The 111,860-nt window shown below is 60.4% G+C and carries 105 protein-coding genes and 6 pseudogenes (1 of these 111 only partly in view); 55 read left to right on the top strand and 56 right to left on the bottom strand.

The window, feature by feature from the left end; all coding sequences use genetic code 11:
• The 3 genes and pseudogenes from SA496_RS06435 to SA496_RS06425 all read left to right on the top strand — a co-directional run.
• Positions 1 to 1,247, top strand: partial view of an aldehyde dehydrogenase family protein gene (locus SA496_RS06435; RefSeq protein WP_073664753.1) — the 3' portion only. It extends 133 nt beyond the left edge of the window; only the last 1,247 of its 1,380 coding nucleotides appear in the window; the start codon falls outside the window, past its left edge; the stop codon is at positions 1,245 to 1,247.
• An 11-nt stretch (positions 1,248 to 1,258) separates the two neighbouring features.
• The gene (locus SA496_RS06430) at positions 1,259 to 2,023 is read left to right on the top strand and encodes an N-formylglutamate amidohydrolase (RefSeq protein ID WP_073664752.1); all 765 of its coding nucleotides are present in this window, start codon (positions 1,259 to 1,261) and stop codon (positions 2,021 to 2,023) included.
• 357 nt (positions 2,024 to 2,380) lie between these two features.
• Positions 2,381 to 2,560, top strand: a pseudogene (locus SA496_RS06425) (transposase); the annotation flags it as partial.
• Here the strand turns inward: SA496_RS06425 and SA496_RS06420 are convergent.
• Positions 2,559 to 2,789 (bottom strand): annotated as a pseudogene (locus SA496_RS06420) (transposase domain-containing protein); the annotation flags it as partial. The pseudogenes SA496_RS06425 and SA496_RS06420 overlap by 2 nt on opposite strands.
• A gap of 152 nt (positions 2,790 to 2,941) precedes the next feature.
• Here SA496_RS06420 and SA496_RS06415 point away from each other — a divergent pair.
• Positions 2,942 to 3,928: an IS5 family transposase gene (locus tag SA496_RS06415; protein ID WP_003449698.1), complete on the top strand. Its 987-nt coding sequence runs from the start codon at positions 2,942 to 2,944 to the stop codon at positions 3,926 to 3,928.
• A 15-nt stretch (positions 3,929 to 3,943) separates the two neighbouring features.
• Here the strand turns inward: SA496_RS06415 and SA496_RS06410 are convergent, their stop codons facing one another.
• From SA496_RS06410 to SA496_RS06390, 5 genes are all read right to left on the bottom strand, one after another.
• The gene (locus SA496_RS06410; RefSeq protein WP_330115184.1) at positions 3,944 to 4,519 is read right to left on the bottom strand and encodes a Mov34/MPN/PAD-1 family protein; all 576 of its coding nucleotides are present in this window, start codon (positions 4,517 to 4,519) and stop codon (positions 3,944 to 3,946) included.
• The gene (locus SA496_RS06405) at positions 4,507 to 6,150 is read right to left on the bottom strand and encodes a ThiF family adenylyltransferase (protein ID WP_073664765.1); all 1,644 of its coding nucleotides are present in this window, start codon (positions 6,148 to 6,150) and stop codon (positions 4,507 to 4,509) included. Before SA496_RS06405 ends, SA496_RS06410 begins: the two co-directional genes overlap by 13 nt.
• Positions 6,151 to 6,156: 6 nt before the next feature.
• Positions 6,157 to 7,305: a CBASS cGAMP synthase gene (locus tag SA496_RS06400; RefSeq protein ID WP_073664766.1), complete on the bottom strand. Its 1,149-nt coding sequence runs from the start codon at positions 7,303 to 7,305 to the stop codon at positions 6,157 to 6,159.
• Positions 7,306 to 7,626: 321 nt separating this feature from the next.
• Positions 7,627 to 8,277 carry a hypothetical protein gene (locus SA496_RS06395; protein ID WP_073664767.1) on the bottom strand — a complete coding sequence of 217 codons (651 nt, stop codon included), beginning with the start codon at positions 8,275 to 8,277 and terminating at the stop codon, positions 7,627 to 7,629.
• Between the two features lie 527 nt (positions 8,278 to 8,804).
• Entirely contained in the window at positions 8,805 to 9,632 is an 828-nt protein-coding gene (locus tag SA496_RS06390; protein WP_124128148.1) for a hypothetical protein, read from the bottom strand.
• Positions 9,633 to 9,847: 215 nt separating this feature from the next.
• Here SA496_RS06390 and SA496_RS06385 point away from each other — a divergent pair, with 215 nt between their 5' ends.
• From SA496_RS06385 to SA496_RS06350, 8 genes and pseudogenes are all read left to right on the top strand, one after another.
• Positions 9,848 to 10,150 carry a hypothetical protein gene (locus SA496_RS06385; protein ID WP_073664769.1) on the top strand — a complete coding sequence of 101 codons (303 nt, stop codon included), beginning with the start codon at positions 9,848 to 9,850 and terminating at the stop codon, positions 10,148 to 10,150.
• A gap of 267 nt (positions 10,151 to 10,417) precedes the next feature.
• A complete protein-coding gene (gene istA / locus SA496_RS06380; RefSeq protein WP_073664770.1) occupies positions 10,418 to 11,962 on the top strand; it encodes an IS21 family transposase in 1,545 nt (514 codons plus the stop codon).
• Positions 11,955 to 12,704, top strand: coding sequence for an IS21-like element helper ATPase IstB (gene istB, locus SA496_RS06375; protein ID WP_073664771.1), 750 nt, complete (start codon positions 11,955 to 11,957; stop codon positions 12,702 to 12,704). Before istA ends, istB begins: the two co-directional genes overlap by 8 nt.
• Positions 12,705 to 12,706: 2 nt before the next feature.
• On the top strand, positions 12,707 to 13,561 hold the full coding sequence (locus SA496_RS06370; protein ID WP_073664772.1) for a hypothetical protein: 855 nt from the start codon (positions 12,707 to 12,709) through the stop codon (positions 13,559 to 13,561).
• Positions 13,551 to 14,504: a tyrosine-type recombinase/integrase gene (locus SA496_RS06365; protein ID WP_073664773.1), complete on the top strand. Its 954-nt coding sequence runs from the start codon at positions 13,551 to 13,553 to the stop codon at positions 14,502 to 14,504. Before SA496_RS06370 ends, SA496_RS06365 begins: the two co-directional genes overlap by 11 nt.
• A 305-nt stretch (positions 14,505 to 14,809) precedes the next feature.
• Positions 14,810 to 16,327, top strand: coding sequence for a Fic family protein (locus SA496_RS06360; RefSeq protein ID WP_073664774.1), 1,518 nt, complete (start codon positions 14,810 to 14,812; stop codon positions 16,325 to 16,327).
• A gap of 71 nt (positions 16,328 to 16,398) precedes the next feature.
• Positions 16,399 to 16,983, top strand: a pseudogene (locus SA496_RS06355) (RHS repeat-associated core domain-containing protein); the annotation flags it as partial.
• On the top strand, positions 16,973 to 17,374 hold the full coding sequence (locus tag SA496_RS06350) for a hypothetical protein (RefSeq protein ID WP_124128149.1): 402 nt from the start codon (positions 16,973 to 16,975) through the stop codon (positions 17,372 to 17,374). The pseudogene SA496_RS06355 and the gene SA496_RS06350, both read left to right, overlap by 11 nt.
• Before the next feature lie 175 nt (positions 17,375 to 17,549).
• On the opposite strand, the gene SA496_RS06345 is transcribed toward SA496_RS06350, so the two are convergent.
• From SA496_RS06345 to SA496_RS06325, 5 genes and pseudogenes are all read right to left on the bottom strand, one after another.
• On the bottom strand, positions 17,550 to 17,954 hold the full coding sequence (locus SA496_RS06345; RefSeq protein ID WP_124128150.1) for a hypothetical protein: 405 nt from the start codon (positions 17,952 to 17,954) through the stop codon (positions 17,550 to 17,552).
• Position 17,955: 1 nt separating this feature from the next.
• Positions 17,956 to 20,283 carry a hypothetical protein gene (locus tag SA496_RS06340; RefSeq protein ID WP_073664775.1) on the bottom strand — a complete coding sequence of 776 codons (2,328 nt, stop codon included), beginning with the start codon at positions 20,281 to 20,283 and terminating at the stop codon, positions 17,956 to 17,958.
• On the bottom strand, positions 20,246 to 21,898 hold the full coding sequence (locus SA496_RS06335) for a hypothetical protein (RefSeq protein WP_073664776.1): 1,653 nt from the start codon (positions 21,896 to 21,898) through the stop codon (positions 20,246 to 20,248). Before SA496_RS06335 ends, SA496_RS06340 begins: the two co-directional genes overlap by 38 nt.
• Complete coding sequence (locus SA496_RS06330; protein ID WP_236081781.1) at positions 21,895 to 22,983, bottom strand: site-specific integrase; 1,089 nt, start codon at positions 22,981 to 22,983, stop codon at positions 21,895 to 21,897. The genes SA496_RS06335 and SA496_RS06330 overlap by 4 nt, the downstream gene beginning before the upstream one ends.
• A gap of 314 nt (positions 22,984 to 23,297) precedes the next feature.
• Positions 23,298 to 23,426 (bottom strand): annotated as a pseudogene (locus SA496_RS06325) (tRNA 2-thiocytidine(32) synthetase TtcA); the annotation flags it as partial.
• Positions 23,427 to 23,526: 100 nt separating this feature from the next.
• On the opposite strand from SA496_RS06325, the gene SA496_RS06320 reads away from it, so the two are divergent.
• The 3 genes from SA496_RS06320 to SA496_RS06310 all read left to right on the top strand — a co-directional run bounded on the left by SA496_RS06320 (position 23,527) and on the right by SA496_RS06310 (position 25,499).
• Positions 23,527 to 24,126, top strand: a complete 600-nt coding sequence (locus SA496_RS06320) for a DNA-J related domain-containing protein (protein ID WP_153917882.1) — start codon at positions 23,527 to 23,529, stop codon at positions 24,124 to 24,126.
• Between the two features lie 155 nt (positions 24,127 to 24,281).
• Positions 24,282 to 24,881 (top strand): Yip1 family protein, encoded by a 600-nt coding sequence (locus SA496_RS06315; protein WP_028628964.1) that lies wholly within the window; start codon positions 24,282 to 24,284, stop codon positions 24,879 to 24,881.
• Positions 24,882 to 25,007: 126 nt separating this feature from the next.
• The gene (locus SA496_RS06310) at positions 25,008 to 25,499 is read left to right on the top strand and encodes a SprT family zinc-dependent metalloprotease (protein ID WP_120652021.1); all 492 of its coding nucleotides are present in this window, start codon (positions 25,008 to 25,010) and stop codon (positions 25,497 to 25,499) included.
• A 131-nt stretch (positions 25,500 to 25,630) separates the two neighbouring features.
• On the opposite strand, the gene SA496_RS06305 is transcribed toward SA496_RS06310, so the two are convergent.
• From SA496_RS06305 to SA496_RS06280, 6 genes are all read right to left on the bottom strand, one after another.
• Entirely contained in the window at positions 25,631 to 26,812 is a 1,182-nt protein-coding gene (locus SA496_RS06305) for a CaiB/BaiF CoA transferase family protein (RefSeq protein ID WP_153917880.1), read from the bottom strand.
• A 29-nt stretch (positions 26,813 to 26,841) separates the two neighbouring features.
• The gene (locus tag SA496_RS06300; RefSeq protein ID WP_330115183.1) at positions 26,842 to 28,479 is read right to left on the bottom strand and encodes an AMP-binding protein; all 1,638 of its coding nucleotides are present in this window, start codon (positions 28,477 to 28,479) and stop codon (positions 26,842 to 26,844) included.
• A 52-nt stretch (positions 28,480 to 28,531) separates the two neighbouring features.
• Positions 28,532 to 29,362, bottom strand: coding sequence for an amidohydrolase family protein (locus SA496_RS06295; RefSeq protein WP_120652025.1), 831 nt, complete (start codon positions 29,360 to 29,362; stop codon positions 28,532 to 28,534).
• A 92-nt stretch (positions 29,363 to 29,454) separates the two neighbouring features.
• Positions 29,455 to 30,594, bottom strand: coding sequence for an acyl-CoA dehydrogenase family protein (locus SA496_RS06290; RefSeq protein ID WP_120652027.1), 1,140 nt, complete (start codon positions 30,592 to 30,594; stop codon positions 29,455 to 29,457).
• 109 nt (positions 30,595 to 30,703) lie between these two features.
• Positions 30,704 to 31,156: a bacteriohemerythrin gene (locus SA496_RS06285; protein WP_330115182.1), complete on the bottom strand. Its 453-nt coding sequence runs from the start codon at positions 31,154 to 31,156 to the stop codon at positions 30,704 to 30,706.
• A 215-nt stretch (positions 31,157 to 31,371) separates the two neighbouring features.
• Complete coding sequence (locus SA496_RS06280; RefSeq protein ID WP_120652031.1) at positions 31,372 to 32,667, bottom strand: dicarboxylate/amino acid:cation symporter; 1,296 nt, start codon at positions 32,665 to 32,667, stop codon at positions 31,372 to 31,374.
• A 323-nt stretch (positions 32,668 to 32,990) separates the two neighbouring features.
• Here SA496_RS06280 and SA496_RS06275 point away from each other — a divergent pair, with 323 nt between their 5' ends.
• Complete coding sequence (locus tag SA496_RS06275; RefSeq protein ID WP_120652032.1) at positions 32,991 to 33,989, top strand: AraC family transcriptional regulator; 999 nt, start codon at positions 32,991 to 32,993, stop codon at positions 33,987 to 33,989.
• Between the two features lie 87 nt (positions 33,990 to 34,076).
• Here the strand turns inward: SA496_RS06275 and SA496_RS06270 are convergent, their stop codons facing one another.
• From SA496_RS06270 to SA496_RS06260, 3 genes are all read right to left on the bottom strand, one after another.
• The gene (locus tag SA496_RS06270) at positions 34,077 to 35,456 is read right to left on the bottom strand and encodes an ATP-binding protein (RefSeq protein ID WP_377673690.1); all 1,380 of its coding nucleotides are present in this window, start codon (positions 35,454 to 35,456) and stop codon (positions 34,077 to 34,079) included.
• A complete protein-coding gene (locus tag SA496_RS06265; protein WP_077525528.1) occupies positions 35,453 to 36,130 on the bottom strand; it encodes a response regulator in 678 nt (225 codons plus the stop codon). Before SA496_RS06265 ends, SA496_RS06270 begins: the two co-directional genes overlap by 4 nt.
• A 61-nt stretch (positions 36,131 to 36,191) precedes the next feature.
• Entirely contained in the window at positions 36,192 to 36,797 is a 606-nt protein-coding gene (locus tag SA496_RS06260; protein WP_153917876.1) for an outer membrane beta-barrel protein, read from the bottom strand.
• A 412-nt stretch (positions 36,798 to 37,209) separates the two neighbouring features.
• Between SA496_RS06260 and SA496_RS06255 the strand changes: the two genes are divergently transcribed.
• Entirely contained in the window at positions 37,210 to 37,926 is a 717-nt protein-coding gene (locus tag SA496_RS06255; protein WP_330115181.1) for a 4'-phosphopantetheinyl transferase family protein, read from the top strand.
• A 72-nt stretch (positions 37,927 to 37,998) separates the two neighbouring features.
• Here the strand turns inward: SA496_RS06255 and SA496_RS06250 are convergent, their stop codons facing one another.
• Positions 37,999 to 39,615 carry an ATP-binding protein gene (locus SA496_RS06250; protein ID WP_120652038.1) on the bottom strand — a complete coding sequence of 539 codons (1,617 nt, stop codon included), beginning with the start codon at positions 39,613 to 39,615 and terminating at the stop codon, positions 37,999 to 38,001.
• 39 nt (positions 39,616 to 39,654) lie between these two features.
• The gene (locus tag SA496_RS06245) at positions 39,655 to 40,377 is read right to left on the bottom strand and encodes a response regulator (protein WP_120652040.1); all 723 of its coding nucleotides are present in this window, start codon (positions 40,375 to 40,377) and stop codon (positions 39,655 to 39,657) included.
• Between the two features lie 711 nt (positions 40,378 to 41,088).
• On the opposite strand from SA496_RS06245, the gene SA496_RS06240 reads away from it, so the two are divergent.
• Complete coding sequence (locus SA496_RS06240) at positions 41,089 to 43,980, top strand: ribonucleoside-diphosphate reductase subunit alpha (protein ID WP_120652041.1); 2,892 nt, start codon at positions 41,089 to 41,091, stop codon at positions 43,978 to 43,980.
• A 346-nt stretch (positions 43,981 to 44,326) separates the two neighbouring features.
• Positions 44,327 to 45,574, top strand: coding sequence for a ribonucleotide-diphosphate reductase subunit beta (locus SA496_RS06235; RefSeq protein ID WP_028628950.1), 1,248 nt, complete (start codon positions 44,327 to 44,329; stop codon positions 45,572 to 45,574).
• A gap of 463 nt (positions 45,575 to 46,037) precedes the next feature.
• Here the strand turns inward: SA496_RS06235 and SA496_RS06230 are convergent, their stop codons facing one another.
• Positions 46,038 to 47,408: an IS1182 family transposase gene (locus tag SA496_RS06230; protein WP_330114362.1), complete on the bottom strand. Its 1,371-nt coding sequence runs from the start codon at positions 47,406 to 47,408 to the stop codon at positions 46,038 to 46,040.
• A gap of 161 nt (positions 47,409 to 47,569) precedes the next feature.
• Between SA496_RS06230 and SA496_RS06225 the strand changes: the two genes are divergently transcribed.
• Positions 47,570 to 48,202 carry a helix-turn-helix domain-containing protein gene (locus SA496_RS06225; RefSeq protein WP_330114363.1) on the top strand — a complete coding sequence of 211 codons (633 nt, stop codon included), beginning with the start codon at positions 47,570 to 47,572 and terminating at the stop codon, positions 48,200 to 48,202.
• 480 nt (positions 48,203 to 48,682) lie between these two features.
• Here the strand turns inward: SA496_RS06225 and SA496_RS06220 are convergent, their stop codons facing one another.
• Positions 48,683 to 49,456 (bottom strand): SDR family oxidoreductase, encoded by a 774-nt coding sequence (locus SA496_RS06220; RefSeq protein WP_120652043.1) that lies wholly within the window; start codon positions 49,454 to 49,456, stop codon positions 48,683 to 48,685.
• Between the two features lie 118 nt (positions 49,457 to 49,574).
• Between SA496_RS06220 and SA496_RS06215 the strand changes: the two genes are divergently transcribed.
• Positions 49,575 to 50,471, top strand: a complete 897-nt coding sequence (locus tag SA496_RS06215; protein WP_120652045.1) for a LysR family transcriptional regulator — start codon at positions 49,575 to 49,577, stop codon at positions 50,469 to 50,471.
• 13 nt (positions 50,472 to 50,484) lie between these two features.
• Here the strand turns inward: SA496_RS06215 and SA496_RS06210 are convergent, their stop codons facing one another.
• The gene (locus SA496_RS06210) at positions 50,485 to 51,924 is read right to left on the bottom strand and encodes an HD domain-containing phosphohydrolase (RefSeq protein ID WP_330115180.1); all 1,440 of its coding nucleotides are present in this window, start codon (positions 51,922 to 51,924) and stop codon (positions 50,485 to 50,487) included.
• A gap of 86 nt (positions 51,925 to 52,010) precedes the next feature.
• Between SA496_RS06210 and SA496_RS06205 the strand changes: the two genes are divergently transcribed.
• From SA496_RS06205 to SA496_RS06190, 4 genes and pseudogenes are all read left to right on the top strand, one after another.
• Positions 52,011 to 52,784, top strand: coding sequence for an alpha/beta hydrolase (locus tag SA496_RS06205; protein ID WP_120652049.1), 774 nt, complete (start codon positions 52,011 to 52,013; stop codon positions 52,782 to 52,784).
• Positions 52,785 to 52,962: 178 nt separating this feature from the next.
• Positions 52,963 to 54,322, top strand: a pseudogene (locus SA496_RS06200) (transposase).
• 441 nt (positions 54,323 to 54,763) lie between these two features.
• Positions 54,764 to 55,642, top strand: coding sequence for a glyoxalase III HchA (gene hchA / locus SA496_RS06195; protein ID WP_120652051.1), 879 nt, complete (start codon positions 54,764 to 54,766; stop codon positions 55,640 to 55,642).
• Positions 55,639 to 56,358 (top strand): PA1136 family autoinducer-binding transcriptional regulator, encoded by a 720-nt coding sequence (locus SA496_RS06190; RefSeq protein WP_330115179.1) that lies wholly within the window; start codon positions 55,639 to 55,641, stop codon positions 56,356 to 56,358. Before hchA ends, SA496_RS06190 begins: the two co-directional genes overlap by 4 nt.
• Positions 56,359 to 56,850: 492 nt before the next feature.
• Here the strand turns inward: SA496_RS06190 and SA496_RS06185 are convergent.
• Positions 56,851 to 57,186 (bottom strand): annotated as a pseudogene (locus SA496_RS06185) (efflux RND transporter permease subunit); the annotation flags it as partial.
• Between SA496_RS06185 and SA496_RS29105 the strand changes: the two are divergent.
• Positions 57,094 to 57,537 (top strand): REP-associated tyrosine transposase, encoded by a 444-nt coding sequence (locus SA496_RS29105; protein WP_442965090.1) that lies wholly within the window; start codon positions 57,094 to 57,096, stop codon positions 57,535 to 57,537. The pseudogene SA496_RS06185 and the gene SA496_RS29105 sit on opposite strands and share 93 nt — an antisense overlap.
• Before the next feature lie 364 nt (positions 57,538 to 57,901).
• Positions 57,902 to 58,471 (top strand): hypothetical protein, encoded by a 570-nt coding sequence (locus tag SA496_RS06175; protein WP_330115178.1) that lies wholly within the window; start codon positions 57,902 to 57,904, stop codon positions 58,469 to 58,471.
• A gap of 18 nt (positions 58,472 to 58,489) precedes the next feature.
• On the opposite strand, the gene arsJ is transcribed toward SA496_RS06175, so the two are convergent.
• Genes arsJ through SA496_RS06155 form a run of 4 tightly spaced genes read right to left on the bottom strand, consistent with a single transcriptional unit; the run spans position 58,490 to position 61,857 of the window.
• Positions 58,490 to 59,722, bottom strand: coding sequence for an organoarsenical effux MFS transporter ArsJ (gene arsJ / locus SA496_RS06170; RefSeq protein WP_120652054.1), 1,233 nt, complete (start codon positions 59,720 to 59,722; stop codon positions 58,490 to 58,492).
• 19 nt (positions 59,723 to 59,741) lie between these two features.
• Positions 59,742 to 60,746, bottom strand: coding sequence for an ArsJ-associated glyceraldehyde-3-phosphate dehydrogenase (locus tag SA496_RS06165; RefSeq protein ID WP_330115177.1), 1,005 nt, complete (start codon positions 60,744 to 60,746; stop codon positions 59,742 to 59,744).
• Positions 60,747 to 60,772: 26 nt separating this feature from the next.
• Entirely contained in the window at positions 60,773 to 61,489 is a 717-nt protein-coding gene (arsH, locus tag SA496_RS06160; protein WP_153917852.1) for an arsenical resistance protein ArsH, read from the bottom strand.
• An 11-nt stretch (positions 61,490 to 61,500) separates the two neighbouring features.
• On the bottom strand, positions 61,501 to 61,857 hold the full coding sequence (locus tag SA496_RS06155) for a metalloregulator ArsR/SmtB family transcription factor (RefSeq protein ID WP_120652060.1): 357 nt from the start codon (positions 61,855 to 61,857) through the stop codon (positions 61,501 to 61,503).
• Between the two features lie 260 nt (positions 61,858 to 62,117).
• Here SA496_RS06155 and SA496_RS06150 point away from each other — a divergent pair, with 260 nt between their 5' ends.
• Both SA496_RS06150 and SA496_RS06145 read left to right on the top strand, forming a co-directional pair.
• On the top strand, positions 62,118 to 62,465 hold the full coding sequence (locus SA496_RS06150; protein WP_153917850.1) for an ArsR/SmtB family transcription factor: 348 nt from the start codon (positions 62,118 to 62,120) through the stop codon (positions 62,463 to 62,465).
• A gap of 40 nt (positions 62,466 to 62,505) precedes the next feature.
• Positions 62,506 to 63,591: a flavin-containing monooxygenase gene (locus SA496_RS06145; protein WP_120652064.1), complete on the top strand. Its 1,086-nt coding sequence runs from the start codon at positions 62,506 to 62,508 to the stop codon at positions 63,589 to 63,591.
• A gap of 132 nt (positions 63,592 to 63,723) precedes the next feature.
• Here SA496_RS06145 and SA496_RS06140 read toward each other — a convergent pair whose 3' ends face one another.
• Positions 63,724 to 64,383: an SCO family protein gene (locus SA496_RS06140; protein WP_120652066.1), complete on the bottom strand. Its 660-nt coding sequence runs from the start codon at positions 64,381 to 64,383 to the stop codon at positions 63,724 to 63,726.
• A gap of 12 nt (positions 64,384 to 64,395) precedes the next feature.
• Positions 64,396 to 66,255, bottom strand: coding sequence for a multicopper oxidase family protein (locus SA496_RS06135; RefSeq protein ID WP_330115176.1), 1,860 nt, complete (start codon positions 66,253 to 66,255; stop codon positions 64,396 to 64,398).
• 291 nt (positions 66,256 to 66,546) lie between these two features.
• Between SA496_RS06135 and SA496_RS06130 the strand changes: the two genes are divergently transcribed.
• Complete coding sequence (locus SA496_RS06130) at positions 66,547 to 66,990, top strand: BRO-N domain-containing protein (RefSeq protein ID WP_153917846.1); 444 nt, start codon at positions 66,547 to 66,549, stop codon at positions 66,988 to 66,990.
• Positions 66,991 to 67,057: 67 nt separating this feature from the next.
• Here the strand turns inward: SA496_RS06130 and tenA are convergent, their stop codons facing one another.
• Positions 67,058 to 67,723, bottom strand: a complete 666-nt coding sequence (tenA, locus tag SA496_RS06125) for a thiaminase II (protein ID WP_120652069.1) — start codon at positions 67,721 to 67,723, stop codon at positions 67,058 to 67,060.
• 296 nt (positions 67,724 to 68,019) lie between these two features.
• Here tenA and SA496_RS06120 point away from each other — a divergent pair, with 296 nt between their 5' ends.
• Positions 68,020 to 68,979, top strand: a complete 960-nt coding sequence (locus SA496_RS06120; RefSeq protein ID WP_120652071.1) for a hypothetical protein — start codon at positions 68,020 to 68,022, stop codon at positions 68,977 to 68,979.
• 31 nt (positions 68,980 to 69,010) lie between these two features.
• Here the strand turns inward: SA496_RS06120 and SA496_RS06115 are convergent, their stop codons facing one another.
• Positions 69,011 to 69,670, bottom strand: coding sequence for a dioxygenase family protein (locus tag SA496_RS06115; RefSeq protein WP_330115175.1), 660 nt, complete (start codon positions 69,668 to 69,670; stop codon positions 69,011 to 69,013).
• Positions 69,671 to 69,883: 213 nt separating this feature from the next.
• Between SA496_RS06115 and SA496_RS06110 the strand changes: the two genes are divergently transcribed.
• Complete coding sequence (locus SA496_RS06110) at positions 69,884 to 70,930, top strand: GGDEF domain-containing protein (RefSeq protein ID WP_153917844.1); 1,047 nt, start codon at positions 69,884 to 69,886, stop codon at positions 70,928 to 70,930.
• A gap of 116 nt (positions 70,931 to 71,046) precedes the next feature.
• A complete protein-coding gene (locus tag SA496_RS06105; RefSeq protein ID WP_153917842.1) occupies positions 71,047 to 71,283 on the top strand; it encodes a hypothetical protein in 237 nt (78 codons plus the stop codon).
• On the opposite strand, the gene SA496_RS06100 is transcribed toward SA496_RS06105, so the two are convergent.
• Positions 71,278 to 72,009 (bottom strand): hypothetical protein, encoded by a 732-nt coding sequence (locus tag SA496_RS06100; RefSeq protein ID WP_153917840.1) that lies wholly within the window; start codon positions 72,007 to 72,009, stop codon positions 71,278 to 71,280. The genes SA496_RS06105 and SA496_RS06100 overlap by 6 nt on opposite strands.
• A 408-nt stretch (positions 72,010 to 72,417) precedes the next feature.
• Between SA496_RS06100 and SA496_RS06095 the strand changes: the two genes are divergently transcribed.
• The 3 genes from SA496_RS06095 (at position 72,418) to SA496_RS06085 (ending at position 75,004) form a co-directional block, all read left to right on the top strand.
• A complete protein-coding gene (locus SA496_RS06095; protein WP_330115174.1) occupies positions 72,418 to 72,927 on the top strand; it encodes a YkgB family protein in 510 nt (169 codons plus the stop codon).
• Between the two features lie 166 nt (positions 72,928 to 73,093).
• A complete protein-coding gene (locus SA496_RS06090; RefSeq protein WP_120652081.1) occupies positions 73,094 to 73,978 on the top strand; it encodes a LysR family transcriptional regulator in 885 nt (294 codons plus the stop codon).
• 189 nt (positions 73,979 to 74,167) lie between these two features.
• Positions 74,168 to 75,004 carry a bifunctional allantoicase/(S)-ureidoglycine aminohydrolase gene (locus SA496_RS06085; RefSeq protein ID WP_120652085.1) on the top strand — a complete coding sequence of 279 codons (837 nt, stop codon included), beginning with the start codon at positions 74,168 to 74,170 and terminating at the stop codon, positions 75,002 to 75,004.
• A 142-nt stretch (positions 75,005 to 75,146) separates the two neighbouring features.
• On the opposite strand, the gene SA496_RS06080 is transcribed toward SA496_RS06085, so the two are convergent.
• Positions 75,147 to 76,040, bottom strand: a complete 894-nt coding sequence (locus tag SA496_RS06080) for a LysR family transcriptional regulator (RefSeq protein WP_330115173.1) — start codon at positions 76,038 to 76,040, stop codon at positions 75,147 to 75,149.
• An 86-nt stretch (positions 76,041 to 76,126) separates the two neighbouring features.
• Between SA496_RS06080 and SA496_RS06075 the strand changes: the two genes are divergently transcribed.
• Together SA496_RS06075 and SA496_RS06070 are read left to right on the top strand one after the other, a co-directional pair.
• The gene (locus SA496_RS06075) at positions 76,127 to 76,909 is read left to right on the top strand and encodes an NAD(P)H-dependent oxidoreductase (RefSeq protein ID WP_153917838.1); all 783 of its coding nucleotides are present in this window, start codon (positions 76,127 to 76,129) and stop codon (positions 76,907 to 76,909) included.
• A gap of 107 nt (positions 76,910 to 77,016) precedes the next feature.
• The gene (locus SA496_RS06070) at positions 77,017 to 78,399 is read left to right on the top strand and encodes a hypothetical protein (protein ID WP_330115172.1); all 1,383 of its coding nucleotides are present in this window, start codon (positions 77,017 to 77,019) and stop codon (positions 78,397 to 78,399) included.
• Positions 78,400 to 78,414: 15 nt separating this feature from the next.
• On the opposite strand, the gene SA496_RS06065 is transcribed toward SA496_RS06070, so the two are convergent.
• Positions 78,415 to 79,266 (bottom strand): CAP domain-containing protein, encoded by an 852-nt coding sequence (locus SA496_RS06065; protein ID WP_120652092.1) that lies wholly within the window; start codon positions 79,264 to 79,266, stop codon positions 78,415 to 78,417.
• Positions 79,267 to 79,606: 340 nt separating this feature from the next.
• Entirely contained in the window at positions 79,607 to 81,367 is a 1,761-nt protein-coding gene (locus SA496_RS06060; RefSeq protein ID WP_330115171.1) for a sensor domain-containing diguanylate cyclase, read from the bottom strand.
• Between the two features lie 195 nt (positions 81,368 to 81,562).
• On the opposite strand from SA496_RS06060, the gene SA496_RS06055 reads away from it, so the two are divergent.
• Positions 81,563 to 82,267 carry a YebC/PmpR family DNA-binding transcriptional regulator gene (locus tag SA496_RS06055; protein ID WP_120652095.1) on the top strand — a complete coding sequence of 235 codons (705 nt, stop codon included), beginning with the start codon at positions 81,563 to 81,565 and terminating at the stop codon, positions 82,265 to 82,267.
• Positions 82,245 to 82,496: a hypothetical protein gene (locus tag SA496_RS06050; RefSeq protein WP_120652097.1), complete on the top strand. Its 252-nt coding sequence runs from the start codon at positions 82,245 to 82,247 to the stop codon at positions 82,494 to 82,496. Before SA496_RS06055 ends, SA496_RS06050 begins: the two co-directional genes overlap by 23 nt.
• Before the next feature lie 54 nt (positions 82,497 to 82,550).
• On the opposite strand, the gene SA496_RS06045 is transcribed toward SA496_RS06050, so the two are convergent.
• The gene (locus SA496_RS06045) at positions 82,551 to 83,450 is read right to left on the bottom strand and encodes a DMT family transporter (RefSeq protein ID WP_330115170.1); all 900 of its coding nucleotides are present in this window, start codon (positions 83,448 to 83,450) and stop codon (positions 82,551 to 82,553) included.
• A 130-nt stretch (positions 83,451 to 83,580) separates the two neighbouring features.
• Between SA496_RS06045 and SA496_RS06040 the strand changes: the two genes are divergently transcribed.
• On the top strand, positions 83,581 to 84,018 hold the full coding sequence (locus tag SA496_RS06040) for an Lrp/AsnC family transcriptional regulator (RefSeq protein ID WP_028630156.1): 438 nt from the start codon (positions 83,581 to 83,583) through the stop codon (positions 84,016 to 84,018).
• A 97-nt stretch (positions 84,019 to 84,115) separates the two neighbouring features.
• Here SA496_RS06040 and SA496_RS06035 read toward each other — a convergent pair whose 3' ends face one another.
• Together SA496_RS06035 and SA496_RS06030 are read right to left on the bottom strand one after the other, a co-directional pair.
• Positions 84,116 to 84,964 carry a type 1 glutamine amidotransferase domain-containing protein gene (locus SA496_RS06035; RefSeq protein ID WP_120652101.1) on the bottom strand — a complete coding sequence of 283 codons (849 nt, stop codon included), beginning with the start codon at positions 84,962 to 84,964 and terminating at the stop codon, positions 84,116 to 84,118.
• 14 nt (positions 84,965 to 84,978) lie between these two features.
• Entirely contained in the window at positions 84,979 to 85,284 is a 306-nt protein-coding gene (locus SA496_RS06030; RefSeq protein ID WP_120652103.1) for a putative quinol monooxygenase, read from the bottom strand.
• Between the two features lie 95 nt (positions 85,285 to 85,379).
• Here SA496_RS06030 and SA496_RS06025 point away from each other — a divergent pair, with 95 nt between their 5' ends.
• Together SA496_RS06025 and SA496_RS06020 are read left to right on the top strand one after the other, a co-directional pair.
• Complete coding sequence (locus SA496_RS06025) at positions 85,380 to 86,297, top strand: LysR substrate-binding domain-containing protein (protein ID WP_120652106.1); 918 nt, start codon at positions 85,380 to 85,382, stop codon at positions 86,295 to 86,297.
• 75 nt (positions 86,298 to 86,372) lie between these two features.
• The gene (locus SA496_RS06020) at positions 86,373 to 88,220 is read left to right on the top strand and encodes an ABCB family ABC transporter ATP-binding protein/permease (protein ID WP_330115169.1); all 1,848 of its coding nucleotides are present in this window, start codon (positions 86,373 to 86,375) and stop codon (positions 88,218 to 88,220) included.
• Positions 88,221 to 88,297: 77 nt separating this feature from the next.
• On the opposite strand, the gene SA496_RS06015 is transcribed toward SA496_RS06020, so the two are convergent.
• Positions 88,298 to 88,621 carry a carboxymuconolactone decarboxylase family protein gene (locus SA496_RS06015; RefSeq protein WP_120652110.1) on the bottom strand — a complete coding sequence of 108 codons (324 nt, stop codon included), beginning with the start codon at positions 88,619 to 88,621 and terminating at the stop codon, positions 88,298 to 88,300.
• A 135-nt stretch (positions 88,622 to 88,756) separates the two neighbouring features.
• Between SA496_RS06015 and SA496_RS06010 the strand changes: the two genes are divergently transcribed.
• A complete protein-coding gene (locus tag SA496_RS06010) occupies positions 88,757 to 89,521 on the top strand; it encodes an alpha/beta hydrolase (RefSeq protein ID WP_330115168.1) in 765 nt (254 codons plus the stop codon).
• Here SA496_RS06010 and SA496_RS06005 read toward each other — a convergent pair.
• Positions 89,518 to 89,832 carry a putative quinol monooxygenase gene (locus SA496_RS06005; protein ID WP_330115167.1) on the bottom strand — a complete coding sequence of 105 codons (315 nt, stop codon included), beginning with the start codon at positions 89,830 to 89,832 and terminating at the stop codon, positions 89,518 to 89,520. The genes SA496_RS06010 and SA496_RS06005 overlap by 4 nt on opposite strands.
• 160 nt (positions 89,833 to 89,992) lie before the next feature.
• Between SA496_RS06005 and SA496_RS06000 the strand changes: the two genes are divergently transcribed.
• On the top strand, positions 89,993 to 90,583 hold the full coding sequence (locus tag SA496_RS06000; RefSeq protein ID WP_330115166.1) for an NAD(P)H-dependent oxidoreductase: 591 nt from the start codon (positions 89,993 to 89,995) through the stop codon (positions 90,581 to 90,583).
• Positions 90,584 to 90,719: 136 nt separating this feature from the next.
• Here SA496_RS06000 and SA496_RS05995 read toward each other — a convergent pair whose 3' ends face one another.
• From SA496_RS05995 to SA496_RS05985, 3 genes are all read right to left on the bottom strand, one after another.
• Positions 90,720 to 91,562 carry an FHA domain-containing protein gene (locus tag SA496_RS05995; protein ID WP_120652116.1) on the bottom strand — a complete coding sequence of 281 codons (843 nt, stop codon included), beginning with the start codon at positions 91,560 to 91,562 and terminating at the stop codon, positions 90,720 to 90,722.
• A 75-nt stretch (positions 91,563 to 91,637) separates the two neighbouring features.
• On the bottom strand, positions 91,638 to 93,167 hold the full coding sequence (locus SA496_RS05990; protein ID WP_330115165.1) for a serine/threonine-protein kinase: 1,530 nt from the start codon (positions 93,165 to 93,167) through the stop codon (positions 91,638 to 91,640).
• Between the two features lie 2 nt (positions 93,168 to 93,169).
• On the bottom strand, positions 93,170 to 93,937 hold the full coding sequence (locus SA496_RS05985; RefSeq protein WP_120652120.1) for a PP2C family protein-serine/threonine phosphatase: 768 nt from the start codon (positions 93,935 to 93,937) through the stop codon (positions 93,170 to 93,172).
• Positions 93,938 to 94,188: 251 nt separating this feature from the next.
• Here SA496_RS05985 and SA496_RS05980 point away from each other — a divergent pair, with 251 nt between their 5' ends.
• Positions 94,189 to 94,320, top strand: coding sequence for a hypothetical protein (locus tag SA496_RS05980; RefSeq protein WP_256660989.1), 132 nt, complete (start codon positions 94,189 to 94,191; stop codon positions 94,318 to 94,320).
• Between the two features lie 57 nt (positions 94,321 to 94,377).
• On the opposite strand, the gene SA496_RS05975 is transcribed toward SA496_RS05980, so the two are convergent.
• The gene (locus SA496_RS05975; RefSeq protein ID WP_120652122.1) at positions 94,378 to 95,247 is read right to left on the bottom strand and encodes a universal stress protein; all 870 of its coding nucleotides are present in this window, start codon (positions 95,245 to 95,247) and stop codon (positions 94,378 to 94,380) included.
• 263 nt (positions 95,248 to 95,510) lie between these two features.
• Positions 95,511 to 96,269, bottom strand: a complete 759-nt coding sequence (locus tag SA496_RS05970; protein ID WP_120652124.1) for an SDR family NAD(P)-dependent oxidoreductase — start codon at positions 96,267 to 96,269, stop codon at positions 95,511 to 95,513.
• Between the two features lie 129 nt (positions 96,270 to 96,398).
• Here SA496_RS05970 and SA496_RS05965 point away from each other — a divergent pair, with 129 nt between their 5' ends.
• Entirely contained in the window at positions 96,399 to 97,307 is a 909-nt protein-coding gene (locus tag SA496_RS05965) for a LysR family transcriptional regulator (RefSeq protein ID WP_330115164.1), read from the top strand.
• Here the strand turns inward: SA496_RS05965 and SA496_RS05960 are convergent.
• Complete coding sequence (locus SA496_RS05960; protein WP_330115163.1) at positions 97,295 to 97,621, bottom strand: diguanylate cyclase domain-containing protein; 327 nt, start codon at positions 97,619 to 97,621, stop codon at positions 97,295 to 97,297. The two genes, SA496_RS05965 and SA496_RS05960, sit on opposite strands and share 13 nt — an antisense overlap.
• A 177-nt stretch (positions 97,622 to 97,798) precedes the next feature.
• On the opposite strand from SA496_RS05960, the gene SA496_RS05955 reads away from it, so the two are divergent.
• The 4 genes from SA496_RS05955 to SA496_RS05940 all read left to right on the top strand — a co-directional run bounded on the left by SA496_RS05955 (position 97,799) and on the right by SA496_RS05940 (position 99,807).
• Positions 97,799 to 98,305 carry a cytochrome C gene (locus SA496_RS05955; protein ID WP_256672686.1) on the top strand — a complete coding sequence of 169 codons (507 nt, stop codon included), beginning with the start codon at positions 97,799 to 97,801 and terminating at the stop codon, positions 98,303 to 98,305.
• A 277-nt stretch (positions 98,306 to 98,582) separates the two neighbouring features.
• Complete coding sequence (locus SA496_RS05950; protein WP_120652128.1) at positions 98,583 to 98,792, top strand: cold-shock protein; 210 nt, start codon at positions 98,583 to 98,585, stop codon at positions 98,790 to 98,792.
• A 94-nt stretch (positions 98,793 to 98,886) separates the two neighbouring features.
• The gene (locus SA496_RS05945; RefSeq protein ID WP_028626729.1) at positions 98,887 to 99,066 is read left to right on the top strand and encodes a hypothetical protein; all 180 of its coding nucleotides are present in this window, start codon (positions 98,887 to 98,889) and stop codon (positions 99,064 to 99,066) included.
• Between the two features lie 186 nt (positions 99,067 to 99,252).
• A complete protein-coding gene (locus SA496_RS05940; protein ID WP_120652130.1) occupies positions 99,253 to 99,807 on the top strand; it encodes a magnesium transporter in 555 nt (184 codons plus the stop codon).
• 61 nt (positions 99,808 to 99,868) lie between these two features.
• Here SA496_RS05940 and SA496_RS05935 read toward each other — a convergent pair whose 3' ends face one another.
• A complete protein-coding gene (locus SA496_RS05935) occupies positions 99,869 to 100,792 on the bottom strand; it encodes a LysR substrate-binding domain-containing protein (protein ID WP_120652132.1) in 924 nt (307 codons plus the stop codon).
• Between the two features lie 127 nt (positions 100,793 to 100,919).
• On the opposite strand from SA496_RS05935, the gene SA496_RS05930 reads away from it, so the two are divergent.
• The gene (locus SA496_RS05930) at positions 100,920 to 101,855 is read left to right on the top strand and encodes a DMT family transporter (protein ID WP_120652134.1); all 936 of its coding nucleotides are present in this window, start codon (positions 100,920 to 100,922) and stop codon (positions 101,853 to 101,855) included.
• A 32-nt stretch (positions 101,856 to 101,887) separates the two neighbouring features.
• On the opposite strand, the gene SA496_RS05925 is transcribed toward SA496_RS05930, so the two are convergent.
• Positions 101,888 to 102,802, bottom strand: a complete 915-nt coding sequence (locus SA496_RS05925; RefSeq protein WP_120652135.1) for a c-type cytochrome domain-containing protein — start codon at positions 102,800 to 102,802, stop codon at positions 101,888 to 101,890.
• Positions 102,803 to 103,086: 284 nt separating this feature from the next.
• Here SA496_RS05925 and SA496_RS05920 point away from each other — a divergent pair, with 284 nt between their 5' ends.
• Positions 103,087 to 103,410, top strand: coding sequence for a hypothetical protein (locus tag SA496_RS05920; RefSeq protein ID WP_120652138.1), 324 nt, complete (start codon positions 103,087 to 103,089; stop codon positions 103,408 to 103,410).
• Between the two features lie 46 nt (positions 103,411 to 103,456).
• Here SA496_RS05920 and SA496_RS05915 read toward each other — a convergent pair whose 3' ends face one another.
• Both SA496_RS05915 and SA496_RS05910 read right to left on the bottom strand, forming a co-directional pair.
• Entirely contained in the window at positions 103,457 to 103,717 is a 261-nt protein-coding gene (locus tag SA496_RS05915; RefSeq protein WP_120652140.1) for a DUF3509 domain-containing protein, read from the bottom strand.
• A 256-nt stretch (positions 103,718 to 103,973) separates the two neighbouring features.
• Positions 103,974 to 104,810 (bottom strand): CvfB family protein, encoded by an 837-nt coding sequence (locus tag SA496_RS05910; protein ID WP_120652142.1) that lies wholly within the window; start codon positions 104,808 to 104,810, stop codon positions 103,974 to 103,976.
• A gap of 268 nt (positions 104,811 to 105,078) precedes the next feature.
• Between SA496_RS05910 and SA496_RS05905 the strand changes: the two genes are divergently transcribed.
• Entirely contained in the window at positions 105,079 to 107,412 is a 2,334-nt protein-coding gene (locus SA496_RS05905; RefSeq protein ID WP_120652144.1) for an LTA synthase family protein, read from the top strand.
• 68 nt (positions 107,413 to 107,480) lie between these two features.
• Here SA496_RS05905 and SA496_RS05900 read toward each other — a convergent pair whose 3' ends face one another.
• Positions 107,481 to 108,149: a TetR/AcrR family transcriptional regulator gene (locus SA496_RS05900; protein ID WP_120652146.1), complete on the bottom strand. Its 669-nt coding sequence runs from the start codon at positions 108,147 to 108,149 to the stop codon at positions 107,481 to 107,483.
• 81 nt (positions 108,150 to 108,230) lie between these two features.
• Here SA496_RS05900 and SA496_RS05895 point away from each other — a divergent pair, with 81 nt between their 5' ends.
• The gene (locus tag SA496_RS05895; RefSeq protein WP_330115162.1) at positions 108,231 to 109,334 is read left to right on the top strand and encodes a DUF2855 family protein; all 1,104 of its coding nucleotides are present in this window, start codon (positions 108,231 to 108,233) and stop codon (positions 109,332 to 109,334) included.
• Positions 109,335 to 109,340: 6 nt separating this feature from the next.
• Here SA496_RS05895 and SA496_RS05890 read toward each other — a convergent pair whose 3' ends face one another.
• On the bottom strand, positions 109,341 to 110,633 hold the full coding sequence (locus tag SA496_RS05890; protein WP_330115161.1) for a phospholipase: 1,293 nt from the start codon (positions 110,631 to 110,633) through the stop codon (positions 109,341 to 109,343).
• A 178-nt stretch (positions 110,634 to 110,811) separates the two neighbouring features.
• The gene (locus SA496_RS05885; protein WP_371924417.1) at positions 110,812 to 111,849 is read right to left on the bottom strand and encodes a haloacid dehalogenase-like hydrolase; all 1,038 of its coding nucleotides are present in this window, start codon (positions 111,847 to 111,849) and stop codon (positions 110,812 to 110,814) included.
• Positions 111,850 to 111,860: the final 11 nt, after the last annotated feature.

The raw sequence follows: 111,860 nt of genomic DNA, 5'->3' as shown, positions 1-111,860 counted from the left end.
AACTAGAGCGCGCCCAGTTGGTCGAAGCCCTTGCGGATGAACTGCTCAAGCGCGCTGATGATCTTTCCAGGGCAGTATCGCTGTCGATTGGACGGCCTGCCGCGCAGGCAAATGAGGCTCAGCGGTTCAAGGCTGTAACCCTGGCGCAGATCGAGGCCCTCGAAGAGCTTGGTGACGAACGATATCCTTCGGATACGCAGGTGACGCGTTTTGTGCGTCGGAGTGGCCAAGGCGTACATCTTTCGATCGCTCCCTGGAACTACCCTGTAGGTCTGCTGCCCTGGCTGATCGTCACTCCAATCCTTGGCGGTAACACAGTCATTTTGAAGCATGCGGCTCAGACGACCCTCATTGGAAGGATTGTCAAAGAGGCGTATGAGGCAATTGGGGGGCCTGCCGGAGTGCTCCAAGTGCTTGAGCTTGGTCATGACCAAGTTACTAGTGCCATTAAATCCGGTTCTGTCAAAGGGGTGAATTTCATCGGATCTGTCGGTGGCGGTCTTGCCGTCCACGCAGCGGCAGCAGGCACTTTGACTCATGTGCATCTGGAGCTTGGGGGCAAGGATCCGGCCTATGTCCGCCCAGATGCGGATATTGCAACGGCAGCAGCCGAGATCGCCGACGGTTGCTTCTCAAACGCCGGTCAGTCCTGCTGTTCGGTAGAGCGTATTTATCTGCACGAAGCAATTCGGGATCCGTTCCTGGAATGCTTCCGCAATGAGATGCTGAAGTACAAGTTGGGGCATCCGATGGACCCAGCAACCACAGTGGGCCCAGTCGTCAAGGCTTCGGCTGCAGAGTTCATCCGCAATCAAATCCGAGGAGCCATTGCCATGGGGGCTCAGGCGTATGTCGAACCCGCGTTGGAGTTCTCGGTGGAGAACGCCTCCTGCTATTTGGCCCCGACTCTATTGACTGGCGTGACTGCTGACATGCACATCATGCAGGAGGAGACTTTTGGTCCGGTCGCCTGTGTTCAAACGGTGCGAGACGATGCAGAAGCCATTCGTTTGATGAACGACAGCAAGTTTGGCCTGACCGCTAGCGTCTGGACGAGCGATCTGGACGCTGGGCTCGGTTTGGTCGATCAGCTCGATGCGGGCACAGTGTTCGTGAATCGTTGTGACCATGCCGACCTTTACCTGCCTTGGGGAGGGCAGAAACTCTCTGGCCTAGGCCGCGGCAACGGTAAAGAGGGTCTTCTGGGGGTTATGGACGTTAAGTCGTTCCACCTGAGAGCTTTGTAATGAGTCCGTCTGTGACGATAGAAGCGGTTGAGATCGCGCGCTACGCAGGTGACGCGGTCTCGGTCACACCGGGCGGCGAGAACGCGGATATCGTTCTGCTGTGCGAGCATGGCGGAGGGCGCATTCCGGCAGCCTGGAACAACCTTGGGCTGCCGGAGGCCTTTCTCGAAACCCATTTTTGTCAGGACCTCGGATCCAGGGAATTGACGTTGGCGGTTGCAAGAAAGCTTGGCGCAACTGCGATAGTCTCTAACTACTCTCGGCTTTTTCTCGACTACAACAGGAAACAGCATGATCCTGGCTGTATTCGGATCGATATGGGTGGTATTCCGATCCCCGGAAATATCAATTTGAGTGAAGCTGAGCGTGACACTCGGGAAAGAATAGCCCGGTATCCGGTGGAAAAGGCCGTCGCTGATTGGGTTGAGGGCGAGCTTTCAAGGGCCAAGGCAATCATCTCCATTCATTCCTTTTCGCCACTCTGGGACAACAAGTTCCGCAGTTGCGAAGTCGGTGTGATGTGGAGGGGGGATGACGGGTTGCCGCTCCGACTCATTAGCGCCATAGGACAGCAAGACGTGTTTCGAGTGGATGATAATGAGCCTTATAGCTTCAAGGAAAATGACTGGTTCACTTTAGATCGTCATGGCATTTCGGTCGGAGTCCCCAACGCCTATATCGAGGTAAGAAATGACCTCATCAAGGGTGAGGCCTTGGTCGACAAAATGTCGGATGTGCTGGCGAAGGCGATAGAGCGGACTTGTCTGGTTTTCTGACCTGGCAGTTATAGGTAGGATCTGTGCGGTGTGGAAATTCGAGCTCGATGGGACGCAATGTAGCTCTATTTCTGCACCCCACAGTCCAATCAATTAATCTCCCAGGATTCCTGATACACACGCTGGAGCGTAACGAAGGAGGCAGTTCGGCTAATAGATTCTTCACCCCATTGGTCTGGCCTCAGCGTTTCTGGCAATCGTTAGCCTGCTACCCGAAGCGATTCTGCATGAGCGCATGGCTTCGCCCGCGATGGGTCTCCTGGTGAACGAGTCCCTTGAAACACAGGACACCGTTTCCCCCTTACCATAAGGGATAGGCAAACGGCTGTGTTTATGACTAACAGCAAAGACAAAACCATCGAAGTGCTTGGCCAGGAGCGGCGTCGCCGCTGGAGCGTCGAGGAGAAACTGGCCATGGTGCGCGAGAGTCTCGAGTCCGGGCAAAGCGTCTTAGTGGTGGCCCGGCGCAACGGCGTCAATCCCAACCAATTGTTTCACTGGCGCAAGCTCTACCAGGACGGTAAGCGAACGGGCATTACACCTTGCCGGCGGATACCCAGTTGTGCGGCAGCAGCTCGGCCAGAGCGCTGGCCTTCTGCGTCGGCAGTCGTGTCAGCACATCCTTGAGATAGGCATACGGATCATGTCCGTTCATGCGGGCCGACTGGATCAGGCTCATGATCGCCGCCGCTCGTTTTCCGCTGCGTAGCGATCCGGCAAACAACCAGTTCGAGCGGCCTAGCGCCCATGGCCGAATCTGGTTGTCGGGTAGTCAGACGCGGTTACCCGCGCCCAACCCCCTAAGAACCGTGCATGCGAGTTTCCCAGCACACGGCTCAAGCCTCTGCTAAGGAAACTCCGGAAAAGTCCCGACCGATCTGCTGAAATGACGCCCCCGCAGAACCTGAGCCCTGCCGCATGACCCAGATGAGCTTTTCCGATGCCGAGTACGCCGGCAAACGCAAACAGACCCGGCGCGAGCGCTTTCTGGCGGAGATGGAGCAAGTGGTGCCCTGGGCCGGGCTGTTGGCGCTGATCGAGCCGTACTACCCCAAGGCGGGCAATGGCCGTCCGCCGTATCCGCTGGAAACCATGCTGCGCATCCACCTGCTGCAGAACTGGTTCGCTCTCAGCGATCCGGCGATGGAGGAAGCGCTGTACGAGATCACCTCGCTGCGTCAGTTCGCCCAGCTGTCGCTGACCCAGGGCAGCATCCCGGAAGACACGACAATCATGAATTTCCGCCACCTGCTGGAGCAGCACGGATTGGCCGCGGGCATCCTGGCGGTGATCAACGACCACCTGGGCGAGCGCGGGTTGTCACTGCGCCAGGGCACCATCGTTGATGCCACGATCATTCATGCGCCGAGTTCGACCAAGAACCGGGAAGGCAAGCGTGATCCGGAGATGCACCAGACGAAGAAGGGCAACCAGTACTTCTTCGGCATGAAGGCACATATCGGCGCCGATGCCGAGTCCGGCCTGGTGCACAGCGTCGTGGGGACGGCGGCCAACGTGGCCGATGTCACCCAGGTCGACAAACTGCTGCACGGCGAGGAGAACGTGGTGTGTGCCGATGCGGGCTACACCGGGGTGGAGAAACGTCCCGAGCATGCCGGGCGTGAGGTCATCTGGCAGATCGCCGCCCGGCGCAGCACCTACAAACAACTGAGCAAACGCAGTGCCCTGTACAAGGCGAGGCGCAAGATCGAGAAGGCAAAAGCGCAGGTGCGGGCCAAGGTCGAGCATCCATTCCGGGTGATCAAACGGCAGTTCGGCTACACCAAAGTGCGCTTCCGGGGCCTGGCCAAGAACACTGCGCAACTGGTCACCTTGTTCGCCCTGTCGAATCTATGGATGGCCCGCCGAGAGTTGCTGGCTGAAACGGGAGAGGTGCGCCTGTAAAACGCAGAAACCCGGTCAAAAGCCGGGTTTCTGGTGAAGTCTGTCGCCGAAGACCGGGCTAAAAATCGATTCGGTCGCCAATCGGCTGCCCGTCGCTGACTTGTTCGGAGTTTCCCTAGACAAATTCTTTAAAAGAGTACGACAGCCATTCGCAAACATAAGCTCAACGTGCAGCCCTTTGCGTCCCACAATCATGGCAAGCACGGGACGCTGATCAATTCTATCCACTGCAAGTTTTCTCCATTCATGAAGATCCGTTCCAGATGGGTTGGGATGATCCTCGGGATGGGTATGCCACTCCCCCAAATATCGAATTTCGCCCTTGCTATGTCGCCAGCGCTGGAATGCTATTCGTCGGTGGCCGTGGGGGGAGCGCTCGAATAGGTAACGGAGCCGTTTATCGAACCGTGAAGGTTTAGTGGCCTCGATGATCTCCAGGTGCGGCCCCCTCACTTTTCCCAAAAGTATCCCTCCAGCTTCTGGGTCTGACTCTCGCGCTTGAATGAACTTGAGGATATCTTCCAAGACGCTGGAGTGTATGTACACCAGATGCTTTCGGTCATCGGTTGCCCAATCGGTTAACTGCAACATGCCGGGCAATTCTCTTTTGTGATTGGTGAGCAGTCATCCGATGCAGGAGAAAATCCAGGAGCTATAACTCGAGTTCTCAGGGAGGGCAGGCTATTGGATCTAACTAAGTCCAAAGCGGCTTCGGCGGCTAAGCAAGCTGCCTGAACAGACACTGTCGCAGGAAACGGCACGTAGAGCCCTTCACAACCATGTCCCGCGAACACTTCTCCCAAATCCTCCTCCACAGAACAGAGCTGGCCATCTTTGCCATAGTCACACAGGCATCTGAAGCAGCCTCCTTGGCCGGGGCGCTTCAACAACGACCTAACCGCGACTCCAGGGCCTTCGATCCAAACACTGAGAATCGGAAGTTTTTTATGGTACTTCTCTGCGATCCAATATCCTAAAGACTCGTCACCAGTTGCATCGATAAGCAGATCAAGCTCTGGCAGGCTCACGTCACGCACATCTCGCGCAATACCCTCAATCTCTGCCGAGGGCATCACCCGCTTTAGCTCACTCTCAAGAGCATATGCCTTGAACTGGTTCAACTGACCAAACCCTAAGCGATGGCGGCCCAAGTTATTTGCACCCAACGCATCGGGATCAATGATAGTTAACTTGCCGCCGGAAACACCGGCACCTGCTTTTACGAGCAACTCTGAAAGATAACCACCAATCGTACCGCATCCAACCATGGCGATCTTCATGCCCGTGAGGTTGCGAACGCCCGGCATGTTGCGCTCCGTAAGATATTTATCGTCAACTCTCTCAATCGAAACTTGAATGAGTTCTAACGGATAGAGATGCTCGTAGCTCGTAGAATGCCTCTTGAGTGATTTGCGCACCTCTATTGGAGGTAGCTCCACCATAAATCCGTATTTGTAGACAGGCGAAGCAATCACTATCAAGCAGCCGAGATAGGCTGATCGGTACGCCGCCTGCACCTGAGACAATATCTTCCGAGGAATATTCTTATCTAAAGCACGCTGCCAGTTGATCAGCTCACCTAGGTTCTTAGGCGGCCAGCTTTCCTGTGAGGGTCGCGGTTTAGCGCTCGTAGAGATCAAAAACACACAAGCATTCACCTGGGAAAATTCGCCACCCAGCACAGATAACTTCTTAGAAGTTCGCTCAAGGTTGTCCGTGAGGAAGTAATCGTTATAATTCCCCGCCCTGTATTTATGCGTATAAACTTGAAGCGTACCGGTCTCGGTGTTCTCCACATCATTGAAGCAGAACCACTCACCCCAGTATGCGAAGAACTCCTCAGTTAGATCATCCTGCATTTCATTTTTCAAAATTGCGTCGAGAACCTGCTCGGCTCGCCTTATCAGCGCAAGAGTCTGCCGAACGGGGTCGTGAATATCGAAGACATATGTTCCTTTCGCGACATAGCACAGTTCACCACTAGCTCCGATATGAGGCGCTACTGGACGAAGCTTTTTGGGAAGGTCTGGTAGAAGAACTCGAGGGGGAGTACGAAACTCTCGGTCAATTCCAAGTATGCAGTTTACGGGACCATCGGTTGTTCTGAGCGCGCCGGTCAATAAAAGTAGCCCCCCGATCTTTTGCTTCGGGGAGCGTTTAAAGCCCAGTGTCTGAAGTTGGAAAAGGAGCTCCGGGATCACCTCGGCGTTATCCCTAACCATGAGGCACTAACCTGCCTTCGTGGTCTTAACCAGCTCATGCGGTCCAGGTTCTGCAGGAGTAGCCTGCACGATCTCAGACACCGAGACGGCAATCACCAAATCCGCCCGATTCGGGAATCGGGTTCCGAGCACATGACGCATCCAATTGCAGGCCGTTTGTTTATCCGAAGCGTTGATTGCCCCGTCAAGATAGTTAAAGAACGCCTCAAATTGCACTGCAGCATCCTCCAGTTCATCAGGAGTAAGGCTATCTGTGAGATAGATCTCGGGGTCAATGGGGCTGCGTACTCCTCCACGAAGCGCTGCTGGAATTTGCCTTACAACATCTCTTAATGCCTGGTCATCACGAGCTCTACGCTGCTCAAAAACCGATACTGCAGCTGCCATCAGCAGGATGGAGCTAGGGCCACCTTTACTCCAGGTCTTGTCGCGGAAAGCCTTCAAGTAGCGCACAACCCTGCGCAACTGAGGCCCATGATCTTCCACAGCCTGGACAAACCACTCTTTCATCGCACGAGGATCAGACTTAATCCAGTCCTCCTCACGGTGTGCTAAGAGCACATGATCAGTCGGGAGCGCCGTCCAACGGTCTTTTGCTGAGTCCATTGCATAGGTCAGCGCGGCATAACCCCTGGCCTCCATACTTTCCTTGAGGAGAACAAAGTCCTCATCAGGAATCGCGTACAGCGGAATATCTATATGAGCGAAATCCGAAATCTCGATGCGAATGCAGGTCGGTTTTGGAGACATCCTCCAGATCTTTTTGTCTTTCACCAGCGGGGCCAGTGCCGCCTCTGTGGCTTCAAAGAACAGAGCACTGGCCACGCTGGGCTTTTGGTGCTCCTTCATGATGCTCATCGGAAGATAGACGCCATCGTCCAAATCGGATTGCTGGGGAGGTGTCGTATGGGGGCGGTTCAGAGTTTTGTAAGCCCAAGAGCCCTGGATGTAGAACTTTGGCTCGATCTTCAAATCGCTCAGACCGTGATCATACAAGACCTTGGAAAGACACTCCTTCAAGCTAGCTCGAAGCGTCGTTCGGATCTCGTTCTTAGCTTGGTTAATGTATTCCTTCTCGTGCGCGAGGAGGTCGAGTTCAGCCAGGAAGCTGGGGTTGTCCAAGGTGGTGTAGAACAGAGCGCTCAGATTCAGCATATAGCCTCCCCCGCATTCGCGCAGGACGAAGTCAGTCAAAGGTTCGACAGCGGATAATGTTACTTTGCCACTGCGGCCAGCATTATGGCGCGACACTGCATGTAGATCAAGCGGGTAGGTGCCGGCACTATATATGGTGTTTTCAGGGTTTTCGAAATGAATTGGAGCGGTAAAGCCCAGAAGGCTGAGCGCGCGGCCAGGGCAGCAAGGCGGAAGGGAAGATTCAATTGAGAGGGAGCTGCAGGCTATCAAACCGACCGGTAGTCCTTGCGGCAAGGGAGAAAAGCTAACGGGAGTGCGAACTGAAAAATGGCTTTCGTTTCAGGCCTTTTTCACTCGGCGATAGGTAATCCGACCTGCGGTATTCATCCCCTCAGTCCACTTACGATCTGTCCAGTATGTGCCGGTCATGGTCAGACCATTCACGTCATCCTCAGAAATAGTCACTCGAGCTGCACCGTTATGAATTGGAGAATCAGTGGCCTCTGGAGTCGGAGTGTGATTTTCGTAGATGTAGTTCAGCTTGATAGTTGAATCATAGGGGTCTCGACTAATCGAAACGCAAACGGTCTTAGAGCCTGAATATCGACTGTTAGCATCGAAGCTAATATGGACGAAAAGAAGTCTCGACTTAATCTTTACCTTCCCCTCAATAGGCAGAGTTACCTTGCCATCCGCAATTCCCTTCATTTCCTTTATCTTGTCCCAATTTGAATCAAGAGTTACCTCCCACTCACCATCAATTGGTGGAAAGTAACCTCGAATAATTGGCAGTTTACAAATATTAGGAAATAGCGGCGACTGGCCAAGCGCCAAAAAAATAAATGCAGCGATAGTAACTGACGAGGAAATCTTCCTAATCATCTCCCCAGCCGAAAGGCCACTATCAATACTTACTAACGCTAAAAGTATTGCCGCAACAAGTGCACCGAAACCCTTTAGTATTCCCACGATACCTACGGACTGATACATGCTCCATCCTCTTGGGTGGTAGAAATAGAATCCACAGTTTTTTAACTTTAGTTGTGTACAGTAGGTCACCACTGGAATGGCTGGTCAAGCCTCACCCAAAGCTACTCAAGTGGCAAGTCTTTGAAAAACAGTGATTAGATTAAGGAACTGAATACGTACCAAAAAGAACTTGTTGGGCTGGCCTAGCTGTCCCAGATTACTTGCAGAAGGCTGGAGGGCCCAACCTACGGCGCCGCTGACTAGGATTCTTGTTGCGCATGGCCTCTCTGAGACGCTCGGCAACTTCAGCCAGGACCGCAGGGTCTGCCGATCGGATAGCATTCATCAGCTCCTCGCGCCGGCGAGCCTTGCCCTCAACGATCTCGTCAAAGCTGCTATCTGACTGGTGAAACCTACTCATCTGGGCAACCTCGTGAACTGGGTCGAAGCTGGAGCGTATCACGCAGAGCGGCTGGGCAAGAACTCTCTCGGATACGCTTAGTTTGTAGCGAGCTCCTCTGGAGCGGTAGCTAGCACTTACAGTAATTTCACCTACCTCCCCGAGAGAGACTTCTGCGTCCCCTGAGAATGTTGCTGTATGCATCGTTCCGACTTGGTTCCCTTGATGATATTCGCTCAATAACGCCGACTGTATAGTCAAGGTCTACTCGGCTATTTTTGAGCATGAATTCGAGCCCCAAATCACTTCTGGAACTTTTGTAATACACGCTAATGAATAGCTGGTAAACCTGACGATATATCTGGGCAGCAACTGCTTGAAACTCTCCTAGATGGCTTATCTCCACAAAAAAGTCAGTGAGCAACTCCCTCAAGCGATAGGCCGTCATGTAACTCCCTTGAATCTCCTGCGCCCTAGTTAATATTAGCAGCGCGGCCAGCTCATCAAGCCCTCGTCTATCTATGGTGCGAAGAAACTTAGAGTCCGACCTCATCCAGCGATTGCCCGTTGAAAAACCTTTCAACCTAATTTCTTGGTCTTGCTCATTATATTCAATGATGTATCCGTGAAGGCCTGGATCAAGCACTTGGGCAAGCCTTACTAAATCATTCTCAGCGAATATCGGTTCTGAAATCAACTTCCACACAGGGTGATTTAAAATTCTGGCCGTTCCGGGTAGTGCGTGATTTATCTCGGACACAAACCTTGGATTTTTTATATTGGCGCCATTCCAATATCTAAACAAATCACTGCGATATCTTAAAAAAGAGTTTACCCCAGAGATTTGCAGCAATCTATCAAGCGCCGCTGGAATTTGAGCCACTCGCTTTATTTCGAGACGCTGAAGAAGTACGCCGACATAGTATTTGCTGCGTATTGATCTTACAGGCTCTGGCAATATCGAAAAATATTCCATAGAAAGCGCCGAGATAAAAATTTCGCACCTCGCGGAGCGAAACACACTTCTATTTAGCGAAGCCCTTTCCCCATGCGGGGTGTTAAGAGAAATGTAGTCTCAGTATTTCCAAATTCTGAGATTTCCTCCGATAAAGCGATGAAATGCAGCCATCTAGGGCGTGGCATAGACTCCACGAGGTAACGCTTTAATACGCACGACGTGGAACCGTCACGATGGACGATGCTGAGAAAGCCCTGCTGATTGATGAGCTCGCAAAAAGCCTTGAGAGCGATTTGCTGGGCCGCTACGGCCCCGTAATGAGCGGAGATGAGCTACTACGTGCTTTGGGCTACACGTCGAAAGAGGCTTTCCGGCAGTCGCGGATGCGAAACACCGTCGCAGTCCCTCTGTTTAACCTGGAGCACCGGCGTGGAAAGCACGCGTTGGTGAAGGACGTTGCACGCTACCTGGCCGAGCAGCGCTTCAGTGCCGCGCTCGGCGTTTCACCCAATCGTGAGCATGGAGGTGATCCCTGATGAGCTAGCCACCAACGCGCGTAACCACGCAGTGAGGCGCGGATAAGAAAAAGCCCCCGGGACGGCTATCCCAGAGGCCTTTTGTGACAGTCGAATACAGACCCGACTGCCTTCAGTCTTATCCCCGAAGCCCAACCTGTCAAGACGAGAGCCAATGCGCAGGCGCTGGCTTCGGGGCCTCTCTGTATCCCTTTTTCGTTTGCGTCTAACGATGCCGGCCCAGCTCGCCCTACAGATGACTGGAGCCGGCTCGCGGAGGGTACAGCCATGCAAGTTCAAACCTACCGTAAGGCGTTACATCTCCACTGCTGCTCGGCAATGAGTCAGCGGCAGATTGCCAGGTTGGCGAGCATTTCCATCAATACCGTCAAAAGGATTGTGTCTGTCGCGCAGGCCAACGAATGGGACTGGTCTGCCGTCCAGGACATGGATGACCGCCAACTGAAAACCTGCCTTCGCGGAGTTCGGCAGCAGGAAAATGGCAAGGTCATGCCGGACTGGGTGGCCATCCATAAGCTGATGCAGGCCAAACACCAGACCTTGATCCAGCTCTGGGATGAATACCGCGATCAACTCAAATCCGCGGCCTATTCCTACTCACAGTTCACCTACTACTACCGCGAGTTCCTGAGCAAGATCGACATCACGATGCGGCAGATCCATTACGCAGGCGACTGCATCTTTGTGGATTTTGCCGGCCAGACCATTCCATGGTTTGACGCCGCACAAGGTAAGCAGCGTGAAGCCCAGGTCTTCGTCGCGGCACAGGGCTGTTCCAATTACCTTTTTGCGTATGCCTGTGCCAGCCAGAAGTCACCGGACTGGATTGAGGCACACAACCGGATGTTCCAGTTCTACGGTGGTGTCCCGAAGACGGTCATTCCGGACAATCTCAAGTCCGCAGTGATCACTCCCGGCAGTGAGCCGGTAATCAACAAGACCTACCAAGAACTGTCAGAACATTACGGTTTCGTGGTGGTGCCAGCTCGGGTACGACGACCACAGGACAAATCCAAAGCAGAGCTCGGAGTAAAACTAGCCACGCAGTGGGTGACCATACCTCTCCGCCGTCGGCAGTTCTTCAGCCTGGAAGAGATCAATGTTGCCTTGGCTGAGCTGCTGGAGAAATTGAATCGGCGCTCCTTCAAACGTCTGCCCGGCAATCGCTTCGAGCGGTTCCAGGAGCTGGATAAACCTGCGCAGAGAGCCCTGCCGCCAACCCCCTACGAATATGGCGAATGGATGGCTGCTCAGAAGGTCGGTCCGGACTACCACGTCTATGTGCGGAACCATGCGTACTCGGTGCCCTGGCGCTTGGTGGGAGAGCGAGTGGAAGCCCGCGTCAGCCCTTCGACTATTTCCCTGTTCCACCTGAGCAAGCGAGTAGCCATTCACCCACGTGATGACACGCCAGGAGAAGCGACAACTAACCCCAATCATCGCCCTGAGGCCCACCAAGCCTATGCCTCACGAAGCGCGCACCACTACCTCGAATGGGCTTATGGTCTTGGTACGGCTACCGCGGAGGTGGTGCAGGCGCAGTTTAACGGTAAGGCTGATTTCTCTATCGCCGGCAGCAAGGCCTGCCAGCAGCTACAGCGCCTGGCCAAGAACTACGGCAATGCCAGGGTCGAGGCGGCTTGCGCGAGGGTCTTGGCCATCCAATCGCCGACGATCAAGAGCTTGCGATCCATCCTGCAACACCGGCTGGATGAGTTGCACAGGCCCGCGCATCCCGCTACCGCTCTGATCCCACCCCACGCCAATGTGCGCGGCTCCGACTACTACGCCGAGGAGAGCCGCCATGAATGAGCAGCAGACCATCGAGCAGCTCCAGGCGTTGAAGTTATTTGGTATGGCCAGCGCCATGACTGCACAGCTGGGAAGTCCCGGCACACAGAGCCTGCCATTCAGCGAGCGCGTTGCTCTGCTGGTCGAGGCCGAATGTCACGACCGTGACAATCGTCGTCAGCGACGCCTGATGGCGCAGGCGAAGTTAAAGATGCGCAACGCCTGCCTGGAGGATATCGACTACAGGCCACGCCGCGGTCTGGATAAGTCACAGCTGCTGTCGCTTGGGCAATGCCAATGGATCGAGCGTCATCAGCACTTGCTTATCACCGGGCCTACCGGCGTCGGTAAAACTTGGTTGGCTTGCGCCTTTGGCATGCAGGCCATTCGGCGCGGCTGCTCCGTCGCCTATCACCGGGTCAGCCGGCTGCTTGAGGAAACCGAAATTGCCCGGGCTGACGGATCTCTGTCTGGCTTTCGCAGCAGGCTCGCGAAATGTCAGCTGCTGATTCTCGACGATTGGGGCATGTCTCCGCTCACCGATATCGGCCGCCAGGATCTGCTGGAGTTTGTCGATGATCGTACCGGGGCAGGTGCCATTCTGATTGCTTCTCAGCTGCCGGTAGCCAAGTGGTACGAGTACATCAACGAGCCCACCTTGGCGGATGCCATTCTGGATCGCATCGTGCACCGGGCACACAAGATCGAGATGCGTGGCGACTCCATGCGCAAGAAGCACGGTCTCGAAGGTGGGGAGGACTAGTCATGTACGAACCCCATCAGATTCAGCACCAGGATGTACTGATCCACCATCCCATCATTCGCTGCGCTTACAACGACGGCGTGGCCGACAACTTGGTGGTCAGCCAGGTGCTCGACTACTACTCGGAGACCCTACGCCATCACTCAAAGGCCCTGGCCTTTTTGCAGCGCAGGGGCATCTATCAACCCGATCTGTTGGCCCACTTTCGTCTGGGATTTGCAGACCGCTCCCTGGGCCTACAGTTGCGCAAACTGGGTCACCTGGAGGAGGAAACCGTCAGAGGTGCATTGCAGCGTGTCGGTCTGCTAAGAGCCTCGGGGCACGAACTGTTCCGTGGAGCAGCGCTGTTCCCGATGCTCGATCAGCGAGGGCAGATCCTTGGTGGCTATGGGCGTCGGATTACACCCAAGCTGACGGCGAACTCGGCCTATCACGTGCACTGGCATCTGGAGCATCGTGGCTTTTTCAACCAGGCGGCGCTGTTCGAGTTTCCTGAGCTGATTCTCTGCAAAAGCCCGATCGAGGCACTGACTTGGTGGTGCCATGGGCATCGCAACGTGGCAGCCATCCTCGGGTTCGCCGGCTTTGATGATGAACATCTGAGCATCCTGCAAAGCAGTTTGGTCAGGCTGGTTTACATCGCTTTTGGCGCTTCACGCTCCGAATTGGATGCGATTCGCCGTATCGCCCAGCTGCTGGCTGATAGCAACTTCGAGGCGCGCTTGGTGTTGTTTCCTCTCGGCCTGGACAGCAACGGTTTTGCTTCGTCGGTGGATGACCCTGCAAAGCAGTTATCGCGCCTGCTAGAGGACGCCTTGGCACTGCCGGAGAGCAAGGGAGGTGACCATGAACGCTGAGACTTACCCGACCGACCTGTCAGGGTGTGTGTCCTTCTACATCGATGACTGCCTGGCGCTCGGACAAAGTGATGCGACGGCCCGCACCAAAACCGCGCTGTTGCAGATGTTCGTTCTCTGGTGCCAGCCGCAGGGTATTTACGAGGTCTCGCAGGTCGATCTGGACGTGTTGGAGCGCTACCGCAAACACTTGTATCGCTACCGCAAGCGCCGCGATCAGAAGCCTTTGGAGCTCTCGACCCAACGCATGCGATTGATGGCGGTCACTGGCCTACTCAAACGCTTGCACGTCTATGGAATTCTGCAGTCGGAACCCTACGCCAAGTTTCCGTTGCCCACGGTGCCACGCCAGATACCCAAACAGATTCCCGACGAAGACGAGATCGAACCCATCCTGCATCAGACGACGATCAACGGCCGGATGGAATTGAGGGACCGAGCCATTGTTGAGGTCTACTATGCGACCGGTATACGCCGGGCCGAACTGGCTGGGTTGGATATCCGGGACGTGGATTTCAAGCAACAGATCGTCACTGTTCGCAAAGGTAAAGGCAGGCAGGATCGGCGGGTTCCCATTGCGCAACGAGCCCTAGATTCGGTTGAACGGTATCTCAGCGAGCTCCGCTGCCGGCTGGCTACAATGGCCAGCGGTGAAGCGCTCTTTCTCGGTGAAACAGGTAAGCGCATCCAGAACAGCAAACTGACTGAGCTTGTTGGCCGATGCATTCGCCGTTCCGGCATCGGTAAGAGTGGCTCCTGTCACGCTCTTCGCCACGCCACCGCCACGCACATGCTGCGCCATGGAGCGGACATTCGTTATGTGCAGGAAATGCTCGGGCACCTATGCATCGAGAGCACCCAGATCTACACCCATGTGACCATCACGGACCTGCAAGGCGTTTACAGCAAAACACACCCTGCAGCTCGGGGCTCAGGCCGCTGATGTCGGTTTGGAAGTACTGATGAATTGCGAGCAGCGCGATCACGGAAATGCGCGCTAGGGGGGGCAGAAAAAACTAACCCCCTGGTGCGCAGTACGGGACGAGTCCCGCCCGAGGCGTGGGGGTTATTCTTGACGCCAAGGCTAATGGCGACGGGGTGTGCAGTCAACCTTGAGGCAGTGCCGGCGATCAGGCTCATCTCCTTCGCCAGCTCTGTCATTCTCATGGCCCGGGCAACTAGCTATAAGTTTTTCCAAGAAGACCGTGTAAATTATAATTTTCTCGCGCTGCCTATAGGAAATTCACCATGCGGCAACCCATTGAGCGAGCCGGATACAGCTGGCTGATCAACGCCCTCGATCTTCGGTGCATGCCGCTTGATCATGAGTGTGTCATAGGCTCGCGCCCAGCGCTCTCTCAGTCCGCTGGTGGCGTCAAAGTAGAGGTCTTCACCAAGGGGTACGCCAGAGAGCACCGCCCCATCGATCAGATGCTATTTGCGCTCTCGTACGAAGGGGTAAATCTGGGTGTCCTAGAGCGCGCCTTTCAAATTACCGCTGTCCGGGACGATCTAGCTGCTGCAATCGCTGAGAAGCCAGCCAGCGGCTATCTGCGCCGGCTCTGGTATATCTGCGAGAACATTGCAGGCCACCAGTTGCATCTGCCCAACGCGGCCCAGAACATTCCGTATGAACACCTGCTCCCACCGGAGAAGTATTTCACCGGCCCAGAGGATATGTCGCGCAGGCATCGCGTGCGGATGAATCTCCTGGGAACGCCTCAGCTTTCAGCCCTGATTTCCCGCCAGGGCTGGGCAGACGACAGTCTTTTGAATGCGCAAATAGTCGAGCGCATGCATGACCAGATGGTTGATTTCTCGGTCACCGAGATTGCTAGAGCGGCGCAATACCTGCTGACGACCGAGACCCGCAGCTCCTACGAGATCGAGCACGAGCGCCCAGCTCCCGATCGAATCTTGCGCTTTGTGCGAGTGCTGGAACAGGCAGGCCAGCGCCCGCTGGATGAGGAGTTTCTGTTCGACATCCACCGGATAGCCCTCGGCACGGGGCGTCCCGATCCGTCCATTGGTGCATACAGGCATCTGCAGAACTGGCTCGGCCGCGGCGATCTGATCCACCTGATCCCGCCGGCGCCGGAAAAAGTGCCGGAGATGATGGAGGAATGGTTCGTCATGCGTGAGCGCGTCATGCGCAGTGAGGCCCCAGCGCTAGTGAAGCTAAACGCGATCGCACACAGCTTCATCTACATCCATCCTTTCATGGACGGCAACGGCCGGTTGTCCCGCTTCATCATGCAGGACATCCTGGCCAATGAAGGTCTCAAGTTGCAGGGCATCATCCTGCCTATCTCTGCCGGCCTTCTGGTCAACCTGGACAGCTACATCGGCACGCTCGACGCGTTGTCACGGCGGCTACTTAGTGCCACGCAGTACCACCGGAGGGACTTGGCCAGCGATCCTGAGCTGGACGAGGCGCATGCCCATCTGTTCGCCCACTTGGATTTCACTGATCTGCAGGGCGAGGTCAATAAAAGCGCTGCGCGAGTTCTTGATGGGCTCATGCGTGATGAGGTCAACCATCTGGTCCGGCGTGATAGGTTCAAAGAGCAGCTGAATCGCGAGCTGGATCTGTCGAACCGGGATCTTGAGCTGCTTATCGCGGTGATCTATGAGAACAGCGGGCGTGTCTCTAAGCGTAAGCGGACGGGCTTGTTCCAGCACCTCACGGATGAGGATATTGCGCTAGCAGAGAGTATCTACGCCGATCTGAATGCGCCGGAAACACCAGAGCCTGAGGTGCTCTGAATCCCCTGCAGCAGGCTTCGTTCAGGACTGAATAGCCGATTGATAGTCCAAGGGTCAGGGGGTCGTACCGAGGATTAGTTTACAACTACTTTCGCGATTACGACCCGCAGACCGGGCGGTACGTGGAAAGCGATCCAATTGGGCTACAAGGTGGCTTGAATAGCTTCGGTTATGTAGTAGCTAACCCTATCTCGTTCGTAGACCAGTATGGATTGATGGTCCAAGATCCACTGTGCCCTGGGCGCCAGATGTCCCCAGCTGAGTTTCATTTTCCTTGCAGTGCTGGTGGCGGTGGGGCAGCGGGAGCCACCAATACCGCAGGAATAACAGCGTGGTGCATTCTCTCCGGAACCTGTGCTGCTAACGAAGTAGATGACTCTTCAGGCACCAAAGATTGCCCAGTACCCGGCGCTGTTCCCGGAGATAGAACCAGAGGGCCAAGCGAAATATGGGTGAAGCCTGACGGGACAATTGATACCGCAAACGATGACTTCGACAATTTAAGCCCTACCGACGTAAAGGATATTCCGGGCGGGCGAGTTGGAAAATTACCCGACGGCAGAAGTGTCGTGGTTAGGCCAGACAGTACCGACGGTAGACCGACCTTAGAAATTCAAGATGGAAGAGAACGAATCAAGGTGAGATATGGCAGATAACAGCGAAGTTTACGTTGAGTGGTTTCCTGGCGGAGACTCTAGTGAAAGGTTTTCCCTAGAGTACATTTCTGACACCCGGAAAGGCTTACAAATTTGTATCCACCCTACATCCGATGCCAGCAAACTATTAACCTTAGATTTCAATATAAATGACATCGTAGGTTACAAGGTAGCAAACGACAGCTACACCTGGCGTTCAGAAAGCAACAGGCTCAGAAACAAAGAGCACTCGCTATTCAAGGTCGAGAACTCCAATTACATTAACTGGTTTAAAGAAGAAACCTATGATTCAGTGGATCTGAGTTCTGCCCTGCACTATTGCCTTTTGCTGGGAGAAGAGTCCATTGATATCGTTGTCCTAAACGCCCCGTCCGTCACAACGCAAACGTAACGTTGCCATACAGCTCGTCGACTATCTGAGCACTGAAGGGGCTGGCTAATTCTGACAGCCCCTATTTTTTTGTGTCACTACCGTGCAGCAGCCCGTTCACACCTTTTCGGTTTCGTGTGTCACGCAGGGCCGGCACAGTGTTCAAGTTGGCGCAGCGCCTGCAACCAGAGGCGATTCATCGTATCTCTTCAGGTCTTTTTTTAACCAAGGCATAGAGGTCCAGATTAGGGATTGCATTCGCATTAGAAAGAATTCTCTCAATCATGCGAAGTTGCTCAGCGTTATTCCTTTTGAGCACCGAAATCTCAGCCTTCAAGTGCTCTATCTGTTCAACCAGCTTCACTTCAGAAGCTGTTATCTTTGTGTAAAGGGAGGGTGTTGCCCCTCGCAGCTGCGCTTTTTTGTTTTTGTACGACGTGTTAATTCCTACATAAGTACATAGAGTCTGCCTAGTCGTTTTTATGCCGAGCTCAAGTTCTACTTTTGTCACTAGGGCCTCCCAAGTTAGCTTACCTATCCACTTGGTTAGCATAATCTCTATCTTGCGTTGCTGCTGAGCGGATATTTTTGGTACTACCACGTCACACCTCCCCTTCAGACAGGCCGAAAGACGATAAAAGAGAGCGTAACTGGGGATTGGTGTCAGACGTTGCACTCGTAGTCTTATCTTCAATGATGCCTTTCAGGCGCGCCTCAAAATCCGGGAGGGCACACGCAACCTTTGCGATGAACATTGCACTCAAATCGGTCAAGCTGAATTCAGCGTTAGTATTCGAGTAACGAATTATCGTTCCAGCAGGGCTGTTTTTCATCAAATCAATAAGTAACGATAGAATGTGGGTATTTCGAGAGTGAATGACATACCACCCTTTCATTGCCTGGGAAGTTGGTAGACGCAGATCGCACGCCACCGACTCTAGCCTCAAGGTTTGAAACGATAAATCTTTCTCGAGAAAATCGATGGCTTTCTCGTCGCCAGCAATGTAACAACTCTCCGGACACATAAAGCACTGCGAGACGAACTCGTTCAAATAATTGCACGGGGTCACATTCAGGTTTTGAGTGCAAAGTCCCGTTGAGGTGAGTATTGCCGGCAGGTTCGTAGCTTTTGCAAGTTGCTCTTGAGAAACGACTCGAATATCCCGCCTGTCGATATCTGGCGGGGTCATTATCGCACTCACTCGACTAGCCTTCTCGTCGTGGCTCGTATGAATGTAAGTATGAGTTTGCTCAGAACTCTTTCTGCCTGACCAAGCAGTAATGATCTCTACTGGGATGCTACTTAAATCAGCAAGGGTGTTAGATAAGTGCCGCAGACTATGAGGTCGCAGAATTAATTCTGACGAAAATCCGTAACCCTGAAAAATTGATGTTGTGTAGCGCCCCTTGCCAACCAAGCGAGTAAGAACCGAGGTGCCTAGCGATGCTAATGGCACCACCGAATAGTTGGTCTTTTGAAATACTTTCCCCCCACTCCCAACACTGGACGCCCCATAAAGCCAACTCCCTAAAAAGCAGAACATCGCGTCCTTTAGCCTAATATTTGACTCTCCAGTTGAAAATGAAAGCGGAAATTCCGGAAGGATAAATTTTCTATAATAGGATATCCACCACTCCTGTACCTCTCCAACTGTGACGATAAGCTTATCGCCAAAAACTTTCGGGATATTGGAGTACCCAAATAAGTAGGGCAACCCTGATAAAGCCGATCTCCCAGTTAGCGATGTGGACAACTGATCTTGAAGCTGCAACGAATAAATTGGTTTGTCCTCAAAGAGCCGGTTTTTTTGACGCCGGCGCATGGGATTAAGAGCAGCACCTTCCTTGAGAACCGGAACGCAATCATCAACTCCATAGAACCCTAACGCATAACCCAGCGTAAAAAGGTTAGGTTGCTGAGCCAAAGACAAATTCCGCTCTAGTTCCGGTGCCATCTCGAACTCCCCGAGCAACGCCTTCAAGCTCTTATTGGGATTTTCGTAGAATCGACATAAAACTCTTGCCGGTTCGCATACCTTGTAAAAGAAGTTCATAGCTTTCGTGATCGGCTCAGCTAGCGCCGCAAGCATGTGATTCTTGTTGGACCCGTATCCTTTACTTCCAGTCCAATCGAGGTAATAAACAGGATCTCCATTACCTTCAGAGAAAGAATGTAGTCGTTGTTTAGGAAGGAGCGGTATTTCCGCAGAGGTCCGATTAGGCGATGCCAGCGACAGCAGCACAAAAGCCACTACCAAGGCATCACGCATATTTATCTCTTCACCAGGACTAAGTACACCATGTATATCCACATATTCAAACACACTTGAAAAGATGGCGCCTAGAGCAACCACAGCATTTATATCTGGAAGTTTCTCCAGATTATTATCAAATGCAGCATGCCCCGACCTGTCTCTTTTATCACGGTCGATTAGGTCTATTTTTTTCATCAACCCCTTGCCAGAGCAGAACGAGAGAAAATGGCGCAAGCGGCAAACTGAACCAGCCTTCCCCAAATTAAGGCTGCGGATTGTTAATTCTGTTTGGGCATAGAGGTCGCCATCCATGAGCGACAACAACTTCCTAGCCATCGATGTTCGAGATTGCTTCTCGCTGGCGGAGAGTGATGTATTTGATATTTCGATAACCCACACTTTTATCAGGTGATTATAGGGGTAAGGAAGGGAGTCTGTGGGCCGGTTGCCGGCGTTACCTTTTCCCCTACGCCCGTGTATTCCGCACAGGTATCTAGTTCGGCGACCAGTATTGGGGTCGACGTGGTACCAAATCAGATCATCAAACTCCGCCTTCTTGCCGCCAGGCCCTTCAAATTGCTCTAGTTCGGCTTCGCGATATTCGTGGGCAAGCCGTTCCAATCGGTCAATGTATTTATTAAGCATCGATTGCGCGCTGCCCAGCGAGATATTCATCGCAAACCGCTATAGTCAGCCTCACCCAAGCGATCTGCCTCTCCAATTTTTCAGTGCTGCGCGAGTAAAGGGGATTTACTAAGGAATTGCGGTTTACCGCAAGCTTGTCCTCCGCGTCTGCCAGTACCGACTGGTGATCGGCTTCGAGTATTGGACGAAAGTTTGGGCATCCATAGCACCCCAAAGGCCGCCCCAATAGTGTTGAACAAGTGCTGCATGAACGCTTGTTGCGTGCCCCACCAACAGGATTGAACTTACTATCGACTATAATTTCGTCATCGCCTTGAACTACAGTTAAGTCAATACTAAAAATTTTCTTCAGAAATTCATTGCCGATAAATTTTGAGTCAATCTCCCGCCTGGAAATGTAATCCAAGTCTATGTAGTGCCTTGCAGCTGGCACGGTAACACCAGTCATTTTGGCCAATTGAACGGCGGGTAGACCATCTTGAGCGCCTCGAGTTAATACGGTATGACGAATCCTGTTAGAAGTAGCCATACAGTCGGAGGTTCGATCAGAGGTGACTTGAACTACTCTCATGGCGTGGGCAACGGCTGTCTCCGATACGTGGTACGCACTAGACCTTGGAGTAAAGAGGCCCTTGAACAAATCTAAAGAGTCAAACCGCAGGTCAAAGAGGCTGACATCTGGAAACATAGGAATATCTTTCATTAGATTCAGCATTTCAGATTGATCCAGTTCGATACCTTCCGATTCCATCAGCAGCGTAAGCCCTTCCAAGACTATCCCTTTATAGTCGGTGAGCGTCTTTGAGAGATATTCAGATAGATGTACTGGATAACGTTCGGGAGATTCCCTTGAATATTGCTTCCCCTTAGACTTAGCGTGAAACACTCTAAGCTGCAATGTTTGCCCACCCACCGTCCCAATTTCGTCCGCAGCGCGAATTCCTTCGTCGTTAAAACTTGCACCAGAGGGAATAAGATCTGCCCATTTCATAATGGCGATTTGAATCGGCCGTCTCACAACGGAAAGCAATAATTTATTAGTGACTAGATTTCTGAGACGACCATAGAGCCCTGGTGACTGAAAATAGGAAAGCACTCGATCGGCGACCCAATCGAACTCCTGTAGATTTTTATTGACCTGCTTGGCTAACGAATCAAACTCAATATCGCTTAATGCCCCACTGGAAGGATCAAGAGCATTACCTTTCTCCTTATCCAAATTCGCGCTTGTATATTTGTGATACTCACTAAATTGTGCATTACCTTGCCTGGACAGAGTTCCAAAGAATTGATTTAGCCCTTTCTTATTGCTTGCATTCAGCCCACTCCATATTGACTTAACTCTGGATAGCGAGGGAATCCCATTAATCAAAAACGGCTTCACTTTGCCAGCGACGCCTGATGCGGTGCTCGCAGCACTGGTACGAATGTAATGCACAAACACGTCCAGAATTAGCTCTCGATCATTATCTGACATATTCGATGAATGGACCCAGTCAACGCACAACAGTCTTCCTTTGCCATTATTCGGGAGTAACACCCATACATCATCCGAGGTATTAACCGTCAAACCAGACTTAACCGTAACCAAAGAAATTTCTTTTTTTTCAGGCTTAAGTGCTTTGCGTTTTTTCTCTCGAATCATTTTTTCTGATCCACTCTATGCTGATGTGCTTTTGATATTTCTCTCGCCTTCAGTGCAATTCGTTTTTCATTATAATTATCACTCTGATCCGAATTGTGCGACCACCCCATCGCATATTTTCTACAATCTTCAAGCAAAGCTGGATTGACCCCGAGCAACTCTCCCTTTTTATCAAATATTTCATTCCATTTGTGACGAAGCAAATGAGGATGCACATGAAAGCCCAGCGCCCTGGAAAGCTTCTGAAAGATTGCATTTATTGCTTTCAACGAAAGGGGCTGGCCTGCAGTACCTTTAGAGTCATTTTCGCTCACAAACACGAAGTCATGAAATTTCGCACGAGGAAAGACAGCACGAATGTTGTCAATATAAAACTCAACCTTCTTCATCAAACTTGGATCAACCGTAGCGAAGTGCGCTTTTGTCTTTTGATCAGGTTTTTCAGCGCGCGGATCTGTAGGGTCGTTTCCAGACCGATAGATAGATATCTGATCGTACCCCCCCCAGAAAAGGAAGTCTGAGACCTTCAGCTTTGCTAGTGCACCCCTTCTGATGCCGCCTTGGACTAGCAAATTGACGATCAGATAATTTCTAACTTTGGATGCTTTAAATGGATTATTAGGAGATGACGGAATCAGCATCTCCAAAAACTTAACGAAAACGTCGTCCGGGATTACCGATTCCTCAGGATCGCCAACTTGTTGAGTCCCGTTCTTACCAAGCGCATCTTCATCTAATTTTATTTTGTGAATTAGCCCATTAAATTTTTTATTTGTTTTTTTGTCAACATCTTGAACTTCGTGAAACTGATCAAACAGCCATAAAAGAAACTTCCTAAGGCGTCTGACACGACCTTGAAGGGTCTCGTTAGATACCTTTGCCATACCTTTCTGATTGGCAACAATGATATTTCTTAGCTGCTTATCATTTATATCCAGAAACTTTATATTTAGGCTTTCATCATTAATTGACTTACTTAAGCAGCACCTGTCATAGAACTGCATGTATTCCCTATGCGAGATAAACTGTCCGGATTCAACCCTTGCGGGCAGATCAATATTTTTCTCCAAAAAATACTGCAGCATGAACAACAGTTCATTCGCGTACCTCAATCTCGTATTGGCCGACTTCGCAGACAACTGGCCATTGAGATAGCAGGAAACATACGGATCAATAGGGCAATCCACATCGTCCACTATCGACACGAAGGGCAACGAATTGAATTGGTATCGTTTTACTTTCATGATTGACAAAATAGCTAGTCCAATAACCAATTTAGTTACAAACTAGCCCCCAAACGAGTTCTGTCAAACGAGAGGGAGGGAAGAGCGACGGACGGCGGGGCTTACAGACAATGCCTACGGCTTTGTAGGCTTTACAAATAATTTGTTGGTTATACCTTGCCTCCGGACAGGCAGACCATGACCTTGTCGCCATCCTCGATCATGTTGAAGTCGGCGATGGCTTCGCCGGCCAGGCGGCGGATGCGTTTCTGCAGTTTGTTCTGGTTGACCGAAAGGGTGCCCATGGTGCTCTGAAATCCGGGGGGAATGCGAAAAGCTGGCTATTTTACGCACAAAGCGAGCGCGACCCCAGTCCCATCATCGCCCTGTGCTAGGCTCCGGCGGATGAACAGTGACCTCGATCCCGCCCTGGACCTCAGCGACCAGCTCCTCGAACTCTTGCGCGGGGCCCCCGAGGGGCTGAGCGAGTACCAGTTGATCCAGGCCCTCAAGGCCCGCCACTCCACCCACATCCCGCACTTGGAACTTACCGACAAGCTGGTGCTGTTCCGTACGCACTTCCTGGTATTCAACGCGCTCTACCGCCTGCGCGACCAGCTGAACGGCACCGGCCTTGCGCAGCTGGCCATCAGTCCGCTGTGCGTGCAACTGCTGCCCTATGAGGCTGGGGCCACCTCGGCCCTCAGCGAGCTGGACCCGCTGCGCGACTATTACCTGGACTTGGGTAACCTGCGGCACACGACCGAGGAAGATGTGGAACGCCTGCTGGCCAGTTTCTGGACCCGCATGCAGGGCAGTGAGGAGAAGCTCGCGGCACTGGAGCTGTTTGGCCTGCACAGCGGCAGCCAGCCTCTCAGCCTCGCGGTGATCAAGCAGCGCTACCGCCAGTTGGTGAGCCAGCACCACCCCGATCGCGGCGGCAGCACCTCGCGCCTGCAATCGATCAACAAGGCCATGGAAATACTCCAACGCTATTACAGCTGACGCTGAATCTTCGATTCGCTCTAAGGCGTCGCCGAATCGCCTGCCTATACTGCGACATAAGGTCGCATAGGTCGGCCGAGCACCGGGTGGCGCTGGCTACGCGCCCCCGGCGCTTCGCTGGGGGGCGACCTCATAATAATGAGGAGGTGTTCAGCATGATCCACCACGTTTGGGGGCTCTTCACCCATCCCGATCAAGAGTGGCAAGAGATCCGTGGCGAAGAGGAAAGCGTCAGCCACATGTACCTCACCCACGTCCTGATCCTTGCTGCAATTCCCGTGATTTCTGCCTATATCGGCACCACCCAGGTCGGCTGGGTACTGGGCAAGGGCGATCCCGTGATGCTCACCCAGGCCAGCGCGTTGCAGATGTCCATCATGTCCTATCTGGCGATGCTCGCCGGCGTGGCAGTGATGGGCGGATTCATCCACTGGATGGCGCGCACTTACGACGCCAATCCTAGCGTTACCGAGTGCATCGTGTTTGCCGCTTACTGCGCGACCCCGCTGTTCATCGGCGGTCTCGCGGCGCTCTACCCGCACCTCTGGTTCGGCGCAACAGTAGGCACATTAGCCATCTGCTACACGGTCTACCTGCTGTACGTGGGCATACCGACTTTCATGAACATTCCGAAAGACGAAGGCTTCCTGTTCTCCAGCTCGGTGCTGGCAGTGGGCCTGGTGGTGCTCGTGGCGATGATCGCCTCCGCCGTGATCCTCTGGGGCTTCGGCCTGGGGCCGGTGTACACCAGCTGAAAACCCTCGTTGACCAGAAGGCCGCCTGCGGGCGGCCTTTTCTTTTGGCCGGGAATGACCGCTCGGCGTCACCACCTTTGGGCAGCAAACGCTTTGCGGCATAATTCCGCGCCAACGGAGTGCCCTATGCCCGAGCAGCTACTTGCCCGCGTCGAGGCCTGCTATCAGCAGGCCGAAGCCTTTTTCAAATGCCGGTTTCCCCGCCCCGAAGTGAGCTTCAAGCTACGCGGGCAGAAGGCCGGCGTCGCCCATCTGGACGAAAACAAGCTGCGTTTCAACCCGCAGCTCTACCGCGAAAACCAGGAAGACTTCCTGCGCCAGACCGTCGCCCACGAAGTGGCGCACCTGGTAGCCCATCAACTGTTCGGCCCCCGAATCCAACCCCATGGCGAGGAATGGCAGCTGATCATGCGCGGGGTCTACGAACTCCCCCCAAACCGCTGCCACACCTATGAGGTGAACCGGCGCAAGGTGACGCGCTACCTGTACCGCTGCGCCTGCCCCGACGGCCATCCTTTCTCCGCCCAGCGCCACGCCCTGGTGACGCGCGGGCGCCGCTACTACTGTCGGCGCTGCCAGGTGACTCTGGTGTTCAGCGGGGAACAAAGCCAGGTTTAGGACCTGTGGCGGACCTGTGGGGACGAATTCATTCGCCATGCAGGCCGAAGGCCTGCCCACCGGAGGCCGGGGACCGCCATGCGGTCCTCAGCGAATGAGTTCGCCCCCCACAAGGTTCCTGCTTCGCCCCGTCAACCCACCACCTTCGCCGCCTTCAGCGCCTCGATCTGCTCGGCGCTGAGCCCCAGCGCGGCCAGCACTTCAGCGGTATGCGAGCCCAACGGGCCGCCGGCATGGCGCGGCGCGGGCAGGCCGGCAGAGAACCTGATCGGACAGCCGATCTGCTTCTGCGCAGGCAAGCCTTCGCGCGGAACCTCCACCACCAGGCCGCGGGCCTTGATCTGTGGATGATCCACCGCCTCGGACAGCGGCAGCATCGGCTCCACGCAGGCGTCCAGCTCGGCGAAGACCTCGACCCACTCGGCGAAGTCGCGCTTTTCGAATTCGATCTCGATTGCCCGTTTCAGCTCCTGCTGGTCTTCGGGCCTGGGCGACAGTCCCTTCGCTGCCAGCTCGGGACGGCCAAGGGCGGCGCAGAACTGCTGCATGAACTGCGGCTCCAAGCTTCCTACAGAGAACCAGCGGCCATCACGGGTACGGTAGTAGTCGTAGAAGCTGCCGCCATTCAGGGCCTGGTTCTCCATGGCCGGTTCAACACCCGCACCGAGATAGCTGGCACCCGCCATGCCGTGCAGGGCGAAGGCGCAGTCGGTCATGCTGACGTCCACGTGCTGCCCCTCCCCTGTCACCTGGCGATGGATCACAGCCGCGAGCAGGCCCATCACCCCATGCAGGGAGCCGCCGCCAATATCCGCGAGTTGTACGCCCAGCGGCAGCGGTCCGCTGTCGCGGCGTCCGGTGTAGCTGGCGATACCGGCCAGGGCCAGGTAGTTGATGTCGTGTCCGGCACGGTCGCGATAGGGGCCGGTCTGGCCATAGCCGGTGATGGATAAATAGATCAGCTTCGGGTTGATCGCCTTCAGCGCTTCATAACCCAGCCCCAGCCGTTCCATGACGCCTGGACGGAACTGTTCCAGGACGATGTCGTATTCCTGCACGAGTTGTCTGACCAGCTCCACCGCCTCCGGCCGTTTCAAGTCCAGGGCAATGCTGCGCTTGTTGCGGTTCAGATAGGCGTGGCTGGTGGACTGGCCGCCGTCGTGGGGCGGCAGCACACGCACCAGGTCTGTACGCGTAGGCGACTCCACCCGGAGCACATCGGCGCCCATGTCAGCCAGCAGCAACGAGGCGAAGGGCCCCGGCAGCAGGGTGGAGAAGTCGAGGATTTTCAGCGAAGACAAAGGGCCTTTCATGGCAACTCCTGATGCGTATGTTCTGGCGGTCATTCCCAGTGCAACGCCTGGTGTGCATCGAGACGGTCGACCGCCGGGGCGTAACGGGCCTCCAGCACGTTGCGGCGAATCTTCATGGTCGGGGTCATGCAGCCGTTATCCACCGTCCAGGGCTCACGCACCAGCAGCAGATGGCTGACGCGCTCATGGGGCAGCAGCCGGTCATTGAGTTGTTCGAGGGTGGTCAGCAGGTCCGCCTCCACCTGGGCGCGGGCCTGCTCGCGGGCGGCCGGGCTCAGCTCGATCAACGCCAGCGGCTGGTCCAGGCCGCTGCCCATCAGACACACCTGCTCGACCCAGAGATTCTTGGCGATTTCGCCCTCGATGGGGGCCGGCGCCACGTACTTGCCCTTGCTGGTCTTGAAGATGTCCTTCACCCGACCGGTAATGCGCAGGTAGCCGTCGTCGTCGACATGCCCCTTGTCGCCGGTATGCAGCCAGCCATCGCGCAGGGTTTCTGCGCTCTTCTCCGGCTCCAGGTAGTAGCCGCTCATCAGCGATGGGCTGCGGTAGAGGATTTCTCCGTCATCGGCGATGCGCAGGTCGTTGTCCGGCATCACCCGGCCCACCGTGCCGAAGCGCACCTGCCCCGGCCGATTGAAGTTGCCGTAGGCGAAATTCTCGGTCATGCCGTAGCCCTCGCAGATAGTCAGGCCGATGCGCCGATACCACTCCAGCAACGCCACCGGAATGGGCGCCGCACCGCTCACCAGCACTCGCGCGCGGTCCAGCCCCAGACCGCGGCGGATCTTCCACGCCACCAGAGCCCCCAGCAGCGGAATGGCCAGCAAGCGGTCGAGTCGCCCCTGGGGTAGCCGCTCCAGTACGCCCTGCTGGAAGCGCGTCCACAAGCGTGGAACCGAGAAGAACTGGGTTGGTCGCACCTGACGCAGGTCTTCAGCGAAGGTTTCCAGGGATTCGACGAAAGCGATTTCACCGCCGCAATAGAGGCTGTTGGTTTGCACCAGGAAGCGTTCGGCGGCATGAGACAGCGGCAGGTAGGAAAAGAACCGGTCGTCCGGCCCCAGCCCCATTTCCCCTACCGAGCGGCTGGAGGCGAAGGCGAACGCCCGCGCCGTCTGCATTACGCCCTTGGGCTGGCCGGTGGTACCGGAGGTATAGAGGATGCTGAGCAGTTCGTCCGGGCGCTGCTCATGGGTTTCACTCATGGGTTCGTAACGCGACAGCAAATCGCCCCAGGCATGTTCGGCGCGCAGCGTCGGATAGGGCATGGCGATGCGTGCCACGCTGTCGGGAATGCCGGATTCCAGGCGCTCGGCATCATCCAGCTTGCCGAGGATGATCACCTTGCATGCGGAATGGCGTAGCACGTACTCGATGCTCTCGGCCGATTGCAGCGGGTAGAGCGGCACGCTGACCAGTCCGGCGAGCATGATCGCCATGTCGCTCAGGATCCATTCCGCGCAGTTCTTCGCAAGTATTGCCACCCGGTCGCCCGGCTCGCAGCCCAGGGCCCGCAGTGCGCTGGCCAGGCGCCGGGCGCGGTCGTCGGCCTCGCGCCAGGTGATGGGATGCCAGGTCCGCGCCACCGGCTGGCGCAGCCAGACGCGGTCTGGCGTGGTCGCCACCCAGTGGGTGAAACGTTGCAACGGCAATGCTTCGCTCATCCTTCGCCCCTCTTATTGTTGTTATCGGCTCGCTGCCCAATGGCCCATCACTCTAGAGCTTGAACACTCTTCGTGCGTTGCCGTGAAGGAATTTTCCTTTCACATCCTCCGACAGCCCCATCTCCTCTACCTGCTCCATGCAACGCGAGAGCGACAACTGCGGAAAGTTGCTGCCGAATAGCACCTTGTCCTGGCCGTAAGTCTTCATGTACTGGATCAACGCCTGCGGGTAGTAGCGCGGCAGGTAGGCAGAAGTATCGATATAGATGTTGTCGTGCTTCCAGGCGACGCCAATCATTTCCTCGGTCCAGGGATGGCCGATATGCCCAGCGACGATGCGCAGCTCGGGGAAGTCCAGCGCCACCTCGTCCAGGTACGGCACGGGCCGGCCGGTTTCCGAGGGCATCAGCGGGCCGGTGTGGCCCACCTGAGTGCAGAAGGGGATGTCCAGCTCGATGCACTTCGCATAGAGCGGGTAGTAGAGCCGGTGGTTGGGCGGCAGTTTCCACAGCCATGGCACTACCCGCAGCGCCTTGAAACCCAGCTCATTCACGGCGCGGTCCAACTCGCGCAGGGCGGCCATGGGCTTGCTCATGTCCACCGCTGCAACCCCGACGAAGCGATCGGGGAAGGCGCGGGTGTATTCGGCCACTTCTTCGTTGGTGCTTACCCAGCGTTCAGGACGGCACCAGGCGCTGACCATCAGCTTGTCGATGCCGGCACGGTCCATTTCGGCAACGGTTTGCTCGGGACTCAGGCCCTTGTCGAGCAGGGACGTGGTTCCGGACTTCTCGAACAGCCGCACTGCCTCGGGTATCAGCTCGCGGGTTCGGCCAGTAGCAAGCTGGGCCCAGGCATCGATGGCGCCTTTTGCGTGAGTCATGACGATTGCCTCAATAGTGTCTGTTCAAGGTGCCCACGGCACACCCTACGGGGCACATTTGTACGGTGCGCCACGCGCACCGCCCGCCATCCTCAGAGCTTCATCCCGCGGCTGATGATCTCTTTCATGATTTCCGAAGTGCCGGCGAAGATGCGCTGGATACGCGCGTTCGCGTACATCTTGCAGATCGGGTACTCCCACATGTAGCCCCAGCCGCCATGCAACTGCACGCCTTCGTCCACCACCTTGCACAGCAGTTCTGTGGTGAACAGCTTGGCCTCGGCGGCCACCTCGGGAGTGAGCTTCTTCTGGTTGTGGTCCATCACGCAGCGGTCGGTGAACACCTGCGCGACGTCGATCTGGGTACGCATCTCGGCCAGCTTGAAGCGGGTGTTCTGGAAGTGCGCTACGGGCCGATCGAAGGCCTTGCGCTCCTTCACGTAGTCGATGGTGGTGAGCAGCGCGGCCTCGGCGCCGGCCACTGCACCGCAGGCATTGGTCAGTCGCTCCTGAGCGAGCATGTTCATCAGATAGAAGAAGCCACCCTTGGCATCGCCCAGCAGGTTTTCCTTCGGCACCTTCACGTTATTGAAGAACAGCTCGGCAGTGTCCTGGCTCTTCATGCCCAGCTTCTTCAGGTTGCGACCACGCTCGAAACCCTCCATGCCCCGCTCCACCAGGAACAGACCCATGGCGTGCTTGTTCGCCGGGTCGGTCTTGGCGGCGACGATCACCACGTCCGCCAGCAGCCCGTTTGAGATGAACACCTTGGAGCCGTTGAGCAGGTAATGGTCACCCTTGTCGATTGCGGTAGTGCGCATGCCAGCCAGATCGGAGCCAGCGGAAGGTTCGGTCATGGCCACAGCGAGGATGGTTTCGCCGCGGATGATTCCCGGTAGGAAGCGCGCCTTCTGCTCGGCGTTGCCGTACTCGGCGATGTAGGGGCCGCAGAGGGCCGAATGCAGAGGAATCATGAAGCCCGGCTCGTTGATGTAGGCCAGTTCCTCGCACATGATCTGCTCGTAACGGAAGTCCTTGAGCCCGGAACCACCGTATTCCTCGTCCGCCCAAGGCAGCAGGAAGCCCATCTCCCCAGCTTTCTTCCACACGCTGCGGTCGACCACGCCGGCCGCTTCCCACTCGTCCTGGTGCGGAACCACTTCCCTTTGCAGGAAGGCTCGGAAAGCCTCGCGGAACAGATTGTGTTCGGTCTCGAAATGAATGCGCTGCATGGGGTTGCCTCCCTGGGCCGAAGTCGTGCCGCAGGTTAGGCGCCAGCGCCTTGCGCCCTCAATGACGCAAGCGCTCAGAGCGAATTGACTCAATCGACCAGATACGCATTCAACCGGACAGCTTGCCCAAAAGCGACGACATCAGGCTCTTGCGCCCAAGTTTCTTCACATAAGGCACGTAGTCCTGGTCTTCCTGCTTGACGTGGCTGACCAGCCAGAGGCCGATGAAGATTCTTGCCTTGGCCGCTACCTTGGCGGGAGCCTCACCTGATTCAAGCTTCTTGAGCAGGTCCTGGGCCCGCGCCTTGAAACTTTCATGGGTGGCCCGATGCGCCTCCAGCATCGGATATCCAGCCTGCTCCATCAGCGACTCTTCGTAAGTGTTGTGGGAAATGGCGTAGTGGATCAGGCCATGCACTACGAGTTCGAGCCCCTGCGAATCGTCGCGGGCGACCCCTTCCTCGATCTCGGCGAAGTAGTCGAAGAGACGCTTGTGCTGCTCGTCAATGATCGAGATCCCTGTCGAATAATCCGACGACCAGGCAAGATTCATGCTGTTCATGGTGTTGTCCTTAGTACCAAACGGCGCAGAAAGAGGCACAGCGCCTGCAGGCACCCACCCCGTGAAGGGCGAGAATGTTCCTTTGGCGCCAGCGCACCGGGCTTGACCCAGATCAAGTCGAAGAGCCATTCGGCAGGACAAAAAAAGCCCGGCTACGGGGAGCCGGGCTTGAGAAAGTCTCCTCGCGGGGAGGAGAACGCTGTAGCAGTCGTCGATCAGGCAGCGGTCTGCGGAGCGGCAGGAGCTTCGGACTTTCCGCTGGAAGCCAGCTCACGCTGCAGAGTGTCTTCGTCCAGTTGCTTGCACCACTTGGCGACCACGATGGTGGCAACGCCGTTGCCGATCAGGTTGGTCAGGGCACGGGCTTCGGACATGAAGCGGTCGATGCCGAGGATCAGTGCCAGGCCGGCAACCGGCAGGTGGCCAACGGCGGACAGAGTGGCGGCCAATACAATGAAGCCGGAACCGGTGACGCCGGCGGCGCCCTTGGATGCGATCAGCAGCACAGCCAGCAGGGTCAGCTGGTGAGTGATGTCCATGGTGGTGTCAGTAGCCTGGGCGATGAACACCGCAGCCATGGTCAGGTAGATGGAAGTGCCATCCAGGTTGAAGGAGTAGCCAGTGGGGATCACCAGGCCGACCACGGACTTCTTGGCACCCAGTTTTTCCATCTTGTTCAGCATGCGCGGCAGGGCCGACTCGGAAGAAGACGTACCGAGTACGATCAGCAACTCTTCGCGGATGTAGCGGATGAAGCGCAGGATGCTGAAGCCGTGGGCACGGGCGATACCGCCCAGGACCACCAGGATGAAGAACACGCAGGTGATGTAGAAGCACAGCATCAACTGGCCAAGCTGCACCAGCGAACCCACGCCGTACTGGCCGATGGTGAAGGCCATGGCACCGAAGGCACCGATGGGGGCGACCTTCATGATCATGTTGATGATGCCAAACATGACCTGGGCGATGCGATCGATGAATTCCAGCACCGGCTTGCCGTAGTCACCCATGCGCTGCAGGGCGAAAGCGAAGATCACGGAGAAGAACAGCACCTGCAGGATGTCACCCGAGGCGAAGGCGCCAACGATGGTGCTGGGGATGACGTTGAGCAGGAAGGCAATGGTGCTCTGCTGTTCGCCGGCAGCGGTGAAGGCGGCAATGCCCTTGGTGTCCAGGGTGGCCGGATCGACATGCATGCCGACACCAGGCTGGACGATGTTGACCACGACCAGGCCGATGATCAGCGCGATGGTGGATACGATTTCGAAATACAGCAGCGCGTAGCCGCCGGTCTTACCCACTGCCTTCATGTCCTGCATGCCGGCGATGCCGCTGACCACGGTGCAGAAGATGATGGGCGCGATGGCCATCTTGATCAGTTTGACGAAGCCGTCACCCAGGGGTTTGAGCGCAACACCGGTCTCCGGATAGAAGTGACCCAGCAGGATGCCGATGGCGATGGCGACGATGACCTGGACGTACAGGCTCTTGTAGAACGGTTGGCGGGACATGGCAGTGTTCCTTTCAAGTGATCCCGACCTGTTCCGTAAGGCCTGGCGTCACTGTGATCGACATATCTCCCTGTCTGGGAGACTTTTGTTGTTGTGCGGTCCAGTCGAATGGACGGCACTCTCTCCATAGCAGCCGTTGTGCCAAGTCCTCTGATTTTAATAAAGTCTTATATTTCAATGACTTGAAAGAGAAACAAACCCAGCCCAACGCATCCCTTGGGCGGATTTCCGCCAGGACCCCAGGGGGATTTCCGCCACTTGCGCCCTTGTGGCCGCCTCCAGCCACGCCCTAACATCGGCCTCCCTGACCACGGATCAGCCCCATGCGCGAGCGCACAATCGCCAGCCATTTCGTCCGGGCCGCCTTGTGCGGCGCCATGCACCATGGCGTGGATTGCACCCCCTTGCTGCGTGCCGCCGGCATTCAGCCGGCCCTGCTGGACGAACCGCGGGCCCGCGTGGCTCCTGAACAGTTCGCGCGACTGATGCAGCTGCTCTGGGAAGTGCTCGACGACGAGTACATGGGCTTCGGCCAGCAGCGCAGCAAGCGCGGCACCTTCGCCATGATGTGCCACGCAATCATCCATTGCCGCAGCCTGGAAAAGGCCCTCGTGAGGGGTACCCTTTTCTACGGGCTGTTCCCTGATGCCCCGCGCATCCAGCTGGAACGGGACGGCGATTTCGCCGTCCTGACGGTGGACGACGCGCTGCTCCGCGACCCGGACCACTTCCTGGTGGAAAGCCTGCTGGTTATCTGGCATCGGTTGGGCAGTTGGCTGATTGGCCAGCGCATCCGGCTGGAGGAAGCCACCTTCAGCTATGCCAAACCGGCCCACGCGGCCGAGTACGAATTGCTCTTCCCCACCAGCCGCCACTTCGGGGCGCCGCGCATCAGCCTGCGCTTTCATTCGCGCTACCTGGCCATGCCGCTGCTACAAGACGAGCGCACCCTCAAGCACTTCCTCGAACACTCCCCGGCCGACCTGCTGGCCCGTCCCGATGGCGGCGACAGTCTGACCAGCCAGATCCGCCGCCTGCTTGGCCGCGACTGCCGTACCTGGCCAGACTTGGAAGCGGTGGCCCAGCACCTGCACATCAGCCCGCAGACCCTGCGTCGACACTTACGGGAGGAAGGTTCGAGCTTCCAGGAACTGAAGGACCACCTGCGCCGCGACCTGGCCATCTACCACCTGGGCCGGGATGAACTCTCCATCCAGGACATCGCCGAACAGCTCGGCTTCTCCGAACCATCGGCATTCCATCGGGCGTTCAAGAAGTGGACCGGACTGACGCCGGGGGCGTATCGGGCGCAGGAGACCTAAATCGGCCCGGAATGTGGATGGGCTGTAGGGGCGAATTCATCCGCCAAGCAGAACGCAGTTCTGCCGTAGGGTGGGCTTCAGCCGATTTCAGAGCAACGGAAACCGAATCCTGAACTCCGCCCCGCCCAACGGGGACTCATCCAGGAACAGTTCGCCGTCGTAGCTTTCGATGATGTCCTTGATTACCGCCGTACCTATGCCCTGCCCCGGATGCTGGGCGTCCAGCCGCTCGCCGCGCTTGAGGATGCGCTCGCGCTGATCCAGCGGCACGCCGGGGCCGTCGTCCTCCACCTTGAGTTCGCAATGACCGCCGCGCACACGGGCACTGACGCGAATTTCCCCCAGACACAGGCGGAACGCGTTCTCCAGCAGGTTGCCGAGCATCTCCAGCAAGGCTCCCTGCTCCATAGGGATCATCAGGTCCTGGTCGAAATCCCGCTCCACACGCACACGCTTCTCCCGATAGACCTTGTCCAGCGCATCGCAAAGGGTGTCCAGCAGCGGCGCCAGACGCACCCGGTGACGTACCAGGCCACTCTTGCGCAGTGACGCCCGCTGCAGCTGGTAGCCGATCTGCTGGCTCATGCGCTCTATCTGACTCTGCAGCACCCGCGCCTGCTCGCGGTTGTCCGACCGGGCGGCGATGTTCTCGCTGACGCCCTGCAGCACGGAGAGCGGCGTCTTCAGACTATGGGCAAGGTCGTCCAGCGAATTGCGATAGCGCTCGCGCTGACGGCGTTCGCTATCCAGCAGGCGATTGAGGGACTTGGTCAGGCGCAGCAGCTCACGCGGGTGGTCGTCACTCAGGCTGTCACGGCTGCCGGATTCCACCTGGTCCAGCTCGGCACTGAGCCCGCGCAGGCTGCGAAAGCCCCAAGTCAAGCCGAACCAGAGCAACCCCAGCAGCACCAATAGCGCTCCTCCCAGCCAGAGGTAGAGCTGCTGGAGGAATCCGTCGTACATGGACTGGTAGTCGCTAACCGGCTGCATGGTGACGACGCTGTAGGCGGCGCGCTGCCCGCGCAGCAGGTCCACCTCCACGTCGTAGACGAAGAACTCGCGCCCCTTGGCATCCGCGACCCTGAGAAACTCGTGGCCCTGGCCGTCGTAGCGCGGCCGGTAGGTCACCTGCTCATCCCGCGATGAAAGGGACTGCCAGACCTTGGCACCTTCACTGTCGTAGATGTAGCCAAGCTGACTGGCCTCCAGGTTGTCGAACTCCTCGTTGGGCAGCTTGTCGGGCATCTCCAGCTGACCGTTCTCCACACGGGCCGCCGCGATCAGCGCACTGGCATCGGCGGCCAGCCGCTGCTCGATGGACTGGTCGAGGGCGATCACGAAGGCGCCCCGCAGCGCTGGCAGCAATGCGAGCATGAACAGCACCGCCATCGCGGCGGCACCCAGCATAAGTCGCAGGCGCAGCGACCATCCCATCGGGCGGTAGAAATTCCGCCATGCCTTGGTCATCGGCAGCGCTCGGTGAACAGGTAGCCCTGGCCGCGCACAGTGTCGATCGGCTTGAATCCGCTGCCGCCCTCCAGCTTGCGGCGCAGGCGACCGACCAACACTTCGATCACATTGGGATCACGCTCCTCATCATTCGGATACAGCTGCTCCATCAGCCGCTCCTTGGCCACGACCTGCTGGTGATGACGCATCAGGTATTCGAGGATGCGGTATTCGTAGGCGGTGAGCGCTACGGGTTCACCGTCCAGTTGTGCCTGCTTGCGGTTCAGGTCCAGTAGCAGCGGACCCGCCTCTATCGTTGACTGAACGAACCCCGAAGAACGCCGCAACAGTGCATTCAGCCGTGCCTCCAGTTCCTCAAACTGGAAAGGCTTGACCACGTAATCGTCAGCCCCGGCGGCCAGCCCCTCGACCTTGTCCTGCCAGTTGCCACGGGCGGTGAGAATGAGGATGGGGAAGCTCTTGCCCTGGCTGCGCAACTGACGGATCAGATCCAGCCCGCTCATGCCCGGCAGGCCGAGGTCAACCACTGCCAGGTCATGGTTGTATTCCGCCGCGCGATATAGCGCTTCCTCGGCGTCGGGCACCGCATCCACGACATGTCCCTGCTCGCCGAGACGGGTGTAGAGGTGATGGCGCAGCAGCGCCTCGTCTTCCACAACCAGCAGTTTCATGGGCCGCTCTCCGTATCAATGAGGCGGCCGGGCAAATGCCCGGCCCGTTGCATGGAACGCATCAGAACTTGTAGTTGGCGCCCAGGTAGGCCTGGCCGCTGCTATGCAGATCCAGGGAGCCCAGACGCGGACCTCCGTGTTCACCCATGTCGGTGCTGACGTTGGTACGCAGGTAGCGGTAGCCGGCCTCGATCGACGCATTCTTGCTCAGGTCCTGGAGAATACCGGCCTGCAGACCGGCAGCGTAGTTGATGTTGCTGTCGCGGCTCATGGCCTTGCTTTCCTGCTCCAGCTTGACCAGGCCGAGGGTCGCACCGCCGAACAGCTTGGTGTTGTATGCACCCACCGGCACGAACACATCGTAGCTGCCGAGGAGGTTCTGCTGGCGCAGCTTGTAGCCGCTATTGGTATCGGAGAAGTTCTCGTAGGTCATGTAGTAGCGGCCGCCGTCGGTCTGCTGGCCGGCACGTACACCCCAGGTGCCAGTCTTGTGGATGACCTTGTCCAGATTGGGATTGTTCAGGTTCGCGTTCAGCGAATCGGACTTCTGGATGTTGTTGTTGGTCTGCCCCCAGGTCAGACCGACGAAGTTGTCCGCGGCCTGGGCGCCGGCGGCAGCAAGGGCCAAGGCGGAAGCGAGGGCGATATGGCTGAAGGTACGGTTCATGGTGGGATTCCTTTTCGAGTGGTCGTGTAGTTGCTGAACTCGGGGGCTAGATTGCCCACCAGCCACTGAACCGCCGCTGAACCCTTCTTGAACCTGAGCTGAACGAAACTTCTTACCCCGCCTGAAGCCCTTTCCGCTGGCCTCGTCGGCGGGCGTTTAGCCCTCAGCCCCAGAATCGCAGACAAAAAAAACGGGAGCCCATCCGGGCTCCCGCACTCAATTCAGAGAAAATGTCCGGAACCGGCACTGCCAGGTTTCCAGACTACAACCTCACCTGCGTTCCAGAAGAAACGCCCGCGTAGTCTGGCAAAAACCTGGGGCGGGCTTCCGTTTCGCTTTGTTTGCCATTTGCAAACATATGTAAACGCGCGGGCCGCTGGCCCATTCCAGCGGCGCCGGGCAGAATGCCGCCATGAACCCGAAACACCCCGCCTGCTGCAGCCCCTTCGACTCGACCTGGCCCTTCTCTGAAGCCTTGCCGGGCGTAGTCATGCGCTCCTGTCGCTTCGATCCGGACTTGCTCAGCACCGACGACTTTCCGCGCAGCGCCGTCCCCGCGCCCACCAATATCCAGCGCTCGGTGGCCAAGCGGCAGACAGAATTCCTCGCTGGCCGCCTCTGCGCCCGTACTGCCCTCCTCGCCCTGACTGGCCGTGCCGACGTGCCTGCCCTTGGGGAGGACCGCGCACCGGTCTGGCCCGCCGGCATCACCGGATCGATCAGTCATAGCCACGGGCTGGCCACCGCGCTGGTCGCCAATCACAACCAGTGGCGCGGCCTGGGCCTGGACCTGGAAGAACCCATGAAGGCCGAGCGTGCCCTGCGCCTGGCGGAAGAAATCCTCACCCCTGCCGAACTGCAACGGCTTGATAGCCTTACGCCCGACCAGCAGGCCCAGCGCATTACCCTGACCTTTTCCATCAAGGAAAGCCTGTTCAAGGCCCTCTACCCCATCGTGCAAAAACGTTTCTACTTCCACGATGCCGAACTGCTGGGCTGCGACAACGCACGAGCACGCCTGAGGCTGTTGATCGGCCTGTCGGAAGATTGGAAGGCAGGAAGTGAACTCGAAGGCTGGCACTGCGAGTTCCAGGGACGAGTGCTGAGCCTGGTGGCAGTCGCCGCCTGAGACGAGCCGCTGGCAAAAAACCTCTGTGGGCGAATGAATTCGCCCACAGAGAATGTGGCCCCACGGGCCGTCTTACAACGTCTCCGCCTCGCTCTGCCGCCGCGGCCACACCAGGCTGAAGCGCGCACCACCCAGCGTTTCGCTGCGACCGATCTGCGCGCGGCCGGCGTGCCAATAAATGATGCGTCGCACGATGGACAGCCCCAGACCGTGGCCACCGGAGGCGCGGGTACGGCTGTCGTCCAGGCGCATGAAGGGTTTGAAGATTTTTTCCCACTGGCTTTCCGGCACGCCCGGGCCGTCGTCCTCGACGTCGATGCGGCAACGCTTGTGGCCGATCTGATAGTTCAACTGAACCCGCGATTCGGCATGGCGCATCGCGTTGCTCACCAGATTCTGCAGGGCGCGATGCAGGTAACGCGGCTCGGCCTCGACCCATGCGCCGTCGGTGCCGACATTCAGGCACAGGCCACGCTCGATGCGCACATTGGCGCGCAGGTGGGAAAGTTCGGCGATCACCTGGTCGAACAGGGCATCCAGGTCCACGCGCTGGAAATGCAGGGCCGGCGAGCCCTGTTCCAGGCGCGCGTAGGTCAGCATCTCGTCCACCAGCTTGTCCAGTTCCTGGATGTCACCGTCCATACCATCCATGTACTTGCGCCGGGCACTCTCACTCTCGGCGTCGGCGATCATCTCCAGACCAAAGCGCAGCCGCGCCACCGGGGTACGCAGCTCATGGGATACAGCGCGGATCAGCTCCCGCTGCAGCATCAACAAGCGCTGCAACTGCTCGGCCATGCCATTGAACGCTGCTGCCAGACGCCCTACGGAATCCGCGCCCCTGGCCGGTACCCGTGCATCCAGCTTGCCCTGGGCAATATCGGTGGCGGCGCTTTCCAGGCCCATCAGACGATGCTCCAGCTGGCGCACCAGGAAGTAGACGGTCAGACCGATAAGAGTGAGGCCGAGGAAACCGATCAGCACCAGCAACTGCGGCGGATAGGGATTCATCTGGTGCAGCGGGCCCATCTCCAGTACCCAGGGAGTGTCCACCATGCCGGCAAAAACACGGATGGAATCGCCATCCTTGCCTAGGGCCATGACCGTGTCGCCCTCATCCACCCGGCGGCGCTGGTCGATGTCGAGGTCGGCGCTCCTCAACGGGATCAGGCGCAGATCAAAGCCGAACTGCTTGTTCTCCTTGAGGGACGCCAGGCGTTGGGGCTGTTCGTTCACCGGGAAACGCACCAGCTCATCCATCAATAGGTAGACGGTGGCCCGCGCCAATTGCTCGCTGATCTGCTCCACCTCGCCGGTCAGCAACAATCGCTCGCTCATGCTGACCAGGCCGTAGACTCTCGCGGCGTGGGGGCCCGTCTGCTCGACCAGCACCTGGCCGCGTACCAGACGGCTGCGTGCGCTGTTGTCCAGCTTCGCGTTGTCCATGGACTCCAGCTCCAGGGGAATGCCCAGCAGGCGCCCCCAGAGCACCACCGCACGGCGGCGTTCCACGTTGTTCATGGGCTGGAGGTTGTCCGCCATCAGGCGGAAGGTGCCGCGTGCCAGGCTCTCGCGGTACTGGTCGGAGCGCACCTCGTTGACCTGGTGAATGGTGAACACGCCGAGTAGCGCCACCAGCACCAGCGTCACCAGCATGCCGCCATAGATACGCAGGAAGATCGAATTCATGGACTGTCGCCCGGACGCAGCGGGCCGCCAACCGGCCCGTCAGAGGCCTTCGGCAGCCTCTCTTACAAATAGGTAGCCCTTGCTGCGCACTGTCTTGATCAGGCGCGGGTGCATCGGGTCGTCGCCGATCTTTGGGCGGATACGCGAAATGCGCACATCGATGGAACGATCCTGGCCGTCGTACTCGATGCCGCGCAGGGAGTTGAAGATCTCCTCGCGGGACAGGATGCGCCCGGCATTCACCGCCAGCAGCCAGAGCAGGTCGAACTCGGCACTCGTCAATTCGATGCTGCGCTCACTGAGCCAGGCCTCGCGCATGGCGTTGTCGATGACCAGCGGGCCGAACTCCAGCCGTCTCTGGTTTTCCGCCACGGGCGCTTCGGCCACCGCCTCGCTTCGCCGCAACAGGGCGCGAATGCGCGCGAGCAGCACACGCGGGCGCACCGGCTTGCAGACGTAATCATCGGCGCCGAGCTCCAGGCCGAGTACCTGGTCCATATCATCGGTGCGCGCAGTGAGCATCAGGATCGGGCCCTCATATTGGCCACGCAGCTTGCGGCAGATAGACAGGCCATCCTCGCCCGGCAGCATCAGGTCCAGCACCACCAGATCGGGGCGCTCCCTCAGAATGCGCGCCACGGCCTGGCCACCATCGGACTCGATGGCCACCTGCAGGCCATTGCCTTCCAGGTACTCTCGCGTCAGATCGGCCAGTCGCTGATCGTCTTCGACTATGAGGATTCGCCAGGCTTCTTGCTCCACCACTCACTCCCGTAGACAGCGTCCAGACCACCATGAAATGGGTCGCATTGTATCAATGCCGGACCGATAGCACAGCGCATGCCAATCAGATACGGAAACACAAGATATTGTGTTAGCTTGCGACGCCATCGACAGCGCCGCCACACCTCGAAAAACGCCCATTCGGCGGCGACGAACGGCAGAGCCTAGAGCCACCGGGCCTTTGCCTCCGTTACTCCGCAGTCACCCACAAATCACCCACAACTTATCCACAGGCTAGATGTTGTGGGTCGCCTTGCAATACCCCCAACAGCGCATTATCTTGTACCCCCATCGAGCCCAGCCCCTACATATTGGGGTGAGGGCGTACCACCGGACACAATTAGAATCAAGCGCTAAAGGCTTTTTCAGGGCCTGACCACCGGTGCGTCATTTGCGGTAATTCACCCACCATTCGCCTCAGGCGAGCGGTGCCGGCCCAGGACACAAAGAACGTGACTGGGGGCCGGAAGCAGGTGCGACGTGAGTAGCGTCCACCACTAGGTATTGTGTTTGTCACGGCGGTTTAACACCGTGACGTTTGACTTGTAGGGCCAGGAAGGCACTTGAGTCCTGTCCTTCTGCCTCGTAGCTCCACGTTTCGCGTTCGGCGTCCCGCCGTGCGCATCGCGTTGTGAAAGGGAATGAAGGCGACTCGGGCGCTCTTACATAAATCAGAACATGGAGAACCCCATGCAGACCGACACCACTCGCGAGAACCCGCAGGCCGCAGCGCCGCAGGCAGCAGATTCCAACCAGGATCTGGCCGCCACTGCGCCTGGCCAGCTGCGCGTGATCAAACGCAACGGCACTGTCGTCCCGTACACCGACGACAAGATCACCGTTGCCATCACCAAAGCGTTTCTCGCCGTGGAAGGCGGTACTGCCGCTGCTTCTTCGCGTATCCATGAAACCGTCGCCCGCCTGACCGAGCAGGTCACCGCGACCTTCAAGCGTCGCATGCCCTCCGGTGGCACCATCCACATCGAGGAAATCCAGGACCAGGTCGAACTGGCCCTGATGCGCGCCGGCGAGCAGAAAGTCGCTCGCGACTACGTGATCTACCGCGAATCCCGCGCCCAGGAGCGCTCCAAGCGCAGCGCCTCCAGCGACGTAGCCCAGCCGCACCCGAGCATCCGCATCACCCGCGCCGACGGCAGCCAGCAGCCGCTGGACATGGGCCGCCTGAACACCATCATCAGCGAAGCCTGCGAAGCCCTGGCCGAAGTCGACGGCTCGCTGATCGAGCGTGAAACCCTGAAGAACCTCTACGACGGCGTAGCCGAGAAGGACGTCAACACCGCCCTGGTGATGACTGCCCGTACCCTGGTAGAGCGCGAGCCGAACTACTCCTACGTCACCGCCCGCCTGCTGATGGACACCCTGCGCGCCGAAGCGCTGGGCTTCCTCGGTGTTGCCGAGAGCGCCACTCACCACGAGATGGCCGACCTCTACGCCAAGGCCCTGCCGGCCTATGTGGAAAAAGGCGTCGAGTTCGAACTGCTCGACCCGCAGCTGAAGACCTTCGACCTGGAAAAGCTGGGCAAGGCCATCAACCACGAGCGCGACCAGCAGTTCACCTACCTCGGCCTGCAGACCTTGTACGACCGTTATTTCATCCACAAGGACGGCATCCGCTTCGAACTGCCTCAGGTCTTCTTCATGCGCGTGGCCATGGGCCTGGCCATCGAAGAGAAGCAGAAAGAAGAACGCGCCATCGAGTTCTACAACCTGCTGTCGTCCTTCGACTACATGAGCTCGACCCCGACCCTGTTCAACGCCGGCACCCTGCGTCCGCAGCTGTCCTCCTGCTACCTGACCACCGTGCCGGACGACCTGTCGGGCATCTACAACGCGATCCACGACAACGCCATGCTGTCGAAATTCGCCGGTGGCCTGGGCAACGACTGGACTCCGGTCCGTGCGCTGGGCTCCTACATCAAGGGCACCAACGGCAAGTCCCAGGGCGTGGTTCCGTTCCTGAAAGTCGTGAACGACACCGCCGTAGCCGTGAACCAGGGTGGCAAGCGCAAGGGCGCCGTCTGCGCGTACCTCGAAACCTGGCACATGGACATCGAAGAGTTCATCGAGCTGCGCAAGAACACCGGTGACGACCGCCGCCGTACCCACGACATGAACACCGCGAACTGGATTCCCGACCTGTTCATGAAGCGCGTGTTCGACGATGGCCAGTGGACCCTGTTCTCGCCGTCCGAAGTACCGGACCTGCACGACCTGACCGGCAAGGCCTTCGAAGAGCGCTACGAGTACTACGAAGCCCTGACCCAGTACGGCAAGATCAAGCTGTTCAAGACCATCCAGGCCAAAGACCTGTGGCGCAAGATGCTCTCGATGCTCTTCGAGACCGGCCACCCGTGGCTGACCTTCAAGGACCCGTGCAACCTGCGTAGCCCGCAGCAGCACGTGGGCGTGGTCCACAGCTCCAACCTTTGCACCGAGATCACCCTGAACACCAACAAGGACGAGATCGCGGTCTGCAACCTGGGCTCGATCAACCTGGTCAACCACATCATCGACGGCAAGCTGGACACCGCCAAGCTCGAGAAGACCGTCAAGACCGCAGTGCGCATGCTCGATAACGTTATCGACATCAACTACTACTCGGTCCCGCAGGCTCGCAACTCGAACCTCAAGCACCGTCCGGTTGGCCTCGGCATCATGGGCTTCCAGGACGCCCTGTACCTGCAGCACATCGCCTACGGCTCCGACGCTGCCATCGAGTTCGCCGACAAGTCCATGGAAGCGGTGAGCTACTACGCCATCCAGGCGTCCTGTGACCTGGCCGACGAGCGCGGCGCCTACGAGACCTTCGACGGCTCCCTGTGGTCCAAGGGCATCCTGCCGCTGGACTCCCAGCAGATCCTCATCGAGGCCCGTGGCCAGAAGTACATCGACGTCGACCTGACCGAGTCCCTCGACTGGGCCCCGGTTCGCGAACGCGTCAAGAAAGGTATTCGTAACTCGAACATCATGGCCATCGCGCCGACCGCGACCATCGCCAACATCACCGGCGTATCGCAGTCCATCGAGCCGACCTACCAGAACCTCTACGTGAAATCGAACCTCTCCGGCGAGTTCACCGTGATCAACCCCTACCTGGTACACGACCTCAAAGCCCGTGGCCTGTGGGATCCGGTCATGGTCAACGACCTGAAGTACTACGACGGTTCCGTGCAGCAGATCGAGCGCATCCCGCAAGACCTGAAAGACCTGTACGCCACCGCGTTCGAAGTCGAAACCAAGTGGATCGTCGACGCCGCCAGCCGCCGTCAGAAGTGGATCGATCAGGCCCAGTCCCTGAACCTCTACATCGCCGGCGCCTCGGGCAAGAAACTGGACGTGACCTACCGCATGGCTTGGTACCGTGGCCTGAAAACCACCTACTACCTCCGCGCCCTGGCCGCCACCAGCACCGAGAAGTCGACCATCAACACCGGCAAGCTGAACGCCGTATCGGCGGGTGGCAGCGAAACCCTGCAAGCCGCTCCGGCTGCAGCACCGGCTCCGGCTCCGGTGCCCAGCGCGTGCTCCATCGATAACCCCGACTGCGAAGCGTGCCAATAAGCGCGCGTCGCTGAGCGGCGTCCGCGTTGTTGCCCGGCTGGCCGGCCCCCATCACGTACATACGTACGCTCAGGGGTTCCAGCCAACCGGGCGCCTAGCGGTCACTCGCACAGCACCACGCTCGACCGGGAGTGAAATTCCCCTCCCCTCTCCCACTGGTAGAGGGGCCGGGGTGAGGGAAACCTCAGGCAGCACAGATATTCGAACAATCACATCCACAAACCGGGTGTGCACAGGCCAGGGCAATCCACCGCCCCGTCCTTGATCCAACGCTTTCGCGTGCATCCATCCACGCACCCAAACACCCAGGCCGGCATAGACCGGTCCGCAGACCAGGAGAGGAACAATGCTCAGCTGGGACGAATTCGACAAAGAAGACCCCACCGAAGCCAAGGCAGCCCCCGCCGTTGCCCAGGCCGCAGCCAAGAACATCGACAAGCTCGACGACGAAGCCGCTGGCTCCGTTGAAGACGCCCGCGCCGTATCGGCCGACGACTCCGACGCCGTAGCCCGCGCCAAGAAGGCCCTCGACGCCCTCGACATCCAGGAAGGCCTGGACGACCTCGAAGGCTCCGCCGCGCGCGTGCAGGTTGGCGACAAGCAGATGATCAACGCCCGCGCCGACCTCAACCAGCTCGTACCCTTCAAGTACGACTGGGCCTGGCAGAAGTATCTGGATGGTTGCGCCAACCACTGGATGCCGCAGGAAGTGAACATGAACGCCGACATTGCCCTGTGGAAGAGCAAGGACGGCCTCAGCGAAGACGAGCGCCGCATCGTGATGCGCAACCTCGGCTTCTTCTCCACCGCCGACTCCCTGGTTGCCAACAACCTGGTGCTGGCCGTGTACCGCCTGATCACCAACCCCGAGTGCCGCCAGTACATCCTGCGCCAGGCGTTCGAAGAGGCGATCCACACCCACGCCTACCAGTACTGCATCGAGTCGCTGGGCATGGATGAAGGCGAGATCTTCAACATGTACCACGAGATTCCGAGCGTCGCGAAAAAGGCGTCCTGGGGCCTCAAGTACACCCGCTCGATCTCCGACCCCGAGTTCAAGACCGGCACCCCAGAGACCGACCGCCAGTTCCTGCGCAACCTGATCGCTTACTACTGCGTACTGGAAGGCATCTTCTTCTACTGCGGCTTCACCCAGATCCTCTCCATGGGCCGCCGCAACAAGATGACCGGCACCGCCGAGCAGTTCCAGTACATCCTGCGCGACGAATCCATGCACCTGAACTTCGGCATCGACGTGATCAACCAGATCAAGATCGAGAACCCGCATCTGTGGGATGCCCAGATGAAGGACGAAGCCACCCAGATGATCCTGCAGGGCACCCAGCTGGAAATCGAATACGCTCGCGACACCATGCCGCGCGGCGTACTGGGCATGAACGCCGCGATGATGGAGGACTACCTCAAGTTCATCGCCAACCGCCGCCTGACCCAGATCGGCCTGAAAGAGGAATACCCGGGCGCGACCAACCCGTTCCCATGGATGTCCGAAATCATGGACCTGAAGAAAGAGAAGAACTTCTTCGAGACGCGCGTCATCGAGTACCAGACCGGCGGCGCGCTGAGCTGGGATTGAATCCGGGTCACGTAGTTTTTCAACAAACACTGAAACTTTTTCACTGAATGTTGAAACGGATGCACCGAGAAGGTGCACAGCCGATGCCCTGGGGAGGGTAGCGGCGCCGGCCATCCCAGGATGGCCTCGTTGTACGGTCAAGACCATTAACCCCAAAGGAACTGGGGTCGAAGGAGTACGAGAAAGGGCCGGTGGGCAATGCTCACCGGCCCTTTTTCATTGGTGAATAGCTCCGACTTCGGCCGACAGTAGCCAGCCACCAAGGCAGCAGTCCTACCCATAGCGGACGGCCGCACTCGGCCGATTCTGTTGAAAAAAGGCAGTTCTGCGGCAGCTGCTCAGCCAGGTGCACCTGCTTTCGAAGTGGCTGCAAGCCACTTCAAGTTGCCTTTCGGCGTTTCACTGAGCGTCCCGGCTCAGGTTTGAAGGTTATTTCGAGGGTTTCTGCTCGCAGCAGGCGTACCTATCCCGTGAGCGGTGGCCCTTGGGGCAAAAGCTTGGCCATGCGACGCAGGTTCTGCACGGTTGCCGCCAAGGTGAATTCGTCAGTAGCACCAGTCAGACCACGCAGGCGTAAACGGTCGAGTTTCATGATCCGTTTGAGGTGGGCGAACAGCATCTCCACCTTCTTGCGCTCGCAGCGAGAGCGGAGGTACTCCGGCGTCTTGGCGATGCGTCGCGCCACGTCGCGAGCAGCCTCATGGATACTGCGGACGATCTTCCGATTCGGCGTATTGGGGCAGCACTTGGCTTTCAGCGGACAGGTAGCGCAGTCGGTTTGGCTGGAGCGGTAGATGATGGTGTTGGCCTTGGTCACCCGCGATCTTGGTTGGGTGAAGGTGCGCCATTCACTGCGTAGCGGTTTGCCGATGGGGCAGCGGTATTCATTGGCCTCTTGACTCCAGTGAAAGTCGTTGCTGGAGAGGCTGTCGTCCTTGCGCTCGGTCTTGTCCCACACCGGCACGTGCGGCTCGATGTCCTTCTCCTCGACCATCCAGGCCAGCATCGGGGCCGTGCCATAGGCGGTATCGCCGATGAGGCGTTCCGGCGTGAGGTCGAAGTGGGCTTCGACGCGCTCCACCATCGTCCTGGTCGACTCGACCTCGGCGGTCCGATGCGCCGGCGTGGCTTCCACATCCAGGATCACACCGTGCGCGGTGTCGATCAGGTAGTTGGTGGCGTAGGCAAAGAAGGCTGGGCCGCCTGGCGCGGCGGTCCACCGCGCCTGCGGATCGGTGAGCGAAATCTTCTTGGGCAGGGCCTCGGCCAGCGCTTCCTCATCGAGGGCTTCGAGGTACTCGCGCACGGCGCGGGTGCTGAGCGCCGAATCGCGCCAATCGACCTCATCGCCCGCCACCCCGCGTTGCCGGCTGGCATCCGCCTTGATGATGCTGGCGTCGACGGCGAAGCCTTCACCTTTGACCAGCCCAGCGGCCATGCAGCGCCGGAGCACCTCATTGAACAACCAGCGGAACAGGCCGCTGTCACGGAAGCGGCCGTGACGATTCTTCGAGAAGGTCGAGTGATTGGGCACTTCGTCTTCCAGGCCCAGCCGGCAGAACCAGCGGTAGGCCAGGTTCAGATGCACCTCTTCGCATAGCCGCCGCTCGGAACGGATGCCGTAGCAGTAGCCGACCACCAGCATGCGCACCATCAACTCCGGATCAATCGACGGTCGCCCAATGGGGCTGTAGAAGTCAGCCAAGTGGACGCGCAGATCGCTGAGGTCCAGGCACCGGTCGATGCTGCGCAGGAGGTGTTGGGGCGGGACGTGCTCTTCCAGATTGAACGAGTAGAACAGGCGCTGCTGCCCACCCGGTAACTGCCCCATCATGCTGCCTGCCCTAATGTCCACCGACTCGCCGATTCTGCCTGCGGATTGAGAGGGAAGCCAAATCCATGGCCGCCGGGCTATTGCCCCTGTCGTGTGCCTGACGTCCTCTCGACGAGAGTCTTATGCGATCCTTTCGGCACCGAATAACAAGGAGGTCAGGGATGCAACCAACATTCGACACAGCCAGGGTCAAGCAGCTTCGTCAGCAGCGATTTTGGTCGCAGGATGAATTGGCCGCCATTTCAGGCCTCAGTGTTCGCACCATTCAACGTATAGAGCGCAGTGGAGTCTGCTCCACCGAATCGAAAATGGCCCTGGCCTCTGCGTTCGATCTGACTCCAAGTGACCTGATCGCAGCGAGTGCACCAGCAACTCAAGGACATTGGGTAGGCCTATGCATCTTCGTCCCCAATTCAGTAGCAGCCCTAGACTTCTACGTTAATGGATTCGGTGCGGAGGTTCTTCAGCGTTGGACTTCTATCGAGCCGTCTCGTCCTCCGTCGGTCGATATTCGAATAGGCAACGGCGTTTTCCGCGTCATCTCGGTCAATCCCCGAGTCGAAACAACTCCTCGGCACGGCTGGGCAAACAGCCCCGGGCGACTGGGCGGTGTTAGCACTCTGATCCCGGTTCTGGTCGACGATGTCCGTGGCGTCATGAACCGGGCGATTCAGCTCGGGGCATCTCAAAGGTTAGGTGACCAACTCACGCATCAATCCGAAGACGGAATGGAACTTGGCGTCCTGGTTGATCCATTCGGATACATCTGGGCCCTTCATGGCTCCATCGAATGACCTGATTCGGCTCGTCTGTTGGCGCAGATCAATCCGAGTCAGCGGATCAGGCCAGCATCAAGGCAAGCGCAGAGCAACGCTGCTCGGGTTCGAGTTTTTCAACAGAATCGGCCAATAGCTGCCTTCCAGGGCTGCAATATCTTGGGTCACCCACGAGCGGTATCGATAACACCGCGCGCCAAGTTCTGACCTGACGGCGATCAGACATTCCTCGCGGAGCCTGATCGTCATCAACGGCGCAGCAAGCGTTGATGATCACTTCGAAGGACGTGCGGTGCAGTGAAGAACACTGACCGGAACATGCGGGCTTGGAGGCTACTGCTTCTGCTCCATGGCCTGGCTAATCTTGCTGAACGCCACCACCAGCAAACCGATCAACGCTTGCGGCCCAGCGCGCTGAGGCAGGGAAAACCCTTCGGCGACATGCCACACATTTCAGCTATGAATGTGGCCCCACCCAAGTGAATGGCTGCCGGCGACTCAAACCGTCGGCACCGTGCCGCCATCAATCACGAACTCGCTGCCTGTGATCGACGCCGAGCGCGGCGAAGCCAGGAAGGCAATCAGTTCGGCCACCTCGAGTGGCTTGGCCGGTCGGCCCAGAGGTATGCCGCCCAATGCGTCCATGACAATCTGCTTACCCCCTTCATAGTCAGTGCCCGCGTTCTGCGCCAGGCGCTCGGCCAAGGCCACCGATGCTTCGGTTTCGACCCAGCCAGGCGACACCCGAACCACCCGTACGCCTTGTGGCGACACTTCTTTGGACAGGCTTTTGCTGTAGGTGGAAAGTGCCGCCTTGGCCGCCGCATAGGCCGTGGTCGCTTCGGGCAACGGCAGGCGGCTCTGGATGGACGTCACGTGGATGATCACGCCGGCTTTGCGCTGCAGCATGTCCGGCAGCAGCGCACGATCCAGGCGCACGGCCGGAAGCAGATTCAGGCTCAGTTCGTTCTGCCACTCATCCTCGCCCAATGCGGCAAACCCGCCGCCGGGAGCGGTGGAGCCGCCCAGCACGTGCACGATGATATCCACGCCACCCAGGCGCTCCCGGACAGCCGCCGCCAACGCCTCACAACCTTGCGCGGTTGTCAGGTCCGCGGCGAAAAACACCGCCTGCGGCGTGTCCTCGGTGGCTTGCCGTGCCGAGGTCAGCACCTGGGCACCCTCTTCCAGCAACAGTTTTACAACAGCGCTGCCAACGCCTTTGGTGCCACCGGTAACCAGAATTCGTTTGCCGCTCAGATCAAGGTTCATGGCCTGTCTCCTCTCGCTTGGGTTGTTGGATTGAACGAGAGCAATGTTGGCGCGCCATAAATTGTTTGCTCAACTGGGACAACGGTTAACGAGTAATCCCAAAATTCAGGACAATCCCATGTCGGACCCGCGCGTCAGCCTCAACGAACTGGAAGCGGTCATGGCCGTTGCACGCCGGGCGTCGTTTCGCCAGGCGGCCATCGACCTCGGAATTTCAACCACGGCATTGAGCCACACCATCGCCAAGCTGGAAGCGAGCCTGGAAACGCGCTTTTTCAATCGCACCACACGCAGCGTGTCGCTGACCGAAGCGGGCGAGATGTTCATCGAACAGGTGGGGCCGGCCTTGCGGGATGTGCGTGCCGGGCTGGACGCGGTGCGCTCGCACAACGCCGGGCCGTCGGGTGTGCTGCGTATCAATGCGTTCGCCAGCGCCGCCCGCGCTGCGCTGCTGCCACTGGTGCTGGAGTTCTTGCGACGCTATCCACAGGTACACGTCGACCTGGTCACAGAGGGGCGCCTTGTCGACATCGTTGCCGATGGGTTTGACCTCGGCGTGCGGGCGACGAATCTGGTGCCCAGCGACATGATCGTCATCGCCTTGGGTCAACCGCAACGCTACGCGGTGGTGGGCACACCCGCCTACTTTGCCGCCCATGGCCGGCCGCTCACCCCAACAGACCTGCTCCAGCATCCGTGCTTGCGTATCCGTTTACCCAACGGGGCGATTTTCCCGTGGCAGTTCGAGCGCGATGGCGAGGTTATCCGCCTGGATGTGCGCGGCCCGCTCACCCTGGACGAACCTGGCGTGGCCAAGGCCGTGGTGCAGGCAGGTATCGGGCTCGGTTTTTTCATGGAGCAGGACGTCATGGAAGAAATCGAAACGGGTCAGTTCGAACGGGTGCTGCAAGCCTGGACCCCGCCGCGCGACGCCCTGTGCCTGTACTACGCCAACCGCCGCAACCCGTCGGCCGCGCTCAAGGCCTTCATTGCCCTGGCCCGTGCGGGCGTTTAGTCCGCGATGGGTATCAGGCAATCAAACCCAGCGTCAGTCCTTTCAGCGTCGCCGCCGCCCGGGTGGAACACCCCAGTTTGCGAAAGATGCTTTCCATGTGCGTGCGCACGGTACTTGGGCTGATGGCCAGATTGCGCGCAACTTCCTTGTTGCTGGCGCCCTGACTGATCTCCAGAAGGATGCGGCATTCACGTGGGGTGAGCAGCGGGTTCTTGGGCTGGGTGAGGGTGCGTTCGCCACGGGCGGCGGCGATCACCGCATCGCAGATTTCACCGTCGAAGACGCCGCGACTGGCCTCCTGTTTAAGCAGCCTGGCAGCATCGGCTTCGCTGTGCGCGACACGCCAAGGCCTGGTACCGCGCAACGCTACCCAAGCGACGGCAGTGGCCAGCAAGCGGTTCTCGGCGCACAGTGCCTCCGCCGCTGTGCCTCGGTAGTAGCCGCTGCCGTCGAGGCGTTCGTAAACATAGGAAGCGATCTCGCCCGGCGCGCTCAGTTCGCGGATCGACCGAGTCGCTTTGTGCGTCCAGTACGGCACCAAGTGCACACGCTCCGCAGCGCCGTAGGGCAGCGGCCCGGCGGTGTTCCACACGTGGTTGGAAACGGCGGCCCGGCCCAGTCCATGGATAAGCGCGGCCTTACCGATTTCCGCCCGTCTGGACTCGGCCACGCCCCACAAGCGAGCGGCCTCTACGGCGATATGGGCCACCTGCCGCGAATGCCCCGCCAGCCACGGCAGCTTCAAATCGATCACATCACCCACCAGGCTCAGGCAAACGGGGCGTTCGCTGTCCGAGACGCCCTGAGTGTCAGCGGTGGCGTCCAACCCGGCCAACCAGCCCTTCGCATTGTTCACCAGCAACGCCGCGAGGGCGGCTGGGTAGCGCCGGTCAGCCTGCTCATGGATCCACTTCAACGCCGCCTCCACCCCATGGGCGCGGCTGAGAATGTCCAGATCCCCGGCGAGCACCACCTGGTAGGCCGCCTCTGGGATGTGCTCATGGGTCAACCCCAGTGGCCGGCCGCTGCCATCGAAGGTTTCGAATACCCGGCACAGCGCGGTCTCCACTGCGTCGCCCAGTTCCAGCGTTCTGGCAATTTCGCCGGCCACTTCGCAGTGCACCACGGCAAGCGGCGCCGCTTTGTGCACGGCGTTCATGTCGGCGGCGCTCAACGTGCCGTCCAGCATGGCGCGGCGGCCGTCCACATCGTCGCCAAGCAGGCGGGCAAACCCGTCGGCATTGGCCGTGCAGCCCGACCAGCGCAGCAAGGCCACCTGCTCCACCACCCTCATCTGCTCGGCGCCTGCCTGTCTCGCTTGCGCCAGCTGCCTGGCCAGGCGAGCCACGCGTAGGGAGTGTCCCAGCGGTTGGCCCATGCTGAGATCACCGACCTGGGCGATGGCCGCCAGTGCCGCGCCTAAGGAAATGTCGTATCGATGCGTGCTATCCATGAAAACTCCCTGGCTCGGATAAATGACCGATACCCGCCGTGCAGGCCCGTCAGCAAACTGGAGCTCCCTACACAGGAGTCATCCCGATGAAAACAATCAACGCTCAACTCGCTACCGTCGCCCTCGCCCTGGCTACCACCTTCAGTGCAGGCGTCAGCCACGCCGAGAGTACCCTGCCTTCCGTGGTGATCGTACATGGCGCATTCGCCGATGGTTCGGACTGGGCCAAAGTGGTTCCGCTACTACAGGCCAAAGGCGTTGCGGTGACCGTCGTGCAGAACCCGCTCACCTCCCTCGCCGATGACGTCGCCGCCACCCAACGCGCACTACGCAACCAGCCAGGCAAAGTGGTGCTGGTCGGCCACTCGTGGGGCGGCACCGTGATCAGTGAAGCGGGCAACCAGCAGAACGTCAGCGCGCTGGTCTACGTCGCCGCGTTCGCACCCGACGCCGGGCAGATCAGTGGCGAACAAGGCAAAGGCGCACCGACCCCGCCAGGCATCAGCCAGATCAAGCCCGATGCCAACGGGTTTCTCTACCTGACGCCGGAAGGCATGGCCAAAGACTTCGCCCAAGACCTACCGGCTGAACAGACGGCCGTGATGACTGCGACTCAAGGGCCGATTCGTGCGTCCGCATTCGAGGACAAAACCACCGTTGCAGCATGGAGGACCAAGCCGTCCTGGTACGTACTGGCCAGCGAAGATCGCATGATTCACCCGGATGTCCAGCGCTCGTCCGCCAAGCGCATCGGCGCCCAGCTGACCGAGTTGCACAGCAGCCATGTGCCGCAGCAATCGCAACCGGCCGACGTCGCCGCGGTGATTCTCAAGGCGGTGGAAAGCGTGGGCCATCAGTGATCGGCGCGGGTGACGCACTGCACTCCGTAGCACTTGGGAGCTGAGCGGGAAAGGTTGCGGATAGTCGAATCATCGACGCATTGCCTGAGTCCGCTTCTGGCCGATTCTGTTGAAAAAGTAGCTGCCGCCCCATGCCGCCGGCAAAATCACGCGCTCAGTGAGCGTGGGGGCAGGCAGCATGATGGGACAGTTACCGGGAGGACAGCAGCGCCTGTTCTACTCGTTCAACTTGGAAGAGCACCTCCCGCCCCAACACCTCCTGCGCAGCATCGACCAGTGCCTGGATCTCAGTGACCTGCGCCCACCTGGCGGATTTCTACAGCCCCATTGGGCGACCGTCGATTGATCCGGAGTTGATGGTGCGCATGCTGGTGGTCGACTACTGCTACGGCATCCGTTCCGAGCGGCGGCTATGCGAAGAGGTGCATCTGAACCTGGCCTACCGCTGGTTCTGCCGGCTGGGCCTGGAGGACGAAGTGCCCAATCACTCGACCTTCTCGAAGAATCGTCACGGCCGCTTCCGTGACAGCGGCCTGTTCCGCTGGTTGTTCAATGGGGTGCTCCGGCGCTGAATGGCCGCTGGGCTGGTCAAAGGTGAAGGCTTCGCCGTCGACGCCAGCATCATCAAGGCGGATGCCAGCCGGCAACGCGGGGTGCCGGGCGATGAGGTCGATTGGCGCGATCCGGCGCTCAGCACCCGCGCCGTGCGCGAGTACCTCGAAGCCCTCGATGAGGATGCGCTGGCCGAGGCCCTGCCCAAGAAGATTTCGCTCACCGATCCGCAGGCGCGGTGGACCGCCGCGCCAGGCGGCCCAACCTTCTTTGCCTACGCCACCATCGACACCGCGCACGGCGTGATCCTGGATGTGGAAGCGACCCCAGCGCATCGCACCGCTGAAGTAGAGTCGACCAAAACAATGGTGGAACGCGTCGAAGCGCAGTTCGACCTCACACCGGAACGGCTCATCGGTGATACCGCCTATGGCACTGTCCCGATGCTGGCCTGGATGGTCGAAGAGAAGGACATCAAGCCGCATGTGCCGGTGTGGGACAAGACCGAGCGCAAGGACGACAGCCTCTCCAGCAACGACTTTCACTGGAATCAGGAGGCCAATGAATACCGCTGCCCAACCGGCAAACCGCTACGCAGTGAATGGCGCACCTTCACCCAACAGAGATCGCGGGTGACCAAGGCCAACACCATCATCTACCACTCCAGCCGAGCCGACTGCGCCACCTGCCCACTGAAAGCCAAGTGCTGTCCCAATACGCTGATCCGCAAGGTCGTGCGCAGCATCCATGAAGCTGCCCGCGACGTAGCGCGACGCATCGCCAAGACGCCGGAATAACTCCGCTCCCGCTGCGAGCGCAAGAAGGTGGAGATGCTCTTTGCCCACCTCAAACGGATCATGAAACTCGACCACATACGGCTGCGTGGCCTGACGGGTGCGACTGACGAGTTCACCTTGGCCGCGACGGTGCAAAACCTGCGACGCATGGCAAAGCTTTTGCCTCAAGGGCCACCGCTCACGGGATAGGTACGCCTACTGCGAGCAGAAACCCTCGAATTAACCCGCAAACCTGAGCCCGGTGGCTCAGTGAAACGCCGAAAGGCAACTTGGAGTGGCTGGTAGCCACTTCGAACGCTGGCACACCTCGCCGGCTGGCTGCCGCAGAACCGCCTTTTTCAACAGAATCGGCCGGGAGCTGCCTCTCAGCAGCGGAAGCAATTGCCCCTCAGCAGCCTCATTGTCGCGGTCTGCCCCCGACTGTTTGGGGAGGCCTAGCCTTCACGTCATCGAGAGACCTATCAGCCTGAAGGACTTTAGGCTGAGCGACTAGTCTTACTGATTGAACTTCAGATTGGCATCCGCCTCGCGTGCTCAGCGTAGGCGTTGAGGGAAATCCCTCATTGTCTGGCGGTGTTGCACCTTTCTAGCATTGCTCTCGGTAATCGACCCGATCGACGGAGAAGAATCATGACTACCGTACCGACTGACGACAAGCGCCCGACCCCTGACCCGGCCGAGGACAATGCTTTTTTCCCTTCGCCGTACTCTCTCAGCCAGTTCACGTCATCCAAATCCGACCTCAGTGGAGCCGACTATCCGACCCCCTATCGCGGAGGTCGTTGGAAGGTCTTGATGATCGGGGCCGATGAGCGCTATTTGCTGACGGACAACGGCACCCAGTTTTCGACGGGAAACCACCCCGTAGAGACATTGCTGCCCATGTACCATATGGATAAAGCCGGGTTTGCCTTCGACATCGCGACCCTGTCCGGAAACCCGGTCAAATTCGAGTTCTGGGCCATGCCCTCCGAAGACGCCGAGGTGAAAGGGCAGTACGCCAAGTATCGCGACCAGTTCAAGACCCCGCTCAAACTGGCTGATGTGATCGAGCAGAAGCTGGGCGAAGACTCCGACTATATCGGCGTGTTCATTCCTGGCGGACACGGGGCCTTGATCGGTCTGCCCAGGAGCGAAGATGTGAAAAAGGTCCTTCAATGGGCTTCGGCAAACGACAAGTTCGTGATCTCCCTTTGTCATGGCCCTGCGGCTCTGCTCGCAGCAGGCATCGGTGAAAGCCGGGACACCTGCATCTACAACGGCTACAAGATCTGCGCGTTTCCCGATGATCTGGACGCGAAGACCCCTGACATCGGTTACATGCCCGGCCATCTGACTTGGAAATTCGGGGAGGAACTGAAGGCGCTGGGTCTTGAGATCATCAACCAGGACATCTCGGGTGCAACACACCAGGACCGGAAGCTGCTCACCGGCGACAGCCCGCTCGCGGGCAACGCTCTGGGTAAGCTGGCGGCCGCCGCGTTGCTGAAAGAGGTCGCAGCGGGGTGACTCAGGACATGGCCGAGGCGGCATTTCGAGCCGCCCTTGCGATCGAGAGTGCTCAAACGCTTTCGGTGATCCAGGAGTCAGTCCGCGCCTCTGCCATGCCGTTTGGTTACGACCGCTTCGTCCTGTTTTCCGCTACATCGGCACGAGACGAAGTGGTCGAACGCATCTACTGGGTCGAGGGTAACTGGTTCGATGACCAGGCTACGGTCGACGCACAGACCTATGTCCGGCGTTGTCCGGTAACGCGCCATATCCTTGAGGCCCGTGAGCCCTTTTACTGGAGCAAGGTGAAGGGCAACGGCGGCGAGCTTTACCGGGTGGTTCGCACTCCGGTGGGCCCCGGCATTCATGGGTTGCAAATACCTGTATTCGGTCCACTGGGGCTTGAAGGTGCCATGAGCCTTGGCGGAGAGCGGGTGGATGCGACTCATCGAGTTCGCCTAGCGCTGAGCATCTTGGCCACGGCTGCGTTTTTCTCCGCTCGCCGGTTGCTGGAGTCGCCAGTGGGCGAGGTATACAGAAAACTTTCCGAGCGTGAGCGCGAAGTCCTAGCGTGGATTGCTGCAGGAAAACGTCAGGCGGATATTGCCGCAACGCTCGGTCTGTCGGAGCGTACGGTGGAAAACCATTTGCGTTCGGCGCGTCGCCGTCTTGGCGTTGCAACAACGGCCCAGGCCATCAGCTTTGCCATACGCAACGGTGATCTGGAGGGCTAGGAGGGGCTAGGATGAGCGCGTGTGCGCTGATAACCGGAGCAGCCTGCCTTATGCCATGTCCGCTTTTGGCCAATTCTGTTGGAAAAGTCCAACCTTAATTTTTGCCCGAGAAAGTAGGCTCCTTACGTTGAAATCTGAGCCAATTCCGGCACTGAACTGCCCCAGTTTTTGCGTAGCGACACGTCAATCGTGCGATATTCGGCTTTGCGTGAGCGAGCCTGGACGACACCCACTTTTTCAACAGAATCGGCCGGTAGCTGACATTCGGGACTGGCAGCTTTCGGCTGTGGATTCAATTGGTCGACGCAAAGCCCCGCTGAATGCTTTAGCCAATCCGTTGCATCCATCGGTGGAATCCGCAATTGGCTGGCTGCCAGTCGAACGCAACTCAGCAATGTCACGGCCAAGCCCCGGCCTCGAGGCGACACAGGCTGATCACACCCGATCAGCCTGTGTCGCGGAGGTTGAGGCGTAATGCCGCCGCGCCGTCACTCAGGAATTGAGCGCAGCATCGGCCGTCATCTGCTGGTCACCGGCACCCGCATGGCGGCGCACTTTGAACCAGGCGGCATACAGCGCTGGGACAAAGAAGATTGTCAGCAATGTCGCCACGGTGAGGCCGCCCATGATCGCAATCGCCATCGGCCCCCAGAACACGCTGCGCGTCAGCGGGATCATTGCCAGCACGGTAGCCAGCGCCGTCAGCATCACCGGGCGGGCCCGGCAGATGGCAGCATCCAGCACCGCATTCCACGGGTCACGGCCCTGCGAAATCTCGATCTGCACCTGGTCGATCAGAATCACCGAGTTACGCATGATCATCCCCCCAGGGCGATTCACTTACCTCCCGGCGATCGGGCCTATGCCGAACGCTGGAAAGCCATCAAGTTCGCCTTCCCCAAACGCCTGACCAACGCCGAACCTCGCACCGATACCCAACAAAAGCGTGGGGAACGCGGCATCTGGCAGCGGCGCTATTGGGAACACCTGATCCGCGACGACCTCAATGACCAACGGCACTTCGATTGCATCCACTTCAACCCGGTGAAGCATGGCCATGTGCGGCATGCGCAGGATTGGCCGTTTTCGAGTTTCGATCGCGCGGTGAAAGACGGGATTTATCCGGCGGATTGGGCAGGGCATGAATCGGACGCCGAGGGCGGGCGTTGGAGGGAGTGAACGGGTGGATGAAGCCCGGCGCATTGGTGGATGAAAAGAGCGTCATCCACCCTTGCAGGGTCACACTTCTCCAACTCCACTCAGCCAAATCCCACACCCCAACTGCATTGCCGCTTCCCCACCCTGCCCATAGCCTCTGTCCCCGGCGCCTAAGAAACGCTTACTCACACAGCGGACCAACCGCTCCCGAAAGCTCAGCGGCTTTTTTGTGCTCGCGGCATACTCGCACCCGCACAAAACCTCTGCTCTGTCGGGAGTGGGCTAATACAAGACCCGTAAGGGGAATACGCCCGGCCTCTGTGTGGGTTTCTTAACTCCCGACGCCAACAGCCTTAAGAAAGCTGCTCACACAGAGGTAATGGATATGCCCGAGTTTCCCGAGTTTCCCCAGTTTCACCCCGCCCCTCCCCCGGACGCCGAAGTCCTCCTGCCCGCCACCTTCATCCGTCACAAGCGCCAGCTACGAGCCGTGCTGCTGGATGAAGAACCCTGGTTTTCCGCTAGCGATCTGGCCCGACTGATCAACCACGCGCCGTTGCCCGAGCGGGTGTCTCGCAACCTGGATGAAGATCAATTGCAGCGCGTCTGGATGCGCAACAGCCATGGCGACTTCGAGCCGGAGTTGCTGGTCAGCGAGTCCGGCGTGTACACCGTGCTGATCCTCTACTACCACCGGGAAGAATCGCTGCATCCGCCAATGGCTCACCCGCGAGGTGATTCCTCGCCTGCGGGAAGAGGAACGCTTCCACGCCCAGCGACCCTATCGCGAAGTGATCCAGGGGCAGGAGCGGACTGCTCGCAGAGACCGGAGATGCCTGCCGGAACAACGGCACTCCATCACTCTTTGACTACCTGCCCACCAGTTCCGAAACAGACCACACTTTCCGCTAATCGAAGCGACTGGCGAGGCATTCAATCGGCGTCGCCCCCCTAATGCGACGCCAAGAACTCCTCAGGCTGATGGATCCATGACCTCAGCATGCCTGGGCAGGCCGATGGAAATCAGGGCAGCCAGCAGCACAAAGGCTGTAGATACCCACAGACAGGCCTCCAGCCCATAGGCCTGGAAGATCCAGCCGGAAAGCAGCGTGCCCAGCAAACGACCGAGGGCGTTGGACATGTAGTAGAAGCCCACGTCCAGCGACACACCATCCTCCTTGGCGTAGGAGACGATCAGATAGCTGTGCAGCGAGGAGTTCACCGCGAACAGCACCCCAAACAGCATCAGGCCGCCAAGCAGCACCGGCTGCGCTGACCAGCCTGCCGAAAGGCCGATGGCGATGGCTGCCGGCATCGCTGCCAGCATGCTGGCCCAGACAAAGGCAGCGCGGCCATCCGGCACATGACCATGCTGCTTGCCAGTGATCGCCGGGGCGAGGGACTGGACGATGCCATAGCCGATGATCCAGGCGGCAAGGAAGCCACCGACCAGCCAGAAGTCCCAGCCGAATACCGTACTCAGGTAGACCGGCAGTGCCACCACGAACCAGACATCGCGGGCACCGAACAGGAACAGCCGCGCGGCCGAGAGAATGTTGATCGCCCGGCTCTTGGAGAGGATGTCGCGAAACTTCGGCTTGGCCTTGGCCTTGCCCAGGTCCCTTTTCAGCATGACCAGGCTACCGAGCCAGATCAGCGCCAGCACCGTCGCCATGGCCAGTACCGCCCCCGCGAACCCCAACAGGGCCAACAGCGCCCCGCCAAGGAAGAACCCCACGCCCTTCAGGGCATTCTTCGAGCCGGTGAGGATCGCCACCCACCTGTACAACGTGCCCTGCTGGCTGTCCGGCACCAGGAGCCTGATCGTGCTCTTGGCGCTCATCTTGTTGAGGTCCTTGGCAATACCCGACAACGCCTGGGCGCCCATCACCCAGGGGATGGTGAGCCAGGCCGGCGGCACCGCGAGCATCAGCAGCGCGATGACCTGCATGCCGAGGCCGATGTTCATGGTGCGGTTAAGGCCCAGGCGGGCACCCAGGTAGCCACCCACCAGGTTGGTGATGACGCCGAAGATCTCGTAGAACAAGAACAGCGCGGCGATCTGGAGTGGCGTGTAGCCCAGCGTGTGGAAGTGCAGCACCACCAACATGCGCAGCGCGCCATCGGTGAGGGTGAATGCCCAGTAGTTGCCGGTCACCAGCAGGTACTGGCGGACTTCAGTGGAGAGGCCTGACAGCACCTTCATGATCGCCGTTTGCTCCCTCTTAACCTGCCAGACCAACCAACTTCGCCAGTTCAACGGCCCGGTTGGCGTAGCCCCATTCGTTGTCATACCAGGCATAGAGCTTCACCTGGGTGCCGTTGACCACCATGGTCGATAGCGCGTCGATGATCGAGGAACGCGGGTCGGTGCGGTAATCGATGGACACCAGCGGACGTTCCTCGTAGCCGAGGATGCCCTTCAGCTCATGCTCGGCAGCCGCCTTGAGCAGTTGGTTGACCTCCCCCACCGAAGTCGCTCGCTCCACTTCGAACACGCAATCGGTCAAGGATGCGTTGGCCAGCGGTACGCGTACGGCGTGACCATTCAGGCGACCACGCAGCTCGGGGAAGATTTCAGCGATGGCGGTGGCCGAACCCGTCGTGGTGGGGATCAGGCTCATCCCCGAAGCACGGGCGCGGCGCAGATCCTTGTGTGGCTGGTCGAGAATGCTCTGGGTGTTGGTCAGATCGTGGATGGTGGTGATCGAGCCGTGACGGATACCGAGGTTCCCGTGGATCACCTTGACCACCGGGGCCAGGCAGTTGGTGGTGCAGGACGCGGCGGTGACGATGCGATGCTGCGCCGGGTCGAACAGATGCTGGTTGACACCCATGACCACATTCAGCGCGCCTTGCTCCTTCACCGGCGCGCACACTACTACGCGCTTCACGCCCTGATCCAGGTAAGCCTGGAGCACTGCGACGGTCTTCATCTTGCCACTGGCCTCGATCACCAGATCGCAGTCGGACCAATCGGTGTCGGAGATGGCCTTGTTGGCAGTGACCTGGATGCGCTTGCCGTCGATCATCACACCGTCGCCCTCGGCGCTGGCTTCGCGCTGCCAGCGACCATGTACCGAGTCGAAGTTGATCAAATGGGCATGGGTGGCGGCGTCGCCCGCAACGTCATTGATGCGGACGAACTCAAACTCCGGCCAGTCCCAGGCCGCCCGCAGCGCCAGGCGACCGATACGACCGAAACCGTTGATACCGACTTTGATGCTCATGCTCGTGCTCTCGTATGAATGCTGGATCAGATGGAACGTTGGTTGACGCGTTTGGACAGCTCTTCAGCCGACTCCTTGCGCTCGGAGTAGCGGTCGACCAGGTAGTCCGAGCGCTCACGCAGCAAGAGGGTGAACTTCACCAGCTCCTCCATGACGTCCACCACACGGTCGTAGAAAGAGGACGGCTTCATCCTCCCCGCCTCATCGAACTCCAGGTAGGCCTTGGGCACCGAGGACTGGTTGGGGATGGTGAACATGCGCATCCAGCGACCCAGCACGCGCAGCTGGTTTACCACGTTGAACGACTGCGAGCCGCCGCAGACCTGCATCACCGCCAGGGTCTTGCCCTGGGTCGGACGCACCGCGCCCATGGCCAGCGGAATCCAGTCGATCTGTGCCTTGAACACCGCGCTCATCGAACCGTGGCGCTCTGGCGAGCACCACACCTGCCCCTCCGACCAGAGCACGAGTTCACGCAACTCCTGCACCTTGGGGTGGCTGTCCGGCACGTCATCGGGCAGCGGCAGCCCGGACGGGTCGAAGATGCGTGTCTCGGCGCCGAAGTGCTGGAGCAGGCGCGCGGCCTCCTCCGTCAACAGGCGACTGAAGGAGCGCTCGCGGGTCGATCCGTAGAGCAGCAGGATGCGCGGCTTATGTGTGGCCGACAGCGTGCTGCCTAGCTTGTCCAGGGTCGGCAGGTCAACCAGGTCGGCATCGAGGTTCGGTATGTGGTCGTCGGTCATGGATCTAATCCTCAGCAACAAGCAGCAACGCGTTCGGGGCGGTCGCCCATGCCTTCCAGGCGCTCCGAGTCAGGGCTGAGCCATTGCCTGTTGGCGTCCAGCACCGTGGTAAGCACGCGATGCACCCAATCGGGCAAATTGGGATGAAGGCGGTAGTACACCCACTGGCCCTGGCGGCGATCCGCCAGCAACCCACAGGTGCGGAGCTGGGCCAGGTGACGAGAAATCTTCGGTTGGCTCTCATCCAGGGCACAGGTGAGTTCGCAGACACACAGTTCTTCCTCGCGGGTAATGAGCAGCATCACGCGCACTCGGGTCTCGTCGGCAAGGCATTTGAAAACGGTGGTCGGGGTCAGATGGTCGGTCATGGCGCTCTCAACGTTTGGTTTTCACCAGAACGAACACCTTGATGCGTTCGTTGATTTCACGGGCGGCGTTAGCGACACAGATGAACAGCACGCGGGTCCTGGATCTCATGGCCATACCCTGTTCATATATGTTTTTTCGAATATATGATTTTTCGAATATTCGGTAAAGACTTACAGGACGGAATGCGTGGGAGCCATGCGCACTTCTCATGAGCTGTCACAGCTTTACATGTGCATGGTTGTGCACATATATTCTCGGCATGCAAACGCCCACTATCACCCGCTCCCATGCCATCGAAGCAGCCATCGAGTCGCTGGATGGCGCCTTCTTCAAAGCCCTCTGCGAACCTTCCAGGGTGGCCGTGCTCAAGCGCGTGATGCAACTTGGCCGCGCAGACGTCAGCGAGATCGCCGCTGACCTTCCCCAGGAACGCTCGGTGGTATCCCGCCATCTCCAGGTACTTCTGGACGCAAATATCGTACGGGCGACTAAGGCCGGACGGCAGGTGTTCTACGAGGTAGACGGCCCGGCCATCGTCACTCGCCTGGAAACCATCCTCCAACACACCCGAGGCATTACGTCGCTGTGCTGCCCTGGTGGATCGTAGGCCTTTCTATTTGCATCAATAGGTGCATGAGTACGCATACATGAACACAAAGATTTCAACTCAGGACGTGATCGTCATCGGTGCAGGACAGGCGGGATTGGCATGCGGATGGCACCTGCAACAGCGGGGACTCAAGTTCCTCATTCTCGATCAGCAGCAGCACCCTGGCGGCAACTGGCGCAACTACTACGACAGCCTGGAGCTCTTTTCGCCAGCGGCCTATTCGTCTCTGCCTGGCCTGCCATTTCCTGGCACCCCCACGCGCTACCCGAGCCGGGACGAAGTGGTGCACTACCTGGAGCACTATGCGAATCGGTTCCAGCTGCCCATTCGACAGAACACCGAGGTGAGGCAGGTGCAGCGCTTGGGAGACGAATTCGAGGTGAGGTCAGCAGAGCATGAGTGCTTCAGCGCGAAAGCCGTCATCGTTGCCTCAGGGGCATTCAGCCGCCCGTACACCCCTGCCATACCGGGGCTCGACAGCTTTCAAGGCCGCCAGATGCACAGCGCCGACTATCGAAAAGCCGAGCCCCTGGGAGGTCAGCGGGTGGTAGTGATCGGCGCGGCAAACTCGGCCGTGCAGATTGCCTACGAGCTGGCTCAGGTAGCCAACACCACGCTGGCGACACGCGAGGCAATCCGCTTCGTCCCCCAGCGATTCCTGGGGATCGATTTCCACGCCTGGTTGAAGTGGACAGGCCTGGAGAAGACCCGCTGGCTGAGCGACCAGAGCACGCCGGTACTGGATGACGGCACCTACCGCAGGGCCTTGAGAACGGGCTTGTTACACCGGAAGCCGATGTTCACTGCCGTTGTTCCTGATGGGGTGACGTGGGCAGACGGACAACATGAAGCAATCGATAGCCTGATCTTCGCCACGGGCTACCGTCCAAATGTGCCGTTTCTGGATGGACTACCGGTGCTGTCTCAGGACGGCCACATCCTCCAGCGCCAAGGCATGGCGCTTGAAGTGCCCGGCCTGTACTTCGTGGGACTGCCTCGACAGCGCAACTTCGCGTCCGCCACCCTGCGCGGCGTCGGAACGGACGCCGCGCATATCCTTCCGTCGCTGCTGCGTCACCTGGGCTTGTCCACGTGCGTAGGTGCGGCAGCTGAACTGAGTTAGCGAACTGCCTGATCTCACTGGCAGCCAGCAGCCTCTGGCATTGATCGGGCTTGTGGCGCGCCACCCTCAAACTCTCCGATCTGAACACGTGAATTGCTTGACCGGGACGGATGACGCACCAGCTCATTTTGCCTAGGTAAAGAACCTCGAGCCTGGACTCTGCAGCGCCTGATGCCGATAGGAAAACTCCGGATCCACATGATCGATAGTGCCCAGGATCTGCTCGGGCGAACCCAGTGCCGGCGCCATGGTCCAGCGCTCAATGCGATCATTGCCGATGCGCAGCATGCCGGAGTGCGAGTTCTTGTCCCGATCCACTTCCGGCTCCGGGTCGTAGAAGCCCAGACTGAAACGTACCCGCTCGATGTCTGCCGGCGCCCCCGTCAGGAACCACCAGCCAGGCCCCACACCATGTCGCGCGGCGTACTCCCGAAGGGTTTGTGGTGTATCCAGCTCGGGCGCCAGGGTGATGGAGTACAGATGCACCTGTCGTCCGAGACGCGCGCCCAGAAGCCGCTGCACCTGCAGCAGGTTCGCGGTGGCGGTAGGGCAGATGCCGGCGCAGGAGGTGTACATCATGTTGATCGCCACCACCTTTCCGCGAATCAGGTCATCGTAGAAACGCACTGACTTGCCGTATTGATTAGTGAGCAGCACGTTGGGCAGCTGGCTGGCGGTACGGTTGGGGCGATCGGTCCTCCCGCCACTGGAAACACTCAAGCCGAGCGCTGTTCCCACGCCAACCACGCCCAGGAGCCCGGCGCTTACCAGCAGATTTCTTCTCGTGTTCATGAGGCGACACTCCTAAGCATTTGGCTCTTCGTCCTGGTCGTCTTCAAGGTCCCAGCGGACCATCATGGCGTGGTCCTCATGGATCACGTTGTGGCAGTGCATGACGTACTTGCCCTTGAAATCCCGGAAGCGAAACAGCACGACCATGGTCATGGTTTGATCGAGCACGAAGGAATCCTTGCGACCTCGCTCATGTATGGGAATCGGCACCTGGACGCCATCGACCAGCTTCTTGAGCATGATCCCTTCCTCTAAGTGCGAGTGAATCGGGTGAGACCACCCACCTCCCGTGCTAGCGAACTCCCAGATTTCCGCGCTCCCCTGGCGAACCCGCGCCCTGGGACGGTTGACGTCTACCAGTTGCCGATTGACCTGCCACAGCCCATTGCGCCGATCAAACTCCCACCGCCTTACAGGCAGCTTCTCCAATTCTTCGGGTGAAGGGATATCCGGTAGCGGTCGTAAGAACCGGGGTACCTGGCTGAGGTCCTGCTCGGGCGGGTGGCGATCAACGATGAACTTCATCACGCGGGTGCCGGGCGCTCTGGAGTCCCTGGGCTTTCGCGTACTGTCCTGGCGAAGCCGGTTGGTCAGATAGAGTTCGGTGCCGATGGGGTACCGGGAAAAGTCGACAACAATATCGGCCCGCTCGGCCACCCCCAGCCTGACATGAGTGAAATTGAACAGCGCTTCGGGCAGCAGGTTGCCGTCGTTGGCGATATAGGTGAACCGCTGGACGACATTGCTCGAATTCACCAGGTAGAGGTCGTAGAACCGGCTGGGGCCACTGTTGAGCAAGCGCAGCCGGTACTTGCGGGCCGCAACCCGCAGTACCGGCTCGATCTTCCCGTTGATCACCACCTTGTCGCCCAACACGCCTTCGGCATGGAGTTGGTCGTAGAACAGCTGCCCGTCAGGCATCGGCGTGAAGCGACGGTCGCCGAAGGCCAATGGATAGTCGTAAGGGTGGCTGGGAAGTCTCAGGGCACTGGGGCTTGGATCGCGTTCATTGCCTGAGTCGATATGATCGAACAGCAGGTAGAAGCCGATCAGCCCTCGATACACGTTGGGGGCGGTGTAGTCCAAGGTGTGGTCATGGTAGAAGAGCGTTCCCAGCGCCTCTCGATAGTCACCGATACCGTTCTGCAACTCATCGTACCCAGCGTAGATGTTGGGGTAGAAATGATCCTTGAACGTCCCTCTCCCCTGCCTGGAACCTGACCTGCTCAGCGTCGGCCCCGCCTCATACCGGCTGTAGTAATCCCCCGGAAATCCATCGCTCTCCGAGGGCGTGTGTCCATTGTGCAGGTGAGTGGAAATCTCCGGCGTACCGAAGCCGATATGATTTTGAGGCAGATCGTTATAGATGCGGCATATCACCGGATGCCCGTAAGTGGCGAAGATGGTTGCGGGAACGGTGGCGTCGGGATTGCTCCCTCGATACGCCCAGACTTTCTGTTTGGGCAAATCGGGGTGGGTTACCCATTCAGCGTTCTGTACCACGCGCAGCTCGTACAACTCGGGAGCCCCTAGAACACCGGTCAACTCTTCGTAACGCTGATGCGCGTCACGTCCTGCCTCGCCTGCCTCGGTGTTGGGCTCGATGGTCGGCGCAGGAGTGAACGCCTCGGTATGCGCCACCGGCACGATGACCGGCGGCAGCTCCTCCATCCAGGGCCGGGTCGCTGGGCTGGGCGGAAAGATCGGCTGTGGCGTGGTCACCCATTCGACCGCCTGGCCAGACTGACTGGCCGGGAGCCATGGCGCCGCCAAGGCAGCCGCTGATAGTTTGAGAAAAGTTCGCCGGGCTGTGTCGCCCTTGTTCTGCTGTCCTGGGAAATTGCCCTTGTTGCTCCGTTTGCTGGTTCGCATTTGGTTGTTCCATCACCCCATCCTCAACGCACGCCCTCTCTTACCGCCCTAGCCACGGTTAGTTGAATATCCTCTCCCCTGCGCCAAATCTCAGCACTGCATGTTCGCTTCTTGTTGAGCGAATGATGTCTCATCATTCAGTAAAAGCAGCTTTACCGGCGTGGGGCAGACCGCCTGTCTGGCAATGTGCCACTCAGCAATATCAGGAAACAAATCAATTAGTTATAGAGAAATCAATAACATTAAAAACTTATTGCCATTTTTATGACGCTCAATTAATCAAATGTCCGAATGTGCCTCCACAAGCGCCAACTGCGTGCCGTACTACTGGACGAGGAACCCTGGTTTGCCGGCAGTGATTTCGCTCGGCTGATCAACCACTCGCCACTGCCCGAACGGGTGTCGCGCAACCTGGCTAAGGACGAGCTGCAACGAGCCTGGATGCGCAACAGCCATGGCGATTTCGAGCAGGAACTATTGATCAGCGAGTCCGGCGTCTACGCCGTGCTGATCCTCGACTACCACCCGGAAAACCGCTGCATACGCCAATGGCTCACCCGCGAGATGATTCCACGCTTGCGGGAAGAGGAACGCTTCGACGCCCAGCGCCCCTATCGCGAGGTGATCCAGTGGCAGGAGCGGCAGCTGCAAGTGCTGCACTGTCAGGGCAAGGCATGGCTGCACCTGGGCGATTGCCCGGACCTCCTCCGACACCTGCTTTTGGTGATTGGCTAAACCGTAGGTTGGTCCGAGCGAAGCGAGGCCCAACGATGACAAGTCGTTGGGCCTCCTGGTGCAACGGTCAGGCTTTTGCGCTCGCCAAGCCCATCTGCCAGAAGTCCGCTTCCAGGCGCGACGCAGTGGCGAACACTTCCACCAACTCCTCGAAACGCCGCTCCGTCATGCTGCGCGCCGCGAGTTCGTCGAGGTGTTTGCGTGCCGCTGCGGCCACGCCCTGATACGCCTCGCCTGCGTACTCGCCAATCCACTCGCGATAGGGATGATCACCCAGCGCCGCAACGCCATCGGGCGTCAGGTTGCGGCCGATCTCGGCATAGCCGATCACGCAGGGGGCCAGGGCCACATGAAGTTCCAGCAGGTCTCCTGCAGCACCACAATCAAGCACGAAACGGGTATACGCCACGGTCGCCTGATGCTCCGGCGCCGACTCGATGTCTTTCTGCGAGAGGCCCCACCGCGCGCACAACCGCACATGCAGGTCGGTCTCGTCGAGGATTGCCGCCAGCCCCGCCTGAGCCGCCCGAATGTCCGCCGGGGTACGGCTCTTGTATGCGGCCAGCGCCCAGGCCCGGGCGAACTGGATCAGGAACAGATAGTCCTGCACCAGATACGTCTGAAACGCAGCTTGTGGCAGTGCCCCCGCTGCCATCTGACGCACGAATGCGTGATCCACATAGCTGTTCCAGTCGGCTGTCGCGGCGGCTTTCAAACGGTCGAAGATATCCATGGTTCAACTCTCGATTTCATAAACGGCGTCAAACTACTCGAGTTCGAGCGCCACGGTACGTAATTGTGTGACAGCCCGCGACCGCTTCATCGAACCAGCACGCAGGTTGGGTGGAGCCTGCGGTACCCATCAGCCAAATCACGATGGTTTGGCTTCTACCCTAGCGGGACGCCGCCCGCGCCATCCTATGAGTGGTCCCATCCGAGTCCGCGAGCTGTGACTACACTTCCGAGTCGCGGATAGAGCGTCGGACAGCTCAGCGAGTCCGCATGGATGTCACTCAAGGAGGAGAACCCATGGAGACCCAAAGGCTCTCGGTGGCCCGCAATACCTTGCTTCGCGTCTATTCCGGGGTGGAACGCCGGATGCTGTATCTGGCGGCGGGCAATGACCTTGGCTGTTCGCTCTGGCTGTTCTGGCACAAGTGCGACGCCTTCTACCTCGTCGATCCGGAAATGGGCAAGGGCGTCAACTACGACACCCTCATCAACGAGCTTACCCAGGGAACGGCCCCCCACATGCCTGGCGTCCGTCTGGCTGTCGACGGCTATGAGGAAGGGTTTTGGGAAAATGCGTTGCCGGGTCGGCGCTACCACGTGTACGACCCGCGAACGCCCAACATCAGGAAGCGGCTCTGCTTCGTCTGTGCGGGTACGACCGACTGGCTACGCTCCACCACCTCCCGCTACAACGTAGTGCTCTGCAAGGACTACATGGGCATCACCGAGGGCCCCGACTCCAACTTCCCTTACGACGAGGTCTGGGGACGTCTGAACCACCACGGCATCTTCGGCGAAACCATTGGCGCAGACCGTTCCGGGGAGGAATCCGACTTTGCCAAGTACCGCTACCTGGGTTTCCGTTCCTTTCTGAAGGTCATCGGAGACGACGACCGGCCACTCGGCTTCGGCGCGGGTCTGGTGCTATTCCGGAAGGAGAACGACGCCAACACTGCGGCGTTTAGCAGGGGAATACGCAATCTGGAACGGGTAACCAGGCTCGCGAAGGGCATTTTCAGCCCGTTCCTCGGCGAGTGCGACTTCAGTCCCGACGCCATCAAGGACAAGGCTGGCTACGCAGGTCTGTTCGACTTGATGACCAACAAGGGGATCGGCAACTGGAACGCACTGTACGAGGATGGCCGGTTTGAAAACTGGCTCGTCGAGTTCATGGCCGGACAGGGCGTGACGATAGACCTGGATCTGCTGTTCGACATGATCGGCCCGCTCAAGATCAAGGCATGGGGCGGTTGGTGAGCCTGTCGATGGGACGTCCCCAGGTCATCAGTCACGCAAAGCCCCGCGCCAGCACGATATCGAACACGCCACGCCGCAGCTCGCCGTCCTGTTCCAGCTCGATGGTGTTGGTGAAGCGATCGTGGGCCCAGGGGTCGCCGGCAATAAAGGGGTCGCCCTTGAAGTAAAGCTGCAGGGTGACCGGTACATGGAGCGATTCCATGATCCGGAAGTGGATGTGTGCGGGCCGCATGATCCCGCCGTATTTTTCCAACCCCGGCAGGTTTGGCGGCACGGGGTAGCGACCGGGCATGACGGTCTCGATGCGGTACTTGCCCTGCGCGTCGGTATAGAGCATGCCGCGCAGTTTGAAGTTGCCCTTGTCGGTGTAGTTGCCGGGCTTCTCGGTGTCGTACAGGCCGGCACCGTTGGCCTGCCAGACCTCCACCAGCGCGTTCGGGATGGGAGTACGGCAATCGGCGCTGAACACCGTACCAGTCACCACCAGGCGCTCCCCTGGCTCCTCTGGCCCAGCCAGCTTCGATTGGAACGGCGCACCGAAGCGGTAGTAGGGGCCGAGAATATCGCCCTGGGTCACCGGGCAGCCCTGCTCGGCGAAGACAGACCTTGCCAGCAACCCGCCTCCCAGCAGCACCGCGCCGCCGCCGAGAAAATGTCGCCGCGAGATGCCTGCTGATGAATATTTCTTCACGCCCGCCTCCTCCCGGTATGGCCCGGTCGTAGTGACGACGGCACGCCAGGGGACGAGGCGTGTACCTGAAGAGTCTAGCCATCGGCCAGTACCCCGCCAGATGCAAAAATTGCGACCCCGGGCCTGAACGGAATCACGACTGCACAGCGCCTTGCCGGGACGATACCCTTGCCACCTTGCAGCATCGCCAAAACCACAAGAAGGAACGTCTCGATGTCCAGTTCCCATCATCACAGCGATCAACACCGGCGCCTGGTGCTCAAGGCGTTGCTTTGGCTCACCCTGTTCGGTGGCGTGTGCTTCTCGGCGATCAACATCATGCGCGAGAACTGGATACTCGCCGTGCTAGAGCTCTCCTACTCCTTCATCTCGCTGTACTGCCTGCTGGTCATCAACCGCAGCGAGAATCTGCGCACGCTGACGATCATCTACCTCGTGCCGTTCTTTACCTTGATGATGGTGATCCTTTTCCAGCCGCGCACGTCCTTCTCTGTATTCGCCTGGATCCAGACCATTCCGATCATCTTCTATCTGTTGCTCGGCCTGCGCCTGGGCCTGTGGGGGTCGCTGCTGTTCATCGGCATAGGTCTGTTCGCCTTCAGCCAGCGCTTCACCTCGGACAACCAGGTGACCAACATCCTGATCCTCGCCAACCTCGGCGCGGCCGCCCTGTCAGTAACGCTGTTCTCACACATCTACGAGCGCAGCCGCCTGCGCAATGAGCAGCGCCTGACCGAGTTGGCTACCACTGACAGTCTGACCGGACTGGCCAACCGGATGAGATTGGCCGATGTATTCGAACGCGAAATCAACCGCGCCAAGCGCAATCGCACACCGCTCGCGCTGGTATTCCTGGATATCGACCACTTCAAGCTGATCAACGACCGCTATGGCCACAAGGCAGGCGACAAGGCCCTGTGCCATTTCGCCCAACTCTTGTCAGGGCGGTTGCGCAGCGGAGACCTGTTCTGTCGCCTGGGCGGCGAGGAGTTCGCCGTGCTGCTGCCCAACACCAGCGCCGAGCAAGCCGCAACCATCGCCCACAGCCTGTGCGAACGCCTGGCTGCCACGCCTTTGGAACTGGAAGGTCGGCCGCTGCCCATGACGCTCAGCGCCGGCGTTGCCAGCTTTGGCGAAGACGGCGAATTGCTCGACGAACTGATGCAGGTGGCGGACCGACGCACCTATTCCGCCAAGCGCACCGGACGCAATCGGGTCGTCACCGAAGACGGCCACGAGCAACCCCTCGCCGCCACCTGAGACACGTTGAGCAGCTCCACCCATCCTGCGATCTATGGCCGTTCGTTCCATCCCCCAAGTGTGGGGGCAGTACCCGATCTAACCTCTGGTTGTTGTCGATCCACCGGAGTGAAGCGATGAATACGAACGAAAAACCGAACCTCGACAAGCTCAGCCTGAAACCCATCGATCCATCGGAACCAACGCCGTCCGCAAGGGGCAAGGCGAAGTTCCAGATCGAAACGCGTCAAGGCGGTGATCGACGCAAGATGGGGGAGCGCCGCGAGTCCATCCGCTTCGAGGAGGACCGCCGGCAAACCAACAGACGCGGCAAGAGCAGCGACCCCTGGGACCAGAGCATCGACTTCTCATGAGTAGCGCAACTCGCTGATATCGATGGCGACCAGCAGCTGCTCTTCGATGGCCCGGTTGTTCGCATCGCGACGGTAGGCCCTTCGCTTGCCGGGCATGCGCAGCCCCTGGGCCTCGATGTAATCGTGGACGTACTGGGCGGCGGGTAATGCGCCACTCACGTCGACTTGATAGTCGTGGCGACGCAGCAGGAAGTCTTCACCGAAATAGAAGTCCTGTAGCGGGCAGTGGGTGGCGACGCCCCCAGGGAAGTGCACCCGCAAGCGCCGCCATTGCTCGCCGCCCTCATCCCAGGGCGCGACCTCTTCAACCTTCACCCCCGGAAGCGTGAAGAGAAATGGCATGGTCAGGTAATTCCACAGCGCATAGCCATTGAAGTAGGCGCGGTGAAGCGGGTCCCAGACTGTCGTTTCCCCGTGGTCCTGGAACGAAGCCCGAGGATCGAGACGCTCCGCCCGCAACTGCCCATCGGTGGTTTCAATCGCGATCCGGCTCGGCACATACGCCGTGCGCTGGTTCGGCGCACCGAACGGTATCACCGACGCTCTCTGCTCATGCAACCAGACGGTCATGCGGCGCGGCTCGCTGTCCTGGGTGAGCCCCTTCATGCCCCAGAGCAATCCACCGGTCACGATGCTGGTATCCACCCTGGTGAATTCGCGCCAGCGCTCCCGCCCGCCATGGGCCGTCAATACCCGCTCCAGCAATTCGCTGTCCTGCCCATTCATGACAATGGTCCTCTCAATACGGGGCCGATCCGCCGGTCCCATTGATGGAAAGCGAAGACCAGGGCCGGGCACTGCGCCAGGAGGTTTTGCCGGTTTGAGCTTCCAACCAAAAGGCGGGGAAATCACGGGCGGCTTTAGACGATCTGCATCGAAATTCGTACGTTCTGTACCCAAAGGACAAGCGCCGGCGGCAACACTATCTCCACACCCCACGCAGTCCGCGAGGGATCAGGAGGAGATGACTCATCAACGGCTCGAATGTGATCGGAAACTGATGGCCCCTGGCGTGAGGGGCACGGAACAACGACTCGGTTGTTCTCACGCAGGTTGCACGTTGAACCCTCGTCCCATGGCCACTCAATCAGATTCGCCGGGACGCCCTTAGCCAAGTTACGGGAAGCCAGATCAATGAAAACTCTCGATATCACCAGCCAAGCAAACCACACCCAAACGACCAATCTTTCGCTCGGGACCTCCATCACGGCGGTCGGCATCTACGGCATCTATTTCGCACTCGCCGTCATCTACTTCTGGTTCGGTGGCATGAAGTTCACGCAATACGAAGCAGAAGGACTGGTACCACTCGTGAGCAACAGCCCGCTACTGGGCTGGCTCTATGACGTGTTCAGCGTGCGAACCTTCTCCACCCTGCTCGGGTTCCTCGAAGTGTCCATCGGCTTGCTGATTGCGGGACGCTTGCTGTCGCCAAAGCTTTCGCTGGTGGGCGGCGCCCTCTCCGCCGGATTGTTCTGCACCACGCTGAGCTTCATGTTCTCGACCCCCGGTGTGATCGAGCCCAGCGTCGGCTTCCCCGGCATCAGCGTCGCGCCTGGCCAGTTCCTCCTCAAGGACATCGGACTGCTCGCTGCCTCCATCTTCGTCGCCGGCCACTCGCTCACCAGAATCGAATCCCGCTGAGCTTGCCGGAACCAAGGCCTGGAGCACCAAGGTGCCCAGGCCTTCGCTGTTTCCCCCTAAAACCGTGCCCCATTCACCTGCCTCCGAGCACTCTGCGCGAAGTGGATTGCCCAGGCGAAGGTGAGCTGCTAAAAGCGGAATCGTCATTCAGAAAGCCGATACCGCCATGAGCGAAAGTGAAAAATCGAATAGCCGCCTGTTCGACCTCGACCTGCTGAGGGCCATCGTCACGGTGGCCGACTGCGGCAGCTTCACCACCGCTGCCGCCCGTCTGCATTCGACCCAATCCACCATCAGCCAGAAGATTCGCCGCCTGGAAGAAATGGCCGGGCATCGCTTGCTGGAACGCGGCAACCGAGATGTGCTGCCCACCGATGCCGGGGAAACCCTGCTGGGTTATGCACGGCGCCTGCTGGCTCTCAACGACGAAATGGCCGAGGCGCTGTCCGGCGCCACGGTTGCACTGACGGTGCGCATCGGCGTGCCGGACGACTTCGCCACCGGGCGTACCACCGAGCAATTGGCCGCCTTCAACCGGCGCTACCCGCAGGTGAAGCTGGAGGTCACCAGCGGTCTCAGCCGTGATCTCAGCGCCAGCTACGACCGTGGTGAGCTGGACCTGGTGCTCCTCAAGCAGCGCCAGAACAGCCGCGAGGCGGTGGCCTGCTGGCCGGAGAAAACGCGCTGGGTGGACAGCGCCAACAACCCCTGCATCGACCTCGACCCGCTGCCGATCGTCACCTTCCCGCCGCGCGGGGTATACCGCGACGAGATGATCAGCGCCCTGGAATCCGTGGGCCGGCGCTGGCACATCAGCTTCACCAGCTCGAGCCTCTCCGGCATCCAGTCGGCCATCGCCGACGGCATGGGCATCGGCCTGCTGCCACTGCGCGCGGTGACGGCAGGCCATGCCGTAGTGCCGAAGAACACTGGGTTGCCATCGGTGGATGTGTTCGAAGTCGCCCTGCTCCATCGTCCTGCGGCGGACCCGATGGTGCAGGAGCTCGCCCGCGTGCTGACTCGGGTCCTGGCCCAGGACACTCGAGGCTGAGCGGCGGCCGAATTCACATTCGAAATATGAATACGGCGGATTCCAACATTTAATTTGTGCATGAACACGCCACTGGATATCGTGGTTTTCAGCGACGGTCGCACCCTCCCCGGAGCGCACCGATCTGCACGAATTGTCGCCTCGGCGCCATGCGCGCCAGGCAGCAAGACAACAATGAGGAAATGCCCCATGTCCAAATCCAGCTACTACGCGCCGCACGGCGGGCACCCGGCACAGACCGAGCTGCTTACCGATCGCGCGATGTTCACCGAAGCCTATGCCGTTATCCCCAAAGGCGTGATGCGTGACATCGTCACCAGCCACCTGCCCTTCTGGGACAACATGCGCATGTGGGTCATCGCCCGCCCGCTGTCCGGTTTCGCCGAAACCTTCTCCCAGTACATCGTCGAACTCGCCCCCAACGGCGGCAGCGACAAGCCTGAGCAGGACATCAACGCCGAAGCGGTGCTGTTCATCGTGGAAGGCGAGCTGAGCCTGACCCTGCAGGGCCAGGTCCACACCATGCAACCGGGCGGCTATGCCTTCATCCCGCCGGGTGCCGACTGGAAACTGCGCAACACTAGCGGCCAGCACACTCGCTTCCACTGGATTCGCAAGCACTACCAGAGAGTCGATGGCGTACCGCTGCCGGAAGCCTTCGTCACCAACGAGCAGGACATCGAGCCGAAGGTGATGCCGGATACCGAAGGCCGCTGGAGCACCACCCGCTTCGTCGACATGGCCGACATGCGCCATGACATGCACGTCAACATCGTCAATTTCGAGCCGGGCGGCGTGATCCCCTTCGCCGAAACCCACGTGATGGAACACGGCCTGTACGTGCTGGAAGGCAAGGCGGTGTATCGCCTGAACCAGGACTGGGTCGAAGTGGAAGCCGGCGACTTCATGTGGCTGCGCGCCTTCTGCCCGCAGGCCTGCTACTCCGGTGGCCCTGGTCGCTTCCGCTACCTGCTGTACAAGGATGTGAACCGCCACATGCGTCTGACCCTGAACCAGCCGCATTGATGATTCACCTCGACGGGAGCCCAAGGGCTCCCGTCGTCGTTTCTGCCTTCAATGAATTGCATAACTGCACTTTGTGTAGGAGCGAGCTTGCTCGCGAAAGGTCGGCTCAGAAGGTTCGCGGGCAAGCTCGCTCCTACAAGTTTCAAACCGCCTGAACGATCTGCTCCCGCAACCACTGGTGCGCCGGGTCGCGATGGGAGCGTTCGTGCCACAACATGGCCATCTCGTAGCCCGGTACTTCCAGGGGGGCCTCCACTACCTGCAGGGCGGTGCTGCCCCGCACCAGACGCTCGGGCAGCATGGCCACCAGGTCGGTGCTCTCCAGCACAGAGCGCAGGAAGAGAAAATGCGGCACCGACAGCACCACCCTCCGCTCCAGCCCATGCTCCGCCAAGGTCTCGTCGGTGATGCCATGGAAGCCGCCACCATCAGGCGAGACGATCACCTGCTCCAGGGCGCAGAACTGTTTCAACGTCGGTCGTCGCTTTAGCCCCGGATGGTCGATACGACCCGCCAGCACATAGCGTTCGGCAAACAGTGTGCGGCGTCGCAGGTTGTGCGGCGAGCCTTCGACCGTATGGAAGGCCAGGTCGATTTCCCCTTGCTCCGCCTGCCGAGCGATGCGCGTCGGCGCCATTTCCACCACGGCCAGCCGGGTACCCGGTGCCCGCGCCCGTAGCCCGGCTAGGGCCGGCAGCAAGATGGACGACTCACCGTAGTCGGTGGCCGCCACACGCCAGGTCTGCTGAGCCTCGGCCGGGTCGAAGGCAGTGGCCGGTGCCACCGCCCGTTCCAAGGACTCCAGCGCCTGCCGCAAGGGCTCGCGCAATTCCTCGGCGCGCGCCGTCGGGCGCATTCCACGTGGCCCGGGCAGCAGCAGCGGATCGTCGAAGACCTCACGCAGTTTGGCCAGATGCACGCTCACCGAAGGCTGGGAGAAGTTCAGCCGGTCCGCCGCGCGGGTCACGTTGTGCTCGGCCAGCAGCACGTCGAGGGTCACCAGCAGGTTGAGGTCCAGCCGCCTGAGATTATTCATTGCAATACCTGGAATACTGGATATTCATTTCCAATATACCTGGCGGAGCACCATCCTGCGCCCATCCCGCACTGGAGGTTTTCCCCATGAATGTCCTGATCGTATTCGCCCACCCTGAACCTCGCTCCCTCAACGGCGCCCTTCGGGATTTCGCCGTGCAACGCCTCGAAGCCGCTGGCCACCGGGTGCAGGTCAGCGACCTCTATGCAATGGGCTGGAAGGCCACGCTGGATGCCGATGATCACCTCGACTACCAGCCGGGCGTGCCGTTCTCCCCGTCCGGGGACTCCCGGCAGGCGTTCGCCAATGGCCGGCAGAGCGACGACATCGCCCGTGAGCAGGAAAAACTGCGCTGGGCCGATGCGCTGATCCTGCAGTTTCCGATGTGGTGGTTCACCATGCCGGCGATCCTCAAGGGCTGGGTCGAACGCGTCTACGCCTATGGTTTCGCCTACGGCGTGGGCGAGCACTCCGACAGCCGTTGGGGCAATCGCTATGGCGAGGGTAATCTGGCCGGCAAGCGCGCCATGCTGATCGTCACCACCGGCGGTTGGGACTCCCACTACAGTTCACGCGGGATCAACGGCCCCATTGATGACCTGCTGTTCCCCATCCAGCATGGAATCCTCCACTACCCTGGCTTTGATGTACTGCCGCCCTACCTGGTCTACCGCACCAGCCGCATGGACGAAGCCCGCTTCGCCGCCGTGCGCGAGGAACTGGGTGAGCGCCTGGACACGCTCTGGCAGACGACTCCCATCCCCTACCGCAAACAGAACGCCGGCGATTACGAAATACCCGCCCTCACCCTGCGCCCCGATCTCGCCCCGAGCCAGAGCGGTTTCGCAGCCCATCTCGGCCAGGACTGAATCGCCTCTGCAAGCCTGATGAAGGGGCGCTTGCTGCGCCTTGAACTGCCCCTGTCCATCCATCGAGGCCTCCGGTAAAAACACTCGGGTAGCGTGGAGCATCCCCGATGATGGACAGGAGCGAAACAACAACAATGAAAACCACGACATCGCTACGGGCCTTCCTACCGGCCCGTGCTGCATCCGGCCTTGCCCTCTTGCTCGTGGTCAGCCTGCTGGCGGGTTGTGCGCCCCTGCCGCCCCAATCCAACGTCACGCAAGCGGTGCCTCCGGCGGACTTCAGTATCCAGTTCAACGCAGACCCCGCCGTGTGGGGCGCGTACGCCTCACTCGTGGGGCATCGCTACACGCCTCAACAGCAGGACGTACCTGGCTACGAGCTTTCCTGGAGCACGCCTGGCCAGGAAATCCGCGAGACGGCGCGAAGCTCCGCCGGCGACGTGCTGTTCAGCCGCACCGTTCGCCGCGGCTCCCGCGCGGGACAATTGATCAGCAACCTGAACGGCGTCGAATGGGAGGGCACGCTCGAAGCCGATGGTTCCGTGCTGTTTCTCGGTGTCGCGCCCTACCGCATCCGTCAGTCCCCCGATGGCGCCTATGTGCATGAGATCGTCGAAGCGAGCGCAGAGGGCAAGGTGACGAAAGTCCTGTTCTCCACGCCCTATCCGCAGGAGAACGCCCCCACGCAGTCGACTGCCCAAACGACCCCGCCGGCACCTGCCGCGCAGCAGCCCACCGCTGAACACGCTGCCCCGCCCCCGACAGCGACCAGCACAGGGCAATCGACCCCCTCCGCAGATCAAGTTCATTCAGCCCTGACCGCCGCTACAACCGCCGTCAAATCCGCGCCTTCGGTATCGGCCGAAACCCAGGCCAGTTCAGCTGTTGCCGACAGCACGGACAGCGCAGCACAAGACGCCCAGGTGGCCGCCTTGATGGCCCAGCACACAGCCATGATCCAGGAGATGGGCATCGAGGAAGAAGTGAATGCCCAGGCCGCCGAGATACTGGCCCAGGTCGAGCGAGAGAACGCCGCCAGCCGACCGGCGCCCGCAAGCACCGACGACCCGGCGCTGGCCGCGACGCCTGCTGCCCCGGCTCAGGCCAATGGCCTGCTCACTAAAACGGTCAATGGTGTGGATTACAGCGTGAGCCCCAGTCTGCCGGCCCCCATCAAGGGCACCTACGAATACGAGGGCAACGGGGAGCCGGTTGTCGAGATTCATGACGGCGATATGGCGAGTGCGTTTCAGCCCCACGGCGATCCGAAAATCCCCATCACTGCATGGATAGCCAAGGCACCCGATGGCTCGGATCTCAAAGAGGAAGGCGTAAACGGTCGCTATCAGGTGATGCTGGTCATTCAGTATGGCGCCGGCGGCGGCGGCAACTATCCGCAGGACAGTTACTCGCTGCTACCGGTGGTGGTCGCCCCCGACCTGGGCAAGGCTTTCATTCTCGGCGAGCGCATCAAGAACAGCCTGAACTGATACCCGCCTCCGCACTCACTGCGCTCCGAACATCGTCGTCCAGTAGATGCCCGCGTCACTCTTCGGGTCCACCGCGTACGCGGCGCCGAGTTCGCGGAATTGCGGGTTCATGAGATTGGCGCAGTGGCCGGGGCTGGCCAGCCAGCCGTCTACCACCTTGCTGGAGGTGTCCAGGCCGGCGGCTATGTTCTCGCCGATCAGTTGGGCGGAGTAGCCGGCCAGCTCGGCGCGGTCGCCGGGGGTACGGCCATCGCGGTCCTTGTGGTCGAAGAAGTTCTGGTTGGCCATGGCGCGGGTATGTTCCAGCGCGGCACCGGCCAGGGTGGCATTCCACGTCAGCGGCGGTGCGGCGGCGAAGGATTGGGTGCCGCATTGGCGGGCCTGGTTGCGAGCGGTGTTGATCTGCGCCAGCAGCTTCTGCCCTTCAGCCTGCCAGTCGCCCAGCCCGCCGGCCAGCAATGGCCGCGCCAGCACGATGCGCCAGTCCTGACCCTCGCGGCTCACACCGACATCGACGAACTGCGGGTCCAGCACCACCTGGCAAAAGCTTTCCTTCAAGGCCTTCATGGCCGCCGAGGCGTCACGCGGGCCGGAGAGGTTGATGGCCTGCACGTTGACCAGGGGATAAGCCGTTCGCGACAGCGCTTGCTGGAGGTCGCCAATGCTGCCGGCCGGCAGGATCAGGCGCGGGTCAGCCTTGAGCGGGGGTAGCTCCATCGACGCCTGGCCGGCACAAGGCTGTACCTGGCCGCGATAGACATTGATGGAATCGACCAGTTGCGTCTCCTCACTCGCCACCGCGGTGCTGGCCAGCGCCAGTCCCAGCGACAGCACACCAAGGCGCAGAACGGATGACATGACCTCCATGGAAACCTCCCTCAAGCTGATTGCGCTCAATGATGCGCGATTCCGCCCCATCCTGTGCACTCTCCGTGGCAATTAGCGGCGCGCAGGTAAAAGAAAATCCGCCATGTGGTTACTCGTCCTGCAATGCCCTGAATAAGGGTTTGTTACTCGATGCCGCCCTCCAGTTCCCCCTTTTCAAGCAGCCGTGCGCCGGCTCCAGAGCATGAAGACTGGGCACACCGAGAATGGCGGAGCTGGGAAGATGAAATCAGGAGGTGGCATTCGACAGAAGCGCGAGCTTGCAGAGAGAGGGGACCGGCAGCTGGCCAGGATCCTGGTCGCCGCGACGGGCCCGCATCTTTCAATGGCATTCGATGCGGTTACGACCGCCCCGCTTGGCGCGATAGAGCGCCATGTCGCTGCGTGACAAGGTGGCCTCGGCGCTGACATCGGTGGGGTGGATAGTGGCAATACCAACGCTGACGGCCAGGGCCAGGCGCTCGTCGCCGTGAGGCAGCGGTGTGCGGTCCAGCTCCTGCTGGACACGTTGGGCGAAGATCATGGCTTCGCCTACGGAGGCATTGCTCAGCGCCACCGCGAACTCTTCGCCGCCCATACGCCCGGCGGCGTCAGTGCGACGCAACTGGGCACAGAGAATCGCCGAGAAGTGCCGCAGCGCGAGGTCTCCCACGGAATGGCCCCAACGATCATTGATTGACTTGAAGTGATCGAGGTCGAACATCAGGATTGCCGCGCAATAGCCGACCGAGCGCTGCACACGCGCCAGTTCGCTCTCGAGCTGCTGCATGAAATGTCGGCGATTGGAGAGCTGGGTCAGCGAATCGGTGGTAGCGAATACCTGCAGTTCGGCTTCGATCAGCTTTCGCTCGGTAATATCGGTGATAAATCCGTGCCAGAGCACGCTGCCGTCAGCCAGGGGCCTGGGCCGCGCATCACCCTGCCGCCAGGAGGCGCCACAGCCCGGGAGCTGAACCCGGTATTCCAGGTGCCACGGCTTGAGGTCCCGCGCGGAAGTCTCAAGCGATCCGAGGTAAAGCGCGAGGTCGTCCGGGTGGATGATCGCGTGCAGCGCGTCCGCGCTCTGCTCCAGTTGCTCCGGCGTCAGCCCGTAGATTTCGCGAACCCCGGCGCTGACATAGGAAAAGTACGAGTGCCCATCCAGCCGTCGCCGGTACTGGAAGACCATGCCCGGAATCTCGTTGGTCAGGTCTGTCATCAACGCAGCGGTCTGCTGCATCTTTTCGGACAGTGCCCGCATGACGGTAATGTCGGTGGTCGTGCCTACCATGCGCAGCGGTTTGCCGAACTCATCGCGCTCAACCACCTTGCCGCGACTGCACACCCACTTGTAGCTTCCGTCCCGGCAACGCAGCCGGTGTTCCACTTCGTAGGCTTCGGTACGTCGCTCGAAGTGGGCCTGAATGGTTGCCTGCACGTAAGCCAGATCGTCCGGGTGGACGCGGGTGTAGCTCTCCTCGATGCGATTGCCGACCTCGTGGTCCGCGTACCCCAGCAAGGCTTTCCAGCCGGTGGAGTAGTGGATTTCGCCGGTCACCGCATTGCGATCCCAGATTCCGGTTCCACTTCCGGCGATGGCTGGCGCCAGGCGCCGCTCGCTTTCCTGCAGACGTTCCAGCTCCCGTCGATCCGACTCCTCACGTACCAGCACCCCAGCTGCAAGTTCAGCGAGATCGCGCAGCCCCTGGTGCTGCTCGACATCCAGATCTCGGGGCTGGTCGTGCAACAGGTAGAGCACGCCGAACAGGGCGCCATCCGCCCCCGGCAAAGAGCAGGCAGCGAGAAAGCGCAGGCCGGGCAAGACTTTCACCAGGTCGTGATTGCGCAAGTGCTCGTCCCTGTGGATATCAGGCACCACGAGCAGCGCATCGGTTTGGGTGACGTGAAAAAGAGGCAGGTGGCCATCCGGCAATGGGTCGACCAGTGTCCAGCCGTCACAGGCGCAAACCTGCTGGCGGTCCCTGTTGCCAGTGGTCAGGAGGGCGGCCCTGACGCCGAAATGTCGCCTGGCCATGCGGACCAGGCCGTCGAATCGCTCATCTCTGGCGCCTTCCGGCGCGTTGGAACTGCTGGGCAACTGCATTCGGACTCCGCCTCGCAGGGGCTGCTACACCGCCTGGCGCCTATTGGCCTGGTGATATGCAATCTAACCATAATGGCCAATTGGTGCCAGATTCTCCGCACGGTCGGGCGGGCTGACGAGTTGGCTGGCAGCCTCCCCCGTCGCCCCAGTAGAATCGCCACCCGTTTCCCCCAACGAACCAGCGAGAGAGCCGCCATGGGCGCCCAGTGGAAAGCCAAACCCAAAGAAGCCGCCGCCAACGCCCGAGGAAAGATCTTCGGCAAACTGGTGAAAGAGATCATGATCGCCGCGCGTAACGGCGCCGATCCGGACATGAACCCCAAGCTGCGTCTCGCCGTGCACCAGGCCAAGAAGGCCTCCATGCCGAAAGACACCCTGGAGCGCGCCATCAAGAAAGGCGCTGGCCTTTCCGGTGAAGTGGTCAACTACGAGCGTACCCTCTACGAAGGTTTCGCCCCGCACCGCGTGCCAGTAATCGTCGAGTGCCTGACCGATAACGTGAACCGTACCGTCGCCGAAGTGCGGGTGCTGTTCCGCAAGGGCCAACTGGGCACCTCCGGCTCGGTTGCCTGGGACTTCGACCACCTGGGCATGATCGAGGCAGAACCTGCCAGCGCCGATGCCGACGTGGAAGTGGCCGCCATCGAGGCCGGTGCCCAGGACTTCGAAGCCGCCGATGAAGGCGCCACCCTGTTCTACACCGACCCGACTGACCTGGACGCCGTGTGCAAGGCGCTGCCGGAATTCGGCTTCACCGTGCAGTCGGCCAACCTGGGCTACAAGGCGAAGAACCCGGTGAGCCTGTCCGGTGCCGAGCTGGAAGAAGTGGAAGCCTTCCTCGACGCGCTGGACAACCACGACGACGTGCAGAACGTCTATGTCGGCCTGCAAGCCAACTGATCCGGCAAGCCGCCGGCAGTTCCACGAGGAGCATGCCGGGCAGGCCCGTGACGAAGCGCTGCGTCTATTGGCGCAGCGCGACGCCATGGGCCCGCGCTGGCTCGCCTGGGTAGCCACAGAGCTGTACCACCTCAAGCCGTCGGCCTTCGCCAATATGGTGCGTCGTGAGCTGGAACGCCTGAATACGGCGGACCTCCAGTTCGGCCAGGCATCGAAAGAGCTGCATTGAGCGCATCGGCGCCCAACGAATCCGACGTTGGGCCGCGCTCCGCTTGGCGCCAGCCTACGATTGGGTTTGAACCGCCCGGCGCAGGCTGAAGTTCCAGCCCTGCTGCATCCCCAACGCCGCAACGAGAATCGCCGCCACGCCCACCCACTGCAACAGTTCGAGGTGTCGGCCGAAGGCGAACCAGTCGACGAAGATCGCCGCGATCGGATAGATGAACGACAGTGCGCCGGTCAGGGCCGTCGGCAGTTTCTGTATGGCGCCGTAGAGCAGCACATACATCACGCCGGTGTGGATCACGCCGAGTGTCAGCAGGATGGACCAGGAATCAGTGCCCTGCGGCAGGCTGGACAGATTCGCCACGGGCGCCAGCAACAGCACCCCGGTGGTGACCTGAATCAGCGCGATCAGGTGCGGTGGCACCCCGCTCAGCCGCTTGATGATCAGCGCCGCAATCGCATAGAGCAACGCCGCGCCCAGGGCCAGGGCAATGCCCGCCAGGTAATCACCGCCACTTTCGCCCTGCCCGCCGTGGGCGCTGACGATGGCCAGCATTCCCAAGAACGACACGGCAAGCCAAGCCAGCTTCTGCACGGTGATCTTCTCACCGAGGAACAGTGCTGCCAGCCCGACCAGCATGAACGGCTGGACGTTGTAGATCGCCGTGCCGATGGAGATAGACGCTCGCGAGTAGGAGGCGAAGAGCAATACCCAGTTGCCGACGATGGCCACGCCGCTGAGTACCGCAAGGAGGAAGGTGGCTCGGGTAAGGATGCCGGGGCGCAGGAAGCCCATCGCCGCGCAGATGACCAGCAAGGTCAATGCACCGAACAGGCAGCGCCAGAACACCACATCCAGCACCGGCTGCCCCGAGAGCATCACCAACCAGCCAATGGTGCCGGAGATGAGCATGGCGGCGACCATTTCCAACGAACCGCGATGTATTGATTTGTCCATGATGGGCTCCTCTGTGTGGCGCACAGTATGACGAGCCACAACGGGCAGATTCTATGCGATAGAAAAGGCTAATTTCGCCATCTACCTTTACTATCAAGGCACTTTTATCCGTTCACCTAACGAGGCCGCCATGACCGACGACATCGACCAGTTGCTGATCTCCGCCTTGATGGAAGACTCGCGCCGTTCCCTCAAGGCCCTGGCGCAGATCAGCGGCCTTTCCTCCCCCAGCGTCGCGGAGCGACTGCGCAAGCTGGAAGAACGCGGTGTGCTCACGGGTTACACGGTGGAGGTGGACCCGAAGGCCTTTGGCTACCAGCTCCAAGCCATCGTGCGAATCCGTCCCCTGCCCGGCCAGTTGCAGGTGGTGGAACGCAAGATCCAGGACATTCCGGAGTTCACCGAGTGCGACAAGGTGACCGGCGACGACTGCTTCATCGCACGGCTGTGCGTGCGCTCCATGGAACAGCTCGACACGCTGCTGGACCGCATCAACGTCTATGCCGAAACCAGCACCGCCATCGTCAAGAAAACCCCGGTGAAGCGACGGCTGCCGCCGATGGCGTGAAACACCGCGCAGCAGGTTTTGCCGCGCGGCGCTCCATTGAGGAACGCTGCCCGGCAAGTCGGTGCCCGGCGCCAACTGGCCAGAGCGGCGTAGCGCGTTACTCGCTCTTCCGCACCCCCAGCTTTTCCACCAACGCCTTGGCCAGCGCATGGTCGGAGAACGGGTTCTGGCCGGTGATCAACTCGCGATCCACCACCACGTTGGGACTCCAGGCCGTGGCGTAGGCCATGTCGCCGCCAGCACCTGCCATCGCCTTGGCCGGGTAGAAGAGGATGCGGTCGCCGTTGAGGGAGCTTTCGAATACCTGCTCTTCCGGGTCGGCGAAGATCGTCATGCGGTAGCCCTGGTAGAGCCAGTTGCTCGCCGCCGGCTTCTCGCCACGGGCGAGGGCCGCCTGGTAGCTGGCGGGATCGTCCTGGGCCGAGAGCAACGCAATGGGCCCGTGGCAAATGGCAGCGGTGGGCTTGCCGGCCTGGTGGAAGTGACGCAATAGCGCTCCCACTTCGGGGTTGTTGGCCAGGTCGATCAGCGGCGCGTGGCCACCGGGAATCAGCAACCCGGCATAGCGGTCCAGGTCTCCGGCGAGTACTTCTTGCAGCGACAGGCTGTCGTTCATGCCTGGCAGGCCTTCGACCACATTCTGGATGCGCTTCATTTCCGCTGCGTCTCCGCCGAAGTACTGCGGATCGATGGAGCGTTTATCCACGCTCGGTGCGTTGCCCCTGGGGGTCACCAGTACCAGCGCGTAGCCCGCCTTGAGCAAGTGGTCCGCGGGTACGCCGAACTCGTTGAGGTAGAAGCCGGTGGGGTACTGCTTACCGTCCTTGAGTGGCAACTGGTTCTCGCTGGAAAGCAGCACCAGCACCTCGCCCTTGGGCGCCGCATTGGCCGTGCCGGCCAGCATCGCGCCGGCAAGGGCCAGCGCCAGGGTGGAAACCTTGGTCATGTTGAATCTCCTGATCAGTTGAACGGTGCCAAGTCCAGCGGACGGGCGAGGCGTACCTGGGTGGGCGCGGCCAGCCAGTCGGCAGTGGCGGCGCGATACGCCTGGTAATGGGCGCTCTGGCGATGGGCTTCGACGGCAGCCTCATCGGCGTATAGCTCGAAGAGGTCGAAAGCCAGCACCTCGCCCTCGTGGATGAACAGGTCGTAACGCAGGTTGCCGGGCTCAGCCCGGGAGCGCTCGACCATCACTCGCAGGGCCCGCTCCACCGCGTCGCGGTGCTCGGGTCTGGGGCTGATGGTGGCGAAGATGCTGATGGTCATGGGGTCTCCTGGATATCAGCGCGTCAGTGGCCGCCATCCTAGGCAAGGCACTAAGATTCGATAATTCGAAAGCTTCTATTTCTGGCATCCAAAAAATGAATATCACCAAGAAGGACCTGAACCTGCTGCTGGTCTTCCACGTGCTCTACCAGGAACGCAATGCGTCGCTGGCGGCCGAGCGCATGGCCCTCAGCCAACCGGCCTTGAGTCACAAGCTGAACAAGCTGCGCCACCAGTTCGGCGACCCGCTTTTCGTCCGCGCCCCCCGCGGTCTCACGCCCACGCCCCGCGCCCATGAGCTGGCGCCCCAGGTGCAGCGCCTGGTGGGCGAGCTGGAAGCCTTCTACGAGCTCTGCGACGGACAGGACTTCCTCGGCCGCGCCGAGCGCCTCCATCTCTACAGCACGGACTATGTGGAACAGACGCTGCTGCCGAAGCTTCTGCCGAAGCTGCGCAGCCAGGCGCCGAACCTGGTTCTGGTCACCCACAACACCCGTGGCCAGCTCCCTCGCGACGAGCTGGAGAAAGGCACCTGCGACCTGGCGATTGCCGGCTTCTACACCGACCTCCCAGGCACCTTTCACCAGCAGCGCCTGCTGAGCGAGGACTTCGTGGTCCTGGCCTCCCAAGGCAACGCGCGCCTGGCCAACGGTCTGGACCTGGACGCGTTCCTCGCCTGCGAGCACCTTCTCACTACCCTTACCGGTGACCTCGATGGCCTGGTGGATCGGGCCCTGCAGGCCAGGGGACTGAGCCGCCGGGTCGCCGCCGGGCTGTCCAGCTTCATCGCACCGACCCGGCTGATTCGCGGCACCGACCTGCTGCTCACCTGCCTGCGCTCACTGGCCGAAGAAGCCGTGGATCGCGACCCCGACCTGCGCATGCACCCGCTGCCGTTGACGCTGCCACGGGTGGAGGTTATGCAGATCTGGCATGAACGGACCGACGCCGACCGGCTGCGCCGCTGGTTCCGCAAACAGGTCCAGCAGGTGGCCGATTCCATCGCGCGCTAGCCCTCGGGTGGCTTCGCGCCAGACCCGGCTCTGGAGTATCGTCGCCAGATATTGATCACAGAAGGCAGGTGGGCGATGGCAGCCCTGGATGACAACCCGGCTCCGCAGGACGCGACCGGTAACAAGAACGACGGTTCCGCTCCCATTGCGCGCAAGGCCGGCACCCGTGGCGATGCCGCCGTGATCGCCACCTTGCTGCCCTACCTCAAGCCCTACACCGGCCGCATCGCCCTGGCGCTGGGGCTGATTTTCGCCGCCAAACTGATCAACCTCTACGTGCCGATCGCCCTCAAGCAGATCGTCGATGGGCTCAATGTCGAGCCCAGCCTCCTGGTGCTGCCGGTTGCCCTGTTGCTGGCCTATGGCGCCTCGCGCATCGGCGTCACCCTGTTCACCGAACTGCGCCAGGTGGTATTCGCCCGGGTCATGGCGCGGGCCTCGCGGCAGATCACCCTCAAGGTGTTCCAGCACCTCCACGGGCTGAGCCTGAAGTTCCACCTGGGCCGGCGCACCGGCGGCGTCGCCCGTGACGTCGAGCGTGGCGGGAGTGCCATCTCCGACCTGCTGGACTGGACGCTGTACACCATTGTCCCGACCCTGCTCGAAGTGCTGCTGGTCACTGCAGTGCTGGTCTGGGCGTACGACTGGGGCTTCGCCTTCATCACCCTCGCCACCCTGGTTGCCTATGGCATCTGGACGTTCGCCATCACCGAATGGCGCACCCGCTACTACCGCGCAGCGGTGGAGGCGGACACCCGCGCCAATGAGCGCGCGGTGGATTCGCTGCTCAACTACGAGACGGTGAAGTACTTCAACAACGAAGCCCACGAGTCGACACACTACGACGAGAACCTGCGCCACCTGGAGAACGCCAAGGTCAAGGCCACCAAGTCCCTGGCGCTGCTCAACCTGGGCCAGACCTCCATCGTCGCCATGGGTGTCACGGCCATGATGTGGCGTGCCGCCGCGGGCGTCGTGGCCGGCGAACTCACCATCGGCGACCTGGTGCTGGTGAACACCTACCTGCTGCAGCTGTCCGCCCCGTTGTTCATGCTCGGCATGATGTACCGCGAGGTGAAGCAGGCGCTGACCAACATGGAGCGGCTGTTCGGTCTGCTGGACGAGCGCCAGGACGTGCAGGACGCGCCGGGCGCCACCCCGCTGCAAACCACCCGGCCACGGGTGCGCTTCGAGAACGTGCACTTCGGCTATGACCCGCGCCGGGAGATACTCCACGGCGTGGACTTCGAGATTCCCCCCGGCGGCACCGTGGCAGTGGTCGGCCATTCAGGGTCTGGCAAGTCCACCCTCGCCCGGCTGCTCTACCGCTTCTACGACATCGATGCCGGGCACATCCGCATCGACGGCCACGACCTGCGCGAACTGACCCAGGGCTCGGTGCGCAGCGCCATCGGCATCGTTCCCCAGGACACCGTGCTGTTCAACGACAGCATCTACTACAACATCAGCTACGGCCGCCCCGGCGCCAGCCGCGAGGAGGTGGAGGCCGCCGCCCGCGCCGCGCATATCCACGACTTCATCCTGCGCCTGCCCGATGGCTACGAGACCCCCGTGGGTGAGCGCGGCCTCAAGCTCTCCGGCGGCGAAAAGCAACGTGTGGCCATCGCCCGCGCCCTGCTGAAGAACCCCGCCATCCTGATCTTCGACGAGGCCACCTCGGCACTGGACTCCAAGTCGGAAAAGGCCATCCAGACCGCCCTGGACCGCATCCAGGTCGGCCGCACCACGCTGGTCATCGCCCACCGTCTGTCCACGGTGATGGATGCCGACCAGATTCTCGTGATCGACGCCGGCCGCGTGCTAGAAAAAGGCACTCACCGCGAGCTGCTGGAAGCCGGCGGCACCTATGCGCAGATGTGGATGTTGCAGCAGCAGGAGCCGGAGGTGAGCCCCACCCCATAGAGGCAGCATTTGTAGGAGCGAGCTTGCTGAGTCTGCTCTTTCGCGAGCAAGCTCGCTCCTACCTGAAGCAATGCGCCCTATTCCTCGCTTTCCAGCACATCCCCCGCCCAGCTCAGGGCCGCGACCACGGTAGGAAAACCGATGGTGCTGGTCAGCGCGAGCAAGGCATGGTGGATATGCGCCGGACTGGCGCCGGCCTCCAGGGCCCGCCGGGTATGGCTGTGGACAGCCCCTTCGGAATGGATCGCCGCTGCTGCGGCGAGCTGGATCAGTTGCAGGCTGAGTTCATCCAGGGGGCCGGCCTGGCGCACCACAGCGCCGAGGGTTTCCACCGCCTGGAAATACGCCGGGTGTTGTTTCTTCAGGCGCTTGTAGGTTTCAAGACCGTGTTTGCGTTCCATGGGAATACCTCGCGTGGGCATGCCCTTTCAGCTTAGGCAAGCCTGCCTCGACTAAGGTGAATGAACCCGCCCCGCGGCAGAGAGGACATCCACTGTGTTCAAGAGCCCCATCGCCGATCGCGTTCCGACATCAGCATGCCGCGCAGCCTGATCGGCGTCGTCCTGCTCGCCATTGCGCTCTATCTGGGAGCCGGCACGCTGCTGTTCGCATTCCAGCGTTCGCTGCTGTATTTCCCGCAACCCCGTGCCATTGGCGGTCCGGACCGGCTCCTGATGCTGCCTGTAACGGACCAGCAGATCGCCGTCACGGTGCGTCCGCTCGCCAGCTCCAAGGCGCTGATCTACTTCGGCGGCAATGCCGAGGACGTGTCCCGCAGCCTGCCGGACTTCGCCGAAGCCTTTCCCGATCACGCGCTCTACCTGCTGCATTACCGGGGGTTCGGCGACAGCACCGGACGGCCCACGGAAGCCGCCATCCTGCACGATGCCCTGGAGCTGTTCGACAAGGTCAGCGCCTTGCACAGCGAAGTGGCCGTGGTCGGCCGCAGCCTGGGCAGCGGCGTGGCCATTCACCTCGCCAGCCAGCGCCGGGTCGCGCGGCTGGTACTGGTCACGCCCTACAACAGCATCCTGGAGCTGGCCCAGCGGCAGTTCCCGGTCTTCCCGGTGCGCTGGATGCTTCAGGACAAGTACGAGTCCTGGCGCTACGTCCCCGCCATCGCCGTGCCCACCCTGCTGATCGTCGCGGAGCGCGACGAAGTCATCCCGCGCTGGAGCAGCGAAAAACTCTTCGCCCAGTTCCGCTCGGGCGTCGCGCGGAGGGAAGTGATCGTTGGGGCCGGCCACAACGACATTGGCGGCCGGCCGGAGTACCTGAGTTTGATTCGCAGCGGAATCTAGGCCTTGGCGGACGACGGACTGAGCATCTTGATTTCGCGGATATCGAAGTCCCGCTCAAGGTAGTCCATGCGGTTTTCGTGGAAGCTCTGCATGTGCGGTAACGCGCAATGAAAGTCGAAGGCGGCGCGGCTCTGCCAGACCTCGAAGAAGATGAACAGGCTCGGGTCCTGGGCATCACGCAGCATGTGGTACTCGACGCAGCCCTCCTCCGCCCGGCTGGGTTCGACATAAGCGCGGAATAGCGATTCGAACTCGTCGGCTTTCTCGGGACGTGTATGGGCATGCAGGATAAAAGCGTGGGGTTGGCTCATGGCATCGGCCTCGCGGGTGACGTAATTTTTATCAACCCTACCGCAAAGCACACCCATCAATTCATGACTTTACCGCAAGTATCAATTGCGCCCCGGGCGGTGTTTCCGCAAGGGTGCGACCGGTAGTCTGCCGTCACATCGACTTACGGAGGCTACTGCCATGAAAAAGATTCTGTTGCTCAACGGCGGCAAGAAGTTCGCCCACTCGGACGGCCGCTACAACGCCACCCTGCACGATGCCGCGCTGGCCTTCTTCGACCGCGCCGGCTTCGACATCAAGGAAACCCAGATTGACTCCGGTTACGACGTTGCCGAAGAGGTGCAGAAGATCCTCTGGGCCGACGTCGTGATCTACCAGATGCCCGGCTGGTGGATGGGCGCTCCCTGGATCGTGAAGCGCTATCTGGACGAGGTGTTCACTGCCGGTCACGGCACCCTCTATGCCAACGACGGCCGCACCCGCTCGGACGCTTCGCAGAAGTACGGCAGCGGCGGCCTCATCCATGGCAAACAGTACATGCTGTCGCTGACCTGGAACGCACCACAACAGGCCTTTGACGACCCCACCGACTTCTTCGAGGCCAAGGGTGTGGACGCCGTCTACTTCCCCTTCCACAAGGCCAACCAGTTCCTCGGCATGAGCACCCTGCCCACCTTCCTCTGCGTGGATGTGATGAAGCGTCCGAGCATCGAGGAGGATGTGAAGCGCTATGAAGAGCACCTGGCCAAAGTGTTTGGCATCACCGCCTGATCCGCGCAGACGTTCGTAGGTTGGCGCCAAGTGCTGCGCGGCCCAACGTCGCCCAAGGCAACCGACGCGTTGGGCTTCGCAGGCTCAGCGCCAACCTACCGGGCCGCTGTGCGTCCCTTGGCGGATGAATGCGCCCCTACAGCAGCACCTTGCCGGCATAGGCCGCGGCTGCAGCGATCACCAGCACCAACAGGCCAATCAGCACCTTGTTCGGCGACTGTCGCACGGCTTCAGAGGGGGCGACATTGTTCTGCGCCGCCGCGCGCAGTGGGTTGGCCACCTGTTGACGAGCTGCCGGGCGTGGCAGCGTAGCCTTCGGGATCTGCGCCACGGGCATGAACAGCGTGGCGTCCTCGTCCACCACCTGCGGTGCAGCCACCTTGGGGCCGATCACCAGCAGGGTCACAGAGCCCATGCGAATCTGATCACCTGGCTGCAACACGGCGGTGCTGACCTTCTGCTGGTTGACGAAAACGCCGTTGGCGGAAGCGAGGTCCTTGACCTCCAGCACATCGTCCTTGAGGAAGAACTCGCAGTGCCGGCGCGATAGTTCCTGATCGCTGAAGCACAGCTCACACTTCACCGAGCGCCCGAAGGTCAGGGAGCCGGTGACGTGGTACTTCTGCCCTTCGTGCTCCCCCTTGATCACCTGCAGGAACCAGCGTGCCGAGGCTTGCGCCTTGGGGCTGGCCTTGGCCGGGTCCACCAGCAGGAGTTCGAGTTGGCCGATACGCACGAGGTCGTCGGAGCGCAACTGGAAGCGTGCACCGATACGCTCGCCATTGACGAAGGTGCCGCCAGGCGTACCGCAATCGCTCAGGTAGTACTGGCCGTGATCCTGGCGGATCTCCGCATGGAACAGGCTGATCTCCGGGTCCGCCAGCACCAGGCTGTTGCGACTGTCCTGACCGATGGTGAAGCGCTCATCCACCAGCCAGATGGGCGCCTGGCGGTTATCCGCGAAGTGAATTCGTAGCATTTGAGGTCCTTGGAAGCAGGGCACAGGGCAATGATAGCCATGTGCCTGCAATCCTGACCTTGCTGGAGTTGGCAGTTAGTTGAAAAGACGGTTCCAGAACTTCTTGATGGGGTTGCTCTCTTCCTGCTGGCGCGCCTGCTGTTGCGGCCGGGTCTGGCGGCTCGCGGCCACACGAGCTGCCTTGGCCTTGCGCACGCGTTGGTCGTGAACGGCACGCAACTCCAGCAGCGTCGGGTTCGTCGGCGCGACCTGCAGTCCGGCATCGATGTATTCCAGCGCGAGGGCGAACTCACGTCGCTGGTAGGCTTCTTCGCTGTGATCGACGAAGCGCTGTGCGACCTTCTCCAGCCCAGCCAGCGCCTGTTCGTTGCCGGGAGCCAAAGTCAGCACCTGCTGGTAATAGAACACCGCGTTGTCCTGCTCGGGTTGCACCAGTTGGTCCTCGGCCAGGCGCTGCTCGGCCAGGGCCAGGATGTTGGCGACGCGCGCGGCAAGCACACGCTGCAGGCCGTCACCGGCCTTGGCATTGTCGTTGTCCAGGCGCAGCACTTCATGGAAGTAGAAGTCGGCGTTGTCGGCCGTCGGCTCCATCAGCTTGCCTTCGGCCAGTCGCTGCTCCCCCAGCTCCAGCAGGTCGGCGATCTTCATGCGCAGAACGACGTAATAACCGCCCCCCGTGGAGACTACCAGCAGCATGAGGCCGGCCAGCCCCCAGAGCAGGCCGCGGTAGCGCTGGCGTGCTGCTGACTTTTTCGCAGATGCGCCTACGGATACAACGGGTGCAATGCGGGTGAAATCGAGGTCGAGATCGCACAGTTCGGTCAGGCTTTCCAGCAACACCCGGCAGTCGGCGAAACGCTCTTCCGGGTCCTTGGCGAGCATGCGATCGATCAGGTGCTGGTAGTCGGACAGCCCCCGGCGCAGCAATGGCGGGTCCATCTGCACGTGGTTGAGCACGGTATCGGCGTAGCTTGCGCCGCGATACGGGTTCTCTCCGGTCAGCAGCTCCAGGAGGATCACGCCCAGGCTGTAGATATCGCTGCGAGCGTCCAGCGGCTGGCACTGGGCCTGCTCCGGGCTGCTGTAGGCAGGGCTACCGACGGCGACGTTGAACTGGGTCAGCTCGGTATCCAGCTCGAGGTCCTTGGCGATACCGAAATCGGTGAGCACCGCCGTGCCATCGTCGCGAAAGAGGATGTTGGCCGGCTTGATGTCGCGGTGTACCAGCCCCTTGTCGTGGACGACCGCCAGGGCGCTGGCGATCTGTCGGACGATGCGCAGGGCCTCCAGGGGCTCCAGCTCGTGCCCCTTGTGGCGGCCGAGGTCGCCACCGGCAAGGAACTCCATGGCGAGATAGGGCCGGCCATCGGGCAGGTGGTCGATATCGTGGATGGTGACGATGGACGGATGGCGCAGGGAGGCCAGCATGCGCGCCTCCCTGACGAAGCGATCAACCAGGGCTTCGTCGTCCAGCCGGTCCAGTACTTTCACCGCAACCTTGCGATTGAGGGACTCCTGGGTGGCGAGGTAGACCTCGGCCATCCCACCTTTGCCCAGGCGTCCGTGCACAAGATAGCCGGGGATATCGAGAAGATTGTCAGTCATGTTCAGGGTCTTCGGGATTTGAGCAACCGGCTCAGGAACGAATTGGACCTGCTTGCAGGCAAAGAGGTTTCCGGCGGCATCAGGCCGATCACGATGCAGGAGATATTATCCCGACCACCGGCATCGCACGCCTGCTCCAGCAATTGCGCGACCAGTTCGTCGAGGGTTTCGGCGTGGGCGCATCGGGCCTGGATCTGTTCGTCGTCCAGTTCGCCGCTCAGGCCGTCGCTGCACAGCAGCAGCAATTCGCCGGGCGCCAACGTGCCCAGCACGCGACCGACTTCAAGATCCTGGTGCACCTGGCCCAGACATTGGGTCACGACATTGCGCCGAGGATGCTGGCGAGCCTGCTGTACGGTCAGTTCGCCGGCGTCCACCAGCGCCTGCACCAGGCTATGGTCGTGACTCAGCCGCACGATTCCGGCAGCGCTCACCCGGTAGGCGCGGCTATCGCCGGCCCAGACCAGGTCGAATGCCGTTCCGTCGAATTTCACTGCGACCAGGGTGGTACCCATGCCAGAACCGCCAGCTGCCGCCACGACGGCGGCGTGGGCGAGCTGCACCGCAGCCTCCAGGTCCTGCCCGGCGGAGGTTGCGTCCCGCAACGTGGAAACCGCCACGGCGCTGGCCACTTCGCCGCGCTGGTGGCCGCCCATACCATCGGCGACGGCCCAGAGCCCCAGCTCCGGGGCGCAAAGCAGTGCATCTTCGTTGTGTTCACGCACGCAGCCGGTGATGGACTGCGCGGCGTATCCCAGTCGTTCGGACATTGGGCTCTCGGTTGCCGGCAAGCGTTGGTCCCGCATGATGCGGCGGCGGCCGGTCGATGTCACCGCCCGGTAGATGAAGTGTTAAGCAGTCGAACATTTTCCAAGGCATGCAGCCGAGTGCCAGGCGGCTATGCTGTTTTCATCGGTTCCGTAAACCAACCGGCTCGTGCAGCCCAGGAGGTGGTAATGGCCATTGAGCGCTTCAAGGCAGGGATGCGCTGATCCATTCACCCTCTCGCGGAGTAACCATCATGAGCAAAGGTCTCGATGCAAAACGCGCGGCGAAGAAAAAGCCGCAAAAGACCCTTCTGGAAAAACGCTCTGCCAAGCGCAGCAAGAAATCCGGTGCCGGCCTGCTCGGCAGTCATGCGCCGAATCCTTGAACCCTCCAGCGCAACGAAGACGCCCTCCTGATGGAGGGCGTCGTTTTATGGGTTGGGTCAGGCTGCGCGATGGCCGTCGGGCGCCGCCTCCTCCAACGCAGCCTCTGGCTTGATCACCAGCAGATCGCCCTCCAACCGATCGAGCACGGCCTCCGCCGTGTTGCCCACCAGCGCGCCTGCCAGCCCCTGACGGGCGACGGTGCCCAGCACGGTAAGCCCCGCCTCGAGTTGGTGGGCAATCTGCGGAATCAATGTTCGGGCCGGGCCTTCGCCAAGATGCAGGCAATGCTCGGGCAGCTCGTACTCCTCCATGAACCAGCGGCACTGCTCATGGCAATGGCGGGCGATGACCTGGTCGAGGGTCTGCTCCGGGTCGGCCTGGGGCAGCCTGGCCGGCGAATAGGCGCTCACCACATGCAAGGCGGCACCGAACAGGCCGCGGAGGAAGTTGGCGTGTTCCATTACATTGCCCTGCAACGCGACGTGTGCCGCGTCCTGGTGCTCGACATCCATGCCAGCGAGAACGGTGCCGCCTTCCCAGACGCGTCCCCCCCGGATCAGGAGCAGCGGTGTGGGTACCTGGCGCAACAGCTGCCAATCATCGGGAGTCATCAGCAGTTGGCTCAGGCGTCCAGCGGAACGGTGTTGCTTGATTACCAGGTCGCACGATTGGGTGCGACAGGCTTCCAGGATGGCGTTACTCGCACGATCAAAATCTACCCGTGCCACCGTACCTCGCGCATGCACGCCCGAGCGCAGGAGCCCGACCAGGTATTGGTCGAGTACCCCGGAGGAGCTATCGCTCGGATCGCAAAGCAGAAGGTTGAGGGTTGCGTCAAGCTTCTGAGCAATCTGCAGTCCCCGCTCGAGGGCTTCGGACTCGGAATCGAGGGGGATGACGACCAGGATTTTCTTAACCGAACGCATGGCAATCGTCCTCCGGTTGCGGAAACGCCAGTGCGGGCTGATCTCTATTGCCGAGTCATGGGACGAACGCCCGGCAGCCGGGGCTGCCGACGTCCTCAGTGGTCAGGAGTATGGCCTCCCTGCCTCGCCGGGCAAGGCAGGTCATCGCGGGGCAAAGTCCGATTGATTCCTGATCAAGGCCCGGAAGGAATAAGCACGCATTGAGCCGATTCAAGTTGCCGGGCGAGGCCTTCTCCCATGATGAGCCGCTGCGCCGCACGCCCTCAGAGGAACATCCCACCCGACGCTTCCACCCGCTGCCCATTGATCCAGCGCCCCGCGTCAGAGAGCAGCATGGCCACGGCTGCGCCAATGTCTTCCGGCAGGCCGACGCGGCCGAGAGCGGTATTGCCGGCGATGAAGGCATTGACCTGGGAGTTGTCGCGCACCACGCCGCCGCCGAAGTCGGTCTCGATGGCGCCGGGGGCCAGCACGTTCACGGAAATCCCACGCGCGCCCAGCTCCTTGGCCTGGTAGCGGGTCAGCACTTCGATGCCGCCCTTCATCGCCGCGTAGGCGGCATAGCCCGGCAGCGCGAAGCGCGCCAGCCCCGTGGAAATATTCAGGATGCGTCCACCGTCGGCGATCAGAGGCAGGAGCTTCTGGGTGAGGAAGAACGGCCCCTTGAGCTGGACGTTCACCAGTTGGTCGAACTGTTCCTCGGTGGTTTCGGCAAAGCTGGCATGGATGCCGATGCCCGCGTTGTTCACCAGGAAGTCGAAATTGTCGCGGCCGAACTCGGTCTTCAGCAAGCGCCCCAGGCTGGCGGTGAAGGTTTCGAAGGTGGCGCTCTTGCTCACGTCCAGCTGGAGCATGGCGGCGTGTCCGCCGAGGTCCATGATCTCGCGGCTGAGGGATTCGGCGTCCTCCAGCTTGCTGTGGTAGGTGCCGATGATGTCGATACCCTGGGCCGCCAGGTGCTGCGCCATGCTTTTGCCGAGGCCTCGGCTGGCTCCGGTGATGAGTGCAATCTTGCGGGTCATTGCAGTGCTCCTGGTTGCAGGTGGTGGATGTGGTGAGGAGCTTATTGTCCGGCTTACATGCGATAAATAATCCGCTATCGGAATCACTGAGCGGCAAACTCGAATAATCCGGAAAGAGGCGCCACACGGATGAACAAGCTGGAGCTACTGAGAACCTTCGTACGGGTCAGCGAACTGTCAAGTTTTACCCAGGCCGCAGACAGCCTTGGCCTGCCCCGTTCCACCGTGTCTGACCAGATACAGGCGCTGGAAGAACTCCTGGGCACGCGCTTGCTGCAACGCACCACACGCAAGGTCCGGGCGACCCAGGACGGTCTTCTGCTGCATGAACGCAGTCGCGAGCTGCTGGCGCAGATGGACGAACTGGAGGGCTTGTTCCGCCAGGACGCCACAGCATTATCTGGCCGTATCCGGGTGGACATGCCCACTGTTCTTGCACGCAAGGTGGTGATGCCGCGCCTGGTCGAGTTCACCGACCTGCATCCGGGAGTCGAGCTGGAAGTCAGCAGTACCGACCGCCGGGTGGACCTTGTGCGCGAAGGCTTCGACCTGGTGCTGCGAGTCGGGCCTCTGCTGGACACATCGCTGGTAGCGCGCCCTCTGGGAGCCTTCCCGGTGGTGAATGTCGCCAGCCGTGCCTACCTCGCCACCCATGGCGTACCGCACTCGCTGGAAGATCTCGCCGGCCATCGGCTGGTGCATTACGTGTCGATATTGGGCAGTCGGCCCCCGGGCTTCGAGTACCTCGCCAGTGGCAGGGTCCACTACCTGCCCATGGCCGGCAGCCTGACGGTGAACAACGCTGAAGCTTACAGCGCCGCCTGCCTGGGCGGGCTGGGGCTGATCCAGGTGCCGCTGCATGGTGTGCGCGAACTCCTGGAAAGCGGCGAACTGGTAGCGTTCCTGCCGGAATTCCAGGCGCCGCCACTGGAAGTGACCCTGCTCTACGCCCACCGCCGGCTCCCCCGGCGCGTGCGCGCGTTCATGGAGTGGCTGGAACTGGTGGTTCAGGAACAGGCCGCGCCTCAGGGGGCGTAGGTAAAGCGGTTGCGACCGTTGTGCTTGGAGTCGTAGAGGGCCTGGTCGGCCTTGATGAGCGCCTGATTGAGGCTGTCGCCGGCGTCCAGCCTGCCCACGTCGACACTAATCATCACCGGGTTGGCTGCCGGTGCTTCCCGCATCGTCGTCAGGAGCACCTGCATGCGCCTCTGGACCTCTTCATGCGTGATGTCCCAGAGGTTGACACCAAACCCTTCACCGCCGATGCGGGCGAATTCGAACTCTCCAAGCGCTTCGCGAACAATGAATCTGAAGTTGTTGTGCGGCAGCTCTGAGGCGAAGAAGAAGACCACGCAAGAAGCGCTCAGGGTCAGCCAGAGCGGCTACAGGTCATCGGGAATGCCCTCGATCAGCCAAGGCCCGATTGCCTTGATGCGGATCAAGCAACCCGCCCGGTGCGATGCCGTCCATCGCAACCACATCGGTGCTGCTATCGTTTTCGGGGTCGCTTTTCTCCTGTGGATGCCATCATGTCCCTGCCCTTCGCCACTCCCTGGGCGCAGTTCGGCGCCTTGGGCGTTCGTCTCATTAGATGGTTCGCCACCGCGCTCGCCTTCCTGGTGTTTCCGACCATGGCCGAGAGCGATGACGTCGCTCGCGGGCGCTACCTGATCCAGGTTTCCGGCTGCAACGACTGCCATACGGCAGGCTGGATGGAATCGTCCGGGCAAGTGGCCGAAGGCCAGTGGCTGACCGGTAGCCCACTGGGCTGGCGCGGTCCCTGGGGCACCACCTATGCGTCCAACCTGCGCCTGGTGGCGCAGAATCTCAGCGAGGCACAGTGGCTGGAACATGCCCGGCGGGAATGGCGACCTCCGATGCCCTGGTTCAACCTGCGCCGGATGGAGGACCGCGACCTCACGGCGATCTTCCATTACATCCGCAACCTGGGCCCGGCCGGCAGCGTGGCGCCGGCCTACGTGCCACCAGGGCAGGCACCGCAGATGCCCTACGCGGAGTTCCCCGGAGTGGAGTGACGGATTTGCGACACCTGCGGATGTTGTGCCATTCGTCGATCGATCCTTGCGTGTTCGCAGAAGGGTTGCCTGGGCGACCTGATCAGACGGCTGGCGAATAAAAGGTTAGGCATTCCTCGAAAGCACAGGTATTGTGTCGAGCGCTGTGATGCATGTGTCACCGGGAAACGGTCTGTACTTTAGCGGTCCCTTCTTCATCGGTTGCCGACTCTCTGCACTCAGTGACAGGCTGGAACGGTCCAGCCCAGCAATAACTCAGTTTCTAGGAGACATTCCAATGTCCGAGCGCCAAACCGGTACCGTCAAGTGGTTCAACGATGAAAAGGGCTTCGGCTTCATTACCACCGATAACGGTCCGGACCTGTTCGTTCACTACCGTTCTATCCAAAGCGCCGGTTTCAAAAGCCTGAAGGAAGGCCAGAAGGTCTCCTTCATCGCTGTGCAGGGCCAAAAAGGCATGCAAGCCGACGAAGTGCAAGTGCTGTAAGCACAAGCCGATAAAAGAACCGGCCTTCGGGCCGGTTTTTTTTTCAGTCGTTCCGAATGGCCAACCATCGGCCACCACGTACAGAGAAAGTGAAATGCGCATCAAGACCTCCCATAGCAGCACCCCCAAGCCGCCGGCAGCAACCACCAGCAGCGAAGCCCTGGAAGCTCAGATTGCCGCCTTCCTGAACAAGGGTGGCGAGATCCAGGAAATCGCCAAGGGTGTCAGCGCCCAGGTCGCGCCGAGCCGCCATATCCGCATCGGCAACAAGTAAGACCCTCTGGGCGCCCCGGGGCGGACAGGTGCAAGACCTTCCGCCCGGCGCCACCGCCCTGCCGATGGGCGGATGCCGCTTGCAGCAAGACTCACCCGACTAAACTTCCAGACAGGCCGGCAGCGGCCGGAAACCGGGGGTAACGGTCGGACGGGGGCCCGGCGCCAGCCAGATGGGAGGTGTCCCATGCAGCGGCACTACTACATCAGCGACAACCTCAAGGACCTGGAAAAGGTCGAAGACGAGCTCGAGGCCCAGGGCATCGACCACGAGCAGATCCACGTGCTCAGCGAACGCGATGCCGACCTGGAGCATTACCACTTGCACGATGTCTCCTCCGTGATGAAGCGTGACATGGTGCACTCCGGCCTGATTGGTGTCGGCATCGGCCTCGCACTTGCGGCCCTGGTGATGCTGGTGGCCTGGCTCAGTGGCTGGACCGGTACGGCGGCCGGGTGGATTCCCTTCATCTTCCTCGCGATCGCGCTGTTCGGCTTCAGTGTCTGGGAAGGCAGCCTGTTCGGAATACAGACACCCAATGCCGTGGTTAAGCGCTTCCAGCGCACGCTGGACGAAGGCAAGCATGTGTTCTTCGTCGACGTGAAACCCACCCAGGAGCCCATCCTCGCCCGCGTCGTCAGCCACCACCCGATGCTCAGGACCGCTGGCACGGGCCAGGCCACGCCGGATTGGGCCGAGGTTCTGCAACACCGTCTGCATCAGTTGCGCAAGATGATGTAAACCTTCCTCGCGACGGCGGATGCAACGCTCGGCGTCATCCGCCGCTTCAATCCTTATCCCTTCAGCCCTGATCCGGCACCGTGCTGGCGCGCGCTTCCGCCAGTAGCCAGTCGATCAGGCGCCGCACCTTTTCCGCCGGTGGCGACCGGCGACTCCACGCCAGCCGATAGGCCCAGGGCGTCGGCAAGCGCCCCCTCTCGCCGAAAGGCAGTACCAGCCGCCCGTTGGCGATATCGTCGCAAGCCAGGGCAGTTGACCCCAGGGCGAATCCCTGGCCACTCACTGCTCCCTGGATGGCGTGGCCGATCAGGCCGAATCGCATTCCCCCCTTGATCGGCCCCGGCTCGCCAACATACGTGGAGAACCAGTCTTCCCAACTGGGCAGATGCAGATTGGCGGAGTTTTTCCAGTGGGTGTGGATAAGCCTTGCACCCAGCATGTCTCGAGGCTCGCGTATCGGGCCGAACTGCTCCAGGTAAGCCGGGCTGCAGACGGGGAAGAATTCTTCGAGAAACAGCAACTCGCTGGCGGGCATGGGCATATCGGTGGAGGTGAAGCGGATGGCCAGGGTGGCCTCGCCGCGCTCCAGGTCCACCAGTTGCTCGGTAGCCTCCAGGCTGAGGGTGATGTCCGGATTGCTGGCGGCAAACTGGTTGAGTCGACGCATCAACCAGTGGCTGGCGATGGACGGCGCACAGGTGATGTGGATGGGGCCTTCGTCCTGGCCGCGCAGCTCGTCCGCGCCACGGGTGAGCAACTCGAACGCCTGGGTGACCGTGGCGGCCAAGCGGTGTCCATTGTCATTGAGCGTGACGGTATTGCGCGTGCGGTCGAACAGGCTCACGCCCAGCTCACTCTCCAGCAGCCGGATCTGTCGGCTCACCGCTCCCGGCGTTACGGAAAGCTCCTGGGCGGCCTCAGTGAAATTGCGGCTTCGCGCGGCGACCTCGAAGGTGCGCAAGGCGATGAGCGAGGGGAGACGCATGGCGGCTTCGCTTTGAGTTCAAGTCAAAGCATGATGACAAATCATCGTTTGAATGCAAGGCGCCCGAGGACCGATCCTGCGCCCATTGGCGGCCTCTGCCGTGCCCCTTTGCCTTGTGAGTCGAACGATGAAACCCTCCCGCCTTCCCCTGGACTGGTTCGCCTGTGGACTGATGTTCGTCCTTTGCATCTGCTGGGGTTTCCAGCAGGTGGCGATCAAGCTGACCCTGGACGACGTTCCCTCCATCCTGCAGTTGGCCGTCCGCTCCGGCGGTGCTGCCCTGGTGCTGGGCGCGCTGGTGTTGTGGAAAGAAGGTCGCGGCGCCTTCACCGATGGAACCCTGCTGCCCGGAATCGCGGTTGGCACGCTGTTCGCCTTGGAATTCCTGTTCATTGGCGAGGGGCTCAACCACACCAGCGCCTCGCACCTGTCGGTGTTCCTCTATACGGCCCCCATGTTCGCCGCCCTCGGCCTGCATCTGATGCTGCCGGAGGAACGCCTCTCCCCCTTACAGTGGCTCGGCGTGATGGTGGCCTTCGGCGGCATCGCCACGGCCTTCCTCGGCCAGCCATCCGGAGCCCCCGGCAACGTATTGCTGGGTGATGCGTATGCGCTGTGTGGAGCCGTCGCCTGGGGTGCCACGACCCTGGTGATCCGTGGTTCGTCGCTTTCCGAGGCCAACCCGGTAAAAACACTCTTCTACCAATTGTTCGGCGCAGTCCTGTTGCTCACTGTCGTGGCCTTCAGTACGGGCAAGACCGATCTGCAACTGACCCATAAGGCAGTCATCAGCCTGGCGTTCCAAGTGGTGGTTATCGCGCTGGTGAGCTACTTGGCCTGGTTCTGGCTGCTTCGCCGCTACCTGGCGACCCGCCTGTCGGTGCTGTCCTTCATGACCCCGCTGTTCGGCGTGACCTTCGGCGTGCTGGTACTAGGGGAGACGATCGACCTGTCCTTCGCCATTGGCGCCACCCTGGTGCTGGGTGGCATCGTGCTGGTCAGTGGCGCCGAGTTGCTACGCGGTCGCCGGCAGCGCAAGGCGTTGGCCACTTCCGAGGCCTGACTGCCGCTGGGAAAGCGGCTTCGAGACGGCGTTCAGCGCCGACGGATGCGTTCCACCAGCACCTGGCCGTCCTGCCCCAGACGCCCGCGCACTTCCACGAAGTCCCCGACACCTGGCGACTTGTCGATACGAGTGCCAGGTCCGACGACCAGTTGCAAAGAATCCAGGGTCCAACCCTCTCCCAGCACGCCCTGCAGCCGCACCCGCGAACCCACCGGGCTGGGTGCCGGCTGGCCGTTGGTATCGCGGGCACCCTGGTCGATCCAGTCGACGATCAACTGGATTTCCTCATCGCTGAGAAAGGGCGGCCCGTCGTAGGGCATCTGTGGTTGCGACTGGCCACGAACCCGCCGTACCAGCTCACTGGCTCCCGAGGCGCCTGGTACCACGCGCAAGCGCTCGTGACGATCGAGGATGGCGGCGTAGGAGTTCAGTAGCAGGCCTTCCGGGGCAGAGCCCATCAGGCCGTAGGGGGAATGACACTTGACGCAGCGGCTGGCGAAGATCGGTGCCACATGTTCGTAGGTCACCGGCCGCCCTTCGGACGGACGCTGCAATGGCGCGGGCTCGACCATCGAATCCGCCGGCCGGCTTCCAGGCTGCAACCCGCCGACGATCCAGCCCTCGACCAGCGCAATCTCGCCGTCACTCAGGAAAGGCGGCCCGGTCATCGGCATGCGCGGCTGGCTCTGCCCCTTGAGGCGGCGGATCAGTTCGCTGCCTGCCGGATCGCCACTGACTACCACCTGCCGACTTTTGCTGCCCTTGAGCAGTTCTTCCAGGCTTGTCAGGCGCAGGCCGAGCGGAGCTCCATCGCCGGAATGGCACATCACGCAGCGCGCCTGGAGGATGGGCTGGATATCGTCGAAGCTCACCTCCTGTGCCTGGGCCAGGAGCGGAGCCAGCATCAGCGAGCAGAACTTGACCAGCCCCAGGACCTTGCCCATCTCGACCGAGCCTCAGCGTTGGTTGCCTCGCTAAGCCTAGTGAAACAACCCACTTTGCGCTGCCGCGTGGAACCCCGACCCAATCCGCCGGTCAGTCTATTCGAGGCCGGCGTGTGCCGACCCCAAGCCCCGGGCTCTAATCAGTCGCCGCTGTGGACCCCGGGGCTTTCCCCTGCGCGAAAGGTCAGAAACGTCCGTATACAGATTCGCCCGGTCCGCTAGTTTCCTCAGAGCGTGCCGTAGGCAATGATGGCCGCCGCGTGTCGCAATTGGAGAAACATCGCATGAAACCTGCCCCCCGCCTCACCGCCCTGCTGCTCGGTGCCGGACTTCTGGTCAGCCTCGCCGGCTGCGAGCTGGCCGAGGAGTCGGCCAACAAGTTGGCGGAGAAAGCCGAGGCAGCCGCCCAGGAAATCGCCCGGGAAGCCATCGGCGAAGCGGTCAACGAATTGAACAAGCAAGTGGACGAAGCCCAGGCCTCGGCAAAGGAGTTGCTGGGTGAACCGAAGAAGGACGAAGCCCGCGAAGAGCAACCGCGTGCGCCATCGAACAAGAATGAGGGCAAGGAAGAGGACGCCATGTTGCCACCCTCCGGCGTCGAGACCTGATCCCTGGCGAATCCGGCCGCGATTTCCCTGTCGCGGCCTACCGGCCTCAAGCGCGCAGGTAGCGCGGCAAGGGCTTCCTATGAAGTACCTTCAGTGACTCCACCGGCGGAACTTCACCATGCTCCAGCGCCAGGTCGCGCCGGAGCGTACTGACCAGCCAATCCAGTTGCGCCGTTGCCGCCACCACGCGCTGGAAAAATTTCCCCTCGCGCTCCAGCGTCAGCACAAAGCCCCCATCTGGCCGAGGCTTGGTGCTCAATTCGTATTCCGGAAAGGCGCCGATCAGCTTGTCAAAATCCAGATCCATGTCTTCTCTCCCAGAAAAAATGATTGCTCCTGCACCCAGTTTGCAGCGTGCATGCCAGCGCTATGACAACGGAAACACGAAATAAATCAGTCGGTTGCAATTTTTTTGAACAGTTTTTTCCATGCATTGCGCACGATTCGGGGGGATTTCAGCGTGCAATTTGCAAGACCCTTGAAATGCAAAGCCCCCGACAGAAGCGAACTCCTGACCGGGGGCTTTGTATTCAAGGCCGCTGCAAGCGCGGCCTCCGGGTAATTCAGAGCAACTCGATACGGTCGTCTTCGATGCGGATCAGACCCTGCTTGTAAAGGCCGCCGATGGCCTTCTTGAAATTGCCCTTGCTGGCGCCGAAACGCTGGCTGATCAGTTCCGGCGGACTCTTGTCGGAAAGCTTCAGCACCCCACCCTCCGCGCGCAGCGCGGCGATGATCTGCTCACCGAGGCCACTGACCGCCTCCACGCCCACCGGTTGCAGGCTCAGGCTGATCTTGCCATCGGGACGGACCTCCCGGATGTAGCCCTTCTCACGCATGCCATTGCGCACGAACTTGAAGACTTCGTTCTTGTGCAGCAGGCCCCAGTGCTTGCCGTCGATGATGGCCTTGTAGCCCAGGTCGGTCTTCTCGACCACCAGCAGGTCAACTTCCTGGCCAGGCTTGTAGTGTGGCGGGGTGATGTCCAGGTAGCGATCCAGGCGGGCGGTTGCGGTGATGCGGCGGGTACGCTTGTCGAGGTAGACGTGTACCACGCAGTAGTCGCCAACCTGCAGCGGGCGCTTCTCTTCCGAGTGGGGCAGCAGCAAGTCCTTGGGCAGACCCCAGTCGAGGAACAGGCCTATGCGATTGATCTCGGCCACCTTGAGGCTGGCGAAACCGCCGACCTGCACCTTGGGCTTGAGGGTGGTGGCTACCGGGCGGTCTTCGCTATCCAGATAAAGGAAGACATTCAACCAGTCACCCACTTCGGTGGGTTGGTCCTTGGGCACGTAGCGTTTGGGCAGCAGGATTTCGCCGTCCGGGCCGCCATCCAGGTACAGCCCGAAGTCGGTGTGCTTGGCCACCTGAAGTGAATTGAAACGCCCGATAAGTGCCATCTTCGCAACCTCTGTAAGTCGAGGCGGCATTCTACCTGCTGGCCGGCCGCCGGACCACGAGTGGCGTAGTCTGGAGCAGACACCACGAAGCCAGGCAAAACAGCCTTTCATCGCCCGATGCGTCGTAGAAAGCTCCCTGAATTTTCATTCTGCAAAACTGTCTACTGGTCGCTAGCACAACGATGTTTCAAAATCGTGTCGTCGCAAGCGCGACCATGTATTCCGGCATCACTAGACGGATTCTCACTGTCACATCTCAGGAGTTCCTGTGCGCCCATTCAGCCGTTGGCTGTCGCAATCCCTTTCGCTCGCAACACTTGGCGTGCTTTTTCTGGTGATTCCCCTCGCCAGCCGCTACTGGCTGGGCTGGTCCAATCCCTTCGGCTATCTCTCCGACCTCGCGTTCGGCAGCTTCCTGATCGTGCTGCTCTATGGCCGTTCACTGTTGCTGGCACTCCCGTTGATGCTGTTCTGGTGCATGCTGATCCTCGGCAATGCCGAGTTGATCGGCGCCGTTGGGCGCATGCCGGAAACGAGCGACCTCAAATACCTGCTCGACCCGCAGTTCGTCAGTCACTCCACCCAGGGCGGCGGTATCACCCACCCGTACCTGGGCCTTGCGCTGGGTGCCAGCCTGCTGGCCTGCCTATTGTGCTGGCGACGCGGGCACCGCCCGCTGAACTGGAAGTGGTTCGCCACGCCAGCGGCCTTGCTGATGGGGCACGTCGCCCTGCAATCCGTGCAGCCCAGCGACGCCGACCAGTGGAAACAATTCAACCTGCCGCACAAGCTCATGGCCAGTGCGGTGAATGTCGGCCAGCTTGCCGTCGAGGACTGGCTCGATGGCGACAAGCCCGACGTTCCGCCGGACATCGCCGGGCTGGCGCGCCTGGACCTGGGCGGCACGCCGCTGCTCTCAGGCCCCGGTCGTGCGCGCAACGTGCTGGTGATCACCCTGGAAGGCATCCCCGGCACCTACATCGCTGCCAACCGTGCCGCGATCAACAGCAGCTACCAGGATTCGCTGATGCCCAAGCTCAGCGCCTGGGCCGAACGCGCCATGACCACGCCGGACTATGTGCTGCACAGCCACCAGACCATCCGCGGTCTGTACGCCATGCTCTGCGGCGACTACAGCAAACTGGACTCGGGCACGCCCAAGGGCCTGGAGCTGCTGAACAACCCGGCCCGGGCCAAGGCCTGCCTGCCCGCGCAAATGCACCAGCACGGCTTCAGCACCCACTTCCTCCAGGGGGCCGGTCTGCGCTTCATGGCCAAAGACAAGATCATGCCGCAGATGGGCTTCGACAAGACTCTGGGGCGCGACTGGTTCCGCAACAAGGCCTATCTGGAATTCCCCTGGGGCATGGACGACAAGGCCTTCTTCGAAGGCGCGCAGACTTACGTGAAGCAACTGCGCCAGCAGAAGAAGCCGTGGATGCTCACCCTGCTTACCGTCGGCACCCACCAGCCCTACTCCGCCCCGGCCGAATACCTCATGCGCTATCCGGACGCCAAGAAGGCGGCGATCGCCTACCTGGACGACGCAGTGGATGCATTCCTCACAGGTCTGGAGAAACAGGGTGTCCTGAAGAACACCCTGGTGATCGTCACCTCGGATGAATCCCACGGCATCGAGAACGTTCGCCTCGCCTCGGCGTGGGGTTTCAACCTGGTGCTGGCTCCCGAGCAGGCCTCGCTACCGCCAATCAAGAGCGGCGTGTACGGGCATGTCGACCTGACCGCCTCGATTCTCGACTACTTCGGCTACCGGGTACCGCAGAACCTCTCCGGTCGCTCGCTCTTCCGCGACTACGAGACAGGCCGCGAGATCATGTCCTACACCAACGGCAAGCTGCGCTACCACGACGGCAAGCAGACCTTCACCGAGTGCGACTTCCGTCAGGTCTGCCGACGCTACCAGAGCGAGGGTTTCATCGCCGACGAGGCCCGCTACCAGGGCAGCTACAGCGGCAAGAAGGCCCGCCTGATTTCCCAGCGCGCGACAATGCTTGACCAGTCGCTGCAAGGCGGCAACCTCGGACAGGAATACCAGTTCGCGACCCGCGAACGGATTCGCCTGAAAGAGAAGGCCAAGGATGACTGGGCCGACAACCTGATCGGCGCCCAGTACATGGAATTGCCGAAGGACAGCCGCACCAGCGTGCAGATGACAATCAAGGTGCTGCGCATGGACAAGCAGGGAGCCCAGTTGCGCCTGAAGGCCAAGGAGTTCGAGCGCGACGTGGCCTTGCCGATCCCGGAAATGCCCCTGCTGAAACAGGGTAAGCCGCTAAAGGTCAATTTCGCCTTCGACAACCCCGAAGCGCGCAAAGCCTTCTCCTTCCACCTGCTGGCCGAAGGCCGGGGCGTGATCGAGATCAGCGACTTCCGGGTCAGCACCGAACCGCTGCCGCCGCCCACCCAAGCCGCCGAAAGCAACGGTCAAGTGGCACAGAAGCGCCCGCTGCACCCCATTACCACCCTCTTCGGCCTGCTTGCACGCCAACAGGATGCGATGGAGAGCGAGCTGGAGACTCCGGGTGAGGAGCGCGCGGTGCTGCCGGAAAGCACCGAACTGCGATTGCAGCAGTATCACTGAGTTGCGGAATCGGGCTCACAGGAAGGGCGGCTTGGCTGCCCTTTTTTCATGCTGATTGCCGCCTGAACTCAGAACGAAACCTGTGGCGCTGAATCCGACTCGGCACGGGCCGTTTCCATCAGGATGCGCGCGCAGCAGAGTTCTTCCATTTCCACCAACCAGGCCTCCACCTGCTGCGCCGTAAGCTGTGCAGTGAGACCGTAACGACGCCCGCCCCACACGGCTACGAACAGCGCATCAATGCTTTCCGGACGCGGTTGGCGCGGCATGTCGGAGCAGGCCGCCACCGCTTCGCGCCACTTGCCCGCCAGCTCCTGGTAAACGCGCTGGTGGTGCCAGGGTTCGGCGATGAGGCGCTCCAACTCCATCAGCTCGTTATCGAAGAATGGCCTCGCCTGCTCCTGCGAATGGCCACAAGAAAGTCGTACCAGACGTCGCACGCGGGTCTGCCAGTCGACGCCCGTTGCCAGCACCACTTCCCGCTCCAGACGCTGCAACAGCAGGTCGAGCTGGTGGCGGACATAGCCGGAAAGCAGGGCTTCCTTACTGGGGAAATAGTCGTAGAGCGTGCCTACGGCAACGCCGGTTTCCAGCGCGACTGCGCGGGTGGTCACGCCACTCCAGCCGCGTTGGCGAAGAATCCGAACGAAGGCTTCGTAGATGGCCTCAACCGTGAATCGGGCGCGTGCTTGCGAGGGCCGCTTGAGCGGCTTATTGCGGGGCTTTGCGGACTCCATGGGGATCTCTTGCGGTTTCCGAACCCGAGCCTGGAAGGCTCTTGCTAGCCTGTTCCAACACCACCAACGCTGGAGCCGGAAATGTCGAATTGCAGCACAGTATCACGCCTGTTCACCCGTAAGGGTGCACTTGATCAGACACGCCTCGTGCAAAAGGAAGAAAGCCTGGAAGCGGCCGATGGCGAGATCGTCCTGCGCCTGGGCCTCTTCTCCCTCACCACCAACAACATCACCTACGCCGCCTTTGGCGACTCCATGCAGTACTGGCAGTTCTTCCCCACACATGAAGAAGGCTGGGGTCACATGCCGGTGTGGGGTTTTGCCGACGTGCTGGACTCAAAAGCAGCGGGCATCGAAATCGGCGAGCGCTTCTATGGATACTTCCCCATCGCCAGCCATGTCCGCATGCAACCGGAACGGGTTACGCCGCGGGGTTTCTACGATGGTGCAGAACACCGCCGCAACCTCACCTCGGCCTACAACCAGTACACGCGCTGCAGTTGGGATAGCTATTACAGCCCAGAGACCGAGGCGCTGCAGATACTGCTCAAGCCGCTGTTCCTGACCTCGTCCATGCTGGCGGACTTCCTCGGCGACAACGGTCTGTTCGGCGCCCGTCAGGTGGTGTTTTCCAGCGCCTCCAGCAAGACCGCCTATGGCACCGCCGCCTGCCTTGGACACCACGCCGGTCGCCAGTTGGTAGCCATGACGTCACCACGCAACAGCGACTTCGTGGAAGCCCTCGGCTGTTACCAGCAGAGTTGCACCTATGACCAACTGGAGAGCCTGACGACGGACCAGCCCACCCTTTACGTCGACTTTTCCGGCGACCTCGCACTGCGCGCCCGTGTACACCGGCACTTTGGATCGAGCCTCGTATACAGCTGCTTCGCAGGCTCCGCACAGACTCCGGAAGCCAACGCGCTGAGTTGCCCCGTTGGCCCACAGCCGGAGTTCTTCTTCGCCCCGGTACAGATCCGCAAACGCAATGCGGAGTGGGGGCCGGAACAGGTCAGCCGGCACATCGGCGAGGGGCTGCTGAATTTCTACGAGCAGGTCAGTCGCTCGCCCCGCCCCTGGCTACGGGTGGTCGAGGGCCAGGGCTACGAAGCGGCTCAGGAGCTGATCGGCAACCTCTTCCACGGCCGGGTGGCCGCCGACGAAGGCCATGTGATCCGCCTCTGAGGTGGATCAGGGCAAGGTCGCGCGAGTGGCATTGCGGCTGTGCGCTCCGAAGTGGCGGATCAGCCGCACAAGCGCCTGGTTGAGCTGGACGTCCTCGGGCAGGGGCGCGAGCTGGTTACCCTGGCTGAACCCCGACTGCGCCTGGCCACTCGCCAGCCAGTGACCGATGCGCTCATCGAAGTCATCGGCAGCATCGTAGGATTCCTGGGACACCACCAACCGCAGCGACTCTCCATCGAAGGGCGGGTAGTCATCGTCGGTACGGTTGTCGGCATAGGCGCGCAGCAACGGGTTGTCGTTGCTGCCTTCGCGCAGCAGTTTACGCAGCCAGTCGGCCTGGTACTGCTCCACCTGGGTATGCCGGTTGGCCACCTGCTCGATGGCCGCCAGCTTGTCGCTGTCCAGACCCACCGCAGCCTTCAGGGCGATCCAGAACAGACGGGGCGTACCGTGCCCCGGCAATGCCTTAGCGTGATAGGGCTGGGTGAGATCCTGAATGTAATGCAGGCCCCAGCCGAGGAAGCGATAGCCCCAATACGGGTGGCCGCTCTCGAAGGCGAAGCGCGCCAGTCCGAGGTACTGGTAGACCCGCACCTCGGGGTAGGTGCGCGACAGGTACGGCGCGGCCCGATAGATGAGTTCATCCTCGTGGTAATAACCGATGTGGAACGGCGCCTGGGACGAGTATTCGAAACGGGCATCGCCGAACGGCTGCTTGCCGAAGTTGTAGCGGGCGCCGACTTCACCGGGGTTGTCGCTGAACAGGTTGATGTCGTGACCGTAGTCCGGTTCATCGGCAGCACTGGCGACCACCGCCAGGGCCGGCAGGGTTTCGCCGGGCTGCACCTGGTAGAAACGCCATTCGCGCCACAGGCTGAGCTTGCGGAATACCAGCACGTCAGAGGCATCGAGGGACGTCCGACCGCTCCAGTCCATGCCCGGCAGGGCCTGGACAAAGTACGCCAGCTTGATCTCCGGGTTCACCCGCAGCGCCATCAGGAAGGCCTTGCGATGGTCGCCTCCGTGGGTTGGGATCCAGCGCAGGTCGTCGGGCCGAGCCGGGTAGTCCGGCAGGTTTTCCCGGAAGAACTCCTCCTGCTCGTCCAGCAGTTGCTCCAGGGCAACGCCCTCCTCTTCCAGGAAAGACTCCAGGCTTTCCACCTGCACCGGCGGCGCGTCCTTGACCTGCGGCAGGCCGGTCAGCGCCAGAGCGGTGCCAAGGGCATGGTTGGACCAGGCCATGGCGGCGGATGGCAAGCCGAGGAGGCTCAGGCTGAGCGCGAGCGCCAGGTACTTCATCGATCACTCCGTGACTGGATTTCGAGCAAGGCCCGGCAGGGTAGCAGCCATGCCACACGGCTTCACTGTCCAGGCAGGACAGGCAGATTCACCAATCAAGCCGACAGGAGTGACTCTAGTGCATGAAACGAAGCGGCCGCCCGAAGGCGGCCGCTGCAGAATGATCGTGAACTGGCTGTCACTGGATCTCTTCGGGCACCACCACTACCCAGTTCTTGTCCGCCGTCACCGGCAGCCCTTGCTTGGCCTGGGCCTCGGCATTGCGCTTCTGCATCGCAGTGATCTGGTCCATGTACTTGGCCTTGCGATTGATCCAGAGGTTGATGCCGCCTTTGGCCACGTCAGTGCCGTGGAACATCATGTAGCCGTCGCTGATCGGCGTGTCGCCAGCGACCAGGATGGGTTTCTTCCACTCGTCTATGTAACTGAGGATGGCCGCGTACTTGCCAGACATCCAGGTAGCAGGAGTCCAGAGATACGGGGTCAGTTCCAGGTCTAGGTTGGCTTTCTCGTCATACTTGCCATCGGTGATCTGCATGCGGCTGGTGGTCACGGCACCACTCTTGCGGTCCTTCAACAGGGTGGTGACGCCGATGACGTTCTGCGGTTTGACGTTGTAGCCGTACTTCGGGTCCGAGGCGACCATGCGCACCAGCTCTTCGAGGGCCGCAGTCATGATGTATACCTCGATGCCGTTCTCGCTGAGCTTGTTCATCAACTCCTTCTGCCCGGTGAATATCTTCGGCGGGTTGATCTCGATGGACTTCACCTCATCCCCTTCGTAATAAGTGGAGGGAATCGGCTTGCCATAGGCCATCAGCTCATCGACGTACCCCTTCAGTTCACGCAGGGTGAAACCGGAGAACACTTGGGCGACCCAGGGATAGCAGACCAGATCGTCCACTTCGCAGAGCCGGTAGTAGTAGCTGTTCAGGCTTTCCTTGTGGCCCTTCACGTCCTTGAAAGGGATCAGCTTGAGCGAAGGATCGAGCTTTTCGCGGGTGAGCACGCCCTTCATCTCCAGGAACGGAAGCAGGGACTCCTCCAGGTCGTAGCGATAGCTCGTGTTGTCCATGTCGAACACGGCGAAGTTGCCTTGGTTGGCATGCTTGGCGATCAGTGCATCCAACTGCTTGGCGGCCGGCTCCGGCCAGTGCTTCAACTCGGTGGCGGCCTGGGCGGCTCCAGCCAGGCCTATGGACAGCACAACGGACATCAGTGTCTTGG

The organism is Pseudomonas sp. JS3066 (genome assembly GCF_036328175.1).
Lineage (GTDB): Bacteria > Pseudomonadota > Gammaproteobacteria > Pseudomonadales > Pseudomonadaceae > Metapseudomonas.
The sequence above is the reverse complement of the archived record's forward strand: the minus strand, read 5'-3'. Positions and strand labels throughout refer to the sequence as shown.

Coding starts and splice junctions, on each gene's coding strand:
- SA496_RS06415 (WP_003449698.1), top strand. CDS start 2,942: ATGACCCAGATGAGCTTTTCCGATGCCGAGTACGCCGGCAAACGCAAA.
- SA496_RS06410 (WP_330115184.1), bottom strand. CDS start 4,519: ATGTTGCAGTTAACCGATTGGGCAACCGATGACCGAAAGCATCTGGTG.
- SA496_RS06405 (WP_073664765.1), bottom strand. CDS start 6,150: ATGGTTAGGGATAACGCCGAGGTGATCCCGGAGCTCCTTTTCCAACTT.
- SA496_RS06400 (WP_073664766.1), bottom strand. CDS start 7,305: ATGCTGAATCTGAGCGCTCTGTTCTACACCACCTTGGACAACCCCAGC.
- SA496_RS06395 (WP_073664767.1), bottom strand. CDS start 8,277: ATGTATCAGTCCGTAGGTATCGTGGGAATACTAAAGGGTTTCGGTGCA.
- SA496_RS06390 (WP_124128148.1), bottom strand. CDS start 9,632: ATGGAATATTTTTCGATATTGCCAGAGCCTGTAAGATCAATACGCAGC.
- SA496_RS06385 (WP_073664769.1), top strand. CDS start 9,848: ATGGACGATGCTGAGAAAGCCCTGCTGATTGATGAGCTCGCAAAAAGC.
- istA (WP_073664770.1), top strand. CDS start 10,418: ATGCAAGTTCAAACCTACCGTAAGGCGTTACATCTCCACTGCTGCTCG.
- istB (WP_073664771.1), top strand. CDS start 11,955: ATGAATGAGCAGCAGACCATCGAGCAGCTCCAGGCGTTGAAGTTATTT.
- SA496_RS06370 (WP_073664772.1), top strand. CDS start 12,707: ATGTACGAACCCCATCAGATTCAGCACCAGGATGTACTGATCCACCAT.
- SA496_RS06365 (WP_073664773.1), top strand. CDS start 13,551: ATGAACGCTGAGACTTACCCGACCGACCTGTCAGGGTGTGTGTCCTTC.
- SA496_RS06360 (WP_073664774.1), top strand. CDS start 14,810: ATGCGGCAACCCATTGAGCGAGCCGGATACAGCTGGCTGATCAACGCC.
- SA496_RS06350 (WP_124128149.1), top strand. CDS start 16,973: ATGGCAGATAACAGCGAAGTTTACGTTGAGTGGTTTCCTGGCGGAGAC.
- SA496_RS06340 (WP_073664775.1), bottom strand. CDS start 20,283: ATGAATATCTCGCTGGGCAGCGCGCAATCGATGCTTAATAAATACATT.
- SA496_RS06335 (WP_073664776.1), bottom strand. CDS start 21,898: ATGATTCGAGAGAAAAAACGCAAAGCACTTAAGCCTGAAAAAAAAGAA.
- SA496_RS06330 (WP_236081781.1), bottom strand. CDS start 22,983: ATGCTGCAGTATTTTTTGGAGAAAAATATTGATCTGCCCGCAAGGGTT.
- SA496_RS06320 (WP_153917882.1), top strand. CDS start 23,527: ATGAACAGTGACCTCGATCCCGCCCTGGACCTCAGCGACCAGCTCCTC.
- SA496_RS06315 (WP_028628964.1), top strand. CDS start 24,282: ATGATCCACCACGTTTGGGGGCTCTTCACCCATCCCGATCAAGAGTGG.
- SA496_RS06310 (WP_120652021.1), top strand. CDS start 25,008: ATGCCCGAGCAGCTACTTGCCCGCGTCGAGGCCTGCTATCAGCAGGCC.
- SA496_RS06305 (WP_153917880.1), bottom strand. CDS start 26,812: ATGAAAGGCCCTTTGTCTTCGCTGAAAATCCTCGACTTCTCCACCCTG.
- SA496_RS06300 (WP_330115183.1), bottom strand. CDS start 28,479: ATGAGCGAAGCATTGCCGTTGCAACGTTTCACCCACTGGGTGGCGACC.
- SA496_RS06295 (WP_120652025.1), bottom strand. CDS start 29,362: ATGACTCACGCAAAAGGCGCCATCGATGCCTGGGCCCAGCTTGCTACT.
- SA496_RS06290 (WP_120652027.1), bottom strand. CDS start 30,594: ATGCAGCGCATTCATTTCGAGACCGAACACAATCTGTTCCGCGAGGCT.
- SA496_RS06285 (WP_330115182.1), bottom strand. CDS start 31,156: ATGAACAGCATGAATCTTGCCTGGTCGTCGGATTATTCGACAGGGATC.
- SA496_RS06280 (WP_120652031.1), bottom strand. CDS start 32,667: ATGTCCCGCCAACCGTTCTACAAGAGCCTGTACGTCCAGGTCATCGTC.
- SA496_RS06275 (WP_120652032.1), top strand. CDS start 32,991: ATGCGCGAGCGCACAATCGCCAGCCATTTCGTCCGGGCCGCCTTGTGC.
- SA496_RS06270 (WP_377673690.1), bottom strand. CDS start 35,456: ATGACCAAGGCATGGCGGAATTTCTACCGCCCGATGGGATGGTCGCTG.
- SA496_RS06265 (WP_077525528.1), bottom strand. CDS start 36,130: ATGAAACTGCTGGTTGTGGAAGACGAGGCGCTGCTGCGCCATCACCTC.
- SA496_RS06260 (WP_153917876.1), bottom strand. CDS start 36,797: ATGAACCGTACCTTCAGCCATATCGCCCTCGCTTCCGCCTTGGCCCTT.
- SA496_RS06255 (WP_330115181.1), top strand. CDS start 37,210: ATGAACCCGAAACACCCCGCCTGCTGCAGCCCCTTCGACTCGACCTGG.
- SA496_RS06250 (WP_120652038.1), bottom strand. CDS start 39,615: ATGAATTCGATCTTCCTGCGTATCTATGGCGGCATGCTGGTGACGCTG.
- SA496_RS06240 (WP_120652041.1), top strand. CDS start 41,089: ATGCAGACCGACACCACTCGCGAGAACCCGCAGGCCGCAGCGCCGCAG.
- SA496_RS06235 (WP_028628950.1), top strand. CDS start 44,327: ATGCTCAGCTGGGACGAATTCGACAAAGAAGACCCCACCGAAGCCAAG.
- SA496_RS06230 (WP_330114362.1), bottom strand. CDS start 47,408: ATGATGGGGCAGTTACCGGGTGGGCAGCAGCGCCTGTTCTACTCGTTC.
- SA496_RS06225 (WP_330114363.1), top strand. CDS start 47,570: ATGCAACCAACATTCGACACAGCCAGGGTCAAGCAGCTTCGTCAGCAG.
- SA496_RS06220 (WP_120652043.1), bottom strand. CDS start 49,456: ATGAACCTTGATCTGAGCGGCAAACGAATTCTGGTTACCGGTGGCACC.
- SA496_RS06215 (WP_120652045.1), top strand. CDS start 49,575: ATGTCGGACCCGCGCGTCAGCCTCAACGAACTGGAAGCGGTCATGGCC.
- SA496_RS06210 (WP_330115180.1), bottom strand. CDS start 51,924: ATGGATAGCACGCATCGATACGACATTTCCTTAGGCGCGGCACTGGCG.
- SA496_RS06205 (WP_120652049.1), top strand. CDS start 52,011: ATGAAAACAATCAACGCTCAACTCGCTACCGTCGCCCTCGCCCTGGCT.
- hchA (WP_120652051.1), top strand. CDS start 54,764: ATGACTACCGTACCGACTGACGACAAGCGCCCGACCCCTGACCCGGCC.
- SA496_RS06175 (WP_330115178.1), top strand. CDS start 57,902: ATGCCCGAGTTTCCCGAGTTTCCCCAGTTTCACCCCGCCCCTCCCCCG.
- arsJ (WP_120652054.1), bottom strand. CDS start 59,722: ATGAAGGTGCTGTCAGGCCTCTCCACTGAAGTCCGCCAGTACCTGCTG.
- SA496_RS06165 (WP_330115177.1), bottom strand. CDS start 60,746: ATGAGCATCAAAGTCGGTATCAACGGTTTCGGTCGTATCGGTCGCCTG.
- arsH (WP_153917852.1), bottom strand. CDS start 61,489: ATGACCGACGACCACATACCGAACCTCGATGCCGACCTGGTTGACCTG.
- SA496_RS06155 (WP_120652060.1), bottom strand. CDS start 61,857: ATGACCGACCATCTGACCCCGACCACCGTTTTCAAATGCCTTGCCGAC.
- SA496_RS06150 (WP_153917850.1), top strand. CDS start 62,118: ATGCAAACGCCCACTATCACCCGCTCCCATGCCATCGAAGCAGCCATC.
- SA496_RS06145 (WP_120652064.1), top strand. CDS start 62,506: ATGAACACAAAGATTTCAACTCAGGACGTGATCGTCATCGGTGCAGGA.
- SA496_RS06140 (WP_120652066.1), bottom strand. CDS start 64,383: ATGAACACGAGAAGAAATCTGCTGGTAAGCGCCGGGCTCCTGGGCGTG.
- SA496_RS06135 (WP_330115176.1), bottom strand. CDS start 66,255: ATGCGAACCAGCAAACGGAGCAACAAGGGCAATTTCCCAGGACAGCAG.
- SA496_RS06130 (WP_153917846.1), top strand. CDS start 66,547: ATGTGCCTCCACAAGCGCCAACTGCGTGCCGTACTACTGGACGAGGAA.
- tenA (WP_120652069.1), bottom strand. CDS start 67,723: ATGGATATCTTCGACCGTTTGAAAGCCGCCGCGACAGCCGACTGGAAC.
- SA496_RS06120 (WP_120652071.1), top strand. CDS start 68,020: ATGGAGACCCAAAGGCTCTCGGTGGCCCGCAATACCTTGCTTCGCGTC.
- SA496_RS06110 (WP_153917844.1), top strand. CDS start 69,884: ATGTCCAGTTCCCATCATCACAGCGATCAACACCGGCGCCTGGTGCTC.
- SA496_RS06105 (WP_153917842.1), top strand. CDS start 71,047: ATGAATACGAACGAAAAACCGAACCTCGACAAGCTCAGCCTGAAACCC.
- SA496_RS06100 (WP_153917840.1), bottom strand. CDS start 72,009: ATGAATGGGCAGGACAGCGAATTGCTGGAGCGGGTATTGACGGCCCAT.
- SA496_RS06095 (WP_330115174.1), top strand. CDS start 72,418: ATGAAAACTCTCGATATCACCAGCCAAGCAAACCACACCCAAACGACC.
- SA496_RS06090 (WP_120652081.1), top strand. CDS start 73,094: ATGAGCGAAAGTGAAAAATCGAATAGCCGCCTGTTCGACCTCGACCTG.
- SA496_RS06085 (WP_120652085.1), top strand. CDS start 74,168: ATGTCCAAATCCAGCTACTACGCGCCGCACGGCGGGCACCCGGCACAG.
- SA496_RS06080 (WP_330115173.1), bottom strand. CDS start 76,040: ATGAATAATCTCAGGCGGCTGGACCTCAACCTGCTGGTGACCCTCGAC.
- SA496_RS06075 (WP_153917838.1), top strand. CDS start 76,127: ATGAATGTCCTGATCGTATTCGCCCACCCTGAACCTCGCTCCCTCAAC.
- SA496_RS06070 (WP_330115172.1), top strand. CDS start 77,017: ATGATGGACAGGAGCGAAACAACAACAATGAAAACCACGACATCGCTA.
- SA496_RS06065 (WP_120652092.1), bottom strand. CDS start 79,266: ATGGAGGTCATGTCATCCGTTCTGCGCCTTGGTGTGCTGTCGCTGGGA.
- SA496_RS06060 (WP_330115171.1), bottom strand. CDS start 81,367: ATGCAGTTGCCCAGCAGTTCCAACGCGCCGGAAGGCGCCAGAGATGAG.
- SA496_RS06055 (WP_120652095.1), top strand. CDS start 81,563: ATGGGCGCCCAGTGGAAAGCCAAACCCAAAGAAGCCGCCGCCAACGCC.
- SA496_RS06050 (WP_120652097.1), top strand. CDS start 82,245: ATGTCGGCCTGCAAGCCAACTGATCCGGCAAGCCGCCGGCAGTTCCAC.
- SA496_RS06045 (WP_330115170.1), bottom strand. CDS start 83,450: ATGGACAAATCAATACATCGCGGTTCGTTGGAAATGGTCGCCGCCATG.
- SA496_RS06040 (WP_028630156.1), top strand. CDS start 83,581: ATGACCGACGACATCGACCAGTTGCTGATCTCCGCCTTGATGGAAGAC.
- SA496_RS06035 (WP_120652101.1), bottom strand. CDS start 84,964: ATGACCAAGGTTTCCACCCTGGCGCTGGCCCTTGCCGGCGCGATGCTG.
- SA496_RS06030 (WP_120652103.1), bottom strand. CDS start 85,284: ATGACCATCAGCATCTTCGCCACCATCAGCCCCAGACCCGAGCACCGC.
- SA496_RS06025 (WP_120652106.1), top strand. CDS start 85,380: ATGAATATCACCAAGAAGGACCTGAACCTGCTGCTGGTCTTCCACGTG.
- SA496_RS06020 (WP_330115169.1), top strand. CDS start 86,373: ATGGCAGCCCTGGATGACAACCCGGCTCCGCAGGACGCGACCGGTAAC.
- SA496_RS06015 (WP_120652110.1), bottom strand. CDS start 88,621: ATGGAACGCAAACACGGTCTTGAAACCTACAAGCGCCTGAAGAAACAA.
- SA496_RS06010 (WP_330115168.1), top strand. CDS start 88,757: ATGCCGCGCAGCCTGATCGGCGTCGTCCTGCTCGCCATTGCGCTCTAT.
- SA496_RS06005 (WP_330115167.1), bottom strand. CDS start 89,832: ATGAGCCAACCCCACGCTTTTATCCTGCATGCCCATACACGTCCCGAG.
- SA496_RS06000 (WP_330115166.1), top strand. CDS start 89,993: ATGAAAAAGATTCTGTTGCTCAACGGCGGCAAGAAGTTCGCCCACTCG.
- SA496_RS05995 (WP_120652116.1), bottom strand. CDS start 91,562: ATGCTACGAATTCACTTCGCGGATAACCGCCAGGCGCCCATCTGGCTG.
- SA496_RS05990 (WP_330115165.1), bottom strand. CDS start 93,167: ATGACTGACAATCTTCTCGATATCCCCGGCTATCTTGTGCACGGACGC.
- SA496_RS05985 (WP_120652120.1), bottom strand. CDS start 93,937: ATGTCCGAACGACTGGGATACGCCGCGCAGTCCATCACCGGCTGCGTG.
- SA496_RS05980 (WP_256660989.1), top strand. CDS start 94,189: ATGAGCAAAGGTCTCGATGCAAAACGCGCGGCGAAGAAAAAGCCGCAA.
- SA496_RS05975 (WP_120652122.1), bottom strand. CDS start 95,247: ATGCGTTCGGTTAAGAAAATCCTGGTCGTCATCCCCCTCGATTCCGAG.
- SA496_RS05970 (WP_120652124.1), bottom strand. CDS start 96,269: ATGACCCGCAAGATTGCACTCATCACCGGAGCCAGCCGAGGCCTCGGC.
- SA496_RS05965 (WP_330115164.1), top strand. CDS start 96,399: ATGAACAAGCTGGAGCTACTGAGAACCTTCGTACGGGTCAGCGAACTG.
- SA496_RS05955 (WP_256672686.1), top strand. CDS start 97,799: ATGTCCCTGCCCTTCGCCACTCCCTGGGCGCAGTTCGGCGCCTTGGGC.
- SA496_RS05950 (WP_120652128.1), top strand. CDS start 98,583: ATGTCCGAGCGCCAAACCGGTACCGTCAAGTGGTTCAACGATGAAAAG.
- SA496_RS05945 (WP_028626729.1), top strand. CDS start 98,887: ATGCGCATCAAGACCTCCCATAGCAGCACCCCCAAGCCGCCGGCAGCA.
- SA496_RS05940 (WP_120652130.1), top strand. CDS start 99,253: ATGCAGCGGCACTACTACATCAGCGACAACCTCAAGGACCTGGAAAAG.
- SA496_RS05935 (WP_120652132.1), bottom strand. CDS start 100,792: ATGCGTCTCCCCTCGCTCATCGCCTTGCGCACCTTCGAGGTCGCCGCG.
- SA496_RS05930 (WP_120652134.1), top strand. CDS start 100,920: ATGAAACCCTCCCGCCTTCCCCTGGACTGGTTCGCCTGTGGACTGATG.
- SA496_RS05925 (WP_120652135.1), bottom strand. CDS start 102,802: ATGGGCAAGGTCCTGGGGCTGGTCAAGTTCTGCTCGCTGATGCTGGCT.
- SA496_RS05920 (WP_120652138.1), top strand. CDS start 103,087: ATGAAACCTGCCCCCCGCCTCACCGCCCTGCTGCTCGGTGCCGGACTT.
- SA496_RS05915 (WP_120652140.1), bottom strand. CDS start 103,717: ATGGATCTGGATTTTGACAAGCTGATCGGCGCCTTTCCGGAATACGAA.
- SA496_RS05910 (WP_120652142.1), bottom strand. CDS start 104,810: ATGGCACTTATCGGGCGTTTCAATTCACTTCAGGTGGCCAAGCACACC.
- SA496_RS05900 (WP_120652146.1), bottom strand. CDS start 108,149: ATGGAGTCCGCAAAGCCCCGCAATAAGCCGCTCAAGCGGCCCTCGCAA.
- SA496_RS05895 (WP_330115162.1), top strand. CDS start 108,231: ATGTCGAATTGCAGCACAGTATCACGCCTGTTCACCCGTAAGGGTGCA.
- SA496_RS05890 (WP_330115161.1), bottom strand. CDS start 110,633: ATGAAGTACCTGGCGCTCGCGCTCAGCCTGAGCCTCCTCGGCTTGCCA.
- SA496_RS05885 (WP_371924417.1), bottom strand. CDS start 111,849: ATGTCCGTTGTGCTGTCCATAGGCCTGGCTGGAGCCGCCCAGGCCGCC.